100 protein-coding genes, 1 rRNA gene and 1 pseudogene (1 of these 102 only partly in view) are annotated in these 100,056 nt (G+C 70.0%); 64 read left to right on the top strand and 38 right to left on the bottom strand.

All coding sequences use genetic code 11. The annotated features are described in order from the left end of the window. The 9 genes from rrf to IE97_RS0109520 form a co-directional block, all read left to right on the top strand. Positions 1-81 (top strand): 5S ribosomal RNA (rrf, locus tag IE97_RS0109560); the annotation flags it as partial. Between the two features lie 60 nt (positions 82-141). Continuing rightward, a complete protein-coding gene (locus IE97_RS0109555) occupies positions 142-786 on the top strand; it encodes an HAD family hydrolase (RefSeq protein WP_030234745.1) in 645 nt (214 codons plus the stop codon). Between the two features lie 80 nt (positions 787-866). Continuing rightward, entirely contained in the window at positions 867-2,081 is a 1,215-nt protein-coding gene (locus IE97_RS0109550) for an MFS transporter (protein WP_030234741.1), read from the top strand. Further along, on the top strand, positions 2,032-3,204 hold the full coding sequence (locus IE97_RS0109545; RefSeq protein WP_030234738.1) for an acetoin utilization protein AcuC: 1,173 nt from the start codon (positions 2,032-2,034) through the stop codon (positions 3,202-3,204). Before IE97_RS0109550 ends, IE97_RS0109545 begins: the two co-directional genes overlap by 50 nt. A gap of 87 nt (positions 3,205-3,291) precedes the next feature. Next, positions 3,292-4,107 (top strand): phosphatase, encoded by an 816-nt coding sequence (locus IE97_RS0109540; protein ID WP_030234733.1) that lies wholly within the window; start codon positions 3,292-3,294, stop codon positions 4,105-4,107. A gap of 129 nt (positions 4,108-4,236) precedes the next feature. Beyond that, on the top strand, positions 4,237-4,449 hold the full coding sequence (locus tag IE97_RS0109535) for a helix-turn-helix domain-containing protein (RefSeq protein WP_004984898.1): 213 nt from the start codon (positions 4,237-4,239) through the stop codon (positions 4,447-4,449). Between the two features lie 155 nt (positions 4,450-4,604). Further along, positions 4,605-4,703 (top strand): 30S ribosomal protein bS22, encoded by a 99-nt coding sequence (locus IE97_RS40040; protein ID WP_003948845.1) that lies wholly within the window; start codon positions 4,605-4,607, stop codon positions 4,701-4,703. A gap of 203 nt (positions 4,704-4,906) precedes the next feature. Continuing rightward, positions 4,907-5,968, top strand: coding sequence for an NAD-dependent epimerase/dehydratase family protein (locus tag IE97_RS0109525; protein WP_030234730.1), 1,062 nt, complete (start codon positions 4,907-4,909; stop codon positions 5,966-5,968). 14 nt (positions 5,969-5,982) lie between these two features. Further along, a complete protein-coding gene (locus IE97_RS0109520; RefSeq protein ID WP_030234727.1) occupies positions 5,983-7,032 on the top strand; it encodes a lysophospholipid acyltransferase family protein in 1,050 nt (349 codons plus the stop codon). A gap of 72 nt (positions 7,033-7,104) precedes the next feature. On the opposite strand, the gene IE97_RS0109515 is transcribed toward IE97_RS0109520, so the two are convergent. The 3 genes from IE97_RS0109515 to IE97_RS0109505 form a co-directional block, all read right to left on the bottom strand. Next, on the bottom strand, positions 7,105-8,352 hold the full coding sequence (locus IE97_RS0109515) for a DUF5667 domain-containing protein (RefSeq protein ID WP_030234723.1): 1,248 nt from the start codon (positions 8,350-8,352) through the stop codon (positions 7,105-7,107). A 235-nt stretch (positions 8,353-8,587) separates the two neighbouring features. Beyond that, on the bottom strand, positions 8,588-9,358 hold the full coding sequence (locus IE97_RS0109510) for an ECF subfamily RNA polymerase sigma factor, BldN family (protein ID WP_030234721.1): 771 nt from the start codon (positions 9,356-9,358) through the stop codon (positions 8,588-8,590). A 349-nt stretch (positions 9,359-9,707) separates the two neighbouring features. Continuing rightward, the gene (locus tag IE97_RS0109505) at positions 9,708-10,625 is read right to left on the bottom strand and encodes an HAD family hydrolase (RefSeq protein WP_051704889.1); all 918 of its coding nucleotides are present in this window, start codon (positions 10,623-10,625) and stop codon (positions 9,708-9,710) included. 161 nt (positions 10,626-10,786) lie between these two features. Here IE97_RS0109505 and IE97_RS0109500 point away from each other — a divergent pair, with 161 nt between their 5' ends. From IE97_RS0109500 to IE97_RS0109480, 5 genes are all read left to right on the top strand, one after another. Next, a complete protein-coding gene (locus tag IE97_RS0109500; protein WP_030234716.1) occupies positions 10,787-11,065 on the top strand; it encodes a glutaredoxin family protein in 279 nt (92 codons plus the stop codon). A gap of 311 nt (positions 11,066-11,376) precedes the next feature. Next, complete coding sequence (locus tag IE97_RS0109495) at positions 11,377-12,138, top strand: redox-sensing transcriptional repressor Rex (RefSeq protein ID WP_030234712.1); 762 nt, start codon at positions 11,377-11,379, stop codon at positions 12,136-12,138. Further along, a complete protein-coding gene (locus IE97_RS0109490; protein ID WP_030234710.1) occupies positions 12,135-13,832 on the top strand; it encodes a glutamyl-tRNA reductase in 1,698 nt (565 codons plus the stop codon). Before IE97_RS0109495 ends, IE97_RS0109490 begins: the two co-directional genes overlap by 4 nt. Beyond that, a complete protein-coding gene (hemC, locus tag IE97_RS0109485) occupies positions 13,829-14,800 on the top strand; it encodes a hydroxymethylbilane synthase (protein ID WP_030234705.1) in 972 nt (323 codons plus the stop codon). The genes IE97_RS0109490 and hemC overlap by 4 nt, the downstream gene beginning before the upstream one ends. Further along, positions 14,797-16,503: a uroporphyrinogen-III synthase gene (locus IE97_RS0109480; protein WP_030234702.1), complete on the top strand. Its 1,707-nt coding sequence runs from the start codon at positions 14,797-14,799 to the stop codon at positions 16,501-16,503. The genes hemC and IE97_RS0109480 overlap by 4 nt, the downstream gene beginning before the upstream one ends. A gap of 91 nt (positions 16,504-16,594) precedes the next feature. Here the strand turns inward: IE97_RS0109480 and IE97_RS0109475 are convergent, their stop codons facing one another. Both IE97_RS0109475 and IE97_RS0109470 read right to left on the bottom strand, forming a co-directional pair. After that, positions 16,595-17,437: a phosphotransferase enzyme family protein gene (locus IE97_RS0109475; protein WP_030234697.1), complete on the bottom strand. Its 843-nt coding sequence runs from the start codon at positions 17,435-17,437 to the stop codon at positions 16,595-16,597. A gap of 89 nt (positions 17,438-17,526) precedes the next feature. Then, positions 17,527-18,915: an FAD-binding oxidoreductase gene (locus tag IE97_RS0109470; RefSeq protein WP_030234693.1), complete on the bottom strand. Its 1,389-nt coding sequence runs from the start codon at positions 18,913-18,915 to the stop codon at positions 17,527-17,529. 280 nt (positions 18,916-19,195) lie between these two features. On the opposite strand from IE97_RS0109470, the gene hemB reads away from it, so the two are divergent. Beyond that, the gene (gene hemB, locus IE97_RS0109465; protein WP_030234690.1) at positions 19,196-20,194 is read left to right on the top strand and encodes a porphobilinogen synthase; all 999 of its coding nucleotides are present in this window, start codon (positions 19,196-19,198) and stop codon (positions 20,192-20,194) included. Positions 20,195-20,220: 26 nt separating this feature from the next. Here the strand turns inward: hemB and IE97_RS0109460 are convergent, their stop codons facing one another. Beyond that, positions 20,221-20,940 (bottom strand): DUF4232 domain-containing protein, encoded by a 720-nt coding sequence (locus IE97_RS0109460; RefSeq protein WP_030234686.1) that lies wholly within the window; start codon positions 20,938-20,940, stop codon positions 20,221-20,223. 239 nt (positions 20,941-21,179) lie between these two features. Between IE97_RS0109460 and IE97_RS0109455 the strand changes: the two genes are divergently transcribed. Then, positions 21,180-22,538 carry a helix-turn-helix domain-containing protein gene (locus IE97_RS0109455; protein ID WP_030234683.1) on the top strand — a complete coding sequence of 453 codons (1,359 nt, stop codon included), beginning with the start codon at positions 21,180-21,182 and terminating at the stop codon, positions 22,536-22,538. 1 nt (position 22,539) lies between these two features. On the opposite strand, the gene IE97_RS0109450 is transcribed toward IE97_RS0109455, so the two are convergent. Then, complete coding sequence (locus tag IE97_RS0109450) at positions 22,540-22,896, bottom strand: hypothetical protein (protein WP_030234678.1); 357 nt, start codon at positions 22,894-22,896, stop codon at positions 22,540-22,542. Positions 22,897-22,980: 84 nt separating this feature from the next. On the opposite strand from IE97_RS0109450, the gene IE97_RS0109445 reads away from it, so the two are divergent. The 4 genes from IE97_RS0109445 to IE97_RS0109430 all read left to right on the top strand — a co-directional run bounded on the left by IE97_RS0109445 (position 22,981) and on the right by IE97_RS0109430 (position 26,653). Beyond that, the gene (locus tag IE97_RS0109445; protein WP_030234675.1) at positions 22,981-23,883 is read left to right on the top strand and encodes an SAM-dependent methyltransferase; all 903 of its coding nucleotides are present in this window, start codon (positions 22,981-22,983) and stop codon (positions 23,881-23,883) included. A 100-nt stretch (positions 23,884-23,983) separates the two neighbouring features. Next, the gene (locus tag IE97_RS0109440) at positions 23,984-25,192 is read left to right on the top strand and encodes a PLP-dependent aminotransferase family protein (RefSeq protein WP_030234670.1); all 1,209 of its coding nucleotides are present in this window, start codon (positions 23,984-23,986) and stop codon (positions 25,190-25,192) included. A gap of 71 nt (positions 25,193-25,263) precedes the next feature. Further along, positions 25,264-26,103 (top strand): arylamine N-acetyltransferase family protein, encoded by an 840-nt coding sequence (locus tag IE97_RS0109435; RefSeq protein ID WP_030234666.1) that lies wholly within the window; start codon positions 25,264-25,266, stop codon positions 26,101-26,103. Between the two features lie 25 nt (positions 26,104-26,128). Continuing rightward, the gene (locus IE97_RS0109430) at positions 26,129-26,653 is read left to right on the top strand and encodes a DinB family protein (protein WP_030234663.1); all 525 of its coding nucleotides are present in this window, start codon (positions 26,129-26,131) and stop codon (positions 26,651-26,653) included. Positions 26,654-26,717: 64 nt separating this feature from the next. Here the strand turns inward: IE97_RS0109430 and argS are convergent, their stop codons facing one another. Continuing rightward, entirely contained in the window at positions 26,718-28,481 is a 1,764-nt protein-coding gene (gene argS / locus IE97_RS0109425) for an arginine--tRNA ligase (RefSeq protein WP_030234659.1), read from the bottom strand. A 149-nt stretch (positions 28,482-28,630) separates the two neighbouring features. On the opposite strand from argS, the gene lysS reads away from it, so the two are divergent. Continuing rightward, the gene (lysS, locus tag IE97_RS0109420; protein ID WP_030234655.1) at positions 28,631-30,376 is read left to right on the top strand and encodes a lysine--tRNA ligase; all 1,746 of its coding nucleotides are present in this window, start codon (positions 28,631-28,633) and stop codon (positions 30,374-30,376) included. A gap of 57 nt (positions 30,377-30,433) precedes the next feature. On the opposite strand, the gene IE97_RS0109415 is transcribed toward lysS, so the two are convergent. The 3 genes from IE97_RS0109415 to IE97_RS0109405 all read right to left on the bottom strand — a co-directional run bounded on the left by IE97_RS0109415 (position 30,434) and on the right by IE97_RS0109405 (position 33,677). Beyond that, complete coding sequence (locus tag IE97_RS0109415) at positions 30,434-31,711, bottom strand: DUF2637 domain-containing protein (RefSeq protein WP_030234649.1); 1,278 nt, start codon at positions 31,709-31,711, stop codon at positions 30,434-30,436. Positions 31,712-31,800: 89 nt separating this feature from the next. Further along, complete coding sequence (locus tag IE97_RS0109410; protein ID WP_030234645.1) at positions 31,801-32,703, bottom strand: DUF3558 family protein; 903 nt, start codon at positions 32,701-32,703, stop codon at positions 31,801-31,803. 119 nt (positions 32,704-32,822) lie between these two features. Further along, entirely contained in the window at positions 32,823-33,677 is an 855-nt protein-coding gene (locus tag IE97_RS0109405) for a hypothetical protein (protein ID WP_030234641.1), read from the bottom strand. A gap of 172 nt (positions 33,678-33,849) precedes the next feature. On the opposite strand from IE97_RS0109405, the gene IE97_RS0109400 reads away from it, so the two are divergent. Further along, positions 33,850-35,043: an RtcB family protein gene (locus tag IE97_RS0109400; protein WP_030234636.1), complete on the top strand. Its 1,194-nt coding sequence runs from the start codon at positions 33,850-33,852 to the stop codon at positions 35,041-35,043. A gap of 4 nt (positions 35,044-35,047) precedes the next feature. On the opposite strand, the gene IE97_RS0109395 is transcribed toward IE97_RS0109400, so the two are convergent. Next, complete coding sequence (locus tag IE97_RS0109395; RefSeq protein ID WP_030234623.1) at positions 35,048-35,824, bottom strand: SDR family NAD(P)-dependent oxidoreductase; 777 nt, start codon at positions 35,822-35,824, stop codon at positions 35,048-35,050. Positions 35,825-35,972: 148 nt separating this feature from the next. Between IE97_RS0109395 and IE97_RS0109390 the strand changes: the two genes are divergently transcribed. Continuing rightward, entirely contained in the window at positions 35,973-36,410 is a 438-nt protein-coding gene (locus IE97_RS0109390) for an ester cyclase (RefSeq protein ID WP_030234620.1), read from the top strand. 19 nt (positions 36,411-36,429) lie between these two features. On the opposite strand, the gene IE97_RS0109385 is transcribed toward IE97_RS0109390, so the two are convergent. Further along, a complete protein-coding gene (locus IE97_RS0109385) occupies positions 36,430-36,765 on the bottom strand; it encodes a YnfA family protein (RefSeq protein WP_030234618.1) in 336 nt (111 codons plus the stop codon). 63 nt (positions 36,766-36,828) lie between these two features. On the opposite strand from IE97_RS0109385, the gene IE97_RS0109380 reads away from it, so the two are divergent. The 3 genes from IE97_RS0109380 (at position 36,829) to IE97_RS0109370 (ending at position 40,138) form a co-directional block, all read left to right on the top strand. Beyond that, complete coding sequence (locus IE97_RS0109380; RefSeq protein WP_030234615.1) at positions 36,829-37,899, top strand: LLM class flavin-dependent oxidoreductase; 1,071 nt, start codon at positions 36,829-36,831, stop codon at positions 37,897-37,899. 88 nt (positions 37,900-37,987) lie between these two features. Continuing rightward, positions 37,988-38,707: a response regulator transcription factor gene (locus tag IE97_RS0109375; protein WP_030234611.1), complete on the top strand. Its 720-nt coding sequence runs from the start codon at positions 37,988-37,990 to the stop codon at positions 38,705-38,707. Further along, positions 38,708-40,138 (top strand): HAMP domain-containing sensor histidine kinase, encoded by a 1,431-nt coding sequence (locus tag IE97_RS0109370; RefSeq protein WP_030234608.1) that lies wholly within the window; start codon positions 38,708-38,710, stop codon positions 40,136-40,138. Between the two features lie 96 nt (positions 40,139-40,234). On the opposite strand, the gene IE97_RS0109365 is transcribed toward IE97_RS0109370, so the two are convergent. The 4 genes from IE97_RS0109365 to IE97_RS0109350 are packed head-to-tail and all read right to left on the bottom strand — an operon-like array spanning position 40,235 to position 45,051. Beyond that, positions 40,235-41,875 (bottom strand): glycoside hydrolase family 13 protein, encoded by a 1,641-nt coding sequence (locus tag IE97_RS0109365; RefSeq protein WP_030234605.1) that lies wholly within the window; start codon positions 41,873-41,875, stop codon positions 40,235-40,237. A 26-nt stretch (positions 41,876-41,901) separates the two neighbouring features. Beyond that, entirely contained in the window at positions 41,902-42,738 is an 837-nt protein-coding gene (locus IE97_RS0109360; protein WP_030234601.1) for a carbohydrate ABC transporter permease, read from the bottom strand. Next, a complete protein-coding gene (locus tag IE97_RS0109355) occupies positions 42,735-43,760 on the bottom strand; it encodes a carbohydrate ABC transporter permease (protein ID WP_078603143.1) in 1,026 nt (341 codons plus the stop codon). The genes IE97_RS0109360 and IE97_RS0109355 overlap by 4 nt, the downstream gene beginning before the upstream one ends. A gap of 7 nt (positions 43,761-43,767) precedes the next feature. Beyond that, entirely contained in the window at positions 43,768-45,051 is a 1,284-nt protein-coding gene (locus IE97_RS0109350; RefSeq protein WP_030234594.1) for an ABC transporter substrate-binding protein, read from the bottom strand. 299 nt (positions 45,052-45,350) lie between these two features. On the opposite strand from IE97_RS0109350, the gene IE97_RS0109345 reads away from it, so the two are divergent. Both IE97_RS0109345 and IE97_RS0109340 read left to right on the top strand, forming a co-directional pair. After that, positions 45,351-46,385, top strand: coding sequence for a LacI family DNA-binding transcriptional regulator (locus tag IE97_RS0109345; protein ID WP_037835708.1), 1,035 nt, complete (start codon positions 45,351-45,353; stop codon positions 46,383-46,385). A gap of 157 nt (positions 46,386-46,542) precedes the next feature. Then, on the top strand, positions 46,543-46,779 hold the full coding sequence (locus IE97_RS0109340; RefSeq protein WP_030234586.1) for a hypothetical protein: 237 nt from the start codon (positions 46,543-46,545) through the stop codon (positions 46,777-46,779). Between the two features lie 76 nt (positions 46,780-46,855). Here IE97_RS0109340 and IE97_RS0109335 read toward each other — a convergent pair whose 3' ends face one another. Then, complete coding sequence (locus IE97_RS0109335; protein WP_030234583.1) at positions 46,856-47,275, bottom strand: arsenate reductase ArsC; 420 nt, start codon at positions 47,273-47,275, stop codon at positions 46,856-46,858. A 45-nt stretch (positions 47,276-47,320) separates the two neighbouring features. Here IE97_RS0109335 and IE97_RS0109330 point away from each other — a divergent pair, with 45 nt between their 5' ends. Together IE97_RS0109330 and arsB are read left to right on the top strand one after the other, a co-directional pair. Beyond that, positions 47,321-47,629: an ArsR/SmtB family transcription factor gene (locus tag IE97_RS0109330; RefSeq protein WP_030234578.1), complete on the top strand. Its 309-nt coding sequence runs from the start codon at positions 47,321-47,323 to the stop codon at positions 47,627-47,629. Next, the gene (arsB, locus tag IE97_RS0109325; protein ID WP_030234574.1) at positions 47,626-48,738 is read left to right on the top strand and encodes an ACR3 family arsenite efflux transporter; all 1,113 of its coding nucleotides are present in this window, start codon (positions 47,626-47,628) and stop codon (positions 48,736-48,738) included. The genes IE97_RS0109330 and arsB overlap by 4 nt, the downstream gene beginning before the upstream one ends. Before the next feature lie 98 nt (positions 48,739-48,836). On the opposite strand, the gene IE97_RS0109320 is transcribed toward arsB, so the two are convergent. Further along, positions 48,837-49,214, bottom strand: a complete 378-nt coding sequence (locus IE97_RS0109320; protein ID WP_030234571.1) for an ArsR/SmtB family transcription factor — start codon at positions 49,212-49,214, stop codon at positions 48,837-48,839. Positions 49,215-49,357: 143 nt separating this feature from the next. On the opposite strand from IE97_RS0109320, the gene IE97_RS0109315 reads away from it, so the two are divergent. Both IE97_RS0109315 and IE97_RS0109310 read left to right on the top strand, forming a co-directional pair. After that, on the top strand, positions 49,358-50,737 hold the full coding sequence (locus IE97_RS0109315) for an FAD-dependent oxidoreductase (protein WP_051704888.1): 1,380 nt from the start codon (positions 49,358-49,360) through the stop codon (positions 50,735-50,737). A 26-nt stretch (positions 50,738-50,763) separates the two neighbouring features. After that, complete coding sequence (locus tag IE97_RS0109310; protein WP_030234563.1) at positions 50,764-51,222, top strand: ArsI/CadI family heavy metal resistance metalloenzyme; 459 nt, start codon at positions 50,764-50,766, stop codon at positions 51,220-51,222. A gap of 25 nt (positions 51,223-51,247) precedes the next feature. On the opposite strand, the gene IE97_RS0109305 is transcribed toward IE97_RS0109310, so the two are convergent. Further along, positions 51,248-51,571 (bottom strand): helix-turn-helix domain-containing protein, encoded by a 324-nt coding sequence (locus IE97_RS0109305; protein ID WP_030234558.1) that lies wholly within the window; start codon positions 51,569-51,571, stop codon positions 51,248-51,250. Between the two features lie 366 nt (positions 51,572-51,937). On the opposite strand from IE97_RS0109305, the gene IE97_RS0109300 reads away from it, so the two are divergent. The 4 genes from IE97_RS0109300 (at position 51,938) to IE97_RS0109285 (ending at position 54,850) form a co-directional block, all read left to right on the top strand. Then, a complete protein-coding gene (locus IE97_RS0109300) occupies positions 51,938-52,411 on the top strand; it encodes a GntR family transcriptional regulator (RefSeq protein ID WP_030234554.1) in 474 nt (157 codons plus the stop codon). Positions 52,412-52,415: 4 nt separating this feature from the next. Continuing rightward, complete coding sequence (locus IE97_RS0109295) at positions 52,416-53,354, top strand: ABC transporter ATP-binding protein (RefSeq protein WP_030894409.1); 939 nt, start codon at positions 52,416-52,418, stop codon at positions 53,352-53,354. Beyond that, positions 53,351-54,415 (top strand): ABC transporter permease subunit, encoded by a 1,065-nt coding sequence (locus IE97_RS0109290; RefSeq protein ID WP_030234547.1) that lies wholly within the window; start codon positions 53,351-53,353, stop codon positions 54,413-54,415. Before IE97_RS0109295 ends, IE97_RS0109290 begins: the two co-directional genes overlap by 4 nt. Positions 54,416-54,616: 201 nt before the next feature. Beyond that, the gene (locus tag IE97_RS0109285; protein ID WP_030234543.1) at positions 54,617-54,850 is read left to right on the top strand and encodes a hypothetical protein; all 234 of its coding nucleotides are present in this window, start codon (positions 54,617-54,619) and stop codon (positions 54,848-54,850) included. A gap of 18 nt (positions 54,851-54,868) precedes the next feature. Here IE97_RS0109285 and IE97_RS0109280 read toward each other — a convergent pair whose 3' ends face one another. Continuing rightward, complete coding sequence (locus IE97_RS0109280; RefSeq protein WP_030234538.1) at positions 54,869-56,071, bottom strand: IS110 family transposase; 1,203 nt, start codon at positions 56,069-56,071, stop codon at positions 54,869-54,871. Between the two features lie 538 nt (positions 56,072-56,609). Beyond that, a complete protein-coding gene (locus IE97_RS0109275; RefSeq protein WP_003974483.1) occupies positions 56,610-57,047 on the bottom strand; it encodes a hypothetical protein in 438 nt (145 codons plus the stop codon). Between the two features lie 629 nt (positions 57,048-57,676). Between IE97_RS0109275 and hemL the strand changes: the two genes are divergently transcribed. The 9 genes from hemL (at position 57,677) to IE97_RS0109225 (ending at position 66,498) form a co-directional block, all read left to right on the top strand. Beyond that, positions 57,677-58,993 (top strand): glutamate-1-semialdehyde 2,1-aminomutase, encoded by a 1,317-nt coding sequence (gene hemL / locus IE97_RS0109265; protein WP_030234531.1) that lies wholly within the window; start codon positions 57,677-57,679, stop codon positions 58,991-58,993. After that, a complete protein-coding gene (locus IE97_RS0109260) occupies positions 58,990-59,691 on the top strand; it encodes a histidine phosphatase family protein (RefSeq protein WP_030234527.1) in 702 nt (233 codons plus the stop codon). Before hemL ends, IE97_RS0109260 begins: the two co-directional genes overlap by 4 nt. Before the next feature lie 119 nt (positions 59,692-59,810). Next, complete coding sequence (locus tag IE97_RS0109255) at positions 59,811-61,106, top strand: hypothetical protein (RefSeq protein ID WP_078603141.1); 1,296 nt, start codon at positions 59,811-59,813, stop codon at positions 61,104-61,106. 66 nt (positions 61,107-61,172) lie between these two features. After that, positions 61,173-61,799, top strand: coding sequence for a TlpA family protein disulfide reductase (locus tag IE97_RS0109250; RefSeq protein WP_030234519.1), 627 nt, complete (start codon positions 61,173-61,175; stop codon positions 61,797-61,799). Between the two features lie 13 nt (positions 61,800-61,812). Continuing rightward, positions 61,813-62,595 (top strand): cytochrome c biogenesis CcdA family protein, encoded by a 783-nt coding sequence (locus IE97_RS0109245; RefSeq protein ID WP_030234515.1) that lies wholly within the window; start codon positions 61,813-61,815, stop codon positions 62,593-62,595. Positions 62,596-62,598: 3 nt separating this feature from the next. Next, positions 62,599-64,356 carry a cytochrome c biogenesis protein ResB gene (gene resB / locus IE97_RS0109240; RefSeq protein WP_030234511.1) on the top strand — a complete coding sequence of 586 codons (1,758 nt, stop codon included), beginning with the start codon at positions 62,599-62,601 and terminating at the stop codon, positions 64,354-64,356. Beyond that, positions 64,353-65,435 (top strand): c-type cytochrome biogenesis protein CcsB, encoded by a 1,083-nt coding sequence (gene ccsB, locus IE97_RS0109235; RefSeq protein ID WP_030234507.1) that lies wholly within the window; start codon positions 64,353-64,355, stop codon positions 65,433-65,435. Before resB ends, ccsB begins: the two co-directional genes overlap by 4 nt. Before the next feature lie 228 nt (positions 65,436-65,663). Further along, positions 65,664-65,852: a hypothetical protein gene (locus tag IE97_RS0109230; RefSeq protein WP_234310434.1), complete on the top strand. Its 189-nt coding sequence runs from the start codon at positions 65,664-65,666 to the stop codon at positions 65,850-65,852. Continuing rightward, the gene (locus IE97_RS0109225; protein ID WP_051704887.1) at positions 65,842-66,498 is read left to right on the top strand and encodes a hypothetical protein; all 657 of its coding nucleotides are present in this window, start codon (positions 65,842-65,844) and stop codon (positions 66,496-66,498) included. Before IE97_RS0109230 ends, IE97_RS0109225 begins: the two co-directional genes overlap by 11 nt. Positions 66,499-66,579: 81 nt before the next feature. On the opposite strand, the gene IE97_RS0109220 is transcribed toward IE97_RS0109225, so the two are convergent. The 3 genes from IE97_RS0109220 to IE97_RS0109210 form a co-directional block, all read right to left on the bottom strand. Next, a complete protein-coding gene (locus IE97_RS0109220; protein WP_030234497.1) occupies positions 66,580-67,977 on the bottom strand; it encodes a condensation domain-containing protein in 1,398 nt (465 codons plus the stop codon). A 134-nt stretch (positions 67,978-68,111) separates the two neighbouring features. Continuing rightward, entirely contained in the window at positions 68,112-68,564 is a 453-nt protein-coding gene (locus IE97_RS0109215; protein WP_030234492.1) for a nucleoside deaminase, read from the bottom strand. Between the two features lie 4 nt (positions 68,565-68,568). Continuing rightward, on the bottom strand, positions 68,569-69,348 hold the full coding sequence (locus IE97_RS0109210) for a MerR family transcriptional regulator (protein ID WP_030234488.1): 780 nt from the start codon (positions 69,346-69,348) through the stop codon (positions 68,569-68,571). 81 nt (positions 69,349-69,429) lie between these two features. Here IE97_RS0109210 and uvrA point away from each other — a divergent pair, with 81 nt between their 5' ends. After that, complete coding sequence (uvrA, locus tag IE97_RS0109205; RefSeq protein ID WP_030234484.1) at positions 69,430-71,940, top strand: excinuclease ABC subunit UvrA; 2,511 nt, start codon at positions 69,430-69,432, stop codon at positions 71,938-71,940. 304 nt (positions 71,941-72,244) lie between these two features. On the opposite strand, the gene IE97_RS42010 is transcribed toward uvrA, so the two are convergent. From IE97_RS42010 to IE97_RS43575, 4 genes are all read right to left on the bottom strand, one after another. Continuing rightward, on the bottom strand, positions 72,245-72,934 hold the full coding sequence (locus IE97_RS42010) for a glycine-rich domain-containing protein (protein WP_158708260.1): 690 nt from the start codon (positions 72,932-72,934) through the stop codon (positions 72,245-72,247). After that, positions 72,909-73,943, bottom strand: a complete 1,035-nt coding sequence (locus IE97_RS42005) for a hypothetical protein (RefSeq protein ID WP_158708259.1) — start codon at positions 73,941-73,943, stop codon at positions 72,909-72,911. The genes IE97_RS42010 and IE97_RS42005 overlap by 26 nt, the downstream gene beginning before the upstream one ends. Further along, entirely contained in the window at positions 73,940-74,485 is a 546-nt protein-coding gene (locus tag IE97_RS42000) for a hypothetical protein (RefSeq protein ID WP_158708258.1), read from the bottom strand. The genes IE97_RS42005 and IE97_RS42000 overlap by 4 nt, the downstream gene beginning before the upstream one ends. Before the next feature lie 425 nt (positions 74,486-74,910). Next, positions 74,911-75,516: a hypothetical protein gene (locus tag IE97_RS43575; RefSeq protein ID WP_030894427.1), complete on the bottom strand. Its 606-nt coding sequence runs from the start codon at positions 75,514-75,516 to the stop codon at positions 74,911-74,913. 105 nt (positions 75,517-75,621) lie between these two features. Here IE97_RS43575 and IE97_RS0109190 point away from each other — a divergent pair, with 105 nt between their 5' ends. Next, positions 75,622-76,584 carry a helix-turn-helix domain-containing protein gene (locus IE97_RS0109190; RefSeq protein ID WP_030234472.1) on the top strand — a complete coding sequence of 321 codons (963 nt, stop codon included), beginning with the start codon at positions 75,622-75,624 and terminating at the stop codon, positions 76,582-76,584. Continuing rightward, the gene (locus IE97_RS42820; RefSeq protein ID WP_234310453.1) at positions 76,532-76,645 is read left to right on the top strand and encodes a DUF397 domain-containing protein; all 114 of its coding nucleotides are present in this window, start codon (positions 76,532-76,534) and stop codon (positions 76,643-76,645) included. Before IE97_RS0109190 ends, IE97_RS42820 begins: the two co-directional genes overlap by 53 nt. A 113-nt stretch (positions 76,646-76,758) precedes the next feature. On the opposite strand, the gene IE97_RS0109185 is transcribed toward IE97_RS42820, so the two are convergent. The 3 genes and pseudogenes from IE97_RS0109185 to IE97_RS0109170 all read right to left on the bottom strand — a co-directional run bounded on the left by IE97_RS0109185 (position 76,759) and on the right by IE97_RS0109170 (position 78,914). Then, positions 76,759-77,550, bottom strand: a complete 792-nt coding sequence (locus IE97_RS0109185; RefSeq protein ID WP_030234466.1) for an ABC transporter permease — start codon at positions 77,548-77,550, stop codon at positions 76,759-76,761. Positions 77,551-77,623: 73 nt separating this feature from the next. Further along, positions 77,624-78,214: pseudogene (locus tag IE97_RS40015) on the bottom strand (ABC transporter ATP-binding protein); the annotation flags it as partial. Between the two features lie 28 nt (positions 78,215-78,242). After that, the gene (locus tag IE97_RS0109170; protein ID WP_030234453.1) at positions 78,243-78,914 is read right to left on the bottom strand and encodes a DUF4097 family beta strand repeat-containing protein; all 672 of its coding nucleotides are present in this window, start codon (positions 78,912-78,914) and stop codon (positions 78,243-78,245) included. Positions 78,915-79,134: 220 nt separating this feature from the next. Here IE97_RS0109170 and IE97_RS0109165 point away from each other — a divergent pair, with 220 nt between their 5' ends. Next, a complete protein-coding gene (locus IE97_RS0109165) occupies positions 79,135-79,878 on the top strand; it encodes a GbsR/MarR family transcriptional regulator (protein ID WP_030234451.1) in 744 nt (247 codons plus the stop codon). A 21-nt stretch (positions 79,879-79,899) separates the two neighbouring features. On the opposite strand, the gene IE97_RS0109160 is transcribed toward IE97_RS0109165, so the two are convergent. After that, on the bottom strand, positions 79,900-80,217 hold the full coding sequence (locus tag IE97_RS0109160) for a PLD nuclease N-terminal domain-containing protein (protein ID WP_030234449.1): 318 nt from the start codon (positions 80,215-80,217) through the stop codon (positions 79,900-79,902). Between the two features lie 66 nt (positions 80,218-80,283). On the opposite strand from IE97_RS0109160, the gene IE97_RS0109155 reads away from it, so the two are divergent. Together IE97_RS0109155 and mqnP are read left to right on the top strand one after the other, a co-directional pair. Then, positions 80,284-81,735, top strand: a complete 1,452-nt coding sequence (locus IE97_RS0109155) for a menaquinone biosynthesis decarboxylase (protein WP_030234446.1) — start codon at positions 80,284-80,286, stop codon at positions 81,733-81,735. After that, entirely contained in the window at positions 81,732-82,634 is a 903-nt protein-coding gene (gene mqnP, locus IE97_RS0109150) for a menaquinone biosynthesis prenyltransferase MqnP (RefSeq protein ID WP_030234444.1), read from the top strand. Before IE97_RS0109155 ends, mqnP begins: the two co-directional genes overlap by 4 nt. Before the next feature lie 17 nt (positions 82,635-82,651). On the opposite strand, the gene IE97_RS0109145 is transcribed toward mqnP, so the two are convergent. Continuing rightward, entirely contained in the window at positions 82,652-83,266 is a 615-nt protein-coding gene (locus IE97_RS0109145; RefSeq protein WP_030234441.1) for a rhomboid family intramembrane serine protease, read from the bottom strand. A 91-nt stretch (positions 83,267-83,357) separates the two neighbouring features. Between IE97_RS0109145 and IE97_RS0109140 the strand changes: the two genes are divergently transcribed. From IE97_RS0109140 to IE97_RS0109105, 8 genes are all read left to right on the top strand, one after another. Beyond that, positions 83,358-84,044 (top strand): UbiX family flavin prenyltransferase, encoded by a 687-nt coding sequence (locus IE97_RS0109140; RefSeq protein ID WP_078603139.1) that lies wholly within the window; start codon positions 83,358-83,360, stop codon positions 84,042-84,044. A 61-nt stretch (positions 84,045-84,105) separates the two neighbouring features. After that, positions 84,106-84,561: an Lrp/AsnC family transcriptional regulator gene (locus IE97_RS0109135; protein WP_030234437.1), complete on the top strand. Its 456-nt coding sequence runs from the start codon at positions 84,106-84,108 to the stop codon at positions 84,559-84,561. 37 nt (positions 84,562-84,598) lie between these two features. Beyond that, the gene (gene mqnE, locus IE97_RS0109130; protein ID WP_030234434.1) at positions 84,599-85,762 is read left to right on the top strand and encodes an aminofutalosine synthase MqnE; all 1,164 of its coding nucleotides are present in this window, start codon (positions 84,599-84,601) and stop codon (positions 85,760-85,762) included. Positions 85,763-85,835: 73 nt separating this feature from the next. Then, positions 85,836-86,486, top strand: a complete 651-nt coding sequence (locus tag IE97_RS0109125; protein ID WP_030234432.1) for a UdgX family uracil-DNA binding protein — start codon at positions 85,836-85,838, stop codon at positions 86,484-86,486. A 16-nt stretch (positions 86,487-86,502) separates the two neighbouring features. Continuing rightward, positions 86,503-87,027, top strand: a complete 525-nt coding sequence (locus IE97_RS0109120) for a GNAT family N-acetyltransferase (protein WP_030234429.1) — start codon at positions 86,503-86,505, stop codon at positions 87,025-87,027. A 95-nt stretch (positions 87,028-87,122) separates the two neighbouring features. Then, positions 87,123-87,431: a DUF4229 domain-containing protein gene (locus tag IE97_RS0109115; RefSeq protein ID WP_030234425.1), complete on the top strand. Its 309-nt coding sequence runs from the start codon at positions 87,123-87,125 to the stop codon at positions 87,429-87,431. Between the two features lie 238 nt (positions 87,432-87,669). Next, positions 87,670-89,040 (top strand): dicarboxylate/amino acid:cation symporter, encoded by a 1,371-nt coding sequence (locus IE97_RS0109110; protein WP_078603151.1) that lies wholly within the window; start codon positions 87,670-87,672, stop codon positions 89,038-89,040. Between the two features lie 84 nt (positions 89,041-89,124). Continuing rightward, positions 89,125-89,790: a TetR/AcrR family transcriptional regulator gene (locus IE97_RS0109105; RefSeq protein WP_030234417.1), complete on the top strand. Its 666-nt coding sequence runs from the start codon at positions 89,125-89,127 to the stop codon at positions 89,788-89,790. Positions 89,791-90,029: 239 nt separating this feature from the next. On the opposite strand, the gene IE97_RS0109100 is transcribed toward IE97_RS0109105, so the two are convergent. Continuing rightward, positions 90,030-90,875 (bottom strand): MaoC family dehydratase, encoded by an 846-nt coding sequence (locus IE97_RS0109100; RefSeq protein WP_030234413.1) that lies wholly within the window; start codon positions 90,873-90,875, stop codon positions 90,030-90,032. Between the two features lie 377 nt (positions 90,876-91,252). Between IE97_RS0109100 and IE97_RS0109095 the strand changes: the two genes are divergently transcribed. The 3 genes from IE97_RS0109095 (at position 91,253) to kstD (ending at position 96,401) form a co-directional block, all read left to right on the top strand. Continuing rightward, the gene (locus IE97_RS0109095) at positions 91,253-93,172 is read left to right on the top strand and encodes an AMP-dependent synthetase/ligase (protein ID WP_030234408.1); all 1,920 of its coding nucleotides are present in this window, start codon (positions 91,253-91,255) and stop codon (positions 93,170-93,172) included. Positions 93,173-93,280: 108 nt separating this feature from the next. After that, positions 93,281-94,402, top strand: a complete 1,122-nt coding sequence (locus IE97_RS0109090) for a sugar ABC transporter substrate-binding protein (RefSeq protein WP_030234405.1) — start codon at positions 93,281-93,283, stop codon at positions 94,400-94,402. Positions 94,403-94,619: 217 nt separating this feature from the next. Next, positions 94,620-96,401 carry a 3-oxosteroid 1-dehydrogenase gene (kstD, locus tag IE97_RS0109085; protein ID WP_051704886.1) on the top strand — a complete coding sequence of 594 codons (1,782 nt, stop codon included), beginning with the start codon at positions 94,620-94,622 and terminating at the stop codon, positions 96,399-96,401. A gap of 72 nt (positions 96,402-96,473) precedes the next feature. On the opposite strand, the gene IE97_RS0109080 is transcribed toward kstD, so the two are convergent. The 3 genes from IE97_RS0109080 to IE97_RS0109070 form a co-directional block, all read right to left on the bottom strand. After that, on the bottom strand, positions 96,474-97,133 hold the full coding sequence (locus tag IE97_RS0109080; protein ID WP_030234398.1) for a class I SAM-dependent DNA methyltransferase: 660 nt from the start codon (positions 97,131-97,133) through the stop codon (positions 96,474-96,476). 11 nt (positions 97,134-97,144) lie between these two features. Further along, the gene (locus IE97_RS38320) at positions 97,145-97,423 is read right to left on the bottom strand and encodes a hypothetical protein (protein ID WP_051704885.1); all 279 of its coding nucleotides are present in this window, start codon (positions 97,421-97,423) and stop codon (positions 97,145-97,147) included. A gap of 110 nt (positions 97,424-97,533) precedes the next feature. Continuing rightward, positions 97,534-97,737, bottom strand: coding sequence for a cold-shock protein (locus tag IE97_RS0109070; RefSeq protein WP_003992177.1), 204 nt, complete (start codon positions 97,735-97,737; stop codon positions 97,534-97,536). Positions 97,738-98,056: 319 nt separating this feature from the next. Here IE97_RS0109070 and IE97_RS0109065 point away from each other — a divergent pair, with 319 nt between their 5' ends. Both IE97_RS0109065 and IE97_RS0109060 read left to right on the top strand, forming a co-directional pair. Then, positions 98,057-98,905, top strand: a complete 849-nt coding sequence (locus tag IE97_RS0109065) for a menaquinone biosynthetic enzyme MqnA/MqnD family protein (RefSeq protein ID WP_030234392.1) — start codon at positions 98,057-98,059, stop codon at positions 98,903-98,905. A gap of 448 nt (positions 98,906-99,353) precedes the next feature. Beyond that, positions 99,354-100,056, top strand: partial view of a glycosyltransferase gene (locus tag IE97_RS0109060; RefSeq protein WP_037844071.1) — the 5' portion only. It continues 1,223 nt past the right edge of the window; only the first 703 of its 1,926 coding nucleotides appear in the window; it begins with the start codon at positions 99,354-99,356; its stop codon lies beyond the right edge, outside the window.

Genomic DNA, 100,056 nt, shown 5'->3' with positions numbered 1-100,056 from the left:
ATTCCGAACCCGGAAGCTAAGCCTTACAGCGCCGATGGTACTGCAGGGGGGACCCTGTGGGAGAGTAGGACGCCGCCGAACAATTATTGGGAAAACCCCGCACCATACCGGTGCGGGGTTTTCTGCGTTTAGGGTCGACTCATGCGCTATGACCTGGTGATCTTCGACAACGACGGTGTCCTCGTCGACAGTGAGCCCATCTCCAACCGGCTCCTGGCCGCCTACCTGACCGAACTCGGGCACCCGACCTCCTACGAGGACTCCCTGCGTGACTACATGGGTGCCGCGATGCACCGCGTACACGACCTGATCGCGGAGCGGACCGGGCGCAAGTTGCCACTGGACTTCGACGACGTCTTTCATGGGCGGGTGTTCGCGGCGTTCGAGCGGGAGTTGAAGCCGGTGGACGGGATCGTCGGAGTGCTCGAGAAGCTTGCGGCGGACGAGGTGCCGTACTGCGTGGCATCCTCGGGGAGTCATGAGCGGATCCGCGTGGGGCATCGGACGACAGGGCTCGACCGGTGGTTCGATGAGGGGCGGATCTTCAGCTCGGAGGACGTGGGGCGGGGAAAGCCGGCACCGGACCTGTTCCTGCACGCGGCGGAACGGATGGGGGTCCCGCCGGACCGGTGCGTGGTGGTCGAGGACAGCCCGCTCGGCGTGCGGGCGGCGCTCGCGGCCGGGATGGACGTCTACGGCTTCACGGCCATGACACCCGCCGTCAAGCTCGCCGGAGCCACCGGACTCTTCGGCAGCATGGGGGAGTTGGCCGGCCTGCTGGTGTGACCGTTCGCCGGTGAAGGTGAGCGGAATTCATCTTTGGCTGGATCTACCCACGAGTACGCAGGGGCCTTACGCTCGCCGCCATGACTGATGTGCTGCGGCGCGGCAGGGCCTCGCTGGCGTTCAGCTTCTGCGTGCAGGGGGTCGCCTTCGCTCTGCTGGTGACGCGGATTCCGGCCATCCAGGACCGGTACGGAGTCTCCGACGCGCTGCTGCCCGCCTTCCTGGCCGCTGTGCCGATCCTCGCCGGCGTGGGAAGTGTGAGCACCGAGCGGCTGGTGAAGCGGGTGCCGGCGAGCCGGCTGCTGCGGTGGTCCCAGCCCGTGGTGCTGCTGGCGCTGCTCGGGGTCGGGGTCGGGGAGCGGATGGTGGAACTGGGGGTCGCGCTCGCGGCGTTCGGGCTCGCCGTCGGAGTGCTGGACGCGTCGATGAACATGCTCGGGGTGAGCCTGCAGCGGTCGTACGGGCGCAGCATCATGCTCAGCTTTCACGCGGCCTACAGCCTGGGCGGGATCGTCGGGGCCTCGCTGGCGTGGGTGGGGGCGCGCTGGGATCTGGCGTTGTGGGTGTCGTATCTGCCGGTCGTGCTGGTGCTGCTGCCGGCCGTGCTGGTGGGGAGCCGGTGGTACGTCGACGGGGACGCGACGCCGGTGGAGGAGGAGAAGGCCGGTGAGGGGCAGGCCGTCGCGTTCCGGTGGCTGCTGCCGCTGTGTCTGGTGATGACCGTCGCGTACATCGGGGACTCGACGGTCTCCAACTGGAGTGCGAAGTATCTGCAGGACGTGCTGGGAAGCTCGGAGCAGCTGGCGACCGTGCCGTACAACGTGTACATGGTCACGACGCTGCTGGGGCGGACCATCGGGGACTTCGGCGTGCGGCGGTTCGGGGCGGTGGCGGTCGTAAGGGGCGGCGCGCTGGTGGCCGCGGGTGGGTTCGCCGTGGTGGCGGGGGCGCCCGGGGCTTGGGTGGGGATGCTGGGGTTCACGCTGCTGGGTCTGGGGCTGTGTGTGCTGGTTCCGCAGACCTTCGCGGCGGCCGGGAGGCTGTTCCCGGGGGCTTCGGATGCGGCTGTGGCGCGGCTCAATGTCTTCAACTATGTGGGGTTCCTGATCGGTTCGCCGTTGGTCGGTGCGCTCGGGGATGCGTGGAGCTACCGCGGGGCCATGCTTGTGCCGATGGTGTTGGTGCTGGTGACGCTCGTGTACGCCCGGTCGTTCGCGACTCAACCGGACCGATACGGTGGCGGGCATGAGCGGCCGCGCACAGCTGATGTGGGACGAGGCAGTAACGGGCTATGACTTCGGTCCGGGCCATCCGATGGACCCGGTCCGGCTCGCCCTGACCCGGAAACTGGTCGGTGCCTTCGGGCTGGACCGTGAGGTGGAGGTCGTCGCCGCGAAGGCGGCCGGGGAGTCGACGCTGCGGCTCGTCCACCGGGAGGACTACATCCAGGCGGTGAAGGCCGCCTCGGTGGATCCGGGGGCGGCGGACCAGTCGTACGGGCTGGGGACGATGGACGATCCGGCCTTCGCGGGGATGCACGAGGTGTCGTCGCTGATCGCCGGGCAGTCGGTGGGGGCGGCGGAGGCGGTGTGGCGGGGTGAGGCGGTGCACGCGGTGAACTTCGCGGGCGGTCTGCACCACGCGATGCCGGGCGGTGCGTCCGGGTTCTGCATCTACAACGACGCGTCGCTGGCGATCGCCCGGCTGCTCGAGCTGGGGGCCGAGCGGGTGGCGTACATCGACGTGGACGTTCATCACGGGGACGGGGTGCAGGCAGCCTTCTGGGAGGACCCGCGGGTGCTCACTATCTCGCTGCACGAGCATCCCCGGACGCTGTTCCCGCAGACGGGATGGCCGGAGGAGACCGGGGCGGACTCGGCGGAGGGCTCGGCGGTGAACGTGGCGCTGCCGGCCGGGACGGGGGACGCCGGATGGCTGCGGGCGTTCCACGCGGTGGTGCCGGAGCTGATCGCGGACTTCCGGCCGCAGGTGCTGGTGACGCAGCACGGGGCCGACACGCATTTCGAGGACCCGCTGGCGCATCTGGCGGTGTCGCTGGACGCGCAGCGGGCGGTGCAGGTGGCCTGTCACGACCTGGCGCACGAGCACGCCGACGGGCGGTGGGTGGCCCTGGGCGGGGGTGGCTACGCCGTGGTGGACGTCGTGCCGCGGTCGTGGACGCATCTCGTGGGGATCGCGGCCGGCCGGGCCGTGGCGCCCGAGGCGATGATCCCCGAGGGGTGGCGGCAGGAAGTGTTCGCCAGGACGCGGCAGTTGGCCCCGGCGCGGATGACGGACGGACGCTGGCCCCTCGACTTCTCCGGCTGGGAGGACGGCTACGACCCGGCGGACCGGCTGGACCAGGCGGTGCTGGCGGCCAGGCGGGCGGTGTTCCCGTTGCGGGGGTTGCTGGCCTGACCGGAGGGGAGTGCCCTCGGTAGGCCGACCGTGCGGTGTTCGCCGGTTCCCGGGACAGCCGAGGTCCTCGTCGCGGACGATCTCCTGGTGCTGACCCGTGAAGTTCTCCGTGCGCACCTGGTGGGTGCGCGTCTCGCCGGGACCGTGGCCACGTCGCGGGAGAAGAGCCTGCGGAGCTACCGGCTCTTCGCCGCCCGGGACCCCCGACTGCTGCTCGGTATCGATCCGGAAGGTTCCTGGAAGCAGCAGGATCTGATCGAGCTGATGGCGGACAGGTGCGGGGTTTCGGCCGATTCTCGCCGGACCTCCGGCCAGGACGTGATCGATCCGGAGAGGACGCTGGCCGCGCTGGACGCCTTCGCGGAGCGGCTCGGGGATGCCGCCCGGCGCCGCGCGCCCGTGCTCCTCGGCACCGGGCACCCTCACCGGCTGCTCGGCTTCTACGCCGCGCTGGCAGACGCGCTGTCGGCAGCGGGATGTGCCGTCCTCACCCCCGCGCAGGGTCGCTGTGTCGACATAACGACCCGGTTCGGCCTACGTACGTACAACCTCGGCTACGTACGGGGAGTCGCGCTGGTGCGGCCCCCCGACGCGGAACGCCCCGGTTGTGAGCCCGGCGCACACACGCACTCACCACTCCCGGTTCGTACCGCGCTGGCCGCCGCCGCGGAGGCCGGCGGGCCGCTTCCCGAGCTGGTCATCGGGGACCACGGGTGGGTCTGCGGAGCAGGTCAGCTGGGGTTCGAGGCCATCGGGCCGGCCGATACGGACGACCCCGCCCCGTTCGTGGGGCAGGCCGAGGGGTGCGTGTCCGTCGTCGTTCCACTTGATGACGGCGTGCGGTCTGATTACTACCTGCCGCTTACCCGCTACGTACTCAATCGGGCGTGTCTGTCACAGTAGGCCGCCGATGGGTGCACCTCTTCCCCACTCGCATCACCCGCCCCTACATTGGGGAGTGAGCACGCAGCGACGAAGAGTCACCGGAAGGGGAAGCCGGTGGCCGTCGAGTGCGGAAGGTTCAGGTGTGTCATGGCTGCAGCTGGCGAGAGGCCTCTGAACGAGGTTCAGTTCCTTACCGTGGCGGAAGTCGCCTCGGTGATGCGAGTGTCGAAGATGACCGTGTACCGGCTGGTGCACAGCGGTCATCTGCCCGCGATCCGTGTGGGGCGGTCCTTCCGCGTCCCGGAGCAAGCGGTTCACGAGTACCTCCGCGAGAGTTACGTGGGGGTGGAAACCGCCTGACGGCTGGGTCGGGGAGATTCCTCACAGGGCACTTCGGATCTCCCCGACCTCCTCGATTACGACCTCAGCGCTCGGTTGGGTAGGCTGGCCCCTCGTAGGTCGTATGGGCCCATGGCGCCCAAACACCGAGTGATGAGAAGTGAGCGAGGGTAGTCGTGGGCTCTGTTATCAAGAAGCGGCGCAAGCGGATGGCCAAGAAGAAGCACCGCAAGCTGCTCAAGCGCACGCGCGTTCAGCGTCGCAACAAGAAGTAAGTTCGCGACGCGGACGCCGCGAAGGCGTTGCTGTGGCCCCCCACCGTCAGGTGGGGGGCCACACGCGTATCGGCTGCTGCGTCCGGCTGCATCCGTCACTTGGCGCATCAGGCGGTCATCACAGCGCAACACCGACCCGCTAAGTTGGCCCCAATGGGGAACGCGGCGGGGGCAAGAGGTTTTCTGGAAGGAAGGCGCTGATCTTGGGCAAGGTCGTGCTCGTGACCGGAGTGGCCCGCCCGCTGGGAGGCCGGTTCGTCCGGCGGATCCAGCGTGACCCCGAGGTGGACCGGGTCGTCGCCGTGGACGCGGTGCCGCCGGAGCACCATCTGGGCGGGGCCGACTTCGTTCGGGCCGACATCCGGCAGCCCGGAATCGCGCGGGTGCTCGCCGAGACGGGCGCGGACACGGTCGTCCATCTGGACGTGACAGGGACGCCGCTGGGCAGCGGTAACCGGGCCTCCCTGAAGGAGACCAACGTCATCGGCACCATGCAGCTGCTCGGTGCCTGCCAGAAGTCCCCCAGCGTGCAGCGGCTGGTCGTGAAGTCCAGCACGAACGTCTACGGCTCCGCGCCCCGCGACCCGGCCGTCTTCACGGAGACGACCCCGCCCAAGTCCCTGCCCAGCGGCGGCTTCGCCAAGGACACGGTGGAGGTCGAGGGCTACGTCCGCGGCTTCGCGCGCCGCCGGCCCGACGTGGCGGTGGCCGTGCTGCGGTTCGCCAACATCCTCGGCCCGACCGCGGACACCCCGCTCGCCTCGTACTTCTCGCTGCCGGTGCTGCCGACGGTGTTCGGCTACGACCCGCGGCTGCAGTTCGTGCACGAGGACGACGTGATCGAGGTGCTGCGGATCGCCTCGCACGAGCCGCGGCGGGGCACCCTCAACAGCGGCACCTTCAACATCGCCGGCGACGGCGTCCTGCTGCTCTCCCAGTGCTCCCGGCGCCTGGGCCGCCCCACCGTGCCCCTGCTGCTCCCGGCCGTCACCTGGGCGGGCTCGCTGGTGCGTACGCTGGGTATGTCGGACTTCTCGCCCGAGCAGATCCGGCTGCTCACCCACGGCCGGGTCGTGGCCACGGGCCAGATGCGCGAGACGCTGGGATTCCAGCCCAAGTACACGACCGCGGAGACGTTCGCGGACTTCGCACGCAGCCAAGGACCCGGACTTCTTCCGCCGGAGGCCCTCGCGGGGGCCGTCGACCGGATCGCCGCGCTGCCCCTCGCGGGCGGCGGTCACACCCCGACGCAGAGCGCCAACTGAGGAGCGCATCAACGATGGCGGATGCCAAGGTCATTCCCTTCGACGACGACCGGAACCGCGGGAGCGCCGCACAGCGCCCGCAGCGTCGCCGGAGCTCGGGGAACCGGCGCCGGGAGAGCGCGCCGGTAGGTGAGGTGCAGGCCCTGCCCACCAGGGCCGTTCCGCAGGATGATGTTCCTGTGACAGCTGAGCAAGAGGCGTCGGAGCGGTCCCGGGGCGGCGACGGGGGTCTGGAGCGGCGTATCGCGGGCGGCCTGGCCTTCCTGCGCCGCCGTCTCACCGGGGACTACGAGGTCGACGACTTCGGCTACGACGAGGAACTCACCGACCAGGTCCTGATGTCCCTGCTGCGCCCGCTGTACGAGACGTACTTCCGGGTCGAGGTGAAGGGCATCGAGAACATTCCGTCCGAGGGCGGCGCCCTGATCGTCGCCAACCACTCCGGGACGCTCCCGATGGACGGCCTGATGATGCAGGTCGCCGTGCACGACAACCATCCGGCGGGCCGGCATCTGCGGCTCCTCGCCGCCGATCTGGTGTTCATGCTGCCGGTGGTCAACGAACTCGCCCGCAAGCTCGGTCACACCCTGGCGTGTGCCGAGGACGCGGCGCGGCTGCTGGAGCAGGGCGAACTGGTCGGGGTCATGCCGGAGGGCTTCAAGGGCCTCGGCAAGCCCTTCGCGGACCGCTACAAGCTGCAGCGCTTCGGCCGGGGCGGTTTCGTCTCGACGGCGCTGCGCGCCGGGACGCCGATCGTGCCCTGCTCGATCGTCGGGGCCGAGGAGATCTACCCGATGATCGGCAACGCCAAGACGGTGGCCCGGCTGCTCGGCTTCCCGTACTTCCCGCTCACGCCGACCTTCCCGTGGCTCGGGCCGCTCGGGGCGATTCCGCTGCCGACCAAGTGGACGATCCAGTTCGGCGAGCCGATCCCCACGGACGGCTATCCGCCGGAGGCGGCCGAGGACCCGATGCTGATGTTCAACCTGACCGACCAGGTCAGGGAGCAGATCCAGCACACGCTGTACAAGCTGCTGGTGCAGCGGCGGTCGGTGTTCTTCTGATGCCGTACGGCGATGGGCGCCTCCGGTTGTCGGAGGCGCCCATCGCCGTCTGAGCCGCCAGGCTGCTGGTCGCTAGTTCCCGTCCTCGCCTTCGATGCCCAGCCCGGGCAGCAGGCCGGGCAGGAGCGGCGGGAGTGTCACGTCCGGCTTGGGGACGGGGGTGTTGCTGCCGTCCGCCGACGGGGAGCTGCTCGCCTCGCTGTTCTTCGGCGGGTCGAGCAGGTCGCCGGTGTTGCCGCCGAGCAGGCCGTCGCTTTCGCCGCCGGAGCCGGCCGAGCGGCTGGGGCTGCCGCTGCCGGTGGCGCCCTTGTCGGTGTGCTCTCCGTCGCCGCTCTCGCTGGGACGGGCCGACCCCTCGGTGGCGGAGGAGCCGGTGGAGGCCGACTCGGAGGCGCCCCGGTGCTTGCCTTGGCCGCCGTTTTTCGCCGGGGGGTCGGGGAGCAGGGAGCGCAGCGGGGCGACGTCCTCCTCTATGGCGTCGAACACCGACGACACCTGCTCACTGACGTCCCCGAGCTGGACGGGGAGCTTCTCGCGCAGTTCGCCCCAGGCCTCGCGGTGGGAGCGGGAGAACGCTGACAGTGCCTGGATGGGGCCCAGGGAGTCGGGGTCGCGCTGGTACGCCTCGCTCAGCAGCCGGTGGCCTTCCGACGCGTCGTGCCGCATGCCGGAGAGGGCGCGGCGGACCTCGCTGAGCGACTCGTGGTCCAGGGGGCCGCTGCGGCCGCGCTCCATCAGGCGGCGGGCTTCGCTGAGCCGGGTGGAGGCGTGGTCGAGGTAGACCCGGCCGCGCTCGTCGGAGCCGTCGGCGAGGCCGAGTTTGACGTCCTCGATGCCGCGCTTGAGGCCGTAGAGCGAGTCGCCGGGCAGGGCGTCGGAGCTGGCGGCGGAGACTCCGCCGAGGGCGCTCGCGGCCACGCCGACACTGAGGCCGCCCGCGGTGAGGCCCTTGGCGAGCCGGGAGCGCGGCCGGAACTTCTTCAGCGGGCTCGCGCGATGGGCGCCGCGGGCCCGAGGGGAGCGCTGCCCGGGGACCGCGCGGTCCGTCGCCCCGCCTCCGGCGGTGCCCTCCTGGAGCATGGCCTCGAAGGCTGCCACCAGCTGGGCCCGCTGGACGACCTTGACCTCCGGGTCGAGCTTCGGTTTGGGCAGCGCGTCGAGACCGGAGGCGAGCGCCATCAGGCGTCCCTGTTCGGTCTCTTCCGCGGCGGCCGGGGCCGGTCCTTCGGGCTGCTCGGCCGCCGTGCCCTGCTCGGACTGCTCCTGAAGGGCCTGGGCGAAGGCGCTCGCCCGCCGGTGCGCCGATACGTTCGCGATCACTGGCGGCACCTCCTCTCGTCATGACGGTCGACTCCCCAGGGGGTCCTGAGGGTTGCACACCCTGAGTACGACTACACGATCGAGTGACCGGTGTCGGTCAGGGGTGACCACAGGGAGTCTGCATCCCGCACAACGAGCGGCGCGGCACTTGGGTTACGGACGCCGGATGAGCGGAAGCCGGAGCCAACGGACTTTCACGGAAAGTGAGTTGACCATCGCTGAGCGTGCATACCGGTCAGCGGGCGTCTTCCGGGAGGAGTCGGGCGAGGGTGCGGACGGCCCGGTACTGGAGGGTCTTGATGGCGCCCTCGTTCTTGCCCATGACCCGGGCGGTCTCGGCGACGGAGAGGCCCTGGAGGAAGCGGAGCGTCACGCACTCCTGCTGCTGGGGGTTGAGCCGCCGCACGGCGTCGAGCAGGGCGGCGTTGGAGAGGGACTCCAGGACGGAGTCCTCGGGGGAGCGCTCGACCTCGTTGGCGTCGAGCATCTCGCCGGTGGTGACCTCGAGGCGGAAGCGGCTGGACTTGAAGTGGTCCGCGACCAGGTTGCGGGCGATGGTGACGAGCCAGGCGCCGAAGTCGCGGCCCTGCCAGGTGAAGGTGCCGATCCGGCGCAGGGCCCGCAGGAAGGTCTCGCTGGTGAGGTCCTCGGCGGTCGCCTTTCCTCCGACCCGGTAGTAGATGTACCGGTAGACGGTGTCGCTGTACTGGTCGTAGAGGCGGCCGAAGGCTTCGGCCTCGCCGGCCTGGGCGCGCTCCACGAGGTCCATCATCCGCGCGCTGTCGCTGTCCGCGGCGGGCCGGCGGGCGGTGGCCGCGCCGGACGGGCGCCCTCGTCTGCCGACCGCGGCGCTGCCCTCGGCCAGTGCGTAGCACGGGCCGACGGGTGCGGCGGTGGCGAATGCGGGGACGGCGTACGCGGTGGGGACGAAGCCGCGCAACAGGTCGAGGACCGTTGCGCGCAGCGTAGCCAGGCCCGAGGCGTCAACCCCGACGTGTGGGTACACGGGACTCCCAGAGGCAGAGCTTCCATCACGTGCAGTGCGGGACCTTTCACCCGTCGTAGCGACGGAGGGGTACCGGATTGCGTCTGAGGAGAATAACGCTTCGTGCAGGCCCTGCTACACCGAGTTGCTCAAATCACCGATTGCGTCGCTTCCGTAACCGATTGACGCCGGATCAGGTGTCGACGGCTGAACGATTGTTGATCGAAAAGGTTCGAATTGCTGATGGGTCCAGGGCATGTTGTGGCCGTGTGCAGCCAAGAGGACTGGACGCGAGGTTGTGGGGGTACGCCAGTTGGATTTACGGGGCCTGTCATCCCGTAAACAAGGGTGTCGCGGATTGACCGGATCGTCAGCGGCGGCGGCGGTGCAGGGCGATCGCCGCCGCCGTGCCGCCGGCCACCGCGCCGACGCCGGCCGCGGCGGGGATGCCGACCTTGGCCGCCTTGCGGCCGGTGCGGTAGTCGCGCAGGCGCCAGTCGAGCTCGCGGGCGTGCCTGCGCAGCTTGGAGTCCGGGTTGATGGCGTAGGGGTGGCCGACCAGGGACAGCATCGGGATGTCGTTGTGCGAGTCGCTGTAGGCGGCGCAGCGGCCCAGGTCCAGGCCCTCCGCCGCGGCCAGGGCGCGGACCGCCTCGGCCTTCGCGGGGCCGTGCAGCGGCTCGCCGACCAGCTTGCCCGTGTAGACGCCGTCCACGGACTCGGCGACCGTGCCGAGGGCGCCGGTGAGGCCCAGGCGGCGGGCGATGACCTGCGCGATCTCGACCGGGGCGGCCGTCACGAGCCACACCTTCTGGCCTGCGTCCAGATGGGCCTGGGCGAGGGCCCGGGTGCCGGGCCAGATGCGCTCGGCCATGTACTCGTCGTAGATCTCCTCGCCGATCGACTGCAGCTCGGCGACGCGGTGGCCCTTGACGATCGACAGCGCCGAGTCGCGGGCCTCCTGCATGTGCTCGGGGTCCTCGACCCCGGCCAGCCGGAACCAGGCCTGCTGCCAGGCGAACCGGGCGAGTTCGCGCGTCTCGAAGAACTTCCGTTTGTACAGGCCACGGCCGAAGTGGAAGAGCGCGGCGCCCTGCATGACGGTGTTGTCCAGGTCGAAGAAGGCGGCGGCCCGGTCGTCGCCGTGCACCGGGAACTGCGGTTCCTCGGTCGTGCCGGCGGTCTCCAGCGAGGTCTTGCGTGCTGCCTCCGCCGAAGCCTCGCCTGCCAAAACGCTCCGCGCCGTGGCGGAGCGCCTACGGGGAGTGAGCCATCCAAGAGCGGCCATGGCGTGAGCATAGCCAGTCTGTTCGGTGGTTCCGGAGTCAAGAGGTTTGGAGCGTGTGAACTCTCGGCGAGTGTGTCGTTAAAGACGCGGCGCGCGGCGATTCCGGTCGGCGTGTCCCCTGGCCTTTCGCGGGGGTTTCCCTCGTTCACGGGCGCGCGACAATGGCCGGCATGGGTTCCCTCTTTCGTCGCAAGCCCCCTCGGGACCGGCTCGTCACGCTCATCCGCAAACCCGGCTGTCATCTGTGTGATGACGCACAGGTCGTCGTGGAGAAGGTGTGCGGTGATCTCGGCGTCCCCTGGGAGCGGAAGGACATCACCGAGGATCAGGAACTGCACGACCAGTACTGGGAGCAGATCCCGGTCGTGCTGGTGGACGGCAGGCAGCACACGTTCTGGCGTGTCGACGAGGGCCGGCTACGCAAGGCGCTGACCGACTGAGACCGGCCGGTGACCTGACTGACCGAGCAGTCCAAACCGGTCGGCAGGTCGCTTAGGATCGTCCGTGGCTGGTCTCGGGGGCGGGATACACAGAGGAGTGTGCGGTTTTGCCCCCGGAAGCAGAGGAGCGACGGCGCTCGCGCGCCGGTTCCCCGCGAACGCGCCGGGGGTGCGTGAGCCCGGTCACGTTGGCCGGGCAAATCGGACACCATCTTTGTGCACGCGTTCACAAAGACATAGCCTGCATTCGACGGGGCGGTCATGTAGGGACGTATGACCGCCTACAGCCCCGCTCTACCCGCAGGAGCACCGTGGCAACTGGCCGAACTCACCGACCGGCGACCCGCAGCCGAGGGATTCCCGAGGCCACCGTCGCCCGGCTTCCGCTGTACCTCCGCGCCCTGACCGCGCTGTCGGAGCGCTCGGTGCCCACGGTCTCCTCCGAGGAGCTCGCGGCCGCGGCGGGGGTCAACTCCGCGAAGCTGCGCAAGGACTTCTCCTACCTCGGCTCCTACGGGACCCGGGGCGTCGGCTACGACGTCGAGTATCTCGTCTACCAGATCTCCCGCGAACTGGGCCTCACCCAGGACTGGCCGGTCGTGATCGTCGGTATCGGTAACCTCGGCGCCGCCCTCGCCAACTACGGCGGTTTCGCCTCCCGCGGGTTCCGGGTCGCCGCGCTGATCGACGCCGACCCGGCCATGGCGGGCAAGCCCGTCGCCGGCATCCCCGTGCAGCACTCCGACGACCTGGAGAAGATCATCCAGGACAACGGCGTGTCGATCGGTGTCATCGCCACCCCCGCCGGTGCCGCCCAGGCCGTCTGCGACCGGCTCGTGGCCGCCGGCGTCACCTCCATCCTGAACTTCGCGCCGACCGTGCTGTCCGTCCCGGACGGCGTCGACGTGCGCAAGGTCGACCTCTCCATCGAGCTGCAGATCCTCGCCTTCCACGAGCAGCGCAAGGCCGGGGAGGAGGCCGCCTCCGACGGTGGCGTCCGGGCCACCGCCGCACGCAGCGAGTCCGCCGACCAGGGGCCTGACGGGGACATGCCCGCCGTGATGCCCGCATGAGCCTCCTCGTCGTCGGACTCAGTCACCGCAGCGCCCCGGTCAGCGTGCTGGAGCGGGCCTCGCTCAGCACGGACGCGCAGGTCAAGCTGCTCCAGGACACGGTCGCCGCCGAACCGGCCGCCGAGGCCGCGGTGCTCGCCACCTGCAACCGCATCGAGCTCTACGCCGACGTGGACAAGTTCCACGCCGGTGTCGCCGAGCTGTCCACGCTGCTCGCCCAGCACAGCGGCGTCGGCCTCGAGGAGCTCACTCCCTACCTCTACGTGCACTACGAGGACCGGGCCGTCCACCACCTGTTCTCGGTGGCCTGCGGGCTGGACTCGATGGTCGTCGGCGAGGGGCAGGTCCTCGGCCAGATCAAGGACTCCCTGGCCCGGGCGCAGGAGCTGCACTCCGCGGGCCGCCTGCTGAACGACCTGTTCCAGCAGGCCCTCAGGGTCGGCAAGCGCGCCCACTCCGAGACCGGCATCGACCGCGCCGGCCAGTCCCTGGTCACCTTCGGCCTGGAGCAGCTGGCCGCGGGTGGTGACGTGGAGACCTGGGCCCGGGGCAAGAAGGCGCTGGTCATCGGGGCCGGTTCGATGTCCTCCCTGGCCGCCGCCACGCTCGCCCGCGCCGGGGTCGCCGAGGTCGTCGTCGCCAACCGCACCTTCGACCGCGCCGAGCGGCTCGCCCAGATACTCGGCGAGGGCGACGACACGGACGTGCTGGCCCGCGCGGTACCGATGGAATCGGTGCCGGCCGAGCTGACACGTGCCGACGTCGCCGTCTCCTGCACCGGCGCGACGGGCCTGGTCCTGACGGCCGAGGCGGTCGCCGCCGCGGTGGAAGGCCGTACCGGGCAGCCGGCCGCCGAGATCGCGGACGACCGCCCCGCGGAGTCCCGCCAGGCGCCACCGCAATCCGCCTCCGTCGGCAACGACGAGAACTGCCCGCTCGACCTGGCGGCCGTGCAGCCCGGCTTCTCCGTCATGGGGGAGGCCGCCGTGGCCGGCATGGACGCCGCCACGCTGGAGCAGCACGCCGCGTGGGTCGCGGGCGGCACCGTCGACCGCCGCGACGCCGCCCGCCGCGGCCCCGAGGCCGACGCCGAGCTGATCGGCGCGCTCGCCGCGACCGCCGCCACCGTCGGGCGCATCCCCGAGCGGCGCCGGCCCGAGCCGGCCGCGGAGCCGCAGCGGCCCGAGCCCGTGCTCTTCCTTCTCGACCTGGCGATGCCGCGCGACATCGACGCGGCCGTGCACCGGCTCGCCGGGGTGCGGCTGGTGGACATCGAATCGCTCGCCGAGGCCTCCGCGGACGCCCCGATGGCTGCCGATGTGGACCAGGTGCGGCGTATCGTCTCCGACGAGGTCGCGGCCTTCGGGGCAGCACTGCGGGCCGCGCACATCACGCCGACCGTGGTCGCCCTGCGCACCATGGCCGCCGACGTCGTGGCCAGCGAGATCGCCCGCCTGGACGGGCGGCTGCCCGGCCTCGACGACAAGCACCGAGCGGAGATCACCCAGACCGTGAAGCGCGTGGTCGACAAGCTGCTGCACGCGCCGACCGTGAGGGTCAAGCAACTCGCGGCCGAACCCGGCGGCGCCGGATACGCGGACGCGCTGCGAACCCTGTTCGACCTCGACCCCGAGACGGTGGCAGCCGTCTCCCGGGCCGAGGACAGCACAGAGAAGGACCGAGGCCCGGCATGAAGGACAAGGCGCTGAGGCTCGGTACCCGGCGGAGCAAGCTCGCCATGGCCCAGTCCGGGCAGGTGGCCGAGGCCGTGAGCCGGGTGACCGGGCGGCCCGTCGAACTCGTCGAGATCACCACGTACGGCGACGTCTCACGCGAGCAGCTCGCCCAGATCGGCGGCACCGGCGTGTTCGTGACCGCCCTGCGCGACGCGCTGCTCAAGGGCGAGGTCGACTTCGCGGTGCACTCGCTGAAGGACCTGCCCACCACGCAGCCCGACGAACTGGTCGTCGCCGCCGTGCCCGTACGGGAGGACCCACGGGACGTCATCGTCGCCCGGGACGCCCTGAAGCTCACCGACCTGCCCCACGGGGCCCGCATCGGTACCGGCTCGCCGCGCCGCATGGCGCAGCTCAACGCGTATGCGCGCAGCCACCGCCTGGACATAGAGACGGTGCCGATACGCGGAAACGTCGACACCCGCATCGGGTTCGTACGGGCCGGTGAGCTCGACGCCGTCGTGCTCGCCGCCGCCGGACTGAACCGGATCGGCCGGGGTGACGAAGTGACCGATTTCCTGTCGGTCGATACGGTTTTGCCCGCCCCCGGCCAGGGGGCCCTGGCGATCGAGTGCAGGGCGGGGCGCACCGCCCAAGACGCTGCCCTCGTCGCCGCGCTCGCCGAACTCGACGACCCGTTCACACGGGTCGCCGTGACGGCCGAGCGGTCACTGCTCGCCGCCCTGGAGGCCGGCTGCAGCGCCCCTGTGGGCGCGCTGGCCGACCTTCTGGCCGACGGGCAGACTGTCAAGGAAATGCGCCTGCGCGGCGTCGTCGGCACCACCGACGGCACGCGCATGGTGCAGCTGTCCACCACCGGTCCCGTGCCCGAGACGCACGACCGGGCAACGGCGCTCGGTCGCGAACTCGCGGCCGAGATGCTCGCCCAGGGCGCGGCCGGTCTGATGGGGGAGCGAGCACATTGAGCCCCACCACCCTTTCCGCCGGTCCTGAACACGGGCACGTCACCTTCCTGGGTGCCGGACCCGGAGATCCGGGACTGCTGACTCTGCGCGCCGTGGAGGCGCTGGCGCACGCGGACGTCCTCGTCGCCGAGCACGAGGTGCTCGACGTCGTACGTCAGCACGCCAGGCAGGGCGTATCCGAAGTGCACACGGACACGAATCCTTCCCAGGATCCGGCGCCGGGCACAGGAACGCCCCAGCTGACGGTAGTTGACGGCACGTCAACCACCGTCGCCGTCCCCGCGGTGCGGGATGCCGCACATCTTGTCATGGAGGCCGCGCGGGGCGGCAGGCGGGTCGTGCGTGCGGTGTCCGGCGACCCGGGCCTCGACACGTACGCCGCCGAGGAGATGCTGGCGTGCGCCGCCGCCGGGGTGCCCTTCGAGGTCGTCCCCGGTATCGCGAGCGCCGTCGGTGTGCCCGCGTACGCCGGTGTGCCGCTGCGGGACGCGCAGGGCGCGGACGTGCGGTTCGTCGACGCGCGGACGGCCTCGGACCGGTGCTGGACGGAGGTCGGCGCCTCGGACGGCACGGTCGTCGTCTCCACGACGCTGGACTCCGTCGCCGCGGCGGCCGGCGAGCTCGTCTCCGCGGGCCGCAAGCCGGACACCCCGATGACGGTCACCGTCGCCGGTACGACCACCCGGCAGCGCACCTGGACCGCCACGCTCGGCACGATCGCGCAGACGCTGAAGCAGGCCAAGGTGCTGCCGTCGCCCGAGGGCGGCCGGCCGGTGATAGCCGTGGTCGGTGAGCGTTCCGCCGCCGCCCAGCGCGACCAGCTCGCGTGGTTCGAGTCCAAGCCGCTGTTCGGCTGGAAGGTGCTCGTGCCGCGGACCAAGGAGCAGGCGGTGTCGCTCTCCGACCAGCTGCGGTCGTACGGGGCCGTGCCGCACGAGGTGCCGACGATCGCCGTGGAACCGCCGCGCACGCCCCAGCAGATGGAGCGGGCGGTCAAGGGGCTCGTCACGGGCCGCTACGAGTGGATCGCCTTCACCTCGGTGAACGCGGTCAAGGCCGTGCGGGAGAAGTTCGAGGAGTACGGGCTCGACGCCCGCGCCTTCGCCGGGATCAAGGTCGCGGCGGTCGGCGAGCAGACGGCCAACGCGCTGATCGCCTTCGGCGTGAAGCCGGACCTGGTGCCGAGCGGGGAGCAGAGCGCGGCCGGACTGCTGGAGGACTGGCCTCCCTACGACCCGGTGTTCGACCCGATCGACCGGGTGTTCCTGCCGCGTGCCGACATCGCCACGGAGACGCTGGTCGCCGGGCTGATCGAGCTCGGCTGGGAGGTCGACGACGTCACCGCCTACCGGACCGTGCGGGCCTCGCCGCCGCCGGCGGAGACCCGGGAGGCGATCAAGGGCGGCGGTTTCGACGCCGTTCTCTTCACCTCGTCGTCGACCGTGCGGAACCTGGTGGGTATCGCCGGCAAGCCGCACAACGTCACCGTGATCGCGTGTATCGGCCCGGCCACGGCGAAGACCGCCGAGGAGCACGGGCTCCGGGTGGACGTCATGGCTCCGGAGCCGTCCGTGCTGAAGCTCGCGGAGGCGCTGGCCGACTTCGGCGCGAAGCGGAGAGCCGCCGCTGTGGAGGCCGGGGATCCTGTGACCCGTCCGAGTGAGAGGCGGCCGGGGGCTCGGCGGCGGCGTTCCACCACGTGACGTGTGCCCGGTGAAGGTCACCGACTGACAGTGCCGTGCGGCCCTCGTACTCGCGCAAGCGACCGCGGGGGCCGCGCGCGGTCCCGCCCCGTCAGGGGCGCCCTTCGGGACCGAGTGCTGCCCGGATCCGGCTGAGCCACTCCGTGCCCAGCCGACGCCCGTCCGGGAACTGGTCGTATCGATCCCAGCGCCAGGTGGTGATCACCGCCAGCACGAGGATCCGGCACTCGCGCAGCAGGCCTTGATCGACGCCCGGGTAGTGCTCGCCGACTTCCTCGGGCGCGTGGGCGAGGTCGAACTCGACGGGTCCGCGGCAGCACGTCTCGAGGTCTATGAACAGCGGCCCGTTCTTCGTGGAGAGCACGTTGCCCGGGTGCGGCTCGCCGTGCAGCAACTGCTCGGCACCGCCGCGTTCGCCGATCAGTCGCCTCATGCTCCGCAGCGTGTCGCCGAGCAGCTCCCGGTCCGCGTCGGCGAGTGCCGGGGTGCGGTCGCGGTCGGCCACGAGGTGCTGTGCCTGCTCGATGCGGTCCGTGAAGTGCGGTGCCGGGACATCGAGCGTGCGCATGCCGGCATGCAGCCGCTCGAGCGCACGGGCGTAGTCGGCCGGTGAGACCTCTTGAGGTGTCACGGGCTCGTGGTAGGTCCACAGCGTGACCACGAAGCCGTCACGCTCATGGACGCGCGGCTCCACTCGGGGATCGAGAGCAGCCACCGGGCACCCGGATCCGGCGAGCCGCTGGGCGAGCTCGACCTCGAACCGCGCGACCTGGTCCGCTACGGGTGCCACCCGGGCCAGGACGTCACAGGGCAGCAGGCGCAGAGTGAGCTTGTTCGAGTTCTGAAGAACGATCGCGTCGTCGACGGTCAGGCCGAGTGATGACGCGGTCGACATGGCCACGGCCACCGCACGCCGGACCTCTGACGCCTGCACCGTCGCCCGGCCCCCTCCCCCTGAGCGCTGCCACCGCTCCCCGAGCGGTGCGACCCGCGCACCCTAGCAAGACCCACCGGGCCGGCCCACTACGCAGGAGTCACCGCGTGGCCGTAGCGGAGGAGGTTGGCCGGGTCGTAGGTGGCCTTGTCGTGGCGCAGTCGGGCGTAGACCTCCGGGGTCCAGGCGCGGGCTCGGTCCTGTTCGTCGCCCGGGGTGCCGTGAATGTTGACCATGGTGTGGCCGGTGCCGTAAGGGGCCATCGCGGTGTAGAGGCGGGTCGTCGCCTGTTCGACGGCTTCGGCCACCGGGGGTGCGGACAGGACGCCGACCGACTCCATGAAGTAGCGGGCGTCGCGTGCGCAGACGGCGTCCTCGACCGGGGCCGGGCGGGCCAACGTGCCGCCCATGTGGCGCAACGAGGCCACCAGCAGCGGGTAGTCGGCACCGGCTGTGGGGCCGACCTGTTCCAGGAACGCGCTGATGGCGTCGGAGGGCAGTTCGCGCAGGAGCAGGCAGCACTCGCGGGCCGGAAGCGGGTCCTGGGGTTCCATGTGGATGCGGTCCAGGGCCGTGTAGTCCATCTCCTCGACCAGGTCCACGGCTACGGGGGCGGCCTGGCGGAGCGGGGCGATCAGCGCCTCGCCCTCGGCCGGGCCGCCGGGCCAGGCGATCGCGACACGGGCCCAGAAGCCGCCGCGCAGGGGTTCCGGGATCTGGGGGATGGGCGGCAGGCGGAGCATCGAGAACATGCTGCACATCTCGTCGGGGACGGTGCGGGTCCAGTCCGTCCAGGCCCGCAGCAGGGCCTCCGCGTGTTCGCCATGGCAGTGGATTCCGCCGCCGTAGAGGCGGGGGACGGGGAGCAGTTCGGTGACGAGGGACGTGACGACGCCTACGTTGCCCTTGCCGCCGCGCAGGGCCCAGAACAGTTCCGGTTCCTGCTGGGAGTCCGTTTCGCGCAGGTGACCGTCCGGGGTGACGACCTGGAAGGAGCGGACCAGGTCGGCGGCGTAGCCGTAGGCACGGCCCAGGACGGGGAGTCCGCCGCCGAGGATGTAGCCGACGACGCCGGCGTCGGTGGAGGTGCCGCAGAGGCCGGAGAGGCCGTGGGGGGCGGCTGCGGCCAGGACGTCGCTCCACTTCGCGCCCGCGGCGACGGTGGCGGTGCGGGTGGTGGGGTCCGTCCGTACGTCCGTCATACGGGACGTGGTGATCAGGAGACCGTGCTCGATGGGGAAGTTGGCGCCGTGGCCGGTGGCCTGGACGGCCACGGGGGTGCCGGTGGCATTCGCCCAGCGCATGGCGGTGACGATGTCGTCCGGGCCGGTCGCCCCTATGACGATGTCCGGTGTGTGGAGGGCGGCGAGGTTGAAGCCCGTGACCTCGTCGGCGTAGGCGGGGTCCCCGGGGCGGAGGACCGGACCGTTGATCTCCGAGAGGGCGAAGAGGTCGGGGGTATGGGGGTGGGTGGTCATCGCGTCCTCCGTGTGGGGGGGTGGGTACGGAGGGACGGCGGCGGTGTCGTTCGGCCGTCGGGGTCCTTGTCCTTGGACCTTCAGGATGGACCCTGGGTGGGCGGGGGCGCACTGTGGGGCTGTGGCTGCGTGGTGCTCGGCGTCGGGGCCGGGGCGGGGCGTTGCGCAGCCCGGCGCGGCGGGGTGCCGCCGCGCCCACCCTCCCCGAGCTCTCGGCTTCTCCCGGCGTCCGACATCGCGTCGGCATCGGGGGGTTTTGGGCGGGCGTAGCGTAGGGGGCATGACGACGTACGGATCTTTTCCCGGTACGCGGCCGCGGCGTTTGCGGAGTAACCCCGTCATGCGTCGGATGGTCGCCGAGACCAGGCTGCACCCCGCCGACCTCATCCTTCCGGCCTTCGTGCGTGAGGGCGTCGACGAACCCGTGCCGATCGCCGCCATGCCGGGGGTCGTGCAGCACACCCGGGACAGCTTGAAGAAGGCCGCCGCGGAGGCGGTCGCGGCCGGTGTCTCCGGGATCATGCTGTTCGGCGTGCCGGAGGAGTCGAAGAAGGACGCGCTCGGGACGCCGGGGACCGATCCGGACGGGATCCTGCAGGTCGCCCTGCGGGACGTGCGGGCCGAGGTCGGTGACGAACTCCTCGTCATGTCCGATCTGTGCCTCGACGAGACCACCGACCACGGGCACTGCGGCGTGCTGGACGACCAGGGGCGGGTCGACAACGACGCGACCCTGGAGCGGTACGCCGAGATGGCCCAGGTGCAGGCCGATGCCGGGGCCCATGTGGTGGGCCCCAGCGGGATGATGGACGGGCAGGTCGGGGTCATCCGGGACGCCCTCGACCAGATCGGGCGGGAGGATGTCGCCATCCTCGCCTACACCGCGAAGTACGCCTCGGCCTTCTACGGCCCCTTCCGGGAGGCCGTCGCCTCGTCCCTGCAGGGGGACCGTAAGACGTACCAGCAGGATCCGGCGAACGTGCGGGAGTCCCTGCGGGAGCTCGCCCTCGATCTCGAGGAGGGCGCCGACATGGTGATGGTCAAGCCCGCCGGCCCCTACCTGGACATCCTCGCCCGGGTCGCCGACGCCGTGGACGTGCCCGTCGCCGCCTATCAGATCTCCGGTGAGTACTCGATGATCGAGGCCGCCGCCGAGAAGGGCTGGATCGACCGGGACCGCGCGATCATGGAGGCCCTGACCGGCATCCGGCGGGCCGGGGCCCGGAACATCCTCACCTACTGGGCCACCGAGGTGGCCCAGAAGCTGAACCGTCAGTAGGACCTCAGCAGGACATCAGCAGGACCTCAGTAGGAGAGGGCCTGGTCCATGTCCCGCAGCCAGTAGGTGACCGCCAGCGAGCTGTCGTAGTACACGCCCGCGGCGGGCAGCTTCGGGGTCGCCGAGGGGCCGCCGCTGCTGTTCGGCGTGCGGCCCTGGAAGCCGACCGTGAGCTGGTGGCTGGTCCTGCCGTGCTCGCCGCTGCCGTCGGCCGCCGACAGCACCACGCCCGCGTAGCCGGACTCGCCCGGCGCCAGGGTCGTCACGGCCTGCGGCTTCGAGTCCTCGATCGGCTGCGGGACCCACTGCATCTCGTCGAAACGGAGCACCGGGAAGTACGTCAGGTCGCAGTACTTCGAGCCGGTGTTCCTGACCGTGATCAGCATGTGGTTGAGGGGCCGGGGGACCGGCTGGGCCGTGACGGTGGTGTTGGAGCCGTTGCAGGAGACGCGGTTGGCCGGGTCGGCGGGGCCGGTGGGCTTGGCGGCTTTGGACTTCTGGCCCTTCGCGTTGGTGGCGGCCACTGAGGTTCCGTTCTTCGCGTTGGCGGCCGTCCCCGAGCTCTTGTCCTTGGCGCCGGTGGCCGCGGTGGTCGCGGTGGTCGCGGTGGCCGTGGGGGTCGCCTTCGCCGATGACGTCAGCTGGGGCTTCGCGGCACCCTCGTCCTTCGTGCTCGTGCCGTCCTGGCACGCCGTGAGGGCGAGGGTGGCCAGCAGGGCGACGGGGAGGGCGTGGAGCTTGCGCATGAGTGGGTTTCCTTTCGGACAAACGTCGTTGGCATACGGGCCCCAGCGAGCCGCGCCACCGGCGTGCCGGGAGCGGCGTGCTTGGATGACCTGAGCTTGTGCGGTGATCCGTCCCGGCCGCCACGGCCGGCGGACGATCAGGGACGCTGGAACGCCCGCACAGGACGTGACCAGGGGAAACGCCCCTCCCCTGGAACGGGGGAATGGGACGGTGGGGCGCACGGGGGATGGAGGAACGGGTGTCGGAAGGCACGGCCGCGGCTGACTTCGCCGCGCTGCTGGGGGAGTTGAAGGAGCGCTCCGGGCTGAGCTACGGGGTGCTCGCCAAGCGGCTCCACATGAGTACGTCGACGCTGCACCGGTACTGCAACGGGGACGCCGTACCGACCGATTACGCGCCGGTGGAGAGGCTCGCCCGGCTGTGCAAGGCGTCGCCCGAGGAGCTCGTCGAGTTGCATCGGCGGTGGGTGCTCGCGGATGCCGAGAGGGGGCGCAAGGGCGCTGTCGCTCCGGTGCCGGAGGTGGTGCGCGAGGTCGTGCCCGAGGTGGAGGCGGCTTCGGAGGAGGGTCGTTCGGAAGAACTTGAGGTGGGTGTTCCGGAGGGGGCCTCGGGCCACCGTCCGCGCCGGCCGCGGCGTACGCTGCTCGCCGGTGTCGCCGTCGCCGTGGTCCTGGGCGGGGTCGGCCTCGCCGTGGCCGTGCCCTCGGGCGGGGGCGACGAGGCCGGGCGTGGCGGTTCGGCGGCGGTGTCCGACGAAGGGCGTCTGCCGGACGGCGGAACGGCCGCCTCCGTGTTGCCGTCGGGCAGCCCCTCCTCCCGCACCGGCAAGGGCGAGAACAAGGACAGCGACAAGGACAAGGACGAGAGCGAGAGCGAGGGGAAGGACGCCCCCTCCAAAGCCCCCGCATCGTCCGCCCCTGCCGCCGGCACTGACACCGGCACCGGCACCGATCGCCCCCGCCGGGACACGACCGAGGCCTCCGGACCCGCCCCCCTCACCGTGAACACCAGCCCGCACGCCTGGGAAGGCCCCTGCTCCCAGCACTACCTGGTGAACCGGCCGCCGGGTCAGGTCGGGCCGCCGCCGCTGGAGCAGGACGCGCCCGCCTGGGTGGCGGCGATGGGGGCCGTTCCGTCCGGGGAGCAGTACCTGAAGCTCACCGTGCAGGGCACCGGCAAGGAGACGGTGGTGATCGACCGGCTGACGGTCCGTATGGCCGGCAAGCGGGCGCCCCTCGCATGGAACGACTACGCCATGGGCTACCCGGGTGTCGGCTGCGGCGGCGACGTCCCCGAGCGCTCCTTCACGGTCGCCCTCGATGCCGCGCGGCCCGCCGTCGTCCCCGAGGCCGGGCATCGCGACTTCCCGTTCAAGGTGAGTGAGTCCGACCCGGAGGTGTACTACATCCGGGCCGACGCGTCCGCGTACGACGTCAGCTGGTACCTGGAGCTGAGCTGGTCCAGCGGCAGCCGCGAGGGCACGCTGACCGTGGACGACCGGGGCCGGCCCTTCCGTACCAGCGGGAACAACGGGCGCCCGGCGTACGAGTTCCCGCTGGGCGGCGAGAAGTGGGTCGAGGCCGGGACCACCGACTGACTCAGCGGAACTCGCGCACCAGCTCGATCCTGCCGATGATGTGGGCGTTGAACTCGTCGAGCTCCTCGGCCGGGACCCACAGTTCGAGGATCGTCTCTCCGCCGGCCTGCTGGACCGGGTACCGGCGGAGGAAGTCGGACGCGACCTCGAAGCGGGTGACGAAGCCGGCGCCGTCGTGCTTGACGTTCCAGTCGCGCGCGATTCTCACGGCGTAGTCCTCGTTGAGAACCGGGTAGAAGATCGGCTGCTCGGGGAGCCGGGGCGGCCAGGCGCGCCAGTCGAGTTGCCGCACCAGGTCCAGTTCCTTGGGGCCGGTCGGGCGCCAGAGGGTCGTCGTCGCCGGCCGGTCGGTGCGCATGGGCACCATCAAATCACCTGAGGCGTTAGGTTGTTGACCGACGTGTGGTTGCCAATTGAACCACCTACCTCTCAGGAGACGTCCATGACCGCTGACGCCCTCAGCCAGGATCCTTCCGAGCTGCAGAGGAGGATCGACAGCAGCAAGGCGCACCCGGCCCGGGTCTACGACGTCTTCCTCGGCGGCAAGGACCACTACCCCGCCGACCGGGAAGCGGCCGCCGCAGCGCTCGCCGCCAACCCGCGCGGGTACCTCGACGTACGGCACAACCGCGACTTCCTGCGGCGCGCGGTCACCGGACTCGTGGAACAGGACGGGATCCGGCAGTTCCTCGACATCGGGACCGGGCTGCCGACCGCCGAGAACGTGCACCAGATCGCCCAGCGGATCGCGCCCACGTCACGGGTCGTGTACGTCGACAACGACCCGGTCGTGCTGGCGCACGCGCGGGCCCTGCTGACCAGCGGGCCCGAGGGGCGCACGGACTACATCGACGCCGATCTGCGGGAACCTGGCCGCATCCTCGAACAGGCCGCGAAGACACTGGACTTCGACCAGCCGGTCGCGCTGTGCATGGTCGCCGTCCTGCACTTCGTGGCGGACGACGAGGCGTATCCGCTGGTGCGCGAGCTGCTCGACGCGCTGCCCGTCGGCAGCCGGCTGGTGCTCAGTCACCTCACCGAGGACCTCAACCCGGAGAACATCCGGGCCGTCCAGCGGACCTACACGGAGCGGGGGTTCACCTTCGTGCTGCGGTCCCGGGCCGATGTCGAGCGGTTCTTCACGGAGAACCGGCTGGAGCTCGCCGACCCGGGCGTCGTCCCCGCGCACCGCTGGCGGCCCGACCACGCCGCGCCCGTCCCCGAGCAGCCGGACGCGTCCTTCCTCGCCGGGCTCGACGACATCGAGAAGGTGCGCTACCGCGACATCAACGACGTGACGGACGCGGACATCAACGTCTACGCCGCGATCGGCGCGAAGGGCTGAACACCCCTGCTCGTCCGGATCCCGGAAATCTTCTTGTAGATGGCACGTATTTCTCTAGGGTGCGGGTCACCAGCCTCACCGCAGCCGAAGGAGCCGTGTCATGACCGTCGCCGAGTCCGCGTCCGTCCGTTCCCCCGTACCACCCCTGGCCGCGCGGGCCCTGGGCGTCGGCGGCTCCCCCGTGCGGGACATCCTCGCCGTCACCGCCCGCCCCGAGGTGATCAACTTCGCGGGCGGGCTGCCGGCGCCGGAGCTGTTCGACACGGAAGGCATCACGGCCGCGTACCACGCCGTGCTCGCCGCCTCACCCGCGCGGGCGCTGCAGTACTCCATGACCGAGGGCGAGCCCCCGCTGCGGGCCGCGCTCGCCGCCCGCACCACCGCGCGTGGCCTGCCGACCGGCCCCGACGATCTGCTCGTCACCACCGGCTCCCAGCAGGCCCTCTCCCTCCTGGCCACCGCCCTGCTCGAACCCGGGGACACCGTCCTCGTGGAGAACCCCTGCTATCTGGCGGCGCTTCAGGCCTTCGGCTTCGCCGGAGCCAGGGTCCTGGCCGTGCCCGGCGACGACCACGGCGTCGACCCCGAGGCGCTGGAGGAACTCGTGGTGCGCGAGCGGCCCAAGCTGCTCTACACCGTGCCCACCTTCCAGAACCCCACCGGCCGCACACTGCCCGCCGGGCGGCGCGCCGCCGTGGCCGCGATCGCCGCCCGGCGCGGGCTGTGGATCGTCGAGGACGACCCCTACGGGGAACTCCGCTACGAGGGAGAACGCGTGCCCTGGATCGCCGCCCACCCCGGAGCCGAGGACCGGACGGTGCTGCTCGGCAGCTTCTCCAAGGTCATGGCGCCCGGACTGCGCCTGGGCTGGCTGCGCGCGCCCGGGGACCTGCGGCACGCCTGTGCCGTCGCCAAGCAGGCCGCCGACCTGCACACCCCGACCGTCAACCAGCTCGCCGCGGCCCGGTACCTGGCCGACAACGACCTGGACGCCCATGTCGCACGCGTCGCCGGCGTGTACCGCGAGCGTCGGGACGCCATGCTTGCCGGACTGCCCGGGGCGCTGCCCGAGGGATCGGTCTGGAACCGGCCCGAGGGCGGCATGTTCCTCTGGGCCCGCCTGCCGGAGCCGTACGACACGACGGCCCTGCTGCCGCGGGTCCTGCGGCAGAACGTGGCATACGTTCCCGGCGCCCCCTTCCACGCCGGCCCACCCGACCGCACGACCCTGCGGCTGTGCTTCGTGACGCAGACGCCGCAGGAGATCGGGGACGGGCTACGGAGGCTGGGGGAGGGGCTGCGGGCCTAAGCCCAGAGACGGAGCGGCAGTTCGTGCTGTGGACCGCCGACGGGTCGGCCGTGGGTGGCTACGGTGACGGCATGTCCGACTCCTCGCGATTCGACCTCGACGCGTACCTTCACCGGATCGGATGGGAGGGGGAGCGCCGGGCGGTCCCGGCGACCCTGCGCGGTGTGCACCTGGCGCACATGCGGGCCATCCCGTTCGAGAACCTGGACGCGCTGCGCCGTACGGCCCCCTCCCTCGACCCCGCCGACATCGGTGCCAAGCTGGTGCAGAGCCGGCGCGGCGGCTACTGCTACGAGCACAACACGCTGTTCGCCTGCGCCCTGGAGGCGCTGGGCTTCCGGGTGACGCGGCTGAACGCGCGGGTCGTCCTGGGCGCGGACAGCTTCGCGAGCCGGCCGCGCACCCACATGGCACTGCAGGTCGAGGTCCCCGGCGACCCCCGGCCGTACCTGGCGGACGTCGGCTTCGGGGCCGTCGGGGCGCTGCTTCAGCCGGTGCCGCTGGTGGCCGACGTCGTGTTCGACGGCGCCGGGCGGCGGCACCGCCTGGTGCACGCGCCGCACGACGGTCCGCTTCGGATGTGGGTGCTCGAGGCCCACGACCAGCACAAGGACGACTGGACCCCGCAGTACGCCTTCACCCTGGAGCCCTTCGAGAAGCCCGACTTCGACGTCATCAACTGGCACGTCGGCACGAATCCACGCTCACCGTTCACCCAGCGCCTCTACGTCCAGCACGTCGACGCCGACCGGCATCTGCTGCTCGACGGCCGGCTCCTCATCGAGACGCGAGCCGACGGCACGGTCACGGAGCGGGAGGTGACCGGTGAGGCGGAGGTACGGCGGCTGCTGGACGAGGAGTTCGGGATCAGCGCACCGGAAGGGATGACGCTGATCGCGGACAGCATCTGACCTACATGCTCCCTACGGTCGTGCCATGACTCCTTCCACGACTCCTTCCACGACTACTTCCACGGAGAAGAGGGAACTGTCACGGGCACTCGCGGAGCAGCGGGAACTGCTGCTGATCACCGTGCAAGGGCTCGACGACACACAGGCCGCGCGGCGTACGACGGTGAGCGAGCTGACCCTGGGCGGGATCGTGAGGCATCTCGCCCAGGGGGAGCGGACGTGGACACAGATCATGGTCAGGGGCGACGGTGAGCTGCCCGACGGCATGCTCGACATGGAGCAGTACCGCATGGGCGAGGGCGACACCCTCGCCGGGCTGCTGGAGCGGTACGCGCAGGCCGCGCGGGCGACCGAGGAGGCCGTGGCGGCACTCCCGGACCTGGACGTCAGGGTGCCCCTGCCGAGGACTCCGTGGTCTCCGCCGGAGCCCGAGTACTGGTCGGCACGGCAGATCCTGCTGCACATGATCAGGGAGACGGCCCAGCACGCCGGGCACGCGGACATCATCCGGGAGGCGCTGGACGGGGCGAACACCACGGCCCGCCGCTGAACCCGGCCGAGGGCGGCACTCCACGGGGGAGGTGCCGCCCTCGGCCTGTCAGCGCATGCCGGGCTCAGAGTCGCTCAGGCGTCCGAATCCCCAGCAGGCCCATGCCCCGGTGGAGCGTGCGGGCCGTGATGTCGCAGAGGAACAGGCGGTTCTCGATCTGCTCGGGCGTCTCGGCCTTCAGCACCGGGCACTTGTCGTAGAACGTCGTGTAGAGCGACGCCAGCTGGTACAGGTACGCCGCCAGCTTGTGCGGGGCGTACTCCGCCGCCGCCTCGGCGACCGTCGCCGCGAACGAGTCCACGTGCAGCCCCAGCGCGCGCTCCGCCTCGTGCAGCTCCAGCTCCGGGTGCGCGGCCGGGCGGGCCTCGCCGGCCTTGCGCAGGATGGACTGGATACGGGCGTAGGCGTACTGGAGGTAGACGGAGGTGTCGCCGTTCAGCGAGACCATCTGGTCCAGGTCGAACTTGTAGTCGCGGTTCGCCGACGTCGACAGGTCCGCGTACTTCACCGCGCCGACACCCACCTGGGTGCCCCGCTCGGCGATCTCCTCCTCGGAGAGGTCCTGGGCCTTCTCCCGGACCACCGCCGACGCGCGGTCGATCGCCTCGTCGAGGAGGTCGACCAGGCGGACCGTCTCGCCCTCACGGGTCTTGAACGGCTTGCCGTCCTTGCCGAGGACCGTCCCGAAGGCGAGCTGGACCGCGTGCACGTCCTCGTTCAGCCAGCCGGCGCGGCGGGCCGTCTCGAAGACCATCTTGAAGTGCAGCGACTGGCGGGCGTCGACGACGTAGAGGAGCGTGTTCGCCTTCAGGTTGAAGACGCGGTCGCGGATCGCCGACAGGTCGGTCGCCGCGTAGCCGTAGCCGCCGTCCGACTTCTGCACGATCAGCGGGACCGGGTTGCCGTCCGGGCCCTTGATGTCGTCGAAGAAGACGCACAGCGCGCCCTCGGAGCGGACCGCGACGCCCGACTCCTCCAGCAGGCGGCAGGTCTCCGCGAGCATGTCGTTGTAGCCGGACTCGCCGACGATGTCGGGGTCGCGGATCTCCATGTCCAGCTTCTCGAAGACGGAGAAGAAGTAGATCTTCGACTCGTCGACGAACTTCTGCCACATGGCGAGGGTCTGCGGGTCGCCCGCCTGGAGGTCGACCACCCGGCGCCGGGCGCGCGTCTTGAACTCCTCGTCGGCGTCGAAGAGCTTGCGGGCGGCCTTGTAGAGGCGGTCGAGATTCGACATCGCCTCTTCGCCGGAGGTCTCGTCGGCCTTGTGGTCCAGCTCGTGCGGGTGCTCCTCCAGGTACTGGATGAGCATGCCGAACTGGGTGCCCCAGTCGCCGATGTGGTGCCGCCGGACCACGTTCTCGCCGGTGAACTCCAGCAGCTGCGCCACCGAGTCGCCGATCACCGCGGAGCGCAGGTGACCCACGTGCATCTCCTTCGCCACGTTCGGCTGGGCGTAGTCGATGACCGTGGTGCCCGGCCGCTCGGCGTGCGGCACACCGAGGCGGCCGGTGTCGTCCGCGTAGCGCGCGGCGAGGTTCTGGGTGATCGCACGGTCGGTGACCGTGATGTTCAGGAAGCCGGGGCCGGAGACCTCGACCTCCTTGATCACCTCACCCGACTCGACCTGGGAGACGACCTGCGTCGCCAGCTCCCGCGGGTTCGCCTTCTCCTTCTTCGCGAGGGCCAGGATCCCGTTGGCCTGGAAGTCCGCCCGGTCGCTTCGTCGCAGCAGCGGGTCCGCGGAGCCGGCCTGCGGCACAGCCGCCGACAGGGCCGCCGCGAGGCGCTGGTGGACGGAGTCGCTGAGGGACGTGACCGAGGCCATAGGTAAGGGTGCCGTTCTCCTCGAGGGAATCGATAGACACGGCCAGTATTCCATGCGGGTAAAGCCGTTTTTCCGGGCGCAACCGGGTCTGGGACAATGTTGCGGTCAGCCGTGCGACCGTACCGGCTGCCCGATGGAGAAAGAAGGACGTGCCGATCGTGGCTCAGAGCACCGAGACCACCGACTGGGTCTCCCGTTTCGCGGATGAGGTCATCGAGGAGTCGGAGCGTCGGGCCCCGGGCAAACCCGTCGTCGTCGCGTCCGGGCTCTCACCGTCCGGGCCCATCCACCTCGGGAACCTCCGCGAGGTCATGACCCCGCACCTCGTCGCCGACGAGATCCGCCGCCGGGGGTACCAGGTGCGGCACCTGATCTCCTGGGACGACTACGACCGCTACCGCAAGGTGCCCGCCGGTATCGCGGGCGTCGACGAGTCCTGGGCCGAGCACATCGGCAAGCCGCTCACCTCCGTCCCGGCGCCGAAGGGCTCCTCGCACCCGAACTGGGCCGAGCACTTCAAGGCCGCGATGATCGAGTCGCTGGCCGAGCTGGGCGTGGAGTTCGACGGGATCAGCCAGACCGCGCAGTACACCTCCGGCGTGTACCGCGAGCAGATCCTGCACGCCATGAAGCACCGCGGCGACATCGACGCGATCCTCGCCCAGTACCGCACGAAGAAGGCCCCCGCCAAGAAGCAGCAGGGCCAGAAGCCGGTCGACGAGGCCGAGCTGGAAGCCGCCGAGGGCTCCGGCGCGGCCGGCGAGGACGACGGCAGCTCCGGCTCCGCCGGGTACTTCCCGTACAAGCCGTACTGCGGCAACTGCGAGAAGGACCTCACCACCGTCACGTCCTACGACGACGACTCCACCGAGCTGACGTACGCCTGCACCGCGTGCGGCTTCTCGGAGACGGTCCGGCTGAACGAGTTCAACCGCGGCAAGCTGGTCTGGAAGGTCGACTGGCCGATGCGGTGGGCGTACGAGGGTGTCGTGTTCGAGCCGAGCGGTGTCGACCACTCGTCCCCCGGGTCGTCGTTCCAGGTCGGCGGGCAGATCGTCGGGATCTTCGGCGGGAAGCAGCCGATCGGCCCGATGTACGCGTTCGTCGGCATCTCCGGCATGGCGAAGATGTCCTCGTCCCGTGGCGGGGTGCCCACGCCCGCCGACGCCCTGAAGATCATGGAGCCGCAGCTGCTGCGCTGGCTGTACGCCCGGCGCAGGCCCAACCAGTCCTTCAAGGTCGCCTTCGACCAGGAGATCCAGCGGCTCTACGACGAGTGGGACCGGCTGGACGCCAAGGTCGCCGACGGCAGCGCGCTGCCGGCCGACGTGGCCGCGTACTCCCGCGCCGTGCGTACGGCCGCGGGCGAGCTGCCGCGGACGGCCCGGCCGCTGCCGTACCGGACGCTGGCGTCCGTCGCGGACATCACCGCCGGGCACGAGGACCAGGCGCTGCGTATCCTCAGCGAACTGGACCCCGAGCAGCCGCTCACCTCGCTCGACGAGGCCCGGCCGCGCTACGACAAGGCCGAGGCCTGGATCAACACGCACGTACCCGCCGACCAGCGGACCATCGTGCGGGACGAGCCCGACGCCGAGCTGCTGAAGTCGCTCGACGAGCAGGGGCTCCAGTCGCTCCGGCTGCTGCTGGACGGGCTCGCCGAGCACTGGTCGCTGGACGGGCTGACGCACCTGGTGTACGGCGTGCCGAAGGTGCAGGCCGGGTTCTCCGCCGACGCGACGCCGAAGGAGCTGCCGCCGGAGATCAAGACGGCCCAGCGGTCCTTCTTCGCTCTGCTGTACCACCTGCTGGTGGGGCGGGACACCGGGCCGCGGCTGCCCACGCTGCTGCTCGCGGTGGGGCAGGAGCGGGTGCGGGCGCTGCTCGGGGAGTAGTCGCCGTCGGCAGGAAAAGGGGGCCCTCGTTCGAGGGCCCCCTTTTCCTGGTGCGGGTCAGGCGATGTGCTCTTCCGCCAGCTCTGCGTTGAGGCGGTTGGAGAAGCGATTCACCATGCGCTTGGACTCGGCCTCGTCCAGGGCGACGCCGTACGTCGCCTCGACGTCGGCGATGAAGCCGCGTGGGGTGGGCGCCCCGTTCCCGCTCTTTATCGACTCACGGAAGACTTGGTAGTACGCCTCCTCGTCCGGCTCGGGGGCCGGCGGAATGCCGCCGCCGTCGCCCAGTTCACGGGTGCGGTTGGGGCCGACCGGGATGGGGAAGCTGCCGGTGTCCTCCGGGGAGGGGGACTCCTGTGGCTGGTCGAGGTACTGCTCGGCCTGCTGCTCCTCGGCAATCCACTGGGCGTACCGCTCGGGGTCGTAGGCCGGGTCGTAGCCGCCCTGGTACTCCACCTCGCGCTGGGTGTTGAACCAAGGGCTCTGGTCTGGTTCCGGCTCGTGGTCTGGTCGCTCGGCGTTGTGGTTGCTCTCGAGCTGCGGGCGCTGCTCGCTGGGAGGTGCCGCCGCGCCGACCCGTGCCGCCCCAGCGGCGCGACTGTCCGCGGCGGGGTCCGCTTGCGGCGGTGGGGGAATCAGCGCGGGCTCTATGCCCGCCGCCGCCAGGCCGGCCGGGGCCGTCTGCGCCAAGGGGACGCCGTACTTGGCCAGCCGCAGCGGCATCAGCGACTCCACCGGCGCCTTCCTGCGCCACGCCCGGCCGAAGCGGCTGCGTAGCCGCGCCTGGTAGACGAGACGTTCCTGCTCCAGCTTGATGACCTGGTCGTAGGAGCGGAGTTCCCAGAGCTTCATGCGGCGCCAGAGGAGGAACGTCGGAACCGGGGAGAGCAGCCAGCGGGTGAGGCGGACGCCCTCCATGTGCTTGTCCGCCGTGATGTCCGCGATCCGGCCGATGGCGTGGCGGGCCGCCTCCACCGCGACCACGAACAGGATGGGGATGACCCCGTGCATGCCGACACCGAGCGGATCCGGCCAGGCCGCCGCGCCGTTGAAGGCGATCGTCGCCGCCGTCAGGAGCCAGGCGGTTTGCCGGAGGAGGGGGAAGGGGATCCTGATCCAGGTGAGGAGCAGATCCAGGGCCAGCAGGACGCAGATGCCCGCGTCGATGCCGATCGGGAAGACGTAGGAGAAGTTCCCGAAGCCCTTCTTCAGGGCCAACTCGCGGACCGCCGCGTACGAACCGGCGAAGCCGATACCGGCGATGATCACGGCTCCGGCCACGACCACGCCGATGAGAACGCGGTGCATCCGAGTCAGCTGCAGTGGCGCGGCCACCCGTCACTCCCCTCCTCTTGCGTGCTGTTGCGCGCAACAGGGTGGCACATATGTGCGGAGGGCAGGTGGCCGGATCCGGGCGGGAACGTTCAGCTCTTCGCCGCGGGCTCCTTGGACGCCGACTGCGAGGCGCCCTCCGAGGGATCGCCCGACGCGTCCTTGGACGGAGCCTTCGACGCGGACTTGGACGGGGACCCCGACGGGGCCTTGGACGGTTCGCCGCCGGCCTTGCCGCCCGCGCCGTTCGCCTCGGACACCGCAGCCACCGCCTCCTTGGCGGCCTTCTTCGCGTCCTTCATCAGGTCGTCGGCGCTCGGGGTCTTGTCGCCGGCCAGACCCGCGCCGTTGTAGTCGAGCGTGACGACGACGTTCTCCACGCGCGCCACGACCGTCTGCTGCTTGAAGGTGCCTTCCTTCTTCTTCAGGTCGTAGCGCACGGCCGTCGCCTGGTCGCCCGTCCCGGACACCGGCTCCGACTTGGAGCTCTTGGCGCCCTCCACGGCCTGGGCTTCCTGGACCTGCTTCGCGTAGAACTCCTGGGCCTGCTTGTCGGCCGGGCCGCGCGTCACGTCCGACTCGAAGCGCAGCATCGACACGTTCAGCCAGCGGAACTGCGAGCCCTTGACGCCGTTGTTGTCGAGGCTGTTCCAGGAGCAGCCGGCGCGAGTCGAGATGTCGTCCGACTTGCCCTCCTTGCCGGACTTGCTCTCCGGGACCAAGTCCTCGAGCGTCTTCTTCGAGAGCGCCTTGCAGGGCTCCGGAAGCTTGCCGTACGCCGCCGCCTGCACGGTCGGCGACGGGCTCGCGGACGCCGAGGCCGCCGCGTTGGCCGCCTTGTCCGTGCTCTCCCCGGAGCCGGAGTCCGAGGAGCAGCCGGCGGCGACCAGCATCACGGGGACGGCGGCCGCGCAGACAAGGACGCGGTTGAGGCGCTTCGCTCGCTGGTCTCGCTCTTCTCGCTGTGCTCGTCGCTGCATGGTTCCTTCACTCATGACGCTCGTGGTTCCTGCGGTCGGAACGGGGTCCGAGTGGTCACCGTACGCGGTGAGGCAGCGGTGTGTTCTTCCTTCGGGTGCTTTGCGGGGTTGGGTGAAGGGGGCGTGAAGGGGGCTCAGTCGCCCAGCGAATCCGCCAGCAGGGAGGCCAGTTTCTGGGCCCTGTCCTGCAATTCCTTGCTGTCCGGGATGACACCGACGGTCGTCGGCTGCTCCGCGTACTCGATCGTCACGATGACGTTGGACGTGCGGAACGCCACAGTCACCGTCCGCTGCTTGGCGGTCGAACCGGAGCTGCTCAGCTCGTCGTCGAGGAAGGCCTCGTCACCGAGCTCCTCCAGGACACGGGGCTGGAGTTCGGTCGGCGTGGCGGACGTGGACGGTGAGGGTGACCCGGTGCCGGAGGAGACCGCCGCGGGGGAGCCGCTCGGGGCGGCGGAGGAACCGCCGGCCGGGGTGCTGCCGGCCGCGGGGGACTCGGAGACGGCGGACTCGGTGGCGGCGGACTCGGTGGCGGTCGGCTCGGGGAGGTGGGCTGCCGCCTCCTTCTCCGCGAAGAGCTGCTCGGCCTGGCGGTCGTCGCCGGCCGTGCCGTCGTAGGAGACGACCCGTTCGAAGTCGACGAGCAGATGGTCGGTGGCCTGCTGTCCGTCGACCTTCCACTGGCAGCCGACCTTGCGGTCGGTGTCGAACGTGACCGTCGCCTCGCCCTCGTACGCCTTCTCGCGCTGTTCCGCGTCGCTGATCTGCCGGATGCCGGGCAGGAGTTCGTCGAGCGTGCCGTGGCCGACCGCGGTGCAGGGCTCGGGGAGCGTGCGGTAGCGGCCGGGCTCGGCGGCGGCCGAAGCCGTGCCCGTGTCGCCCGGGTTGGAGTCGTCCGTCGGGCCGCCGTCGTCCGAACTGCTGGTGCAGCCGGCCAGCAGGACGGCGAGGAGCGCGGCGATACCGGGTGCGTACGCCTTCCGTTGCACGTGGAGGCTCCTCTCGGCACGGATATTGGCTTGCCGCCGCGGGGCGGCCGATGAACACAATGTGTATCGCACGCACTGCCGTGGACGCCGGTCCGGATTCCCTTTCGTCGACCTTGGCTCCGGTATTTGCTCTTGAAGACTTCTGTTCGACTTACGGGGGATTGAGGACGCTATGTCGTATGTAGAGATGCCCGGTGCCAAGGTGCCGATCCGGATGTGGACCGACCCGGCCACGGTCGAGGACTCCGCACTGCAGCAGCTCCGGAACGTCGCCACCCTGCCCTGGATCAAGGGCCTGGCCGTCATGCCCGACGTGCACTACGGCAAGGGCGCGACGGTCGGCTCGGTCATCGCCATGCAGGGCGCGGTGTGCCCGGCGGCGGTGGGGGTCGACATCGGCTGCGGCATGTCGGCGGTGAAGACGTCCCTGACGGCGAACGACCTGCCCGGGGATCTGTCCCGGCTGCGGTCGAGGATCGAGCAGGTGATTCCGGTGGGGCGGGGGATGCATGACGATCCCGTCGACCCGGGGCGGCTGCACGGGTTCGGTACGGCCGGGTGGGACGACTTCTGGGGGCGGTTCGACGGGGTCGCGGAGGCGGTCAAATTCCGCGCGGAACGCGCCACAAAGCAGATGGGAACGCTAGGCGGAGGAAATCATTTTGTCGAGGTCTGTACTGATTCGACTGATTCTGTCTGGCTGATGCTCCACTCCGGCTCTCGGAACATCGGTAAGGAGCTGGCCGAGCACCACATCGGCATCGCCCAGAAACTCCCGCACAACCAGGGCCTGGTCGACCGCGACCTGGCCGTCTTCGTCGCGGACACCCCGCAGATGGCGGCCTACCGGAACGACCTGTTCTGGGCGCAGGAGTACGCGAAGTACAACCGCACGATCATGATGGCGCTCCTGAAGGACGTGATCCGCAAGGAGTTCAAGAAGGCGAAGCCCACCTTCGAGCCGGAGATCAGCGCGCACCACAACTACGTGGCCGAGGAGCGCTACGACGGGATGGACCTGCTCGTGACCCGCAAGGGCGCGATCCGGGCCGGCTCCGGCGAGTACGGGATCATCCCGGGTTCCATGGGCACGGGTTCGTACATCGTGAAGGGCCTCGGCAACGACAAGTCCTTCAACTCGGCCTCGCACGGCGCGGGCCGGCGCATGAGCCGCAACGCGGCCAAGCGCCGGTTCTCGACGAAGGACCTGGAGGAGCAGACCCGGGGCGTGGAGTGCCGCAAGGACTCCGGTGTCGTGGACGAGATCCCGGGCGCCTACAAGCCGATCGAGCAGGTCATCGACCAGCAGCGGGACCTGGTGGAGGTCGTGGCGAAGCTCAAGCAGGTCGTGTGCGTGAAGGGCTGACCCGTCACAGGTCCCTGTGGACCTTGGTGTTGGAGGCCTGGGCGCGGGGCCGGAGCATCAGCAGGTCGACGTTGACGTGGCTGGGGCGGGTCACCGCCCAGGTGATCGTCTCGGCCACGTCGTCCGCCGTGAGGGGCTCGGCGACGCCCTCGTAGACCTTCTCCGCCTTCTCCCTGTCGCCGGAGAAGCGGGTCAGGGCGAACTCGTCCGTCTTGACCATGCCGGGGGCGATCTCGATGACGCGGACCGGCTGGCCGACGATCTCCAGGCGCAGGGTCTCGGCCAGGACGTGGGCGCCGTGCTTGGCGGCGACATAGCCGGCGCCGCCCTCGTAGGTGCCGTGGCCGGCCGTGGAGGAGACGACCACGACGGTGCCGTCGCCGCCGGCGATCAGCTTGGGCAGGAGTGCCTGGGTGAGGTTGAGCGTGCCGATGACGTTCGTCTCGTACATCTGCCGCCAGTCGGCCGGGTCGCCGGTGGCGACGGGGTCGGCGCCGAGTGCGCCGCCCGCGTTGTTGACGAGGACGCCTATGGTCCGGAACGCCGTGGCGAACTCGTCGACCGCCGTGCGGTCCGTGACGTCGAGGGCGTAGGCCGTGGCCTGGTGGCCCGCCGCGTTGATCTCCTCCGCGAGTGCCTCGATACGGTCCTTGCGGCGGGCGGTGAGGACGACGCGGTAGCCCGCGGCGGCGAGTTGCCGGGCCGTGGCGGCGCCGATCCCGCTGCTCGCACCGGTGACGACGGCGATGCGGGAGGCTGCGGACGGGGCGGCGGTGGCCATGGGAGCTCCTCGGGCGTGGTCTGCGGGGCCGGCTTCGGGTACGGCTTCCGGTACGGGGCTTCCGGTGCAGGGCTTCCGGCCAGGATAGGCGGGCCCCGCGGTGGGAGAATGGGGGCGGGTGATCCCCTGTTTCCTGCGGAGGTGGATCATGGGCGAGGCACGTGAGGTCATGGACCGGCTCACGGACGCGGTCACCACACACGCCGATCTGAAGGTCATCGGCGAGCTGTACGCCGAGGACGCGGTCGCCTTCACCGCTGACGAGGGCGAGCTGCACGGGCGTGACGCCATCGTCGAGTACTGGCGGACGATGACGGAGGCGGTTCCCGAGGCGACGTTCCGGGCGTTGCACTCGTACGAGGTCGGTGACACGGCCATCGACGAGGGGATCTTCAGCGGGCGGAACACCGGGCCGCTGGAGCTGCCCAACGGTGAGACGCTTCCCCCGACGCAGAAGGAGGTCGCGATCCGCGGGGTGGACATCGCCACCGTGAAGGACGGGCGGATCGTCGACTACCGGCTGTACTTCGACGAGATGGACTTCCTGGGGCAGTTGGGGCTGCTGTCGCCTGACGAGCCGTTCTGAGATCTGCCTCGGGCCCGGCTCAGTCTCCTCGCGGGGCGTACATGATGACCGCCATGCCCGCGAGACAGACCAGTGCGCCCGTGATGTCCCAGCGGTCCGGGCGGTAGCCGTCCGCGATCACGCCCCACAGGATCGAGCCGGCGACGAAGATCCCGCCGTACGCGGCGAGCACGCGTCCGAAGTGGGCGTCGGGCTGGAAGGTCGCGACGAAGCCGTACGCGCCGAGGGCGAGGACGCCGCCGGTGGCCCAGAGCCAGCCCTTGTTCTCCCGTACTCCCTGCCAGACGAGCCACGCGCCGCCGATCTCGAGCAGGGCGGCGAGGACGAAGAGGGCGGCGGAGCGGAAGATCTGCATGCGGGCAGACTCGCACACCCGGATGTATGGTTGAAGTGTAAACAAACTGGAGGGTGAGTCAGCATGCAGTTCGGGATCTTCAGCGTCGGCGACGTCACGCCCGACCCGACCACCGGCCGGACACCTACCGAGCGCGAGCGGATCAAGGCCATGGTCGCCATCGCGCTGAGGGCCGAGGAGGCCGGGCTCGACGTCTTCGCCACCGGTGAGCACCACAACCCGCCGTTCGTGCCGTCGTCCCCGACCACGATGCTCGGCTACGTCGCCGCCCGCACCGAACGGCTGATCCTCTCCACGGCCACCACCCTCATCACCACCAACGACCCCGTGAAGATCGCCGAGGACTTCGCGATGCTCCAGCACCTGGCCGACGGCCGGGTGGATCTCATGCTGGGCCGCGGCAACACCGCCCCCGTCTACCCCTGGTTCGGGCAGGACATCCGGCAGGGCATCCCGCTCGCGATCGAGAACTACGCCCTCCTGCACCGCCTGTGGCGCGAGGAGGGCGTCGACTGGGAGGGGAAGTTCCGTACGCCCCTGCAGGGCTTCACCGCGACCCCCCGCCCGCTGGACGGCGTGCCGCCGTTCGTCTGGCACGGGTCGATCCGCTCGCCGGAGATCGCCGAGCAGGCCGCGTACTACGGCGACGGCTTCTTCCACAACAACATCTTCTGGCCGGCCGACCACACCAAGCGCATGGTCGAGCTGTACCGGACGCGGTACGCGCACTACGGACACGGCACCCCCGAGCAGGCGATCGTCGGGCTGGGCGGCCATGTGTTCATGCGCCGGAACTCGCAGGACGCCGTGCGCGAGTTCCGGCCCTACTTCGACGTCGCCCCGGTGTACGGGCACGGACCGTCGCTGGAGGACTTCATGGACCAGACCCCGCTGACCGTCGGCTCCCCGCAGCAGGTCATCGAGAAGACGCTGGCCTTCCGCGAGTACGCCGGTGACTACCAGCGCCAGCTGTTCCTGGTCGACCACGCCGGGCTGCCCCTGAAGACCGTGCTGGAGCAGATCGACATCCTCGGTGAGGAGGTCGTACCGGTGCTGCGCAAGGAGTTCGCCGTCGGCCGCCCGGCGGAGGTGCCGGACGCGCCGACCCACGCGGCCCGGCTCGCCCGGCAGTGACCGACCCCCTGGTGAGAGACCAGTAAGAAGGACGCCCCGGCGCAGCTCGCCAGGGTCGGGGGACCCGGCGGCTTGGCACACTGGACGCGTGCCCCACACCGTGCTGCTCGCCGAAGACGACCGCGCCATCCGCAACGCCCTGGAGCGCGCCCTGACCCTGGAGGGCTACCAGGTCATGGCGGTCGCCGACGGTGTCGAGGCACTGGCGCAGGCCCACCGCAACCGTCCGGACGTCCTCGTCCTGGACGTGATGATGCCCGGCATCGACGGGCTCCAGGTGTGCCGGGTGCTGCGCGCCGAGGGCGACCGGACACCGGTCCTGATGCTCACGGCCCTCGTGGAGACCGCCGACCGGATCGCCGGCCTGGACGCGGGCGCCGACGACTACGTCGTGAAGCCCTTCGACGTCGAGGAGGTCTTCGCCCGGCTGCGTGCCCTGCTGCGCCGCACCAGCCCCGTGGGCGTCGGGACCACCCCGGCGGCCGAGGCACCCAAGCCGGTCCCCGAGCGGTTTCTCGACGCCGCCGGGATCCGCATGGACCCGCAGGCGCGCCGGGCCTGGCGCGGCCCCCGCGAGCTGGAACTGACCCGCACCGAGTTCGAGCTGCTGGAGCTGCTGCTCCGCAACGCCGGCATCGTCCTCGACCACTCCACGATCTACGACCGCATCTGGGGCTACGACTTCGGCCCCGGGTCGAAGAACCTCGCCGTCTACGTCGGCTACCTGCGCCGCAAGCTGGACGAGCCGGGCGCGCCCCCGCTGATCCACACGGTGCGCGGCGTGGGTTACGTGCTGCGGGAGGACTGAGTGGGCCGCCTCCGCCGGCGCCTGAGCGGACGGCGGCCCAAGCTGGTCTCGCTGCGTACGACGTTCGCCGTGTCGTTCGCGGCGGTGACGGCGGCCGTGACGATCCTGGTCGGCATCCTGTCCTACAGCGCGGCGGCCCGGCTGGTGCGGGTGGACCAGCAGACCGTGTTCGACGAGGTCGTGCAGGACCTGCGGGACGAGGTGCGGGAGAACCGCATGACGCCCGGCGACTTCTCCTCCGCCGCGCCCGGTCACGACCTGGTGCGGCCCGCCCGGACCGATGTGCAGGTGCTCGGCCCGGACGGCCGCATCGTCGATCCGGGCAGTCCGGGGCTGCCGGTCGTCGGCGTCGACGTGCGGATCGCGGCCGCGACGGTGTCCGGACGGGTGGCCGAGCACAAGGACGTCGACGTGGGCGACGACGTCTACCGGGTCGCGACCGTCTCCCTGGGCGGCGGCCGGGGCGCGGTGCAGGTCGCGCAGGAGTTCAGCGACGTGGAGGACCTGCTGCGGGCGCTGCAGCAGCGGACGCTGGTGCTGATGGCGGCGGTCGTGGTCGCCGCCGGACTGTTCGGCTGGTGGCTGGCCCGGCGGATCACGCGCCGGCTGGTCGTTCTCACCGACGCCGCCGAGGATGTCGCCCGCACCCGCCGGCTCGGCATCCAGGTGCCCGTCGCGGGGCACGACGAGGTGGGCCGGCTGGGCCGCGCCTTCGACCGCATGCTGGGCCGGCTCGCGCAGTCCGAGGAGGACCAGCGCCGTCTGGTCCAGGACGCGGGCCACGAGCTTCGTACGCCGCTGACGTCGCTGCGTACGAACATCTCCCTGCTCCGCCGGATCGACGAGCTGCCGCCGAAGACCCGCGAGGAACTGGTCGCCGACCTGGGGCAGGAGGCCCGTGAGCTGACCGACCTGGTCAACGAGCTCGTCGATCTCGCGGCCGGGCAGTCCGACACCGAGCCGCCGCGCCGGGTGGACGTCGCCGACCTCGCGGAGGAGGTGGCGGGTCATGCCCGGCGTCGCAGCGGGCGGCGGATCGTGCTCCGCGCGAGCGGCGACACCACGACCGACGGGCGGCCCGGGATGCTGACCCGGGCGCTGTCCAACCTCGTCGAGAACGCGGTGAAGTTCGACCAGGGCGGCACGGCCCCCATCGAGCTGGTCGTCGCGGGGCCCGCCCGCCCCGGCACGATCCGCGTCGAGGTCCTCGACCGCGGCCCCGGCATCACCGACAACGACCTCGCCCGCGTCTTCGACCGCTTCTACCGAGCCGCCGACGCCCGCTCCCTGCCGGGCTCCGGGCTCGGCCTGTCCATCGTCCGCGAGGTGGCACTGGCGCACGGGGGAGCACCGTTCGCGTTCCGCCGGGACGGGGGCGGGACGGTCATCGGTTTCACGGTGGGCGGGGGCATCGCCGGCGACGACCGCTGAGCGCCGGCTCCGCGCGGGCGGCCCCGGGACGAAGCCGGGTACCGCGCGGGCCACCTCGTCGGTCTCCGCCGGAGCGGCTCCTCCCCCTCACCGATGTCAGACCGTCAGCCACACCGCCTGGTCCGGGCCCACACGGCCGTTCTCGAGCGGGCCGCTGGCCAGCAGCAGTGCGGAGTGGGCGGGCGGTTCGTACGGATCGGCCGACAGGTTGACCACGCAGACGAAGCCCGGCTCGCGGCTGAAGGCCAGGACGCCCTCGGGGGCGTCCAGCCAGGTCATGGTGCCGTCGCCGAGGGCGGGGTTGTCGCGGCGGAGGCGCAGGGCCGTGCGGTAGAGCTCCAGCATGGAGTCCGGGTCGCCGGTCTGGGCTTCCACGCTCAGTGCGGCCCAGTCGGCGGGCTGCGGCAGCCACGGCTCGGCCGTGCTGCCGTCGGGGCTGAAGCCGTAGGGGGCGATCCGGCCGGACCAGGGGATCGGGACGCGGCAGCCGTCACGGCCCCGGTCGGTGTGGCCGGAACGCTCCCAGGTCGGGTCCTGGAGGACGGACTCGGGCAGGTCCTCGACCTCGGGCAGGCCCAGTTCCTCGCCCTGGTAGACGTAGGCGCCGCCGGGCAGGGCGAGCATCAGCAGGGCGGCGGCCCGGGCACGGCGGGTGCCGAGTTCCAGGTCGAGGGGGCCCTCCGGGCGGTAGGTCTCGTTGGCCACCCAGCGCTTGGTGGTCCGGCGGCCGTAGCGGCTGGGGTGGCGCATGACGTCGTGGTTGGACAGGACCCAGGTGGCCGGTGCGCCCACGGCGCCCAGCATGGCGAGGGAGTCGTCGATGACGGCGCGCAGGTCCTTCGGGGCCCAGCTCGACATGAGGAAGTCGAAGTTGAAGGCGGTGTGCAGTCCGTCCGGGCGGACGTACGCCGCCAGTCGTTCGGGTGTGTCCGCCCAGGCCTCGGCGACGAAGGCGCGGTCGCCGGGGAACTCGTCGGCCACCCTGCGCCAGCTCCGGTAGATCTCGTGCACCTCGTCCCGGTCCCAGTGCGGGTGGTCGACGTGCCGCAGGGGCTGTCCGGCGTCCGGGTCCCGGCGCGGCGGCAGGTCGGGCAGCTCCGGGTGTTTGATCAGGCCGTGGGCGACGTCGATGCGGAAGCCGTCCACGCCCCGGCTGAACCAGAACCGCAGGACCGACTCGAACTCGGCCCGCACCTCCGGGTGTTGCCAGTTCAGGTCGGGCTGCTGGGGTGCGAACAGGTGCAGGTACCACTGCCCGTCGGGCAGCCGGGTCCAGGCCGGGCCGCCGAAACAGGAGACCCAGTCGTTCGGGGGCTGCGAACCGTCGGGTCCGCGGCCGGGGCGGAAGACGTACCGCTCGCGCTCGGGACTGCCGGGGCCGGCGGCGAGGGCGGCCCGGAACCAGGCGTGCTGGTCGGAGGTGTGATTGGGCACGATGTCGGGAATCACGCGGATCCCGTGCGCGTGCGCCTCCTCGATGAGCTGCTCGGCCTCGGCCAGGGTGCCGAAGCGCGGGTCGATGTCCCGGAAGTCGGCGACGTCGTAACCGTGGTCGGCCATCGGCGACTTGTACCAGGGGTTGATCCAGATGGCGTCCACGCCGAGGGACTTCAGATAGGGCAGCCGGGAGCGGATGCCGGCGATGTCGCCGACGCCGTCGCCGTTGCCGTCGGCGAAACTGCGGATGTAGACCTGGTAGATGACGGCACTGCGCCACCAGGGGGCGGTCGGGGACACGTGGCTCCTTCTGAGGCGGGGCGTGACTACTTCGCTGCGCCGGCGGTGAGTCCGGCGACGATGCGGCGCTGGAAGAACAGCACCATGACCACCAGCGGGACGGTGACGAGCACACCCGCGGCCATCTGACTGCCGAAGGGGGTCTCGTACGTCGTCGCGCCGGTGAACTTGGAGATGGCGACCGTGGCGGTCTGCATGCCGGGCTTGTTGGTCATCGACAGGGCGATGAGGAACTCGTTCCAGGCGGCGATGAAGGTGATGATCGCGGTGGTGAAGATGCCCGGCGCCGCGAGCGGCACGATGACCTTGCGGAAGGCCTGGCCGCGGGTGCAGCCGTCGACCATGGCGGCGTGTTCCAGTTCGTCGGGCATCTGCCGGAAGAACGTGGTCAGGTTCCACACGGCCAGCGGCAGGGCGAAGGACATGCTGGGCACGATCATCGCCCGGTAGGTGTTGATCCAGCCGATGTCGGTGAACAGCTTCAGCAGCGGCACGACGATCGACACCACCGGGAACATCGACGTGGCGATGATCAGCGTGAGGATCAGCCGCTTGAAGCGGAACTCGAGGCGGGCCATCGCGTACGCGGTGAACGTCGCGAGCAGCAGCGCCAGTACGGTCGTGATGCCCGCGACGACCAGGCTGTTGAGCAGCGCGCGTCCGAAGCCCTGCTCGGGGTCGAACACCGCCCGGTAGTTCTCGAAGGACAGCGGCGACGGGACGAGCGTGGTGTCGAAGATGTCGCCGGTGCGGCGCAGGCTGGAGACCAGCATCCAGTAGAACGGGGCCAGGCAGTACGCCACCACCGCGACGACGCCCGCGTACACGAGCGCGCCCCGCCATTTCGCCGTGCTCGTCGTCATGCCGTCACCTCCCCGCGGCGGAGGAAGCCCCGGCGCCCGCGGCCGCCGCCACCCCCGACCAGATCCGTACCCAGCAGCCGGACGAAGGCGAGCGCGATCAGGAAGACGTAGAGGAAGAGGATCACCGCGTACGCGGAGGCGGGACCGAAGCGGACGTTGGACGCCTCGTTCTGCGCGAGCATCGACAGCGTCTCCACGGAGTGTTTCTGCGCGCCGACGAGGATGTAGGGCAGGTCGAACATCCGCAGCGCGTCCATGCACCGGAACAGCACCGCCACCAGCAGCGCGGGCTTCACCAGCGGCAGGGTGATGTGCCAGAACTGGCGTACCGGGCGGGCCCCGTCCATGCGGGCCGCCTCGTAGACCTCCTTCGGGATGACCTGCAGTCCGGCCAGCACCAGCAGCCCGATGAAGGGCGCCGTCTTCCACACCTCGGCGACGATGACGGCGACCTTGGCGTGCAAGCCCTCGGTGGTCCACAGGATCTGCTGCCCGATCAGCGCGTTGGCGACACCGTCGCTGTTGAAGATCCACCGCCACAGCAGCCCGGAGATGGCCGTCGGCACCGCCCAGGGCACCAGGATCCCGGCCCGCACCAGGGCCCGGCCCCGGAACGCCTTGTGCATGATGAGGGCCATGGCCACGCCGATCACGGTCTCCAGTCCGACCGTGACGACGGTGAAGAACGTGGTGTTCCAGAAGGCGTTCCAGAACCGCGCCCCGGCCTCGCCGAAGATCTCGGCGTAGTTCTGGAGCCCGACGAACGGCTCGGTGTCGCTGATGAAACCGGTCGCCGGATCCAGCCCTTTCGGCCCGTACAGCGACTCCTTCAGCGCCATGAGCGTCGGGTAGAGCACGACGACCGTCAGCACCAGCAGCGTCGGGGAGACCAGCAGCGCGGCCAGCCGCCCCGCCCCGGCGGTGGCCCGGCCCGGCCGCCGTGTCCGTACGCCGACAGGACTGCCGTTCGTACGGGGGCGGCCCGCGCCGGTCGCCTCCGGCGAAGCATCCGTCTGAGTCATGGCGCCGTCACTCCGCCGCGGTCTTCCGCAGCGCCTTCTGCAGGTCCTTCAGTGCCTGCGCGCTGCTCTTCTCACCGGTCAGGGCGGCGTACGCCTCCTGCTGGACCGCCGAGGTCACGTCCCCGTACTGCACCACCCTGGGCCGCGGCACGGCCCGCAGGACGGACTCCTTGAGCACCGGCAGGTACGGGTACTGCTTGATGAGTGACTTGTCGTCGTACAGCGCGGCGTACGGCGGCGCGAGGGAGGCGTCCCTCAGGAAGGTCGCGGTGTTCTCCTCGCTGGTCATGAACTCGATGAAGTCCAGGGCCGTCGCCTTGTTCTTCGCCGACGAGGACACGGCCATGTTGTGGCCGCCGAGACTGGAGGAACCGGGCCCGTTCATACCGGGCAGGGGCGCGACCGCGAACTTGCCCTTGATGCCGCTCTTCTGGGCCAGGGAGTACATGTACGGCCAGTTGCGCAGGAAGACGAGCTTGCCGGACTGGAAGGCCTGGCGGCCGTCCTCCTCCTGGTAGGTGATGGCCTCCTTGGGGATCGTCCGGTCCTTGAAGGACTTGACGAGGAAGTCCAGGCCCTTCTTCGCCTCCGGGGTGTCGACGTCCGGCCGGCCGTTCGCGTCGGTGACCCGGCCGCCCGCGGAGTGCACGGCCTCGGCGAAGTTCACCGTCAGTCCCTCGTACTTCTGGAACTGTCCGGCGTAGCAGGACATGCCCTTCGCCTCGGGAAGCTTCTTCACCTTGGCGCAGGCGTCGGTCATCTCGCCCCAGGTGGCGGGGGGTTGGGCGACTCCGGCCTTCTTCAGCAGGTCGGAGCGGTAGTAGAGCATGCCGCCGTCCGAGCTGCTGGGCACCGCGTACAGGCCGCCGCGGTACTTCGAGGTCTCCACCACCGGCTTCAGCATCTTCCCCATCGGGAACCGCTTCTCGGGCAGCTTGTCGATCCACTGGTGGGCGGCGAACTCCGAGGTCCACACGACGTCGAGGGACAGCACCGTGTAGGCGTCGGACTTCGTCTCCGCGTTCTGGATCATCTGCTGGCGCTGCGCGTCCGCGTCCGTCGGCAGCTGGATGAAGGTGACCTTCTCCTTCGGGTGCGCCTTGTTCCAGCGGTCCAGCATCGGCTGGACGGTGCCGGTGGTGTCCTTGCCGGCCACGTAGGTGATGGGCCCGCGCCCTTCGAACGACGGTGTACCGGCCTGCCCGGATCCGCCGCCGGACGAGCCGCAGGCGCTGAGGAGAAGCCCGGTGGCGGCGAGCGCGGCCGCTCTCGTCGTGGTCTTGTTCGTCACTGTCTCTCCTGGTCGTGCGGAGCCGGGTTCACGGCTTGTGAGACTGCGTTGTCACGAGATACGGCAAGAAAACATGCAGGTAGAAGCAGTGATTGCGAACCTGACCGCGAGGCGTTCAAGGCCGTCGGGACAACGCTTGCAAGCTAGGGGTGCGGTTTGCTGAAGTCAATGCGTTACGTCGGAGTAATCAGGTAAAAGCTGGGGTCGCATCCACGTGAAAGCGCTGTCACGACAGTGGGGAAATAGGCGAATTCCTGTGCTACCGTCCGCTCATGCCTCCAGCTCAGCGGCACCCCACCATGGCCGACGTGGCCGAACGGGCCGGGGTCTCCACCTCCACCGTCTCCCGCACTCTGCGCGGCCTGTCCACGGTCTCCCCGGAGGTCCGCGCCCGCGTCGAGAAGGCCGCTCGCGAGCTGAACTTCGCCGTGTCACGGCAGGCCGCGAGCCTGGTCACGGGCCGGACCGGGACGGTGGCGGTGCTGGTCCCGACGCTCAACTCGTGGTTCATGGGATCCGCCCTGTCCAGCCTGGCCCCGCTGCTCCGGGCGGCTGGCATGCAGCTCAACGTCTACGAGATCCCCGCCATGGCCGAGCGCACCTCGTTCTTCGAGCACCTTCCGGCTCGCCGCAACGCCGACGCGCTGCTGGTGTTCTGCTTCGACCTGACCGACGAGGAGACCGCCCGGCTGGACGACCTCGGCATGCCGGTGATCTACGTCAGCCAGCACGTCGACGGGCGCCCGAGCGTCTACGTCGACGACGTGGCCGGCGCCCTGCGCGGCACCCGGCACCTGCTCAACCTCGGCCACCGCCGTATCGCCTTCGTCCAGACGGTGGGCGTGAGCGGCTTCTCCTTCAGCTCCAACGAGCGGCTGCTCGGCTACCAGCAGGCGCTCACCGAAGCGGGTGTTCCGCTCGACGACGACCTGGTGGTGTCCACCTGGCCCGGCAGCAAGCGCGCCGCCGCCGAGTCGCTCGGCGCCCTGCTGAGCCTGCGCGAGCCCCCGACCGCCGTCTTCGCCGAACAGGACGAGGTCGCGGTCGCCCTCATCTGGAACCTGCGCAAGACCCAGATCCCCGTACCCGAACGCATCTCCGTGCTCGGCTTCGACGACCAGCCGCTGGCCGACTGGTTCGACCTGTCCACGGTCGCGCAGTCACCGTCGGACATGGGGCGGGAGGCCGGGGAACTCGCCCTGAAGCTCATCAACGACTCGGGGGACACGGGACAGGACCATGAGCGGCACGTCGTCCTGCCGACGTATGTGATCCCGCGGGCCACGACGGCGCCGGTGGCCGGGAGTTGGGAAGCGGAAGGGGATGGAGCCTGACACCCGGAAGCCCGGGCGCTGTTTATGGCCGACCCGTGCAGGAAGTTGATCTTCTGCGCCCGTGAAGTGCGAAGTCAGAGCGGATGGACCTGATCTGACGGTCAGCCAGATCGGCGCCCCTAGACTGTGCCGGTCGTCAGAAGGATCGGAGCATGACATGCGTCGCCACGCCACCGCTTTCGTGGCAGTGAGTGTCCTCGCGCTCGCCGGATGCGCGCAGGACTTCGACAAGGGCCCGGAGGGCAAGGTCACCGACAAGATCAAGGACGGTAAGAAGTTCTACCTGGTCGTCGATCCCGCCAAGGCCGGCGACGAGACGGAGTTCCGGGTCAGTAAGTACGACTACCACGACTGCAACCGGGGCTCGAAGTACCCCAAGTGCGTCGACGGCTGAGGGCGGTACCGCACCCCTTGCTCAAGCGCGGTTCTCGATGAAGACGACCTCGCGTATCCCGGAGCCGGTCCTGAGGTCACGCCTCCTGAGCGGCGTCGATCTCGGCGATCAGGGCCTCGATGCGGGTCTTGATCTCGTCACGGATGGGGCGGACAGCCTCGACGCCCTTGCCGGCCGGGTCTTCCAGCGCCCAGTCGAGGTACTTCTTGCCCGGGAAGATCGGGCAGGCGTCGCCGCACCCCATGGTGATGACGTAGTCGGAGGCCTGGACGGCCTCGGTGGTGAGGATCTTCGGCTCGGCGCCGGCGATGTCGACGCCGACCTCCTTCATGGCCTCTACGGCGGAGGGGTTGACCTGGTCGCCCGGGACGGAGCCTGCGGAGCGGACCTCGATCCGGTCGCCCGCGAGGTGGGAGAGGAATCCGGCAGCCATCTGCGAGCGCCCGGCGTTGTGAACGCAGACGAACAGCACGGAGGCGAGCGGGCTGGAGGGCATCGGTACTTCCTTCGACGGCTCGGAGTGATGTGACAGTATCAGTCCATGCTGACATCAGTCGACACTGATCTGATCCGGGTTCTGGCCGACCCGCTCAGGCTCCACATCGTGACCTTGCTGGCCAAAGAGACGCTGTGCACCACCCACCTGGTGGAGGAGACCGGCGCCCGGCAGACGAACCTCTCCAACCACCTGAGAGTGCTGCGCGAGGCCGGGGTCGTCGAGACGGAGCCGTGCGGCCGGTACACGTACTACCGGCTGCGCCCGGACGTCATCGCCGGGCTCGCCGGCCGGTTCGCCGACCTGGCCGAGTCCGCTCGCAATGCCGCCGACAACAAGAGGGCCTGCCCGTGACCCGCACCGAAGCATCCGCGACCACCGCCGAGGAGCCCTCGGTCGTCGCGAAGCTGTCGACGCTCGACCGTTTCCTCGCCGTGTGGATCCTCGCCGCGATGGCCCTCGGGCTCGGCCTGGGCCGTGTGATCCCCGGCCTGAACGACGCTCTGGCCAAGGTCGAGATCGGCGGCATCTCCCTGCCGATCGCCATCGGCCTGCTGGTCATGATGTACCCGGTCCTCGCCAAGGTCCGTTACGACAGGCTCGACGCCGTCACCGGCGACCGGCGGCTCATGGTCTCGTCGCTGGTCATCAACTGGATCGTCGGCCCGGCGGTCATGTTCGCGCTGGCCTGGATCTTCCTGCCGGACCTGCCCGAGTACCGCACCGGCCTGATCATCGTCGGCCTCGCCCGCTGCATCGCCATGGTCATCATCTGGAACGACCTGGCCTGCGGCGACCGTGAGGCGGCTGCCGTCCTGGTGGCCCTCAACTCGGTCTTCCAGGTCCTGGCCTTCGGAGTCCTGGGGTGGTTCTACCTCGACCTGCTGCCCGCCTGGCTCGGCCTGGGCAACGGCGAGCACCTCGACATCTCCATGTGGAAGATCGCCCTGAACGTCGTCATCTTCCTCGGCATCCCGCTGCTGGCCGGCTTCCTCACCCGCCGCGTCGGCGAACAGAAGCTGGGCCGCGAGCAGTACGAGTCGGGCTTCCTGCCCAAGATCGGCCCGTGGGCGCTGTACGGCCTGCTCTTCACGATCGTCATCCTCTTCGCCCTGCAGGGGAGGACCATCACCTCGCAGCCGCTGGACGTCGCCCGCATCGCGCTTCCGCTGCTGGTGTACTTCGCCGTGATGTGGTTCGGCACGTTCGCCCTCGGCAAGGTCATCGGCCTCGCCTACGACCGCACCGCGACCCTCGCCTTCACGGCGGCCGGCAACAACTTCGAGCTGGCCATCGCGGTCGCCATCGCCACCTTCGGCGTCACCTCCGGCCAGGCGCTGTCCGGTGTGGTCGGCCCGCTGATCGAGGTGCCGGTCCTGGTCGCGCTGGTCTACGTGTCCCTGGCCTGGCGGCGGAAGTTCACCGCCGGTCGGCGGCTGACGGCGGCACCGCAGGAGAGCTGACTCCTCGCGACCGCGGCAACGTCCGCCCGGGCGTGTCCGTCCTGCCGAGAGCGACGGCAGACGGCCTCGCCCGGGGGGCCGTCGGTGCCGAAGGCGGGTCAGACCGCGGCCGGCGCGATGGTCAGCAGCTTGCCCATCGCGGCCAGCACGGACGGCTCGACGCGGTAGTAGACCCAGGTGCCGCGCCGCTCGGAGGTCAGCAGCCCGGCCTCCTTCAGCTTCTTCAGGTGGTGGCTCACCGTCGGCTGGGAGACGCCGACATCGGAGATGTCGCACACGCACGCCTCGCCGCCCTCGTGCGAGGCCACTGCCGAGAACAGCCGAAGCCGCACCGGGTCTCCCAGGGCCTTGAACATCCGCGCGGCCGTCTCGGCCTCCTCGGCCGTGAACGGGCGCTCGGTGAGGGGTGGGCAGCACGGTGCCACGGCCTCGGGAAGCCCGGGTTCCAGCAGCGGAAGCACCCTCGTATTCGACATGCATCTATGTTGACATACGCCGAATCACGAAGGGGGACCTGCGGCCATTAATTCGATAGATGTCTATGTTGACGGTCGTCGAAGCAGGTGTCATGCTGAAGCGGAAGAAGTAATCGACGAATGTCGAATCAAAGGGGAATCTCGTGGCCGTCTCCACCAACAGCGTGCCCACCACTGACGAGCTGCCCGTCGTGGTCATCGGAGCCGGCCCGGTCGGCCTGGCCGCGGCGGCCCATCTCGTGGAGCGCGGCCTCGAACCGCTGGTCCTGGAAGCCGGGCCGTCGGCCGGCACCGCCGTGCGCGGTTGGGCACACGTGCGGCTGTTCTCCCCCTGGTCGGAGGTCACCGACCCGGCCGCGGAGAAGCTCCTGTCCCCGACCGGCTGGACCCGCCCCGACGGCTCCGCGTACCCGACCGGCGGTGACTGGGCCGAGCAGTACCTGCAGCCTCTCGCCGACGCCCTCGGCGGCAAGGTCCGCTACGGGGCGACCGTGACCGGCGTCGCCCGGGCCGGTCGCGACCGTGTCGTCGACTCAGGCCGTGACGAGCAGCCCTTCACCGTGCACGTCGCGCGGGCCGATGGCCGTGAGGAACGGATCAGCGCCCGCGCGGTCATCGACGCCTCCGGCACCTGGTCCACACCCGGCCCGATGGGCGCCGACGGTCTGCCCGCCCTCGGCGAGAAGTCCGCCGCCGACCGCATCTCCTACCGCGTCCCCGACCTGCGTGACCCGGCCGTACGCGCCCGGTACGCGGGCAAGCGCACCGCCGTGGTCGGCTCCGGCGCCTCCGCCTTCACCGCCCTCGCCTCCCTCGCGGACCTTGCCGAGGACGAGCCGGGCACCCACGCGGTGTGGATCCTCCGGCGCGGCATCACCGGCTCCACCTTCGGCGGCGGCGAGGCCGACCAGCTGCCCGCTCGCGGCGCCCTGGGCCTGCGTGCCAAGGCCGCTGTCGAGGCCGGGCACGCGAGCACGGCGACCGGATTCCGTACACAGGCCGTGGAACGCGACGGCGACCGGCTCGTCCTCGTGGACGAGCACGGCCGCCGCATCGACCCGGTCGACGAGGTCATCGTCCTGACCGGCTTCCGCCCGGACCTGTCCTTCCTCTCCGAGCTCCGCCTCGGCCTCGACGAACGCCTCCAGGCCCCGACCGCACTCGCCCCGCTGATCGACCCCAACGTCCACTCCTGCGGCACCGTCTACCCGCACGGCGTCAACGAACTGTCCCACCCCGAACCGGGCATCCACCTGGCCGGCATGAAGTCCTACGGTCGCGCCCCCACCTTCCTCGCCCTGACCGGCTACGAGCAGGTCCGCTCCATCACCGCCGCCCTCGCCGGCGACCACGAGGCCGCCGAGCGCGTCGAACTCACCCTCCCGGAGACCGGCGTGTGCGGTGGTGCCGGCCTGTTCGACGAGCCCGACACCGCCCGGAACAGCGAGGGCGGCGGGTGCTGCGCCGCCCCGGCCACCCTGCGGATCGGCACCGGCGCCCCGGCCTCGACCGGCGGCTGCTGACACCACACCTCAAGAGGAGGACCGCCATGTCCCGTGTACAACTCGCCCTCCGCGTCCCGGACCTTGCCGCGTCCGTGGCCTTCTACAGCAAGCTGTTCGGTACCGAGCCCGCGAAGCTCCGCGACGGCTACGCCAACTTCGCCATCGCCGAGCCCCCGCTCAAGCTCGTCCTGATCGAAGGCACGGCGGGGGAGGCGACCCGCATGGACCATCTCGGCGTCGAGGTGGAGAACACCGAAGCCGTCCAGGCCGCGACAACCCGCCTGACCGACGCCGGACTGACCACCGACGTGGAGAACGACACGACCTGCTGCTACGCCCTCCAGGACAAGGTCTGGGTCAGCGGCCCCGGCCAGGAACCCTGGGAGGTCTACGTCGTCAAGGCCGACGCGGACTCCCTGGCCAAGCAGCAGGGCAGCACGTGTTGCGACAACTCCGCCGAGAGCAACGCCAAGGAACCGGCCGGAGCGGGCGGTTGCTGCTGATCCGCCCGGTCTCCCAGCCGGCGGCTCAGGCGGCGCGCGGGGTGAAGGTGACGTGCGAGTCACCTTCGTCGATAGTCAGGTTCAGCGTGCCCTCCAGGGCCTTGGCCAAGCGCCGCAGCAGCGGGAGAGCCGGCACGGTGTCGCCGCCCTCCATCCGGGAGGCCTGGGGCTGAGTCATCCCAGCCCGCTCTGCCAGTTCCACCTGTGACAGGCCGAGCTCGATCCGGCGGTTGTAGACCGCCTGCCCGAGATCGCCGGCCAGTCGTGCATCGACGTATTCCTGGTCGTACTCCACTGCCTCACCCGCGAGCTGCCGGGCCCGGCGCGTCCTCCATGTGCTGTGGTTCATCAGCTCTCCTTGCGCCGCTCGTAAGTGTGCTGGGCATGGCCATGTTCGGCCTCGCAGACCTTCTGGGCTTGGTGCGCACGCTCGACTTCCGCCGCTTCACGCATCCTGGTCGAAGTACCGGTGGTACCACGACGCTCCATCGCTCACGTCCCTTTACTCCTGTGTGCCTCGGCCATCTGGCGAACCTTCAACACCGCCCCCCGGCCCCCGGATGAAGGCCTGGACCCAGGCTGACCACCGAAACGTTGTCCAAGAAGCCCCTCCGGTCACTTCGGACAACCCAGTCCCCGTCCTCCTCGCTGCCCGGTCGGGGTTGACAACCGCCCTCGCATCCCTCCACCATCATTCCACTAATCAAGTAGTGGAATGATGGTGGTGATCTTGGAGTACCGCATCGACAGGCGGAGCGGGGTCCCCGCCTTCCAGCAGATCGTGCAGCAGACCAAGCAGGCCCTCCGACTGGGCGTCCTGGTGCCGGGTGACCGGCTGCCCACCGCCAAGGAGGTCGCCGAGACCAGCACGGTCAACCCGAACACCACCCTCAAGGCGTACCGCGAGCTGGAGCGCGAGGGCCTCGTCGAACCGCGACCGGGCCAGGGCACCTTCGTACGCCGCACGCTGGCCCGCCCCTCGGCAGGCACCGACTCACCGCTGTACGCCGATCTGGTGGCGTGGATGTCGAAGGCGGCCGGGGCCGGTCTGGAGCAGGAGGACGTGGCCGCACTGGTCACGTCGGCGATGGAGAAGCAGTACGCCGCCGGGAACGCGCCGGCAACGGGGTCCACGACAGCGTCGGCCGCGACAACGGGGTCCACGACAACTAGGAGCACAGGTGAGTGACGGTATGTACGCGGGGGAGCCGGCGCTTGAGGCGTACGGACTGGGGATGCGCTACCGGCGGGGCTGGGCGCTGCGGGACTGCTCCTTCCGGCTCCCGGCGGGCCGGATCTGCGGGCTGGTGGGACCCAACGGGGCGGGCAAGACCACGCTGCTGAACATCGCGGCCCATGTCCTGGAGCCGACGAACGGCTCGATCAGCCTGTTCGGCGAGACGCCGGGCTCGGCGGAGTCCGGCCGGCGCACCGCGTTCCTCGCCCAGGAGAAGCCACTGTTCCGCCGCTTCACCGTGGCGGAGACCCTGCGACTGGGCCGGGAACTGAACCCCGGCTGGGATCAGCGCGCCGCCGTGGACATCATCCGCGCGGGCAACGTGCCCTTCGAGGCGAAGATCGGCACCCTCTCCGGCGGTCAGCGCACCCGTGTCGCCATCGCCCTCGCCTTCGGCAAGCGCCCCGACCTGCTGCTGCTCGACGAGCCGATGTCGGATCTCGACCCGGTCGTGCGCCACGAGATCATGGGCATCCTCCTCGCCGAGGCCGCCGAGCACGGCACCACCGTGCTGATGTCCACCCACGTCCTCGCCGAACTGGAGAACGTGTGCGACTACCTCGTCGTCGTCTCCGGCGGCGGAGTGCGCCTCGCCGGTGACGAGGACGAGCTGAGGTCTGTGCACACCCTGGTCACCGGGGCGAGGGAGGGCGACGGTCTGCCCGCCGCCCTCGGGCACCACACCCTCGTCGAGTCCCGGATCAGCGGACGGCAGTTCACCGCCCTCGTCCGCCCCGAGGGCCCGATCACCGGCGCCTGGGAGACGGACACCCCGAACATGGAGGAACTCCTGCTCGCCTACCTCCGCTCACCCGACGCACCACCGCTGATCACCCCCACCGCCCAGGTCCAGGGCCAGGGGTACGCGTTCGGCACCGGGACGGTGGCGGCATGAGCACCTTCACCAGCGCCTCGAACCCGACCGGCAGCACGACCGGCACCTCGACCGACGGCAAGAACGGGACCATGAACGCGACCACCACGGAGGCCACCCGTCGCCCCCGCCTCAGCGGTATGACCTGGCTGGTCTGGCGTCAGCACCGGGCCGCGTTCTGGTCGATACTCGCCGCCACCGCGCTCTCCGTGGCCTGGATGGTCTACCAGCGCGGCCAGATGACGGACTTCCTCGACGGCTACGGCTACCCCGCCAAGAGCCTGGACGAGACGGGCAACGACTTCCAGCGGTACGTCGACGCGTTCTCCTTCGTTTCCTTCGGTCTCGGGGCGATCCCCATCCTGCTCGGTGTCTTCCTCGGCGCCCCGCTGCTCGCGGGTGACCTGGAGAACGGCACGGCCAAGCTGGTCGCTGCCCAGTCCATGAGCCGGGCCCGCTGGCTCGCCACGAAGCTGGCGCTGGCCGGGCTGGTGGTCGTGGTGAGTACGGGCGTGCTGTCGGCGGTGTTCGGCTGGTGGTGGAACCCCGTCAAAAAGTCCGATGTCACGGTCATGGACTGGATCTCCAGCGAGGCCTTCAACAACACGGGCCCGGTGCCCGTCGCCCTCACCATCTTCTCCGTGTTCAGCGGGGTCGCGATCGGTCTGGTGCTGCGCCGCACGCTGATGGCCATGGTCGTCACCTTCGGGTTCACCGTGGCCGTCCAGCTCGTCTGGTCCTACTCCATCGTGTCGCTCGGCAACACTGTCACCATCACGACGAACAAGGGCGTCATGGGCGAGAACGGGTCCCCGTCGCTCCCCCACGGCGCCTACGAGATCGACTACTCGTTTGTCACCGGCAGCGGGGATCTGGTGGGGTTCGGCACCTGTTCGGGGTCGCAGACCGACGCGGCACGGCAGGTGTGCCTGGACAAGGCCGATGTCGTGGGCTGGTCGGTGGAGTACCTCCCGATGTCGCAGATGAACGGTATGCAGTGGCTCGGGGCGTCGATTCTGTTCGCCCTGACGGCCGGTGTCGTGGCGTTCCTCTTCCTCTGGGGACGTAAGCGGCTCGTCTGAGTCCGTACGTCCCGGTCCGTACGTCCCGCGCCCCTTTTAAAAGGGGCGCCTCATTTCCCCCTTTGTTCGCCGTGAACACCCCCTGGCGGGCGTCTCGCCTCCGTGCTCCTGGACGCGGGGGGGGTGCCCCTATGCGTTAGGTCAAGGTCAAAGGCCAGTAGGTTCGTGCGGTCGAGTGCGGGCTGAGCCATAGGGGTGTGCATGAGTGATAGCCAGGTCACGATCAAGCTCACGAGTGACGAGGCACTGGTGCTGTCGCACTGGCTGGAGAAGCTCCAGATGACGGACCTCAGCCGTGTTGTCGACGATCCGGCGGTGTGGGTGCCGATCCATCGGATCGCCGGAACGCTGGACAAGGCGCTTCCTGAGCTTTTCGCGCCTGACTATGACCAGCGGCTTGAGGCCGCTCGCCAGAGGCTTCGCCCCGAGGACTGATCGAGCGGTCCGAACTCCTCACCTGGCCGCTGCGGGTTCGGGCTCGTAGAAGGTTCCGTCGCGGAGCATCGCGAAGAGGACATCGGCCCGGCGTCTGGCGAGGCAGAGCAGGGCCTGGGTGTGGTGCTTGCCCTGGGCGATCTTCTTGTCGTAGTAGGCCCGCGATGCCGGGTCGCCCAGAGCAGCGAGTGCGGAGAGGGAGAAGGCCCGTTTGAGCTGCTTGTTCCCTCTCCTGGGCGGTTGTTCGCCGCGGATCGAGGAGCCCGAACTCCGGGTTGCCGGGGCGAGTCCCGCGTATGCGGCGAGGTGGCCGGCGGTCGGAAAGGTGCTGCCGTCGCCGACCTCGATCAGGATGCGGGCTCCGGTCCTGACACCGATGCCCGGCATCGAGGTCAGGACTTTGGAAAGAGGGTGGGCCTCCAGGAGTTCCTCGATCCGCCCGGCCAGCAGTTTCCGCTGGTCAAGGACGGTGGCCAAGGATCCGGCCAGGCTCGGGACGATCAGTGCGGCCGCCTCGGTGCCGGGCACCACCACGGTCTGTTCGTCCAGGGCGGCGAAGATCTCCTCGACCAGCCGCTCGGCCATCCTCGGCGCCTTGGGCCGCAGCAAGGCGACCAGCCGCCGCCGTCCGGCCTTGCGTATCTGGGCCGGAGACCCGAACCGTTCCAGAAGCGTGAGGACGGCCGGATGCTGCAACCGCGGCCCCAGCACTCGCTCCAGCGACGGATGGATCTGGGTCAGCAGGCCGTGCAGCCGGTTCGCGACCCGGGTGGCCTCGCCGGCCAGGTCGTCGTCGAACCCGGCGATCATCTCAAGCTCGGCGATCGTCTCGTCCTCTCCGTCGATCGCCCGCAGCGTGTGCGGCATCGCCCGGGCCGCGTCCGCGATGATGAACGCGTCCCTCGCATCCGTCTTCGCCTCACCCGGGTAGAGGTCGGCGATCCTCCGCATCGTCAGCCCGGGCAGGTAGGCGACCGGGCAGCCCATGTCTCGCGCAACGGCCAGCGGCAGGGCCCCAATCGAGGCTGGCTGGTCGACCACGACCAGCAAGGTCCCGTGCTTGGCCTGGAGTTTCGCGAACAGCTCGCGGAGCTTGGGCTCGGTGTTGGGCAGGCGCTTGTCGAACGCCTTCTTCCCGGCTGGGGTGACGGCGGTGGCGTGGTGTTCGCCCTTGCCGACGTCCAGGCCGAGGAAGACGTCGATGTCGCCGGTGTCGATCACGTGCAGGCCCCTCCATCACGCTTTCGTCCGGCCTTGCCTGGGCACCGAGCTGCCACATCCACGTTACGGAGAGCTCTTCCGGCTCGGGTGAAGCCGGTGCTCAAGCCCCTCATCAGCGGTCTGTCGATGCCTCCGGGCCCGGTGACACCACCCCCCGGATCATGAACAACAAGGGGGGGGAAGTCATGCCGGACCCGAAGGCCGGAGGCCCCATTGCGGAGCCACGAAGAAGGTAACGGGGGGGAGCATCAAGGTGCTCTCCGAGTACCTCGGCCACTCGGATCCTGGCTTCACGCTCCGGACGTACACGCATCTTCTGCCGTCAAACGAGACTCGCACCCGCAAAGCGATCGACGATGCCTTCATCGAGGCTGAAGCAGGGGAAGTCGAGGCGGAAGGCAGTGGCGACCCGCCCGCCACCCAGGGCACATCAGCACCCCCCAGCAAAATCAATGCGCCCTGGCCGCGTGACGGCCCCTCTCCGGCACGGAAAAGGGCGAGGCCCGAAGACCCCGCCCGCACCCTACGAAACCCCAGCTCAGGGCCACACAAGGCAATACGGCTGATGCCCCGCCTCATGCAGCCGGTGGCTGAAGTCCTGCCACTCATGCAGCAGTTGGTACACGTTGAACGCGTCCCGGGGCCCACCCCGGTCCGGGACCGTCGACCAGATGAAGGCCGCCGCGCCCACCGCCTCCTCGCCGATGCCCCGCAGGGGGTCGACGACGGTCATCGGGAGCTTGACCACCGCGTAGTCGGGGTGCAGGACGACGAGTTCCAGCGGCGGCACCTTGTGCAGGGGGACGCCTTCGATGCCCGTCAGGACCATCGCGGCCATGGTCTCCGGCTTTATCTTCGTGAACATGCCGTTCATGCCGAGCTCGTCGCCGCCGAGCTCCTCCGGACGCATCGAGATCGGGACGCGGGCCGCGGTCGCGCCGTCCGGCGCGCCGAAGTACTTGTACGTCACCCCCACCCGACCACCATTCCTGCTTCCGGCCCGAAGATCGTCCACACGACGTTCAGTACGTCCGTCGAGCCGCTCCGGTTCACTCGGTAGTCCCTGGGGCCGACGTGTTTCCTGCGTGTCCTCCGCCTCGCGCCGGTGCCTTCCCCGCCGGGCACGTCGAGGACCCAGGTCATCAGTCCCCTCGCCCAGTCCGCCACCGCGATGCATATCTCCACCCGACTGCTTTTCTAGGACGCGTCGCCCCCGCCGCGCAACCCGATCATCGTGTCAGTGACCTCCCCCGCGGCCGCCCGCCGAAACGTGCGCTGAAACAACTGTCCGCAGGATCTTCGCAGCCTCCGACCACCGTGGGCCGTTTGAGCTGCGTGTATCAGGTCCAGTCTCGCAGACGACCGGCGATCGCGGGCCGGTCGCCTCGGCCGTCCCTTCATTCTTCTCCCTGTCCTACCCTGAACAGGTCCCTCAGGGGCCCTTTCACCATGCCCGTCCGGGTCGCGCGGCCTGGCACCGCACCTCGCCGCGTTGCCGCAACGCCCACGCACCGGACCACGCGACCTGATCGGACGCTCATAGTGAAAGGACCCCTCACCCCCGGATTCCGACGACGTCGGAGAAGGTCGGAGAAGTCGCAGGTCATGAGCGAACTGGCATATCCGTATGAAGCACCGGCCTCGCAGGCTCTGTTCGACCGTGCGGCGGCCGTCACACCGGGTGGCGTGAACTCGCCGGTGCGGGCCTTCCGCGCGGTCGGCGGCACGCCGCGGTTCATGGTGTCCGGCACCGGGCCGTACCTGACGGACGCCGACGGGCGGGAGTACGTGGATCTCGTGTGCTCCTGGGGGCCCATGATCCTCGGGCACTCGCACCCCGAGGTGATCGCCGCCGTGCAGGACGCCGTCTCCCGCGGTACGTCCTTCGGTACGCCCGGTGAGGGCGAGGTCGCCCTCGCGGAGGAGATGGTCGCGCGGGTCGCGCCGCTGGAGCAGGTGCGGCTCGTCTCCAGCGGGACCGAGGCGACCATGTCCGCGATCCGGCTCGCCCGCGGGTTCACGCAGCGCACCAAGGTGATCAAGTTCGCCGGGTGTTACCACGGGCACGTCGACTCGCTGCTCGCCGCCGCCGGCAGCGGCGTCGCGACCTTCGCGCTGCCCGACACCCCGGGCGTCACCGGCGCCCAGGCCGGTGACACCGTCGTCCTGCCGTACAACGACCTCGACGCCGTGCGGGCCGCGTTCGCCGCCCACCCGGGCGAGATCGCCTGCGTGATCACCGAGGCTTCCCCGGGCAACATGGGCGTGGTGCCGCCCGCGGACGGCTTCAACCAGGGGCTCAAGGACCTCTGCGCCGAGAACGGCGCCCTCTACATCTCCGACGAGGTCATGACCGGCTTCCGGACCAGCCGCGCCGGGTGGTACGGCGTCGACGGCGTGGTCCCCGACCTCATGACCTTCGGCAAGGTCATGGGCGGCGGCTTCCCGGCCGCGGCCTTCGGCGGGCGTGCGGACGTGATGGCGCACCTCGCTCCGGCCGGGCCCGTCTACCAGGCCGGCACCCTCTCCGGGAACCCCGTCGCCACCGCTGCCGGGCTCGCCCAGCTGCGCCTCCTCGACGACGCCGCCTACGACAAGGTCAACGCCGTGTCGAAGGAGATCCAGGGCCTCGTCACCGACGCGCTGACCAAGGAGGGCGTCGCGCACCGGCTGCAGACCGCCTCCAACATGTTCTCCGTGTTCTTCACCGACCGTCCGGTGCGGAACTACGAGGACGCCAAGGCGCAGGAGTCGTTCCGCTTCACCGCCTTCTTCCACTCGCTTCTCGCGGACGGCGTCTACCTGCCGCCGTCGTCGTTCGAGTCCTGGTTCGTGTCCACCGCGCACGACGAGCGGGCCGTGCAGCGCATCGCCGACGCCCTCCCGGCGGCGGCCCGAGCGGCCGCGGAGGCCACGGCATGAGCAGCGAGAACAGCGGCGGCGGCAACGGCGACATCACCGTCGTCCACCTCATGCGGCACGGCGAGGTCGCCAATCCGGACGGGATCCTCTACGGGCGGCTGCCCGGCTACCACCTCTCCGAGCTGGGCCGCCGGATGGCCGACCGGGTCGCCGAGCACCTGTCGAGCCGAGATGTGACGCATGTCGTCGCCTCCCCGCTGGAGCGGGCGCAGGAGACGGCGGAGCCGATCGCCAAGGCGCACGGGCTGGACCTCGCCACCGACGAGCGGCTGATCGAGGCCGCCAACATCTTCCAGGGGAAGACGTTCGGGGTCGGGGACGGCGCGCTGCGCAAGCCCGGCAACTGGAAGCACCTGGTGAACCCGTTCCGGCCGTCCTGGGGCGAGCCGTACGTCGACCAGGTCGTACGGATGATGAACGCGCTGAGCGCGGCGAAGGACAAGGCCCGGGGGCACGAGGCGGTCGTGGTCAGCCACCAGCTGCCGATCTGGATCGTGCGGTCGTACGTCGAGCGGCGGCGGCTGTGGCACGACCCGCGCAAGCGGCAGTGCACGCTCGCGTCGCTGACGACCTTCACGTACCAGGGCGACCGGATCGTCTCCGTCGGCTACAGCGAGCCGGCCCGCGATCTCGTCCCGGCCCATCTCCTCGCCGGGGCCAAGCCGGTGAAGGGGCAGGACAAGGCATTCGGCGCGTAAGCCCTTTCTGTTCGCTTCTGATCCTTCCGTTACGGAATCTGCAAGTTTCGGCGGAACCTCCCCGTTCGTCACGTCCTCTGACTGGGTGACCACCAGAGAACGTGACGAACGGGGATGCCATGCGCCCTTACTCCCGCAGGGGAATGCTCGGACTCGGCGCGGGGGCCGCGGCCGCCGTCTCGCTCGCCGGCTGCGGCGGCCTCACCGGGTCAGATGACTCCCGTCCCGCCGATGGTTCCGGCAGCTCCGCGCAGGGCGGCTCCAAGCCCCAGCCCAAGCCGGCCGCCCGGCCCATCGGCGACGGCTCCACCGCCTACACCGGCAAGCAGCCCCACCAGCCCAAGAAGCCCGAGCCGCTGGAGCCCGGTCAGACCCCGCCGCAGTTCGTGGTGTTCTCCTGGGACGGCGCCGGCGAGGTCGGCAACGGCCTGTTCCCGCGCTTCCTGGACCTGGCCAAGGAGCACGGCGCGAGCATGACCTTCTTCCTGTCCGGGCTGTACCTGCTGCCCGAGTCGAAGAAGCGCCGCTACGACCCGCCGAACAACCCGCGCGGCGCCTCCGACATCGGCTACCTCACCGACGAGCACATCAAGGACACGCTGAAGAACGTCCGCCGGGCGTGGCTGGAGGGCCACGAGATCGGCACCCACTTCAACGGGCACTTCTGCGGCGAGTCCCGCGGCTCGGTCAAGAACTGGACGCCCCGGCAGTGGCGCAGCGAGATCGACCAGGCGAAGTCCTTCGTGAAGGAGTGGCGCACCAACACCGGCTGGACCGACCTGCCGTCGCTGCCGTTCGACTACGACAAGGAGCTGGTCGGCGGCCGTACGCCCTGTCTGCTCGGCCAGGACAACCTGCTGCCCACCGCCCGTGAGCTCGGCTGGCGCTACGACGCCTCCTCGCCCGGCGGCCGTCAGGTGTGGCCCGTGAAGCGGCAGGGGATCTGGGACCTGCCCTTGCAGCAGATACCTTTCCCCGGTCGCGGCTTCGAGGTGCTCGCCATGGACTACAACATGCTGGCAAACCAGTCCATAAGCACCACAAAGGCACCCGCGCACAACTACCCGGGCTGGCGGGAGCAGTCGGCCCAGGCGTACATCCAGGGATTCAAGCGGGCATACGAGACAAACAGGGCGCCCCTCTTCATCGGCAACCACTTCGAGCAGTGGAACGGCGGCATCTACATGGACGCCGTCGAGGAGGCCTTCAAGCACATCGCCCGGGAGAAGGAGAAGGGCGCGGATGTGCGCCTCGTCTCCTTCCGGCAGTTCACCGACTGGCTGGACGCGCAGCGGCCCGAGGTGCTCGCGAAGCTCCGGACGCTCGAGGTCGGGCAGCAACCGGCAGGGGGCTGGAAGGGGTTCGTCGAGAAGAACCCGCAGAGGGCCGGTACGCCCTCGCGAAACGCCGCCTGAAATGCGGTTTTCCGCCCGCAAGGGGGGCGGGCGAGAGCCCCGGAACGGACATGCGAAACTTTTCACATGAGTGCCGCCAGCCGCGCCCCCCTGCGCTCGACCCGCACCCGCCGCGTCCGCCGCGCCGCCCTGACCGCCGGCGCCGCCGTGGTCGCGCTGCTCGTCTCCGCGTGCGGCTCCGGCGGCACCTCCGGCGGGGGCGGCAACACCAACTTCGTCACCGGCACCGACGGCATCGCCACCGTCGCCGAGGGCGAGCGCACCCCGGCACCCGACCTGTCCGGCAAGACCATCGCGGGCAAGACCCTCGACGTCGCCGACTACAAGGGCAAGGTCGTCGTCCTCAACGTGTGGGGCTCCTGGTGCAACCCCTGCCGCGCCGAGGCCAAGTACTTCGCGAAGGTCTCCAAGGCGTACGCCGACAAGGGCGTGCAGTTCGTCGGCATCAACACCCGCGACACCTCCACCGGCGCCGCCCTCGCCTTCGAGAAGGACTGGGGCATCACCTACCCCAGCCTCTACGACCCCACCGGCAAGCTGCTGCTGCGCTTCGACAAGGGCACCCTCAACCCGCAGGCGATCCCCTCCACCCTCATCCTCGACCGGAACGGGAAGATCGCGGCCCGCTCGCTGTCCGCGCTCAGCGAGGAACGGCTGCTGAAGATGCTCAAGCCGGTCGTCGCGGAGAAGTGAGCGGAGCAGCGACGTGAGCGCAGTCACCGGCACCGCGGTACTCGCCGCGGCCACCGACCCCAACACGACCGTCCTCAACGGCGCGCTGCTGGCGGCACTGCCCCTCGCCCTGCTCGCCGGACTGGTCTCCTTCTTCTCGCCGTGCGTCCTGCCGCTGGTCCCCGGCTACCTGTCCTATGTGACCGGCGTCACCGGCACCGACCTGGCCGAGGCGCGGCGCGGCCGGATGGCCGCGGGCGCCTCGCTCTTCGTCGCGGGCTTCACTGTCGTGTTCGTGTCCGGCGGAGCCCTGTTCGGCTACTTCGGGTCGACGCTCCAGGAGCAGCAGGGCGTCCTGTCCAAGGTGCTCGGCGTTCTCATGATCCTCATGGGTGTGTTCTTCATGGGGCTGATGCCCTGGATGAGCCAGCGGGAATTCCGCTTCCACCGGAAGCCGGTGACCGGACTGGTCGGTGCCCCCGTGCTCGGCGCGCTCTTCGGCATCGGCTGGACCCCCTGCATCGGCCCGACCCTCGCCTCCGTGCTCGCCCTGTCCTCGCAGCAGTCGAGCGCGGGCCGCGGTGCCATACTGACCGTCGCGTACTGCCTGGGCCTCGGCGTGCCGTTCGTGCTCGCCGCGGTCGCCCTCCGCAAGGCGCTCGGCGCCTTCGGCTGGGTCAAGCGTCACTACGTCTGGGTGATGCGGATCGGCGGCACCATGATGATCATCACCGGTCTGCTGCTGCTGACGGGCGTCTGGAACAGCCTCGTGCAGCAGATGCAGTCCTGGTCCGCCGGATTCGCCGTAGGGATCTGATCGATGAGCAAGACCACCGCCTCCGACCCGGCCCCCGCCGCAGCCGAGGACCAGGACCTGGGCGCCGCCGGCTCCCAGCTGTCCACCGCCCCCACGGAGGAACCCCCCAACCTGCCCTCCCTCGGCGTCATCGGCTGGGCCCGCTGGTTCTGGCGGCAGCTGACCTCCATGCGGGTCGCGCTGCTGCTGCTCCTGCTGCTCTCCCTCGGCGCGATCCCCGGCTCGCTCATCCCGCAGTCCGGCCAGGACGCGACGAAGGTCGCCGACTTCCGCAAGGGCAATCCCACCCTCGGGGACATCTACGACAAGCTCGGCCTCTTCCACGTCTACAGCTCGGTGTGGTTCTCCGCGATCTACATCCTGCTGTTCGTCTCCCTCATCGGCTGCATCGTGCCCCGCACCTGGCAGTTCGTGGGCCAGCTGCGCGGCCTGCCGCCGGGCGCGCCCAAGCGGCTGACCCGGCTGCCCGCCCACACCACCTGGCGCACCGCCGCCGAACCCGAGCAGGTCCACAGTGCCGCCCTGGCCCTGCTGAAGAAGCGCCGCTTCCGCGCCCACCTCGCCGGAGACTCCGTCGCCGCCGAGAAGGGCTACCTGCGTGAACTCGGCAACCTCGTCTTCCACATCGCCCTCATCGTGATGCTCATCGCCTTCGCCTGGGGGCAGCTCTACAAGTCCGAGGGCAACAAGCTGATCGTCGAGGGCGACGGCTTCTCCAACACCCTCACCCAGTACGACGACTTCAAGTCCGGCAACCTCTTCACGGCCGACGACCTGGTGCCGTTCAGCTTCAACCTGGACGAGTTCACCGGCACCTACGAGCGCACCGGCCCCAACAAGGGCACCCCGCGCACCTACCAGGCCGCGCTCGACTACAGCACCGGCCCCTACGGCAAGGACGAGAAGACCACCGTCAAGGTCAACCACCCGCTGGAGATCGGCGACGCCAAGGTCTACCTCGTCAGCCACGGCTACGCGCCCGTCATCACGGTCCGCGACGGCAAGGGCAAGGTCGTCTACGACAGCGCCGTACCGCTGCTGCCGCTCGACGCCAACGTCACCTCCTCCGGCGCCGTCAAGGTCCTCGACGGCTACCGCAACCCCCAGGGCAAGAAGGAACAGCTCGGCTTCAACGCGTTCTTCGTGCCCACCTTCGGCGGCTCCGCCAGCGGCACGATGCTGTCGCAGTTCCCGGCGCTGGACTCCCCGGTGCTCGCGCTGTCCGCCTACCACGGCGACCTGGGGGCCGACTCCGGCATCCCGCAGAGCGTGTACCAGATGGACAAGACCAACATGAAGGAGTTCAAGGACTCCGACGGCAAGCTGTTCAAGAAGCTGCTGCGGCCCGGCGAGACCATGAAGCTCCCGAACGGCGCCGGTTCGGTCACCTTCGGCAAGGACATCAAGGAGTGGGCCGGCTTCCAGGTCGTCCAGGAGCCCGGCGGCGGCTGGGCCCTCGCCGGGGCCATCGCCGCCATCGGCGGCCTCGCCGCCTCCCTGTTCATCCAGCGCCGCCGCGTCTGGGTGCGGGCGGTCAAGGGCGCCGACGGCGTCACCGTCGTCGAGATGGCGGGCCTCGGCCGCAGCGAGTCGGCCAAGGTCCCCGAGGAGCTCGGCGACCTCGCCGGGATCCTCTACGACGAGACACCGGCCGCCTCCGACACCGACGACCCCGCAGATTCGCCCGACCCCGACCCCGACCCCGACCGGGAGCCGGGCCACGACACCCCCGTACCCGCCGAAGGGGCTGAGAAGCGATGACTCTCGCCGCCGCCACCAACGAAAACCTCGCGAACATCAGCAATGTGCTGATCTACTCCGCGATGGCCGTCTACACCCTGGCCTTCTTCGCGTACATCGCCGAATGGATCTTCGGCAGCCGCAGCAAGGTCGCCAGGACCGCCGCCGCGCTCACCGCCAAGCCGGCCGAGGCGAAGAAGGGGCCCGCCGTCACCGTGAACCAGGCCGGCGGCACCGCCGTCCTGGAGCGGCCCAAGGTCACCGTGCGGGCGTCGGCCGGTCAGCGGGACGTGCCGGACGGGCCCGGGGCGCACGGCGGGGACGAGCAGGGCGACCTGTACGGCCGGATCGCCATCTCCCTCACCGTGCTCGCCTTCCTGGTCGAGGCCGCCGGCGTGCTGGCCCGTGCCCTGTCGGTGGAACGGGCGCCGTGGGGCAACATGTACGAGTTCAACATCACGTTCTCCACGGTCGCCGTCGGCGTGTACCTCCTGCTGCTGGCGCTGAAGAAGAACGTGCGCTGGCTCGGACTGTTCCTGACCACCACGGTCCTGCTCGACCTGGGCCTCGCGGTCACCGTCCTCTACACCGCCAGTGACCAGCTCGTTCCCGCCCTGCACTCGTACTGGCTCTACATCCACGTCTCGACGGCGATCATCTGCGGCGCGGTCTTCTACGTCGCCGCGGTCTCCACGATCCTGTACCTCTTCAAGGACTCCTACGAGACCAAGCTCGCGGGCGGCGGCACCCCCGGCACCTTCGCGACCTCCGTCCTGGAGCGGCTCCCCTCCTCCGCCTCCCTCGACAAGTTCGCCTACCGGGTCAACGCCGCCGTCTTCCCGCTGTGGACGTTCACGATCATCGCCGGCGCCATCTGGGCCGGTGACGCCTGGGGCCGCTACTGGGGCTGGGACCCCAAGGAGACCTGGTCCTTCATCACCTGGGTCGCCTACGCCGGCTACCTGCACGCCCGCGCCACCGCCGGCTGGAAGGGCCGCAAGGCCGCCTACCTGGCCCTCCTCGCCTTCGGCTGCTGGCTGTTCAACTACTACGGCGTGAACATCTTCGTCTCCGGCAAGCACTCGTACGCGGGCGTGTGACCGGGGCACGGCCAGTACGGGCCCGGCTCACATGAACGCCGTCTCGGCCTGATACGTGTTCAGGTACGGACATGCTTGCGGTCGGTACCCGGCAGGCTGGTAAAGGATCAGCCATTAGGGGTATGTGACTGTCGGCGAGCGGTCGAATACGTGATGCTATGGATGTCACGCAGCGCGCCACGACCGTCTGGGGGGTAGACGATGAGTGTGACGTTTGACGAGCGGGCGATGACTGATCACGAGGACGACATCGTGATCGTCGTGTCCGACGCCGATTACCGGGAAGCCGCACAGCGGGCCCTGGACGACCTCGGGCTCACGTACGCCGAGTTGCAGGAGCAGGCCCGGGAGGGGGACTTCACCTCGTCGCAGGCCCATGCCCTGTGGGTGTCGATCGGCGGCACGGTTGACCTCTGACCTGCCCAAGCAGGCCTACAAGTTCGCCAAGGAGTTACAGGAGACCCTGAACGGGACCGTGTGCCAGCATGTGCGCATCGCCGCCGTGCTGCGCCCGCGTTCCGCGGCGGGGCCTGTCTTCACTCTCGGCCACGGTCTGTCTGCCGCCAATCCCACCCAACCGACAGCGTTCCCGCTCCGCATCGACCACAAGAAGCCCCGCGCCTGGATGAACCTGTCGTTCCAGGTGCGCCTGGACGACGAGGACGGCTTCCTGACGGTGCATTCGTCGTACTGCGGGCTCTTCACCGATGAAGCCCTGGAGACCTGTCTGCTCCACTGGGACTACGAACGGGAGAAGGACAAGTACACGAGCGCGCATGTGCAGGTGTACGGCACGTCGCCGGCGCTGGAGGCGCTCAACAGGACCAACGATCAGAAGCGTTCGCTGGACAAGCTGCACATCCCCGTGGGGGGCAAACGCTTCAGGCCCTGCATCGAGGACGTCATCGAGTTCCTCATCACCGAACGGCTGGCCGACGGCCGGGAAGGCTGGGAGAAGCGCGTCGAGGAGGGACGCAACCGCTACCGGCGCAGCCAACTGCTCGCGGCCATGCGGCGGAACCCCGACGTGGTCAAGGAGTACCTGGAGGACCTCGGCGAGTAGCGCGGGCGAGGTACCGCGCGGCGCGGCCGGTTCGACGCCCCACTCGGCCTGTCCGGGTGGGGCGTCGTCGTGCCGTGCCGCTCAGGGCTGACGAGCCGTGCCCATGACGATGTCGCGCAGCCGCTCGGCGTACAGCCGCATGTTCTTCTGGGCGATGTCGGTGTCCGGGTAGCGGGCGGCGAACCACAGCCCCTCGTGGAGGCGGGTGATCCAGGCGCAGACCTGGTCGCCGTAGGACACCCTGAGCAGCCCGTACGCCGTCCGGTCCGTCCAGTCCTGGGAGCCGGGAATGGCGCGGGTGTCGACGAACGACACGATCGAGTACAGGTCGGGGGAGGTGGGGCGGAAGTCGGCGCCGAGCAGGTGGAGGACGCGGGCGAGGGGAATGCGGGCCAGCTTGCGGTTGGCCTGAAGGGCGGCGCGTACGGTGCGCAGGGCGCTCGGGAAGTCGCCGGCCTCGGACATGGGAACCTCGATCGGGGCGCCGCCCACGTACCAGCCGACCGACTGCGACCACTGGGACTTCACCCGGGTGTGGAACGGCACGACCGTGCGGTAGACGGGCTCGCCGCCGATCTCGTGGAGGATCAGGGCGGTGGCCGCGAGAACACCGACCAGGCTCCCGCCGTAGGGGCGGCAGTACGACTCGAACGCGGCGGCTGCCTCCGCGTCCACCATCATCTCGCGCATGAACTTCTGGGTGGGCAGCGCGCCCCCGGGTTCCAGGCCGAGGTCGACGGGGAACGACGGCAGTCGTCCGTCGCAGCGGTGGATGAACTCCCGCCAGCGGGCGACGATCTCGTGGTCCGCGTCGATGCGGTCCGCGTCCGCGCGCTCGGCCTCGCAGAAGTCGACGTAGCTGCTCACCGGCTCCGGTCCCACGTCGCCGCCCGCGACGGCGGCCCGGTACAGCTCGTGGATCTCCGCGGGGATGCGGTGGATGGAGTAGGCGTCGACGTTGCTGTGGTCGAAGGCCATGTACACGCTGGTGCAGTCGTCCCGGACGACCGCCGTGTAGATGAGGTTGGGCCAGCGCAGGGCGTCCGCCGTCGTGTCGAAACGGTCCTGCAGGTGCTGGGCCAGGGCCGCCGCGTCGGTGAAGTCGCCGACGTCCTCGCGGTGCAGGGAGACGGCGTCCGGGTCGAGCGTGAAGCGGCGGATCGAGTCGCCGGGCCCGCCCGCCCAGCGGAAGCCGCTGCGCAGGGTCTCGTGCCGCAGCGTCCAGCCGCGCAGCGCCTCGCCCAGCGCGTCCAGGTCGGCCCGTCCCGGGATGTCGAACGCCGCCCCGAGCCAGGTCGGCACGAACAGACCGTCCTCGCGCACGGACCGAGCCGTCCGGATGTGTGACTCCTGGATGTACGCCGGTGGTCTGGAGTCTTCCGGCAGGGCCTTCGCCGTCGCGACGGTCGCCGGACTGAGTGTCCATTCGAAGAGGCGCCCAGGTCGGACCTCGCAGCGCTGGATATCAGTCATTCGCACAGGACGTCTCCGTTCGCAGGTGGGATAGACCCGACCAAACGAATGCGGAACCCCGCCACCGGCGACGCCAGGTGTCGCCGCAATTCAATGGAACGGATGGCATCTCGAACGGAAATACGGGCCTGGCGGAGTGCTCAGTCGACGCCGATGTCCTCGTTCCACAGCTCCGGCCGGCTCGCGATGAAGTCCCGCATCAGGCCGACGCACTCGCCGTCGTCCAGCAGCACCAGCTCCACACCGTGTTCGGCGAGCCAGTCGTGGCCGCCGTGGAAGGTGACCGCCTCGCCGATCACCACACGTGAGATGCCGAACTGCCGGACCAGACCCGAGCAGTACCAGCAGGGGGACAGGGTCGTCACCATCGTCGTGCCCCGGTACGAGCGCTGCCGTCCCGCCGCCCGGAAGGCCGCCGTCTCCGCGTGCAGGCTGGGGTCGCCGTCCTGAACGCGCCGGTTGCGGCCACGGCCCAGCAGGGTGCCGTCGGCGCCGTAGAGGGCGGCACCGATCGGGATACCGCCCTCGGCGAGACCCGCTCGGGCCTCCTCGACGGCGGTGGTGAGCCATGCGCGTGCCTGTGCCCGGTCCATGACCTCATGCATGACCCGGCCCGGGCTCTCCGTAACCCGAGCCGGTACCTGAGCCGGCCCCTGCCGCGCGTGCGGCGTCGAGCCGGTCCAGGTAGGCGTGGAGGGCGCCCGCGCCCTCGATCATGGCTCTGCTGCGAGCTGTCAGGGCCGCACCGCGCGCCGCGATCGCCGCCCGCAGGGCAGCGCTGCCGCCCTCCCGGCGCAGCCCCTCCAGGACCGGCCTGATCTGGTCGAACAGGTAGTGACTGCGGCGCAGGGTCTGCACCAGCCGGGCGTCGCGCACGTCGGCGGGCTCGTAGACCCGGTAGCCCGTGCCCCGCTCGCGCCCCGGCGTGAGCAGCCCGGCCCCCTCCCACACCCGCAGCGCCGACGTCCGTACGCCCAGCAGCGCCGCCACCTCCCCGATGCGCAGTCCGCCGGAGCGGGGCAGCGGAGCGGGCGGCTCGGCCGCCAGGAGCTCCAGGGCCTCGCTCGCCGCCCGCAGGGACACCCGCTCCTCGTGCAGGGCGGCGTGCGCGGCGTCGACCAGCGCGAGCGCGCCCGGCACGTCACCGCGGTGCAGCGCCTGCATGACCGGCGCCGCCGTGACCGGCCCGTACCCCCGCAGCAGCGTCCGGTACGCCAGCAGCGCCCCGCGGTGCAGGTCGGTGAAGGCGCGGTAGCCGGACGGGGTCCGCGCCGCCGGCGGCAGCACGCCGGCGTCCTCGTAGTTGCGGATCTGCTGCGTCGAGACCCCGGCCAGGCGGGCCAGGTCGACGGGGCGGAGGCGGCGAGCGTCGGACATCGATTTGAAGGTTACGGCAGGGAAATGGCCTGAGGCTCCTCAAAAGTCTCAACACCGCACTTAAATGGAAGACTTGAAGGAATGGACAACTGCATCCGGGTCACCGGCGCCCGCCTCCACAACCTCCGGAACGTCTCCCTCACCCTCCCGAAGAACAAGCTGGTCGTGCTGACCGGCCTGTCCGGCTCCGGCAAGTCCACCCTCGCCTTCGACACCCTCCACCGGGAGGGCCAGCGGCAGTACCTGGAGTCGCTGGGCATGGTCACCGGCTGGACCAGCAAGCCCGCCGTCGACTCGATCACCGGCCTCTCCCCGTCCATCAGCGTCGACCAGCACCTCACCAACCGCAGCCCGCGCTCCACGGTCGGCACCGTCACCGAGGTCTTCACCTACCTGCGGCTGCTGTGGTCACGCATCGGGGAACGCCCGTGCCCGGACTGCGGGAAGAGCATCCCGCCGTCGTACGCGAACGCCGCCGAGGCCGGTGCCGAGGCCGACGAGGACGCCGAGGGCGAGCAGCGGCCCTGCCCGCACTGCGGCACCCTCGTACCCGAACTGGTGATGGGCTGCTTCTCCTTCAACAAGCCCGTGGGCGCTTGCCCCGCCTGCACCGGCCTCGGCGAGGTCATCCGCCCCGACGTACGACGGCTGGTCGACGGCGCGAAGTCGGTCGCCGAGGGCGCGGTGCGCGGCTGGAACGCGAAGTTCACCGAGTGGAGCCTTCCTCAACTGCGCGCCGCCGCAGAGCACTACGGCTTCACCTTCGACACCGGCCGGCCGGTCGGCGACCTGAGCGAGCAGGAGCGGGACCTGCTGCTGCACGGCGTCGAAAGCCCCGAGTTCCGGCGGCACTTCCCCGGCATCGAGCCGCCGAAGACCGTGGCGGCGGGCCGCTTCGAAGGGGTCGCGACAGCACTGCTGCGCCGCTACGAGGACCGCGCCGACGACCCCGAGTACCGCGAACGCGCCGAACAGCAGGGCCTGGTGAAGCAGCCCTGCGAGGAGTGCGGCGGGACCCGGCTGCGGCCGGAGAGCCGGGCCGTGACCGTGCACGGCCTCACCATCGTCGAGGCCGCGCGGCTTCCGCTGACCGACCTCGGCACCTGGATCGCCGGTCTGCGCGAGCGGTCCGACGGGGACGAATGGCTGCTCGTGGAACCGGTCGCCGCCGACCTGGAGGAACGGGTACGGCGCCTGACGGACGTCGGGGTCGGCTACCTCACCCTCGGGCAGGCCACCCCCAGCCTCTCCGCCGGCGAGACGCAGCGGCTGCGGCTGGCCGCCCTGCTCGGCTCCGGGCTGACCGGCGTGCTCTACGTCCTGGACGAGCCGACCATCGGCCTGCACCCCTCCGACACCGCCCGCCTCGTCGACGTCCTGCGCCGACTACGCGACCTCGGCAACACAGTGCTGGTCATCGAACACGACCTCGAAGTGCTGCGCGCCGCCGACCACGTCGTCGACGTCGGCCCGGGCGCGGGCCGGGACGGCGGCCGGATCGTCGCCGCCGGCACTCCCGAGGAGGTCGCCCGCACCGAGGGCTCGGTCACCGGCGCGTACCTCTCCGGCCGCCTGTCCGTGCCGAGTTCACGCCGACGCGGCGACGGTGACCGGGCGGTGGTGATCCGAGGGGCCAGGGCCCACAACCTCAAGGACCTGACCGTGCGGATCCCGCTCGGGCGTCTGGTGACGGTCACCGGCCCGTCCGGCTCGGGCAAGTCGACGCTGCTGCTGGACATCCTCGGCCGGGCCGCCCGCCGCCACTTCCACCGGGCCGGGGACCCGCCCGCCGAGCACGACGGCGTCGACGGCTGGGAGCACCTGTCCAAGGCCGTCCTCATCGACCAGGAGCCGGTCAGCCGCGTCCCGCGCTCCAACGCGGCCACCTACTCGGACGTCTTCACACCCATCCGCGAGGTCTTCGCCGCCCGCAGCCGCGGCGCCCTCACCCCCGGCCACTTCTCCTTCAACGTGCCCGGCGGACGCTGCGAACGCTGCGAGGGCGCGGGCGTCCTCACCGTCCGCATGCACTTCCTCCCGGCGGTCGAGGTGCGCTGCCCGACGTGCAGGGGCCGCCGCTTCCGCCCGGAAGTCCTGTCGGTCCGGCACGAGGGCCACGACATCGCCGAGGTGCTGCAGGCGACGGTGGACGAGGCCCTGACCGTGTTCAAGGACGTCCCTGCGGTCGCCACCCGGCTGCGCCGCCTGGCGGACGTCGGCCTCGGCTACCTCCCGCTCGGCCAGCCCGCCACCACCCTCTCCGGGGGCGAGGCCCAGCGTCTGAAGCTCGCGAAGGAACTGGGACGGCGGACGACCGGCCGTGCCCTGTACCTCCTCGACGAACCGACGACGGGTCTGCACTCCGCCGACACCGCCCGCCTCCTCGACGTCCTCCAGCGCCTGGTCGACGCCGGGCACTCGGTCGTCACCATCGAGCACAACACGGATGCCGTCCGGGCCTCGGACTGGCTGATCGACCTGGGGCCGGTCGGCGGGTCCGGAGGCGGCCGGGTCGTGGCGGAGGGGACGCCGGAGGACGTGGCGGCCGTGCGGGTGTCTCGGACGGTGGGTTCCGGACGGGTGGGTTCCTGACCGGGTGACTTGAGCGGTGCTCTTGGGGCCGCCCGCTTCTTGGCCAGTGTCGTGCTTCCACGGCCTGCCTCAAGGGCGCTTCGCGTCGCCTTCGGCGATGGCCCTGCGGGCCACCCTTGACCCAGGCAGTTCCAGCACGAGGAAGAAGCGAGCGGGCGGCCGGGGGAGGAACGGGTGGCCAGGGCCGTCGCCCTCTCCAGTCGGCTGTGTTGCCGCTCGGCGAGGGGGTGGCGCGGTCGCCCCTCGCCAGCACGCCGGGAGGGTTTAGCGGCGATCGGCCCCTGGTCGAGAGCGCGAGGACATATCATGGGGCTGAACGGAGGATCCTGATTTCCATCAGGGTCGAAATAAGAGCCGTCTTCTCATCGTCGCTCAGGTCACCGGGCAGCTCTCTGACGTAGAAGGCGCCGGTACGGGCGATGAATTTCAGCGCATCCTCGGCAAGCCTGTTAACGGAAAACAGAGTTTCACCGCTCGGAGTCAGCAGGTCTACCGCGTCCAAGTCTGCCCGGACTCTGACTGACCCAACACTGTCATTGATTACCCGCCGACGGATTGTGACAGTCTCCGCGTCAAGCCAGATGTTCGGCAACTGCACACCGTAGAGCTCCTTATAGCAATCCGCGAAGAGCATGAATGATGGTGCGGCTGCAGGCTTCTCCTGGCCGTCCGTCGGAGAATTGCTCGGACTGTGAGGCATGTACCTACCGAAATATTTATGACAAAATTCCATGTACTGCCGAGTGAAGAGGATGAATTGATGCCACGCTTCGTCGATGCGCAGGGAGTACATGGGCCACGCCGTCCCACCGCTCACGCTTACGAGTACGAGGTATCGTTTGACTTCTTCAAAAAGCGCTTGACCTTCCTCCGGTGTGTCTACGATATGGTCTTTTACTAGCTTCTCGATAACAAATGGAGCCTCGTAAGACAGGGCGCCGAAAACCTGCCGTGAGTCCGATGCGACCTCAATCTGACGTGCATGCATAATCATCACCAATTTTCACGTACAGGCCAGTCTCTACCAGAGCGTCTGCAATGTGCAGACGCTCTTCCGGAGATAGATTTCCTGGGATATCCCCGATTGTGAAACTTCGCTCCTTGGAAACAAAGGCGATCGCCTCGCGCCCGAGGCTGTCGACAGCTAGTTCCTTCAATGAGCCAGACCGAGTCTCCGCATAGAGGACTGCCATCCCGGCATCGAGGCGGTAACTCAGCTCAAGGTCCCTGTGCACACGCTCTAGGGCAAACCCGTGCCGGGTCGGCTTGCCAGACTCAGGCCTATCGGTCATGAAGCCACCGAGAGCGTTACATTTATCCAAAAGGGACGAGGCTTTCGCGCTGTTCAGGGAGGGAAGCATATTGCTGATGGCGCGAATGCGCCTTACCCGTCGCCGCGTTTCAATGACCTTTCGGTAGACGTGGTCGCTGTTCGTCCGGTCGAGTTTTGCCCTCCCCGAGAGGCCGGGTAGGGGATCGCCGCATCCATCGCCTGGGTCCTCACCGTCCCTCGGGCTGGTCATATGGAAAGACAGCGACCAGCGCGACGAATTATTAATCGGCGCATGGATGCTTGGTTTGTAGATGTAGCCGACTTTCCCGGCGGAGGCGGGAAAGTGATTCTTGGGAACCAACTCGCGACGAGAATACGATTCCTCTCGGTCGTAGGTCACTACCTCGAGTTCATTGCGGCAGACTGCAGTAATCGTCCAAGCTGTGTGCTCGTGTGGCCCTGGCGAGCCTCCCGGGGACCAGTACCCAAAAGCGAATCGAATCCCGAGCCCCGGCATTGTGAAGAACGGCACCAATCCCGGCCGCAAGTCATTTCTCTCGAGCAGTTGCAACTCCAAATGAAGGCAGCTCGCGAGGAAGTCGTCATCGAGGACGGCATCCTGGATACTCGATCTCGCAGCGAGAACGGCTCGGAGTTCCGGGTGCTCCCGCTCGCCGTCAGAGGGGAACTCGAGTGCCTGCAATGCTGTACACAAATCGTCGAATCTCATCGCAGAGGAACCCAGCAGGACGACGTGCACACCTCGCAGTACGGTGAATAGCAGGGCTCGCAATTCGAGGTGCATACCTCGCGTTCTCGAACGTGCATGCGGAGTCTTCCCTTTCTGGATTCCCGCATCTCTCCCTTTAGGGGGCCGTTCGAGGGTTCTGATTCCTCGACTCGATTGATGAGGACCTCGGCATCCTTCTTGACCCAGAGAATCACGCCTCCGAAAAGGGAAGACGGTGCCTCGGCGTGGTGCAGGATGTCAGCCTTCGGGATCTCCACCTTGTCAGACAGGCGGTCAAGCCGCTGGTAGATCACGACGGTGGCGTCATCGTCTGACGGGCCAACGAATCCCCGAATAATCCTTACATTGTTCCCCACGTCTTTCTCGATGAGCGTGGCTACCAATGGGTTGACTGGAATCTTGGAATGTGAGTCGCCTGTTCTGGGCATGCCGATCTCCCGGGCAGTCGAAGGTGGGGACGCTGCGATTATGTAATGGATGCTCTGGGATTCGGAGCCGCCACGCAAGACGAGATCGGCCACATGGCCCTAAAGGGTGCTGCACAAGGCTCTGAGCTGGGCATCTCCCTGGCATGGCCGGGGTGTTAACAGCTCATCGCAATTGGTGAGCGGAGGCTGAGAAAGGCGCTGGCCGAACAGCGTCCGCAACGGTTGAATGCCGCCGTGCACGCCATTGACGTGGAAGGTGACGGTGCCTTGCAGCGCGGTGACCCACTGACGGTGCATGCCATCGCTGGGCTGGCTGACCCGCAACTGCCAGGAGCTGACGGGCATGGACCTTGCCGTTCACTACGGTCATGACCTAGCGGTCACCGAACCTCCCACCCACGGTTCGCCGCCGGGCCCGCCCGGCGTGCTGGCGAGGCGCGACCGCGCTCCGCCTCGCCGAGCGGCCACGCAGCCGACCGAAGGGGGCGAAGAAGCGGGCGGCCCCGACGGTTTCCTCGTCAGTGGTGCCGCTCCAGCACCGCATAGTCGGCGAAACTCCGGCGGTAGCGCAGGTGCCGGGTTTCCTGGGTGTGCCTGCGCTGCCACTCCTCGACCTCGCCGGGCGCCCGGCACGGCCCCGATGTCGCCCCGCAGTCCGCGTCCTCGCCCGAGACGCAGTACGCCTGGTACTCGGGCAGTGCGGACGCGTCCTGCACGATCGAGTACGGCACGTACCGGAAGACCCGGCGTCCCGCCGACTCCCCGCCGTGCTCCTCGCGTTGGTGCTTGCGCAGCAGAACGTTCGCGTCCGTCACGGCACTCGCGTCGAACGCCGCCCGCGCCCTGTCCCGCCGGACCGACAGCTCCTCGCACGCCGCGCACCCCCGCACCGGCAGCGGGGGCCGGGCAGGATCGGCCGACAGCCCCTCCCTGGACCGGTCGTTGACGGCCCGTACGCCCGCACTGAGCCGCTCGTCCAGGGTCGCCGGCCGGATCCTCTCCGGGTCCGCCGGCCACTCCCGGCCACCGCCGACCGGGCGCAGCATCACATGCGGGCCGGTTCTGTCCCGATACTCGCCGACCCTGTTCGTCTGAGGGTCGTAGACGAGCGTTCCCGGTTCCATTTCGCGCACCTCCGTAACTCTGTGTGCATCGAGCGTCGCGCACGGGAACAGCACGGTTCAATGCTTGGCGTGTGACACCGGTGCACTGTCACGGAGGGGGAGGCCGTGAGCCGACGGAACGGCGGGGCGGAGACGGGGGCGAGCACGGCGGCCGTGTTCGGCGAGGTGCTGCGGCACTTCCGCGAGGCCGCGCTGCTGACGCAGGAGGCTCTCGCACGACAGATCCCGTGCGACCGTTCGCACGTGGCGCGGGTGGAGGCGGGCACGCGCGTACCGCAGGACTCCTTCGCGAAGGCGTGCGATGAGCTTCTGGGCACGGGTGGGGTGTTGGCGCGGTTGTGGGGGCGGATCGACTGGTATCCGGCGGTGGAGCATCCGGATTGGTTCGAGCGCAGGGCGCGTATGGACGCGGAGGCGGTGGCCATCCGCGCGTATCAGACGCAGGTCATCCCGGGTCTGTTGCAGACGCCCGGGTACGCGACCGCACTGTTCGGTCGCCGACTCACAGACGCCCAGGACGTGGCGGAACGGGTCCGGGCACGAATGAGTCGCCAGCAGCGATTCCTCGTCGATGGCGGCCCGTTCTACCTCGTCGTGCTCGACGAGAGCTGCCTGCGGCACATGGTGGGTGGGCTGGAGGTCATGAGGGAACAGTGCGAGCACCTGCTGGCCGTGGGGCGCCTGCCCAACATCCGCGTCCAGATCGCCCCGTCGAACCGCCCGGAGATCGACCGCCCTGACACGTCCCTGTCGTTGATCGAGCTTCCGGGCGGCGAACGCTGGGTCTACTCGGAATCGCTCGACCGGGGCCACTTCAGCGATGATCCGGCCATCTTCACGCAGCACATGCGCACCTATGATGTGCTCAGAGCGGACGCCCTGTCAGCACCTCAGTCCGCCGCTCTGATCAGCGACGTGAGGGAAGGCTACGAGGCCCATGACCAGCGAGCAGCTGCGCGCGGCGACTTGGATCAAGAGCAGCCACAGCGGCGCCAACGGCGGGGACTGCATCGAAATCGCCCCCGATTTCCCCGCCGCCGTCCCCATCCGCGACAGCAAGACCCCTGACGGACCGGTCCTGGTCGTCACCCGGTCCGCCTGGTCCGCGTTCCTGACCGCTCTGCGCTGATCCACCGCCCCCGGCCGTGGGCAGACGAACGGGCGGCGCACGCCGGCGAGATGCCGGTGTGCGCCGCCCTGGGTGTGGCGAGGTGCGGGAGACGGCCCGCGCGACCACGGTGGTCACTTCGGGTCGTCGTTGAACCTGGACGTCGACCAGACGTAGCCGAGTACCGCGAGGCCCAGGCACCAGGCCACGGCGATCCACCCGTTGTGGCCGATCTCGGTGCCGAGCAGCAGGCCGCGCAGGGTCTCGATGGCCGGGGTGAACGGCTGGTACTCGGCGATCGGCTGGAACCAGCCCGGCATCGCGTCGACCGGGACGAAGGCGCTGGAGATGAGCGGCAGGAAGATCAGCGGCATGGCGTTGTTGCTGGCCGCCTCGGCGTTCGGGCTGACCAGGCCCATGCCCACGGCGATCCAGGTGAGCGCCAGGGCGAAGAGCACGAGCAGCCCGAACGCCGCGAGCCACTCCAGCACGGTGGCGTCGGTCGAGCGGAAGCCGATGGCCACGCCGACGGCGCCGACGAGGACCACGCTGATGACGGACTGCAGGACGCTGCCGACGACGTGCCCGACCAGCACGGATCCGCGGTGGATCGCCATGGTGCGGAAGCGGGCGATGATGCCCTCGCTCATGTCGTTGGCGACGGAGACGGCGGTGCCGATCGTGGTGCTGCCGATGGTCATCAGCAGCAGGCCCGGCACGAGATAGGCGATGTACGCGGAGCGGTCCGGACCGCCGCTGCCGATGCCCGCGCTCATGGTGTCGCCGAAGACGTAGACGAAGAGCAGTAACAACATGATCGGGGTGAGCAGCAGGTTCAGCGTGAGGGAGGGGTAGCGCCGGGCGTGCAGGAGGTTGCGGCGCAGCATGGTGGCGGAGTCGCGTGCGGCCAGGGACAGGGTGCTCATCGGGCAGCCTCCTCGGGCTGGTGGGGGACCTTGGCGCTGCCGGTGAGGGCGAAGAACACGTCGTCGAGGTCGGGTACTGCGTGGTGAGGAAGACGGTGACGCCGCCCGTGACGAGCTCCCTGATGATCTGCCACATGTTGTGGCGGGAGCGGGGGTCGAGGCCGGTGGTCGGTTCGTCGAGGAAGATGATCCGCGGGTCGCCGACCAGGGTCATGGCGATGTCGAGGCGGCGTTTCATGCCGCCGGAGTAGGTGGAGGCGGGCTTCTTCGCGGCGTCGGTGAGGTCGAACCGTTCCAGTAACTCGGCGGCCACGCGCCGACCTTCACGCTTGGACAGGTGGTGCAGGTCCGCCATCAGGAGCATGTTCTCCTCGCCCGTGATCAGGCCGTCGACCGCGGAGAACTGGCCGGTGACCCCGATGGCGGCGCGTACCGCCTGCGGGTCGCCGGCGAGGTCGTGGCCGCCGACGCGGATCGCACCGGAGCCGGCGCCGGGGGAGACGAGGGTGGAGAGGATCTTGACGGCGGTGGTCTTGCCGGCGCCGTTCGGGCCGAGGAGGGAGAAGATCGTCCCTTCCGGGACGGCCAGGTCGACACCGTCGAGGACGGTCTTGTCGCCGTAGGACTTGCGCAGCCCGTTCGCCGCGATGGCCAAGCCGGTCATGAGGAGGGCTCCTTGGGAAGTTCGAGCGTCAGAGGCTGCGGGCCGTGATGTCGCCCTGCGCGGCGGTCGCGTGGATGGTCAGGGCGGCGTCGGCGCCGTCCGAGTTCTTGAGGGAGTTGCTGATGCGGCCGTAGCTGGTGCCGGCGTCCAGGGAGGCGGAGACGCCGTGGGCGGCGCCGATCGTGATGTCGCCCTGCTCGACGCGCAAGGTGACCGTGCCGCGTACGGCTTCGGTGACCGTGATGGCGCCCCGCTGGGTGCTGATCTCCGCGGGGCCGGTGAGGCGGCCGACCGAGATGTCGCAGTCGTGGCCGGTGAGGCGGGCGCTCGCGGCCTCGTCGAGCTTGACCGAGCGGTAGCCGCCCTCGAAGGCGACCTCGCCGAGCCGTCCCACGCCGCGCAGTTCGGCGGCGGCCGTCTTCGCCTCGATGTGGGAACCGGCCGGCAGTTGGACCGTCACCTCGACGGATCCGACGTTTCCGAGGAGCCGGTTCTTCGGCTCCGGCGCCTTGATCCGCAGGACGCCGTCGCCGTAGGTGACCTCGATCTGCTCCGCCGTCTTCACGTCGCGGTTCTTGGAGGCGTCCGCGGGCCGGACCTCGACCGTGCTGTCGGTGCGGTCGGCGGCGATGACCTGGATGCGTCCGGCGGGGATGTCGAGGATGGCGGTCACCTGGGCGGGGGTGTCGAACTTCTGCATCGTGTGCTCCTTCGCTGCTTGTTTCTGACAACGGAAAAGCTACGTTGCGTTCGAGCATGTGGCAACAACTTCGTTGCGTACTGATGCCATAGATGCAGGTCAGTGCCGTTAAATCATTGCAATGGATTGGGATCTAATGCAATGCAGGTCAGGATGTTCGTTGCAATGGAGGAGGGGTGAAAGCTATGCTGCGGACACACGGACCACGAAGGAGGCCGCGATGCCGGGAGGCAGGCTCACCCAGCAGGAACGCCAGCAGATCGCACTGGGGCTGGCCGACGGCCTGGCCTACGCGGAGATCGCCAGGCGCCTGGACCGCCCCACCTCGACGATCACACGCGAGGTCATGCGCAACGGCGGCCCTGTCTCCTACCGCGCCGACCTCGCCCACCGCGCCACCGAACGCCGCGCACACCGACGCAAGCAGGCCGCGCCCCGGGCCTCCGCCGGGACGCCTGCGCAGTCACACGGACGCGACCCCGAAGCCGTGCGCGAGTACGAGGAGTTGTTCACCACCGTCTTCATGGGGCAGGGCCTGCCCAAGATGACAGCCCGGGTGCTGACCTGCCTGTACACGACCGACGAGGGCAGCGTGACCGCGTCCGAACTCGTCCAGCGCCTCCAGGTCAGCCCGGCGTCCGTGTCCAAGGCGATCGCGTTCCTGGAGAGCCAGGGCCTCGTCCGCCGGGAACGCGGCGAGGGCCGCCGCGAGCGCTACACCGTCGACGACGACGTCATGTACCAGTCCGCGGTGGCCGCCGCCCGCTCCACCGCACACCTCGGCGAAGTCGCCCGGCAGGGCGTCGGCATTCTCGGCCCCGACACACCGGCCGCCCACCGACTCGAAAACATCGCCAGGTTCCTCGACTTCGTCTCCGAGAGCATCTCCCGCGCCGTGGAACAGGCCCGCGACATCCTCTACACCAAACCCGAACCGACGTCAGAGCGCACCGAGAAGCCGTAACCGAGGAGCCGTAGTGCTACCTCAGGGCTCGTCCCGGTCCGGGTCGTCGCCCTTCTTCTTGTCCTCGTCGAGGGACTTCAGGAAGTCGGGGTTGTCGTCGGGCGCGACCCACTGCCGCGAGCGGCTGCCCCTGACGCCGGACCAGCCGTCGGCGGCGGGCCTGCGCTTCTTGCCGGCGAGGAGCCACGAGATCGAGCCGACCAGCGGGAACACCAGGACGAGCAGCGCCCAGAGCGGCTTGGGCATGTGACGGATGTCGTCATCCTTGGTGCTGATGCAGTCGATGAACGCGTACACGCTCAACGCCAGCGGCACGAGGAACATCAGTACCCGGAGCATGCGGCCTCTCAGCGAAAGCGGTGGGCGGTTCCAGGCCAGGGTAGCCGCTCGGGGATACTGGACCGCATGGCTTACGACGATCTTCGCTCCCTGCTCAGGGCGCTGGAGCGCGAGGGCGACCTCAAGCGCATCAAGGCCGAGGTCGACCCGTATCTGGAGGTCGGGGAGATCGTCGACCGGGTCCAGAAGGCCGGCGGTCCCGCCCTGCTCTTCGAGAACGTACGCGGGTCCGGCATGCCGCTCGCGATGAACGTGTACGGAACCGACCGGCGCCTGCTGAAGGCGCTCGGGCTGAAGTCGTACGGCGAGATCTCGGAGAAGATCGGCGGGCTGCTGAAGCCCGAACTGCCGCACGGGTTCGTCGGCGTGCGCGAGGCCTTCGGGAAGCTCGGCTCGATGACCCACGTACCGCCGAAGAAGGTGAAGGACGGCCCCGTCCAGGAGGTCGTGCTCACCGGCGACGACGTCGATCTGGAGCAACTGCCCGCCCTGTTCACCTGGCCGAAGGACGGCGGCTCCTTCTTCAACCTGGGGCTCACGCACACCAAGGACCCCGAGACGGGTATCCGCAACCTCGGGCTGTACCGGCTCCAGCGGCACGACAAGCGCACCATCGGCATGCACTGGCAGATCCACAAGGACAGCCGGAACCACTACCAGGTGGCGGCCCGGCGTGGGGAGCGGCTGCCCGTCGCCATCGCCTTCGGGTGCCCGCCCGCCGTCACGTACGCCTCCACCGCGCCGCTGCCCGGCGACATCGACGAGTACCTCTTCGCCGGGTTCCTCGCCGGCAAGCGGATCGAGATGGTCGACTGCAAGACCGTGCCGCTCCAGGTGCCGGCGCAGGCGGAAGTCGTGATCGAGGGCTGGCTGGAGCCGGGCGAGATGCTGCCGGAGGGGCCGTTCGGCGACCACACCGGCTTCTACACACCGCAGGAGCCGTTCCCGGCGCTGAAGATCGACTGCGTGACGATGCGGAAGCGCCCGCTGCTCCAGTCGATCGTCGTCGGCCGCCCCCCGACGGAGGACGGCCCCCTGGGCCGGGCGACGGAACGCTTCTTCCTCCCCCTGCTGAAGATCATCGTGCCGGACATCGTGGACTACCACCTGCCGGAGGCGGGCGGCTTCCACAACTGCGCGATCGTCTCGATCGACAAGAAGTACCCGAAGCACGCGCAGAAGGTCATGCACGCCATCTGGGGCGCCCACATGATGTCGCTGACCAAGCTGATCGTGGTCGTCGACTCCGACTGCGACGTGCACGATCTGCACGAGGTCGCCTGGCGGGCGCTGGGCAACACGGACTACGCCCGCGACCTCAGCATCGTCGAAGGGCCCGTGGACCACCTCGACCACGCCTCCTACCAGCAGTTCTGGGGCGGCAAGGCCGGTATCGACGCGACGAAGAAGTGGCCCGAGGAGGGCTACACGCGCGACGGCGGCTGGCCCGACATGGTGGAGTCCGATCCGGAGACGGCGGCGAAGGTGGACCGCCGCTGGAAGGAGTACGGCCTGTGACCTCCGCTTCCGCGGCGATCCCGCAGCCGGGACGCGCCAAGGCCTTCCTGCGGCTGGTGATGATCGAGCACTCGGTCTTCGCGCTGCCCTTCGCCTACATCGCCTCGCTCACGGCGATGTACCAGTGGGACAAGAACGTCCACTGGGGACGGCTGCTGCTGGTCACCGTCTGCATGGTGGGCCTGCGGACCTTCGCGATGGCGGTCAACCGGATCATCGACCGGGAGATCGACGCGCGGAACCCGCGGACGGCGCACCGTGAACTGGTGACCGGCGCGATGTCGGTGAAGCACGCCTGGACGGGCGCGCTGATCGCCCTGGCCGTGTTTCTGGGTGCGGCGGCCCTCCTCAACCCGCTGTGCCTGGCGCTGGCGCCCATCGCGGTGATCCCGATGGTGGTGTACCCGTACGGCAAGCGGTTCACGAACTTCCCGCAGGCCATCCTGGGCCTGGCCCAGGCGATGGGCCCGGTGGGCGGCTGGCTGGCGATCTCCGGCTCCTGGTCCTGGGACGCGGTGCTCCTCGGCCTCGCGGTGGGCGTCTGGATCGGCGGCTTCGACCTGATCTACGCCTGCCAGGACGTCGAGACCGACCGGGAGATCGGCGTCAGGTCCGTCCCGGCGCGCTTCGGTGTCCCGGCGGCCGTCTGGGGAGCGCGGGTCTGTCACGCGGTGACGACGGCCCTGTTCGTCTGGTACGCCCTGGCCACCGACGCGGGCGCCTTCTTCTGGCTGGGCCTGCTGATCGTCGCGGGCGCGTTCCTGTACGAGCACTCGATCGTCCGCCCGCATGACCTGTCCCGCGTGAACAGGGCGTTCTTCAGCGTCAACGGCTTCATCGGGATCGCCCTGTTCGTGTGCGCGCTGCTGGATCTCCTGGTGCGGGGCCTCAGCGTGTGAGTACGGTGCCGGTCCGCTCAGGCGGTGTCACGCCAGGACGGGGCGGGCCTGCCCGCCCGGCGGCGGAACACGAACGCCGCCGTCACGCCCGCCACCAGCCCCAGCAGGTGGCCCTGCCAGCTGACGCCCGACTGGGTGGGGGCGAGGCCGGCCAGTATCGAGCCGCCCCAGATCGCGGCCACGAGCACGCCGGCCAGGATGCCCAGGGGGCGGCGCTCGACGAAGCCGGTCACCACCAGGAAGCCGAAGAGGCCGAAGATCAGGCCGGAGGCGCCCGCGGTGTTCGTCTGCGCCGGGGATATGAGCCAGACGCCCAGGCCGTCCACGACGATGATCAGCGCGCACACCAGCAGGAACCTGCGCAGCCCCGCGAGCGCGGCCAGGAAGCCGAGGACCAGCAACGGCACCGTGTTCGCGGCCAGATGGGCGAAGCCGAAATGGATGAACGCCGACGGGACGATGTCGGCCAGCTCGGACGGGGCGCGCGGGGTGATGCCGAAGCCGTCCAGTGCGTGGCCGGTCAGGACATCCACCACTTCGAGCAGCCACAGCAGCGCGACCCACACCAGCATCAGCTTGCCCGCGGCCAGCGCACGGTCGCTCTTCGACCACCTGGCTTCCGGACCCGGCATGACGGCCCCCAGTGTTCGCTCGTCCTGTCCGTGCAACGGCCCGCACCCCTGGACCGGTTCCCACCCTGCGACGCCCGATAGGCTCAGTGTCGTGAACCCAGTCAAGCCAGGCGAGACGCCGCGTACGCCTTGGATCGTAGGGGTGTCCGGCGCCTCCGGCACCCCGTATGCCGCCGCTGTGCTGCGGGCCCTCCTCGCCGCCGGCGAGAGCGTCGACCTGGTGGTGTCCCGGGCCTCCCGGCTCACCCTGCTCGACGAGACCGGGATCTCCTTCCGGGACGCCCACTGGCGCGATGACCTGCGGGAATGGCTGTCCCGGGGCGCGGACGGGAAGCCGGGCGCCTTCTCCGTGGACGTCGACGCCGTACGGCACTGGAGCGCCGGCGACCTGGCCGCCGGGCCGTCCTCGGGGTCGTACCCCACCCGGGGCATGCTGATCGTGCCCGCTTCGACGGCGAGCGTGGCCGGAGTCGCGCTCGGGCTGTCGAAGGACCTGTTGCAGCGCGCGGCGAGCGTGACCCTGAAGGAGGGCCGCAAGCTGGTCGTGGCCGTACGCGAGACCCCGCTGAACGGCCAGACCCTCCGGCACCTGGTCACCCTCGACGACGCGGGCGCGATCGTCGTACCGGCCTCACCCGCCTTCTACGCGGGCGCGACGCACATCCAGGACCTGGTGGACTTCGTCGCCGGACGCGTACTCGACGCGGCGGGCGTGCCGCACGGGCTCTACCGCCGTTGGCAGGGGGAGCTCGGCGGCGGGCAGGACCGCGCCGGCTGAACCACACCCTCCGGACCTCACCACAACCACAGACCTACTTCAGCGGAAGGCTTCGATCGCAATGGACGCGGTGGACAGGCAGCTCATCCAGGCCCTGAGGGAGAACGGCCGGGCCTCCTACGCGGAGCTGGGGCGCCTCGTCGGCCTGTCGGGACCCAGTGTCACCGACCGCATCAACCGGCTGGAGGCGGCCGGGGTCATCACCGGTTACCGGGCCACCGTCGACGCCGCCTCGCTCGGCCTCGGCGTGATCGCCCTGATCGGCATCTCGCTCTCCGACGCCGCCGACCACGAGGACGTGGCGCAGCGGCTCAGGGACCTCTCGGAGATCGAGGACTGCTGGTTCATCGCGGGCGACGACTCGTACATGCTCAAGGTGCGGGCGACGGACGTGGACGGCCTGGAGAAGATCATCCGACGGCTCAGCGGGACGAAGGGCGTCTCCCGGACGCGTACGACCATCGTGCTCTCCACGAAGTGGGAGAACCGGGTCGGGGAACTGCCGGAAGAGGCCTAGTCGTACGGTTGGGACGTCGTCGTAGAAAGGTGTGGGCATGGATCTCGGGCTCAAGCGCGAGCTGGAGGAGAAGGTCAGGGCGGGTGTCCGCCTGACCCGTGAGGACGGCATCGCGCTGTACGAGTCGGACGACCTGGCCTGGCTCGGCGGCCTGGCGCACGAGGTGCGCACGCGCAAGAACGGCGACGTCGTGCACTTCAACGTCAACCGTCACCTCAACATGACCAATGTGTGCACGGCCTCCTGCGCGTACTGCTCCTTCCAGCGCAAGCCGGGGGAGAAGGACGCGTACACGATGCGCATCGAGGAGGCCGTCAAGCTCGCCAAGGCGATGGAGTCGGAGAACCTCACCGAGCTGCACATCGTCAACGGCCTGCACCCGAACCTGCCGTGGCGGTACTACCCGCGCTCGCTGCGGGAGCTGAAGGCCGCGCTGCCGAACGTCTCGCTGAAGGCGTTCACGGCGACCGAGATCCATCACTTCGAGACGATCTCCGGGATGAGCGCGTCCGAGATCCTGGACGAGCTGATCGACGCCGGTCTGGAGTCCCTCACCGGCGGTGGTGCGGAGATCTTCGACTGGGAGGTCCGGCAGCACATCGTGGACCACCGGACCCACTGGGAGGACTGGTCCCGGATCCACCGGCTCGCCCACGAGAAGGGTCTGAAGACGCCGTCCACGATGCTGTACGGGCACATCGAGGAGCCCCGGCACCGGGTGGATCACGTGCTGCGGCTGCGTGAGCTGCAGGACGAGACCGGGGGGTTCCAGGTCTTCATCCCGCTGCGCTACCAGCACGACTTCGTCGACATGCAGGACGGCAAGGTGCGTAATCGCCTGCAGGCGCGGACGCAGATGGCGACGGGGGCGGAGGCGCTGAAGACCTTCGCGGTGTCGCGGCTGCTGTTCGACAACGTGCCGCATGTGAAGGTGTTCTGGGTCATGCACGGTGTGCAGACCGCGCAGTTGGCGCTTCAGCACGGTGCGGACGACATGGACGGGTCCGTCGTCGAGTACAAGATCACGCATGACGCGGACAACTTCGGCACGCCGAACAAGCTGACGCGTGAGGACTTGCTCGACCTGATCCGCGACGCGGGGTTCCGGCCGGTGGAGCGGAACACTCGGTACGAGATCATTCGGGAGTACGACGGTCCGGACCCGGAGCGTCGGGAGTCGCCTCAGCCGATGCGGGTCTGACCGATTTTGGGTGCGGGTGCGTGGGGGCTGGTCGCGCAGTTCCCCGCGCCCCTGGGTGGGGTACCCGGAGGGCATGGTCAGGACCGAGGCGCCTGAGGACGCCTATACCGCTGAACCGTTTGTTCCTGGTCGCGGTGGGTTGAGCGCGCTGCAGCGGGCCGCCGCCGACTGCCGGGGATGCCCCCTGCACCGGGACGCCACCCAGACCGTCTTCGGTGCCGGGAACGAGGACGCCCGCGTCATGCTCGTCGGGGAGCAGCCCGGCGATCAGGAGGACCGGCAGGGGAAGCCGTTCGTCGGGCCGGCCGGGAGGTTGCTGGACCGGGCGTTGGAGGAAGCGGGCATCGACCCGTCCGAGACGTATGTCACCAACGCCGTGAAGCACTTCAAGTTCACCCAGGCCGAGCCGCGCAAGCGGCGGATCCACAAGGCGCCGAACCTGCGGGAGATGACCGCGTGCGGGCCCTGGCTGGCCGCGGAGCTCGCGATCGTGGAGCCGGAGCTGATCGTGGTGCTCGGTGCCACCGCGGGGAAGGCCCTGCTCGGCTCGTCCTTCCGGGTGACGCAGGTGCGCGGCACGGTGCTGGAGGAGGAGATCCACGGGCGGGCCGAGCGGCTGGTGCCGACCGTGCACCCGTCGTCGGTGCTGCGGGCGGACGACCGGGAGGCGGCGTACCGAGGGCTGCTGTCGGATCTGGAAGTGGCGGCACGGGTGCTGGGGTAATAGCTACAATCCGCCCATGCCCCTTACGTTCACGCTCGATCCCGCCGTCACCCCCGAGCTTCGTGACGGCTTGCTCGATCTCTGGGCCGACGTCTCCAATGCCGACGGAGCCGTCGGCTTCGTGCCGCCGGTGACGCGGGAGGACATCCGGCCCGCGCTGCTGCAACACTTCGCCGCGATGTCGGAGGAGAAGGCCAGGCTGCTGGTCGGGCACGACGAGGAGGGGCGGGTGGCGGCGACCGCGTTCCTGACCCTCAACACGCATCGCCTGATGACGCACTGGATCTGGCTGTACACGGTGATGGTGCACCCCCGTCACCAGGGGAAGGGCTACGGCCGTGATCTGCTGGCCGCGGCGGCGGACGCGGCCCGGGGGCTGGAGGGCATCGAGGCGATCCGGCTGACCTGCCGGGGCGGGGTCGGGCTGGAACGGTTCTACGAGTCGTGCGGCTACAAGGAGGTCGGCCGGATCCCGGGCGCCATCCGGGTCGCGCCGGGCGACGACCGGGAAGACGTGATCATGCTGCTCCCGCTGGACTGATCCCTGTGCCGCTGGACTGACCCCCGTGCAAGATCGGCCGCCCGGCGTGCTTCACTGAACGCTGGCCCCTTTTGGAATCGGAAGAGTGGATTGAGATGCTCCGCTACACGCTGATGCGCCTCGGGATCTTCGTGGGCTGCCTCGTGGTGGTCTGGGGCGCCGTCTACTCCGGCCTCGCCCCCCGCGGCCTCGGCGACAGCAACGGCCTGTGGATCGTGCTGCTCGCCCTGCTGCTCTCCGCGCCGATCAGCTTCGTCGTGCTGCGCAAGGAACGGGATCGGGCGTCCGAGCAGATCGTGCGCCGGGTCGACCGGTTGAAGGCCGGCATGGAGGCCAGCCGCAGCCAGGAGGACGTGGAGAACACGGCCGGCGACACGTCCCGGGCGCAGGGCCAGGCCTCGTAAGGCTCGTCACAGGCGTTCAGCGCCCCGTTTCCGGACATGCTCCGAAACGGGGCGCTTTGCCTTGTATGGGTGTCTGCGCATTTCTGCCTGTCAAAGCCAGGCTTTGGGGTCCTCAAAGTTCAAGTGTTAAGGTACTTGTCATGAAGTCGGCAGTCGCGTCCCATCCGCCCCTGAGCGTTCTGCTCGTGGCGCGCCTGCACGTGGATCTCTGTCGGTGCGCGTCCGCTGCCTGTCGTCCCTGACGTCACGCAACCCCCCGTCGTCTCCCACGTCAGTCCCCCCAACGCGTCCCCAACGGAGTCAGTCCGTGTCCTCACACACGAAGTCCTTCAAGGTGCCCTTCTGGGCCCAGATACTCGCCGGTCTCGTCCTGGGCGTGCTGCTCGGCTGGCTCGCCCGCAGCCAGGACCTGTCCTGGCTGGTCACGACCCTGGAGAAGGTCGGCGACACCTTCATCGGCCTGCTGAAGCTCGCCGTCGCCCCGCTCGTCTTCTTCGCGATCCTGGTCTCGATCACCAACCTGCGTAAGGTCAACAACGCGGCCCGGCTCGCGTCGCGCACCCTCCTCTGGTTCATGATCACGTCGCTGATCGCGGTGAGCATCGGCCTCGTCATCGGCCTGCTCACCAACCCGGGCGCCGGCACCGGCCTCACGCCCAAGGACGGCGCCAAGCCCGAGGACACCGGCTCCTGGATCGACTTCCTGACCGGCATCGTGCCGACCGACGTGATCACGCCGTTCACCGAGCTGAACGTCCTGCAGATCGTCTTCATGGCCGCCGTCGCCGGTATCGCCGCCCTCCAGCTGGGCGAGCGGGCCCAGCCGATCCTCAACCTGAGCGAGTCCGTCCTGGAGCTGCTCCAGAAGGCGCTGTGGTGGGTCATCCGGCTCGCCCCGCTCGGCACCGTCGGCCTCATCGGCAACGCCATCGCCACCTACGGCTGGGACCTCATCGGCAAGTACGCGACGTTCACCGTCGACATCTACGTCGGCTGCGCGATCGTCCTGTTCGTGGTCTACCCGGCCCTCCTCGCCACCGTCGCCAAGGCCAACCCGATCCAGTTCTTCAAGGGCGCCTGGCCCGCCATCCAGCTGGCCTTCGTCTCCCGCTCGTCCGTGGGCACCATGCCGCTGACGCAGAAGGTCACCGAGCGGCTCGGCGTGCCGAAGGAGTACGCGTCCTTCGCGGTGCCGTTCGGCGCGACGACCAAGATGGACGGCTGCGCCGCGATCTACCCGGCGATCGCCGCGATCTTCGTCGCCCAGATCTTCGGCATCCAGCTGGGCGCCGGCGACTACCTGCTGATCGCGTTCGTCTCGGTGGTCGGCTCCGCCGCCACGGCCGGTCTGACCGGCGCGACGGTCATGCTGACCCTCACCCTCTCCACCCTCGGTCTGCCGATGGAGGGCGTGGGCCTGCTGCTCGCGATCGACCCGATCCTCGACATGATGCGCACCGCGACCAACGTGGCCGGGCAGGCGCTCATCCCGGTCCTGGTCTCGGCCCGGGAGAACCTGCTCGACCGCGACGCCTACGCCACGGCCGACGGCTCCTCCCTGGACGAGCCGCGCGACGAGCAGCCCGAGCGGGTGCCCGCCGCGGCCTGAGGAGCCCTGACACGCTGACGGCCCCGGCCGGTCCTCGTCGGATTCCCGACGGTGGGCCGGCCGGTGGACCGTACGCTGAGCGGTATGGGTGCCGTGAAGACGAAACGGATGCCGCGCGCGGTCCGTGAACAGCAGATGCTGGACGCCGCCGTGCGGATCTTCGGCCAGCGGGGGTACATGGCCGCGTCGATGGACGAGATAGCCGAACTCGCGGGCGTGTCCAAGCCGTTGGTCTACCTGTATCTGAACTCCAAGGAAGACCTCTTCACCGCCTGCATCCGCCGTGAGGCCAAGGCCCTCGTCGAGGCGGTGCGGGCCGGCGTCCGCCCGGATCTGCCCGCCGACCGGCAACTATGGGAAGGGCTCGGGGCGTTCTTCGCGCACACCGCGCGGAACCCGGACGCCTGGGCCGTCCTGCACCTCCAGGCCCGCACGCACGGCGAGCCCTTCGCCGCCGAGGTCACCGCGATGCGCGAGGAGATCGTCGCGTTCGTGACACAGCTGATCCTGGCCGGCGCCCGCGAGGCTCACCGTGATCCCGACCTGCCGGAGCGGGAGGTCGCCGGGCTCGCAGAAGCCCTGGTCGGCGCCGCGGAGTCGCTCGCCGCGTGGGCCAACTCCACCCCGGGCGTCACGGCCCGGCAGGCCGCGGCGACCCTGATGAACTTCGCCTGGGCGGGGCTGGGGGACCTGATGGCGGGACGGCCGTGGTCGCCGCCGGAGGAGCAGGCGGGCGCTCACGGGGAGTAGGCGCCCAGGAGGCCGTCACGCCGGCCGGGCGGACGAGAGCGCCGCCAGGGCCTCCCCGCGGCGTCCGTAGCCGTTCGCGATCCCGCGAGGCCGGTGATGGCGGCCCGTCGACGGCGCAACGGGCGGGATCGGGGCCGCCGTCCGGCAGAGGGGCGGCCACACGGCGACCTCGGCGCACAGTCCCGGACCGCCGGCGCTCGTCGCTCTTCCCTCGTTGCTCGTCGCTCTTCGCTCGTCGCTCAGATTCGGTGGACCTCACCGGTCACGTGCAACCGGTGGCCACCGCCCCGCACTTCGAACCGGCCGTCGTCCGCCCCGTAGGTCACCGTCCCCGGCAGCAGGACCGGTGCCCGGAATTCCGCCCGGACGCGGCAGGAGTCCGGTGTGCCGTGCGCGGCGAGGCAGCGGGCGACCGTCCACATGCCGTGGGCGATGGCCCGGGGAAAGCCGAACAGGCGCGCGGTGAGCGGGTGGAGGTGGATCGGATTGCGGTCGCCCGACGCCGCCGCGTAGCGCCGCCCGACGTCCTCCGCGAGCCGCCACTCGGCGACGGCGGGCAGCGGCTTCGGTACGTCATCCCTGGCCGCCCCCGCGGACCGTCCGGTGCGATGCCGGGCGAGGTACGTGCTGCTCGACTCCCATACGACGTCCCCGTCTTCGCGCACCTCGGTGACGACCGTCGCCTCGGTGCCACGCCGGTGCGCTGCCAACCCTCCGACACGGGCGGTGAGTTCGTAGGCGCCGGTGGCCGGCATCCCCCGGTGCCGGGTGATCGTGATCGACGTGTGCACGAGGCCCAGCAGCGGCAGCGGGAAGTCCCGGCCGCTCATCAGCCGCATGGCCAGGGGGAATCCCAGCACGTGCGGGTAGGTCAGCGGCAGCACGTCCTCCCCGGCAGGGAATCCGCAGACCCGCTCATAGGCCGACAGCCGCGCGAGGTCGACGCGCAGACCGGGCAGGACCAGCCGGGTGCGCGGGAACCCGGCGTCGGGGGAGGGCCGTTTGAAGGGCGACAGCAGGGCACCGCGGGCGAGGAGTGGGGCGAGGGGAGGGGGCTGGGTGAGGACGAGAGCGGCGTCGGTCATCACGGCTCCCGCACTTCGCTCGCGTCCAGGGCGACGTCCGGACAGCGGTCGGCCATGGCAACTCCCGGCTTCCGACGACGGCTCAGTGAAGGGGGCCACTTGCTTACCCTGGAGTCAGGTTACCGGAGGTAATGCGATGTCGCGGCCGCTTCGGTCCATACCGAACCTGAAAGTCCCTCACTTAACCGCCGATATTGCACAGGCCCGGCTCCGGACCATCCCCGAACCCGCACAGGCCCCTCACGTGAGGGCCGTACGATCCGGTTCCTACCGCCAGTAACCCCTTTCTGAGGGTTCAGCCGGTTGAGCGCCTCGGCGTGCGAGGCACGTACGTCAGGCAGCAAGCAGTTCTCCGCTGCACGCCCCAGGAGCCGCCCGTGTCCCCTGCCCATCCCTCCTCCGCCTACGGCGAGCTGTACGGCGGACCGGTCCTGGTCGAGCCCGAGACGCGGCGACTGGACGGGGTCGTGCGGGAGGCGTCCGTACCGCCGCTGGCGGCGCCGTGGACCCACGGGTCGCTCGCCGACCTGCCCTTCGACAACGCGAGCGCGGACCCGGACGCCGTGGCGCTCAGCCGCAAGGACGCCGACGGCCGGTGGAGCGACGTCACGGCGGCCGAGTTCGCGGGTCAGGTGCTGGCCGTGGCGAAGGGGCTGATCGCCGAGGGTCTGATGCCGGGCGACCGGGTCGCCGTGATGGCCCGGACGATCTACGAGTGGACGGTGCTGGACTTCGCGGCCTGGTCGGCCGGACTGGTCACCGTCCCGGTCTACCCCACCTCCTCCGTCTTCCAGACCCGCTGGATCCTCCAGGACTCCGGCGCGGTCGCGCTGATCACCGAGACGGCCGGGCAGGCCGCCGCGCTCGGCCCGGAGCGCGAACGCCTGCCCGACCTCCAGCACCTGTGGATCGTGGAGAAGGGACACCTGGACCGGCTCGTGGAAGCCGGTGCGCACCTGCCCGACCAGGAGGTGGAGGTGCGGCGCGGGATGTCGGGACCCGACACGCTCGCCACCCTCATCTACACCTCGGGCACCACGGGCCGCCCGAAGGGCTGCGTCCTCACCCACGGCAACTTCTTCGCCGAGGTGGACAACGCGATCGAGCTGCTCTACCCCGTCTTCAGGGCGAAGACCAGCGAAGAGGCCTCGGTCCTGCTGTTCCTGCCCATGTCCCACGTCTTCGGCCGTATGGTCGCCATCGCCTGCGTCCGCGCCCGCGTACGGCTGGGCCACGCCCCGAGCATCAAGGCGACCGAACTGCTGCCGGACCTGGCGAGCTTCCGGCCGACCTGTCTGCTGGCCATCCCGTACATGCTGGAGAAGGTGTTCAACTCGGCCCGCGCCAAGGCCGAGGCGGCCGGCCGGGTGTCGTCGTTCGACCGTGCGGTGTCGATCGCACAGCGCTACGGCGAGGCGATGGAGGCCCAGCAGTCGCGCACCGGCCCCGGCCCCTCCCACGCCCTCAAGGCCGCCCGCCTCTTCTACGACCCGCTGGTCTACCGCCGTATCCGCAACGCCATGGGCGGCCGGGTCCGCTACGCCATCTGCGGCGGCTCACCGCTCGGCCGGCGCCTGGCCGCGTTCTACGCCGGCGCCGGCATCGAGATCTTCGAGGGCTACGGCCTGACCGAGACGACTGCCGCGTCGACCGTCACCCCGCCCCTGAAACCCCGTCTCGGCACGGTCGGATGGCCGCTGCCCGGCACCCGTGTCCGGATCGCCGCCGACGGCGAGATCCTCGTCGCCGGCGACCACGTGCTGCGCGGCTACTGGGACCCCCAGGCCGGCGGCGTCGTCCCCGCCGCACCGGACGGCTGGCTCGCCACGGGTGACATCGGTGAACTGGACGACGAGGGCTACCTCACGATCACCGGGCGCAAGAAGGAGCTCCTGATCACCGCCGGCGGCAAGAGCGTCGCCCCGGCTCCCCTGGAGAACTGGCTGCGCTCCCACCCCCTGATCTCCCAGTGCATCGTCCTGGGCGACGGCCGCCCGTACGTCTCCGCCCTCATCACCCTCGACCCGGACGGCATCACCCACTGGCGCCAGATGAACGGCAAACACCCCGTGCCGCCGAAACTCCTGGTCGACGACGAGGAACTCCGCTCCGTCCTCCAGCGCGCCGTCGACGAGGCCAACAAACTGGTCTCCCGCCCCGAGTCCATCCGCCGCTTCGCGATCCTCCCCGAGGACTTCACCGAGGAGGCAGGCCACCTGACCCCGTCGATGAAACTCCGCCGCGAGGCCGTGCTGCGCGCCTTCGCGGCCGAAGTGGAGGGTCTGTACACCCCATGAGTCACCTTTGCCATCTCTTCACACGTGCTTCTTGACGACGCACGGTGTCTCCCCGTTGGCTTTCAGCCACCTCCTCGTCGCGATGCTCCCCCTCGGAAGGCACCACCAGTGAAAGCCCGCACCACCCGCCGGACCGCTCCGCGTCCCCTCTCCATAGCCCTGGCGCTCTCCGTGTCGGCCCTGTCCCTCGCCGCGTGCGGCGGCGGAAGTGACGACTCCGCCGGTGTGAAGAAGGACAAAGACATCACGGTGGGGCTGCTGCTGCCCGACCGGGACACGGCACGCTTCGAGAAGTTCGACTACCCGCTGATCAAGAAGGAGGTCGCCTCCCTCACCGACAACCGGGGCAAGGTCCGCTACGCCAACGCCGAGGCGAGCGTGACCAGACAGAGCGAGCAGTTCCAGAAGATGATCGACGAGAAGGTCGACGTCATCCTGGTCGACGCGCTCAACTCCAAAACGATCGCCACGGACGTGCGGAAGGCCAAGGACGCCGGTATCCCGGTCATCGCCTACGACCGTCTCGCCGAAGGCCCCATCGACGCGTACGTCTCCCACGACAACGAACTCGTCGGACAGGTGCAGGGCCGGGCCATCATGGGCGAACTCGGCGACAAGGCCGAGAACAGCAAGGTCGTCATGATGAACGGCGACCCCGGCGACCCCAACACGGCACGGTTCAAGGAGGGCGCGCTGAGCGAGCTCCAGGGCCAGGTCGACATCGTCAAGCAGTACGACACCAAGGAGTGGAAGCCCTCCGTCGCCAAGGCGAACATGAAGAAGGCGATCCAGTCCGTCGGGCTGGACAACATCGCCGCCGTCTACTCCGCCAACGACGGCATGGCGGGCGCCGTCATCGAGGCGCTCGAGGAGGCCGGCGCCACGAAGATGCCGCCGGTGACAGGGCAGGACGCCAACCTGGACGCCGTGCAGCGGGTGGTGGCGGGGAAGCAGTACATGACCGTGTACAAGTCCTTCCTGCTCGAGGCGACGAACGCCGCGAAGATCGCGGTGGCCAAGGTGCAGGGCCGCACGATCGAGTTCGCCGCGCTGACCCGGGAGACCGTCGACAGCCCCACGGAGAAGAACATCCCGGCGATGCTGGTGCCGGTGGTCGCCCTCACCAAGGACAACATCAAGCAGACGGTGATCACGGACGGCGTCTACACCGTCAAGGACATCTGCACCCCGGAGTACAAGGCGGACTGCGCGGCGATCGGGCTCGACTAGGGGGTGTTTCAAGCGAGGGCCGGACCCGGGCCGGCTCCGTGACGGCCACGGCCGGGAACACCCGCCGAGCCGGCCCGCCCGGCTCGGCGTCCGGCTCGCGCCGCTTCCACCTCCCGTGACCGGATCCGAACTCGCCGCATCCGCACGGCTCTTGACTTCGCAAGGCCCGCGCGCGACATTCCCCACCCCTTCGCGTTCCTCTCGGGCTGGAGCGGCCATGACCACGAGCACCCACTCCGCGGCGACTCCCGCGACCCCGTCCCGAAGACGAGTGCTGACCGGTGCCGCGGGTGCCGGCCTCGCGGTCGCCGCCGGAGTCCAACAGGGCGCCCACGCCGCCGACTTACCCCCGCTGGGCACGTACGACGTCGTGGTCATCGGGTCCGGGGCGGCCGGGATGACGGCCGCGCTGACCGCCGCCGGGCAGGGGCTGAGCTGTGTGGTCGTGGAGAAGGCACCGACCTTCGGCGGCTCCACCGCCCGCTCCGGCGCCGGGATCTGGATCCCGAACAACCCGGTGATCCTCGCGGCCGGCGTCCCGGACACCCCCGCCAGGGCCGCCGCCTACCTCGCCGCCGTCGTCGGCCCGGACGTCCCCGCCGACCGGCAGCGCGCCTTCCTCGCCCACGGCCCGGCGACGATCTCCTACGTCATGGCCCACAGCCCCCTGCGCTTCCGCTGGATGGAGGGCTACAGCGACTACTACCCCGAGCTGCCCGGCGGCCTCCCGAACGGCCGCTCCATCGAGCCCGACCAGCTCGACGGCCGTGTTCTGGGCCCCGAGCTGGCCCGTCTGAACCCGCCGTACATGGACGTGCCCGCCGGCATGGTCGTCTTCAGCGCCGACTACAAGTGGATCGCCCTGGCCGCGGTCAACGCCAAGGGGGCGGCCGTGGCCGCGCAGTGTCTGGCCCGGGGCACGGCCGCGGCCCTGCGCGGCGAGAAGCCACTCACCATGGGCCAGGCACTGGCCGCCGGCCTGCGCGCGGGACTGCGGTCCGCAGGCGTTCCGGTATGGCTGAACACCCCCCTGACCGACCTGCACGTCGAGAACGGCAGGGTCACCGGAGCCGTCGTCACCCGGGACGGCACGCCGGGCCTGGTCCGGGCCCGCCGGGGCGTGATCGTCGGCTCCGGCGGCTTCGAGCACAACGCGGCGATGCGGGACCGCTTCCAGCGGCAGCCGATCGGCACGGACTGGACGGTCGGCGCGAAGGAGAACACCGGCGACGGCATCCGGGCCGGGGAGCGGCTCGGCGCGGCCCTCGACCTGATGGACGACGCCTGGTGGGGGCCGGCGATCCCGCTCCCGGGCGAGCCGTACTTCTGCCTCGCGGAACGCACCCTCCCGGGCGGCCTGCTGGTGAACCGCTCGGGCAGACGCTTCGTCAACGAGGCGGCCCCCTACAGCGACGTCGTCCACACCATGTACGACGTCCACGGCACGGAACCGGCCATCCCGTCCTGGCTGATCGTCGACCAGAACTACCGCAACCGGTACCTCTTCAAGGACGTCCTGCCGGTCCTTCCCTTCCCCGACGCCTGGTACGACTCGGGCGCCGCGCACCAGGCCTGGACCCTGGACGCGCTGGCCACGTCGATCGGGGTCCCCCCGGCGGCCCTGCGCACGACGGTCGACCGCTTCAATTCCCAGGCCCGACAGGGCGACGACCCCGACTTCCACCGGGGCGACAGCGCCTACGACCACTACTACACGGACCCGTCCGTGCACCCGAACTCCTGCCTCGCCCCGCTCCGGCTGCCCCCGTACTACGCCTTCCGCGTCGTCCCCGGCGACCTCGGCACGAAGGGCGGCATGCGCACCGACGCCCGGGCCCGGGTGCTGCGGGACGACGGCTCGGTGATCCCGGGCCTGTACGCCGCCGGCAACGCGAGCGCCGCCGTCATGGGCCACAGCTACGCCGGCGCGGGTTCGACCATCGGCCCGGCGATGACGTTCGGGTACGTAGCGGCGAAGGACATCGCGGGGACGCTGTAGGAGGACGCCGGTACCCGGCTCGACGCGCCCGTCCCCCGGCGTGCCGGGGAGGACCGCTCCGGGGAAACGCGGCTAGGAGGCCGCCTCCAGCCGCTTGCGGGCCACCAGGAACGCCTGGGCGGTCGGTTCGCCGAGTGCCTCGTCCGGCTCCCGGACGGTTCGTGCCCGCAGCGCGAAGCCGGCGGCTGCCAGCAGGGGGGTGATCCGCTCCGGCCGGTGTCGCCGGAAGTCCAGTGCGACCTGGTGGCCGAAGGCCTCCTCGTAGCGGCGGGGCTCGTCGCCGGTCTGGAAGGCGAGGAGCAGGTGGCCTCCGGAGCGCAGGACGCGGGCGAGCTCGGCGAAGACCGCCGGCAGCCGGTCCTCCGGGGTGTGGATCGTGGAGTACCAGGACACGACCCCGTCGAGCGAGCCGTCGGGCACGTCCAGGTCCAGCATCGAGCCCTGCTCGAACCGCAGGCCCGGGTTCTCGCGCCGGGCGATCGCGAGCATCGACTCCGACAGATCGAGGCCGAACACCGACAGTCCCCTGGACGCCAGGTACGCCGTGACTCTCCCGGTCCCGCACCCCAGGTCGGCGACCTCGCCTCCCTCGCCCACGAGCCCCGCGAAACCGTCCATCAGCCCCCGGTCCAGTGGCCTGGCCGCGAGGTGGTCGCCGAAGTGGGCGTCGTAGTCCTCGGCCACGGCGTCGTAGAAGGTGCGGGTCTCGGTCAGGAAGTCGGCGTCGGTCATGGCCCGAGACCCTACTGGAGGGTTCCGTCCCCCCGGCCGTCCTGTGACCGCTCCTCCCCCTCGCCTTCGCGGCCCTTCCCGGCTCCCATTCCGACCCCGAGCCCGGTCCCGATCGCCGTCCCGAACCCCACTCCCAGAGCCAGGCCCAAACCGATGTTGTCGAAGACGGTCATTCCGAGCACGATCCCCATGGCCGTGCCGAGTGACAGCCCGGCTGACATGCCCGCCGCCAGACGCCTGTCGACGGGTCTCCCGCCGTCTTCCCTGCCGTTCTCCGCGTCTTTCCGCATCCGCTCATCGTCCCACGGACAGAATTCGGCGAGAATTCATTTGACGGCTGGGCCGGGAAAAGGCAGGAGCCCCGCCGCCTGACGGCGGGGGGCTCCTTGGGTACTACTGATCAGACCGGCGTGACGTTCTCAGCCTGCGGACCCTTCGGGCCCTGCGTGACGTCGAAAGACACCTGCTGGTTCTCCTCGAGCGAACGGAAGCCGCTCGCGTTGATCGCGGAGTAGTGGACGAAGACGTCGGGGCCGCCGCCCTCCTGGGCGATGAAACCAAAGCCCTTTTCGGCGTTGAACCACTTCACGGTTCCGGTAGCCATAAGCCCTCCTTGGGCCCAAAAGGGTTGCCCTGCTCCAGAACCAGCAAGTGTGAAGATGAATTCTGCACAACTGCATACGTCTGAGAATGACGAGAGCCCGCGGTCACATGCTCCGCAGGCTCTGTACTGCAAGGGAAACCAAACTGCAACTTGCGATGAGCCTAGCACGCGGGCACCGGAAAGCAATAGGGGTCAAGATCACGTCACCCGAATGTTTGAACATCCTCCGCCGAGTGGCGGTGAAGGCGCCCGCCGTGCCCCACAGGCCGACGGCGGGGCCGGACGCGGGCCGCTAGGCCATGAGGGCTAGCCTCACGATGTGGACAATCCTCGCACCCGGCCGCGCGTCGGCCACATCCAGTTCCTGAACTGCCTGCCCCTGTACTGGGGGCTCGCCAGAACGGGCACGCTCCTCGACTTCGAGCTGACGAAGGACACCCCCGAGAAGCTCAGCGAGAAGCTGGTGCAGGGCGAACTCGACATCGCGCCGATCACCCTGGTCGAGTTCCTCAAGCACGCCGACCGACTGGTCGCCTTTCCCGACATCGCCGTCGGCTGCGACGGCCCGGTGATGTCCTGCGTGATCGTCTCGCAGGTCCCGCTGGACCGGCTGGACGGCGCCCGGGTCGCCCTCGGGTCGACCTCCCGCACCTCCGTCCGCCTCGCCCAGCTGCTCCTCGCCGAGCGCTACGGCGTGCGGCCCGACTACTACACGTGCCCGCCGGACCTCAGCCTGATGATGCAGGAAGCCGAGGCGGCCGTCCTCATCGGGGACGCGGCGCTGCGCGCGAACATGCTCGACGGGCCCCGCTTCGGCCTGGCCGTGCACGACCTGGGCCGGCTGTGGAAGGAGTGGACGGGGCTGCCGTTCGTCTTCGCGGTCTGGGCGGCGCGCCGCGACTACCTCGAGCGCGAGCCGGTCCTCACGCGCAAGGTGCACGAGGCCTTCCTCGCCTCCCGCAACCTCTCCCTCGAAGAGGTCGCCAAGGTCGCCGAGCAGGCCGCCCGCTGGGAGGACTTCGACGAGGAGACCCTCGCCCAGTACTTCACGACGCTCGACTTCCGTTTCGGTGGCCCGCAGCTGGAGGCGGTCGCAGAGTTCGCGCGACGGGTCGGCCCGACGACCGGTTTCCCGGCGGACGTGAAGGTGGAGCTGCTGCAGCCGTGAGCGGAGGCGCCGGCACCACCCGGGCGGGGAGTGCCGGCGCGGGCGCGCCCCCCGGGGCCGGCAAGGGCACGGCGGGCTACCGGCAGCGGAGGGGCGCCGCGTTCGGTGAGGTTTGCCGTTACGGCCATGCGACCGGCGGCCCGTAACTACACTCGCGGCCCATGCGCACCCCCCACACTGCCAAGCGCCGGAAGCCGAGACGAGGCGGTGCCTCCCGAGGAGGCCGTGAAGAAGTGGCCGGGGGAGGTGGCGCCCCCTGACTTCCGTCACCTCCCCCCACACCCCGCCCCGCCGCAGCAAAGGGCGTCACAAGCAGTCCCGAGACCCCCGCGCCCACTGGCTGCTGCTCGCCCTCACCCTCCCCCTCGTCTTCGCCTTCCTGATCTTCGAGGGCTGGACCCAGCACGAGGTCGACGCCGCGAAGACGCGGACACCCTGTACCTCGCCCGTGCCGGAGGCCGTCGCCAAGGGCGGGCCCGTCATCGGGATCAACCAGGACGGGATACGGACCGGCTCGATGCCCGCCCGGACCGTCGCGCTCACCTTCGACGGCGGTCCCGACCCCGTGTGGACCCCGCGGCTGCTGGACCTGCTGAAGGCCAACCGGGCGCGGGCCACGTTCTTCGTGCACGGGGCTCAGGCCGCCCGCCACCCGGAGCTGATGCGGCGCATCCGTGCCGAGGGGCATGAGATCGGGTCCAACACGTACACCGGGGCTGTGCTGGGGGAGTCGTCCGCGCCCCGCTTCCAGGCCGAGCTCGAGCTGACCCAGAGCGCCCTCGCCGGGACCACCGGGCAGCGGACCAATCTGCTGCGGATGCCGCGCACCACCACCCCCGACACCCTGTGCGGCCGCGAGTGGCGGGCGGCGCGGCAGGCCACCGGCTACGGGTACGTGCTCGTGGCCGCCGACAAGGGGGCGCGGAAGCCGGCGCGGGGCATCGTCCGGCAGCTCAGCCAGACGGAGAGCGCGTACCAGGAGGCGCGCGGGCTGCTGAGGAACCGGAGCGTCGAGCGGTTCACCACCGTCTCCGAAGGGCTCGGGCTCGTCCCGTACGCGTCGCCGTCGCTCGTGGAGCGGTGGCTGGGGCGCGGGCTGATCTGGGCCACCGGTGTCGGGCAGGTCTTCTCCACCGCCATGATCTGGATTC

Source organism: Streptomyces sp. NRRL S-455 (assembly GCF_000717875.1).
GTDB lineage: Bacteria > Actinomycetota > Actinomycetes > Streptomycetales > Streptomycetaceae > Streptomyces.
Note: the sequence above shows the minus strand (reverse complement) of the source record. Positions and strands in the feature narration are given on the sequence as shown.

Coding starts and splice junctions, on each gene's coding strand:
- IE97_RS0109555 (WP_030234745.1), top strand. CDS start 142: ATGCGCTATGACCTGGTGATCTTCGACAACGACGGTGTCCTCGTCGAC.
- IE97_RS0109550 (WP_030234741.1), top strand. CDS start 867: ATGACTGATGTGCTGCGGCGCGGCAGGGCCTCGCTGGCGTTCAGCTTC.
- IE97_RS0109545 (WP_030234738.1), top strand. CDS start 2,032: ATGAGCGGCCGCGCACAGCTGATGTGGGACGAGGCAGTAACGGGCTAT.
- IE97_RS0109535 (WP_004984898.1), top strand. CDS start 4,237: ATGGCTGCAGCTGGCGAGAGGCCTCTGAACGAGGTTCAGTTCCTTACC.
- IE97_RS0109520 (WP_030234727.1), top strand. CDS start 5,983: ATGGCGGATGCCAAGGTCATTCCCTTCGACGACGACCGGAACCGCGGG.
- IE97_RS0109505 (WP_051704889.1), bottom strand. CDS start 10,625: ATGGCCGCTCTTGGATGGCTCACTCCCCGTAGGCGCTCCGCCACGGCG.
- IE97_RS0109500 (WP_030234716.1), top strand. CDS start 10,787: ATGGCCGGCATGGGTTCCCTCTTTCGTCGCAAGCCCCCTCGGGACCGG.
- IE97_RS0109490 (WP_030234710.1), top strand. CDS start 12,135: ATGAGCCTCCTCGTCGTCGGACTCAGTCACCGCAGCGCCCCGGTCAGC.
- hemC (WP_030234705.1), top strand. CDS start 13,829: ATGAAGGACAAGGCGCTGAGGCTCGGTACCCGGCGGAGCAAGCTCGCC.
- IE97_RS0109470 (WP_030234693.1), bottom strand. CDS start 18,915: ATGACCACCCACCCCCATACCCCCGACCTCTTCGCCCTCTCGGAGATC.
- hemB (WP_030234690.1), top strand. CDS start 19,196: ATGACGACGTACGGATCTTTTCCCGGTACGCGGCCGCGGCGTTTGCGG.
- IE97_RS0109460 (WP_030234686.1), bottom strand. CDS start 20,940: ATGCGCAAGCTCCACGCCCTCCCCGTCGCCCTGCTGGCCACCCTCGCC.
- IE97_RS0109450 (WP_030234678.1), bottom strand. CDS start 22,896: ATGCGCACCGACCGGCCGGCGACGACGACCCTCTGGCGCCCGACCGGC.
- IE97_RS0109445 (WP_030234675.1), top strand. CDS start 22,981: ATGACCGCTGACGCCCTCAGCCAGGATCCTTCCGAGCTGCAGAGGAGG.
- IE97_RS0109440 (WP_030234670.1), top strand. CDS start 23,984: ATGACCGTCGCCGAGTCCGCGTCCGTCCGTTCCCCCGTACCACCCCTG.
- IE97_RS0109435 (WP_030234666.1), top strand. CDS start 25,264: ATGTCCGACTCCTCGCGATTCGACCTCGACGCGTACCTTCACCGGATC.
- IE97_RS0109430 (WP_030234663.1), top strand. CDS start 26,129: ATGACTCCTTCCACGACTCCTTCCACGACTACTTCCACGGAGAAGAGG.
- argS (WP_030234659.1), bottom strand. CDS start 28,481: ATGGCCTCGGTCACGTCCCTCAGCGACTCCGTCCACCAGCGCCTCGCG.
- IE97_RS0109410 (WP_030234645.1), bottom strand. CDS start 32,703: ATGAGTGAAGGAACCATGCAGCGACGAGCACAGCGAGAAGAGCGAGAC.
- IE97_RS0109400 (WP_030234636.1), top strand. CDS start 33,850: ATGTCGTATGTAGAGATGCCCGGTGCCAAGGTGCCGATCCGGATGTGG.
- IE97_RS0109395 (WP_030234623.1), bottom strand. CDS start 35,824: ATGGCCACCGCCGCCCCGTCCGCAGCCTCCCGCATCGCCGTCGTCACC.
- IE97_RS0109390 (WP_030234620.1), top strand. CDS start 35,973: ATGGGCGAGGCACGTGAGGTCATGGACCGGCTCACGGACGCGGTCACC.
- IE97_RS0109385 (WP_030234618.1), bottom strand. CDS start 36,765: ATGCAGATCTTCCGCTCCGCCGCCCTCTTCGTCCTCGCCGCCCTGCTC.
- IE97_RS0109380 (WP_030234615.1), top strand. CDS start 36,829: ATGCAGTTCGGGATCTTCAGCGTCGGCGACGTCACGCCCGACCCGACC.
- IE97_RS0109360 (WP_030234601.1), bottom strand. CDS start 42,738: ATGACGACGAGCACGGCGAAATGGCGGGGCGCGCTCGTGTACGCGGGC.
- IE97_RS0109355 (WP_078603143.1), bottom strand. CDS start 43,760: ATGACTCAGACGGATGCTTCGCCGGAGGCGACCGGCGCGGGCCGCCCC.
- IE97_RS0109345 (WP_037835708.1), top strand. CDS start 45,351: ATGGCCGACGTGGCCGAACGGGCCGGGGTCTCCACCTCCACCGTCTCC.
- IE97_RS0109340 (WP_030234586.1), top strand. CDS start 46,543: ATGCGTCGCCACGCCACCGCTTTCGTGGCAGTGAGTGTCCTCGCGCTC.
- IE97_RS0109335 (WP_030234583.1), bottom strand. CDS start 47,275: ATGCCCTCCAGCCCGCTCGCCTCCGTGCTGTTCGTCTGCGTTCACAAC.
- IE97_RS0109330 (WP_030234578.1), top strand. CDS start 47,321: ATGCTGACATCAGTCGACACTGATCTGATCCGGGTTCTGGCCGACCCG.
- IE97_RS0109320 (WP_030234571.1), bottom strand. CDS start 49,214: ATGTCGAATACGAGGGTGCTTCCGCTGCTGGAACCCGGGCTTCCCGAG.
- IE97_RS0109310 (WP_030234563.1), top strand. CDS start 50,764: ATGTCCCGTGTACAACTCGCCCTCCGCGTCCCGGACCTTGCCGCGTCC.
- IE97_RS0109305 (WP_030234558.1), bottom strand. CDS start 51,571: ATGAACCACAGCACATGGAGGACGCGCCGGGCCCGGCAGCTCGCGGGT.
- IE97_RS0109300 (WP_030234554.1), top strand. CDS start 51,938: ATGATGGTGGTGATCTTGGAGTACCGCATCGACAGGCGGAGCGGGGTC.
- IE97_RS0109295 (WP_030894409.1), top strand. CDS start 52,416: ATGTACGCGGGGGAGCCGGCGCTTGAGGCGTACGGACTGGGGATGCGC.
- IE97_RS0109290 (WP_030234547.1), top strand. CDS start 53,351: ATGAGCACCTTCACCAGCGCCTCGAACCCGACCGGCAGCACGACCGGC.
- IE97_RS0109285 (WP_030234543.1), top strand. CDS start 54,617: ATGAGTGATAGCCAGGTCACGATCAAGCTCACGAGTGACGAGGCACTG.
- hemL (WP_030234531.1), top strand. CDS start 57,677: ATGAGCGAACTGGCATATCCGTATGAAGCACCGGCCTCGCAGGCTCTG.
- IE97_RS0109260 (WP_030234527.1), top strand. CDS start 58,990: ATGAGCAGCGAGAACAGCGGCGGCGGCAACGGCGACATCACCGTCGTC.
- IE97_RS0109255 (WP_078603141.1), top strand. CDS start 59,811: ATGCGCCCTTACTCCCGCAGGGGAATGCTCGGACTCGGCGCGGGGGCC.
- IE97_RS0109250 (WP_030234519.1), top strand. CDS start 61,173: ATGAGTGCCGCCAGCCGCGCCCCCCTGCGCTCGACCCGCACCCGCCGC.
- resB (WP_030234511.1), top strand. CDS start 62,599: ATGAGCAAGACCACCGCCTCCGACCCGGCCCCCGCCGCAGCCGAGGAC.
- ccsB (WP_030234507.1), top strand. CDS start 64,353: ATGACTCTCGCCGCCGCCACCAACGAAAACCTCGCGAACATCAGCAAT.
- IE97_RS0109230 (WP_234310434.1), top strand. CDS start 65,664: ATGACTGATCACGAGGACGACATCGTGATCGTCGTGTCCGACGCCGAT.
- IE97_RS0109215 (WP_030234492.1), bottom strand. CDS start 68,564: ATGGACCGGGCACAGGCACGCGCATGGCTCACCACCGCCGTCGAGGAG.
- IE97_RS0109210 (WP_030234488.1), bottom strand. CDS start 69,348: ATGTCCGACGCTCGCCGCCTCCGCCCCGTCGACCTGGCCCGCCTGGCC.
- uvrA (WP_030234484.1), top strand. CDS start 69,430: ATGGACAACTGCATCCGGGTCACCGGCGCCCGCCTCCACAACCTCCGG.
- IE97_RS42010 (WP_158708260.1), bottom strand. CDS start 72,934: ATGATTATGCATGCACGTCAGATTGAGGTCGCATCGGACTCACGGCAG.
- IE97_RS42005 (WP_158708259.1), bottom strand. CDS start 73,943: ATGAGATTCGACGATTTGTGTACAGCATTGCAGGCACTCGAGTTCCCC.
- IE97_RS43575 (WP_030894427.1), bottom strand. CDS start 75,516: ATGGAACCGGGAACGCTCGTCTACGACCCTCAGACGAACAGGGTCGGC.
- IE97_RS0109185 (WP_030234466.1), bottom strand. CDS start 77,550: ATGAGCACCCTGTCCCTGGCCGCACGCGACTCCGCCACCATGCTGCGC.
- IE97_RS0109170 (WP_030234453.1), bottom strand. CDS start 78,914: ATGCAGAAGTTCGACACCCCCGCCCAGGTGACCGCCATCCTCGACATC.
- IE97_RS0109165 (WP_030234451.1), top strand. CDS start 79,135: ATGCCGGGAGGCAGGCTCACCCAGCAGGAACGCCAGCAGATCGCACTG.
- IE97_RS0109160 (WP_030234449.1), bottom strand. CDS start 80,217: ATGCTCCGGGTACTGATGTTCCTCGTGCCGCTGGCGTTGAGCGTGTAC.
- IE97_RS0109155 (WP_030234446.1), top strand. CDS start 80,284: ATGGCTTACGACGATCTTCGCTCCCTGCTCAGGGCGCTGGAGCGCGAG.
- IE97_RS0109145 (WP_030234441.1), bottom strand. CDS start 83,266: ATGCCGGGTCCGGAAGCCAGGTGGTCGAAGAGCGACCGTGCGCTGGCC.
- IE97_RS0109135 (WP_030234437.1), top strand. CDS start 84,106: ATGGACGCGGTGGACAGGCAGCTCATCCAGGCCCTGAGGGAGAACGGC.
- mqnE (WP_030234434.1), top strand. CDS start 84,599: ATGGATCTCGGGCTCAAGCGCGAGCTGGAGGAGAAGGTCAGGGCGGGT.
- IE97_RS0109125 (WP_030234432.1), top strand. CDS start 85,836: ATGGTCAGGACCGAGGCGCCTGAGGACGCCTATACCGCTGAACCGTTT.
- IE97_RS0109120 (WP_030234429.1), top strand. CDS start 86,503: ATGCCCCTTACGTTCACGCTCGATCCCGCCGTCACCCCCGAGCTTCGT.
- IE97_RS0109115 (WP_030234425.1), top strand. CDS start 87,123: ATGCTCCGCTACACGCTGATGCGCCTCGGGATCTTCGTGGGCTGCCTC.
- IE97_RS0109105 (WP_030234417.1), top strand. CDS start 89,125: ATGGGTGCCGTGAAGACGAAACGGATGCCGCGCGCGGTCCGTGAACAG.
- IE97_RS0109100 (WP_030234413.1), bottom strand. CDS start 90,875: ATGACCGACGCCGCTCTCGTCCTCACCCAGCCCCCTCCCCTCGCCCCA.
- kstD (WP_051704886.1), top strand. CDS start 94,620: ATGACCACGAGCACCCACTCCGCGGCGACTCCCGCGACCCCGTCCCGA.
- IE97_RS0109080 (WP_030234398.1), bottom strand. CDS start 97,133: ATGACCGACGCCGACTTCCTGACCGAGACCCGCACCTTCTACGACGCC.
- IE97_RS38320 (WP_051704885.1), bottom strand. CDS start 97,423: ATGCGGAAAGACGCGGAGAACGGCAGGGAAGACGGCGGGAGACCCGTC.
- IE97_RS0109070 (WP_003992177.1), bottom strand. CDS start 97,737: ATGGCTACCGGAACCGTGAAGTGGTTCAACGCCGAAAAGGGCTTTGGT.